The sequence below is a fragment of the Cycloclasticus pugetii PS-1 genome (assembly GCF_000384415.1).
GTDB lineage: Bacteria > Pseudomonadota > Gammaproteobacteria > Methylococcales > Cycloclasticaceae > Cycloclasticus > Cycloclasticus pugetii.
On the sequence record NZ_ARVU01000001.1, the window covers coordinates 1,439,703 to 1,555,045 of the forward strand.

General features: G+C 41.8%; 108 protein-coding genes and 2 tRNA genes (2 of these 110 cut by a window edge). 49 read left to right on the top strand and 61 right to left on the bottom strand.

Annotated features, from left to right (window positions below):
• The 8 genes from CYCPU_RS0106985 to CYCPU_RS0107020 form a co-directional block, all read right to left on the bottom strand.
• Window positions 1-188: the beginning of an aminodeoxychorismate synthase component I gene (locus CYCPU_RS0106985; protein ID WP_020162336.1), read on the bottom strand. 1,162 nt of this gene lie to the left of the window's left edge; only the first 188 of its 1,350 coding nucleotides appear in the window; the start codon lies at window positions 186-188; its stop codon lies off the left edge, out of view.
• Between the two features lie 15 nt (window positions 189-203).
• Window positions 204-1,442, bottom strand: a complete 1,239-nt coding sequence (gene fabF, locus CYCPU_RS0106990; protein ID WP_026362624.1) for a beta-ketoacyl-ACP synthase II — start codon at window positions 1,440-1,442, stop codon at window positions 204-206.
• 73 nt (window positions 1,443-1,515) lie between these two features.
• Window positions 1,516-1,752, bottom strand: coding sequence for an acyl carrier protein (gene acpP, locus CYCPU_RS0106995; RefSeq protein ID WP_015006176.1), 237 nt, complete (start codon window positions 1,750-1,752; stop codon window positions 1,516-1,518).
• A 165-nt stretch (window positions 1,753-1,917) separates the two neighbouring features.
• Entirely contained in the window at window positions 1,918-2,649 is a 732-nt protein-coding gene (fabG, locus tag CYCPU_RS0107000) for a 3-oxoacyl-ACP reductase FabG (protein WP_015006177.1), read from the bottom strand.
• Window positions 2,649-3,587: an ACP S-malonyltransferase gene (gene fabD / locus CYCPU_RS0107005; RefSeq protein WP_016390108.1), complete on the bottom strand. Its 939-nt coding sequence runs from the start codon at window positions 3,585-3,587 to the stop codon at window positions 2,649-2,651. Before fabD ends, fabG begins: the two co-directional genes overlap by 1 nt.
• A gap of 32 nt (window positions 3,588-3,619) precedes the next feature.
• A complete protein-coding gene (locus CYCPU_RS0107010; protein WP_016390107.1) occupies window positions 3,620-4,582 on the bottom strand; it encodes a beta-ketoacyl-ACP synthase III in 963 nt (320 codons plus the stop codon).
• Window positions 4,583-4,648: 66 nt separating this feature from the next.
• Window positions 4,649-4,825 carry a 50S ribosomal protein L32 gene (rpmF, locus tag CYCPU_RS0107015; RefSeq protein WP_015006180.1) on the bottom strand — a complete coding sequence of 59 codons (177 nt, stop codon included), beginning with the start codon at window positions 4,823-4,825 and terminating at the stop codon, window positions 4,649-4,651.
• A 136-nt stretch (window positions 4,826-4,961) separates the two neighbouring features.
• Window positions 4,962-5,474, bottom strand: a complete 513-nt coding sequence (locus CYCPU_RS0107020) for a YceD family protein (protein WP_016390106.1) — start codon at window positions 5,472-5,474, stop codon at window positions 4,962-4,964.
• Window positions 5,475-5,513: 39 nt separating this feature from the next.
• Between CYCPU_RS0107020 and CYCPU_RS0107025 the strand changes: the two genes are divergently transcribed.
• Entirely contained in the window at window positions 5,514-6,101 is a 588-nt protein-coding gene (locus tag CYCPU_RS0107025) for a Maf family protein (RefSeq protein WP_016390105.1), read from the top strand.
• 3 nt (window positions 6,102-6,104) lie between these two features.
• Here CYCPU_RS0107025 and gloA read toward each other — a convergent pair whose 3' ends face one another.
• Together gloA and CYCPU_RS0107035 are read right to left on the bottom strand one after the other, a co-directional pair.
• Complete coding sequence (gene gloA, locus CYCPU_RS0107030; protein ID WP_016390104.1) at window positions 6,105-6,482, bottom strand: lactoylglutathione lyase; 378 nt, start codon at window positions 6,480-6,482, stop codon at window positions 6,105-6,107.
• A gap of 26 nt (window positions 6,483-6,508) precedes the next feature.
• Window positions 6,509-7,108, bottom strand: a complete 600-nt coding sequence (locus tag CYCPU_RS0107035) for a transglycosylase SLT domain-containing protein (RefSeq protein WP_020162338.1) — start codon at window positions 7,106-7,108, stop codon at window positions 6,509-6,511.
• A 239-nt stretch (window positions 7,109-7,347) separates the two neighbouring features.
• Between CYCPU_RS0107035 and CYCPU_RS0107040 the strand changes: the two genes are divergently transcribed.
• On the top strand, window positions 7,348-8,367 hold the full coding sequence (locus CYCPU_RS0107040; RefSeq protein WP_016390102.1) for a GGDEF domain-containing protein: 1,020 nt from the start codon (window positions 7,348-7,350) through the stop codon (window positions 8,365-8,367).
• A gap of 36 nt (window positions 8,368-8,403) precedes the next feature.
• Here the strand turns inward: CYCPU_RS0107040 and CYCPU_RS0107045 are convergent, their stop codons facing one another.
• Together CYCPU_RS0107045 and CYCPU_RS0107050 are read right to left on the bottom strand one after the other, a co-directional pair.
• Complete coding sequence (locus tag CYCPU_RS0107045; RefSeq protein ID WP_020162339.1) at window positions 8,404-9,186, bottom strand: ABC transporter permease; 783 nt, start codon at window positions 9,184-9,186, stop codon at window positions 8,404-8,406.
• Window positions 9,179-10,111: an ATP-binding cassette domain-containing protein gene (locus tag CYCPU_RS0107050; protein ID WP_020162340.1), complete on the bottom strand. Its 933-nt coding sequence runs from the start codon at window positions 10,109-10,111 to the stop codon at window positions 9,179-9,181. Before CYCPU_RS0107050 ends, CYCPU_RS0107045 begins: the two co-directional genes overlap by 8 nt.
• Before the next feature lie 157 nt (window positions 10,112-10,268).
• Here CYCPU_RS0107050 and pdhA point away from each other — a divergent pair, with 157 nt between their 5' ends.
• Genes pdhA through CYCPU_RS0107065 form a run of 3 tightly spaced genes read left to right on the top strand, consistent with a single transcriptional unit; the run spans window position 10,269 to window position 13,415 of the window.
• On the top strand, window positions 10,269-11,345 hold the full coding sequence (gene pdhA, locus CYCPU_RS0107055) for a pyruvate dehydrogenase (acetyl-transferring) E1 component subunit alpha (RefSeq protein ID WP_020162341.1): 1,077 nt from the start codon (window positions 10,269-10,271) through the stop codon (window positions 11,343-11,345).
• Window positions 11,338-12,318 (top strand): alpha-ketoacid dehydrogenase subunit beta, encoded by a 981-nt coding sequence (locus CYCPU_RS0107060; protein ID WP_020162342.1) that lies wholly within the window; start codon window positions 11,338-11,340, stop codon window positions 12,316-12,318. Before pdhA ends, CYCPU_RS0107060 begins: the two co-directional genes overlap by 8 nt.
• A complete protein-coding gene (locus tag CYCPU_RS0107065; RefSeq protein ID WP_020162343.1) occupies window positions 12,315-13,415 on the top strand; it encodes a dihydrolipoamide acetyltransferase family protein in 1,101 nt (366 codons plus the stop codon). Before CYCPU_RS0107060 ends, CYCPU_RS0107065 begins: the two co-directional genes overlap by 4 nt.
• Here CYCPU_RS0107065 and CYCPU_RS0107070 read toward each other — a convergent pair.
• Window positions 13,412-14,011 carry a TIGR04282 family arsenosugar biosynthesis glycosyltransferase gene (locus tag CYCPU_RS0107070; RefSeq protein WP_015006189.1) on the bottom strand — a complete coding sequence of 200 codons (600 nt, stop codon included), beginning with the start codon at window positions 14,009-14,011 and terminating at the stop codon, window positions 13,412-13,414. The genes CYCPU_RS0107065 and CYCPU_RS0107070 overlap by 4 nt on opposite strands.
• 87 nt (window positions 14,012-14,098) lie before the next feature.
• On the opposite strand from CYCPU_RS0107070, the gene dapC reads away from it, so the two are divergent.
• Genes dapC through gorA form a run of 5 tightly spaced genes read left to right on the top strand, consistent with a single transcriptional unit; the run spans window position 14,099 to window position 18,993 of the window.
• Window positions 14,099-15,295, top strand: a complete 1,197-nt coding sequence (dapC, locus tag CYCPU_RS0107075; RefSeq protein WP_020162344.1) for a succinyldiaminopimelate transaminase — start codon at window positions 14,099-14,101, stop codon at window positions 15,293-15,295.
• Window positions 15,296-15,322: 27 nt separating this feature from the next.
• Entirely contained in the window at window positions 15,323-16,141 is an 819-nt protein-coding gene (dapD, locus tag CYCPU_RS0107080; RefSeq protein ID WP_016390095.1) for a 2,3,4,5-tetrahydropyridine-2,6-dicarboxylate N-succinyltransferase, read from the top strand.
• Between the two features lies 1 nt (window position 16,142).
• A complete protein-coding gene (locus tag CYCPU_RS0107085; protein ID WP_015006192.1) occupies window positions 16,143-16,493 on the top strand; it encodes an ArsC family reductase in 351 nt (116 codons plus the stop codon).
• On the top strand, window positions 16,490-17,617 hold the full coding sequence (gene dapE / locus CYCPU_RS0107090; RefSeq protein ID WP_015006193.1) for a succinyl-diaminopimelate desuccinylase: 1,128 nt from the start codon (window positions 16,490-16,492) through the stop codon (window positions 17,615-17,617). The genes CYCPU_RS0107085 and dapE overlap by 4 nt, the downstream gene beginning before the upstream one ends.
• A 26-nt stretch (window positions 17,618-17,643) precedes the next feature.
• Complete coding sequence (gene gorA / locus CYCPU_RS0107095) at window positions 17,644-18,993, top strand: glutathione-disulfide reductase (RefSeq protein WP_020162345.1); 1,350 nt, start codon at window positions 17,644-17,646, stop codon at window positions 18,991-18,993.
• Window positions 18,994-19,088: 95 nt separating this feature from the next.
• Here gorA and CYCPU_RS0107100 read toward each other — a convergent pair whose 3' ends face one another.
• Both CYCPU_RS0107100 and zapE read right to left on the bottom strand, forming a co-directional pair.
• Window positions 19,089-19,397 carry a DUF1244 domain-containing protein gene (locus CYCPU_RS0107100; protein ID WP_232228615.1) on the bottom strand — a complete coding sequence of 103 codons (309 nt, stop codon included), beginning with the start codon at window positions 19,395-19,397 and terminating at the stop codon, window positions 19,089-19,091.
• An 11-nt stretch (window positions 19,398-19,408) separates the two neighbouring features.
• Window positions 19,409-20,512 (bottom strand): cell division protein ZapE, encoded by a 1,104-nt coding sequence (gene zapE / locus CYCPU_RS0107105; protein WP_020162347.1) that lies wholly within the window; start codon window positions 20,510-20,512, stop codon window positions 19,409-19,411.
• Between the two features lie 100 nt (window positions 20,513-20,612).
• On the opposite strand from zapE, the gene CYCPU_RS0107110 reads away from it, so the two are divergent.
• The 9 genes from CYCPU_RS0107110 to soxZ all read left to right on the top strand — a co-directional run bounded on the left by CYCPU_RS0107110 (window position 20,613) and on the right by soxZ (window position 27,980).
• Entirely contained in the window at window positions 20,613-20,945 is a 333-nt protein-coding gene (locus tag CYCPU_RS0107110) for a hypothetical protein (RefSeq protein ID WP_015006197.1), read from the top strand.
• Window positions 20,946-20,963: 18 nt separating this feature from the next.
• Entirely contained in the window at window positions 20,964-21,518 is a 555-nt protein-coding gene (locus tag CYCPU_RS0107115; protein WP_015006198.1) for a septation protein A, read from the top strand.
• Window positions 21,519-21,537: 19 nt separating this feature from the next.
• Complete coding sequence (locus tag CYCPU_RS0107120; RefSeq protein WP_015006199.1) at window positions 21,538-21,834, top strand: BolA family protein; 297 nt, start codon at window positions 21,538-21,540, stop codon at window positions 21,832-21,834.
• Complete coding sequence (locus tag CYCPU_RS0107125) at window positions 21,824-22,627, top strand: peptidylprolyl isomerase (RefSeq protein ID WP_015006200.1); 804 nt, start codon at window positions 21,824-21,826, stop codon at window positions 22,625-22,627. The genes CYCPU_RS0107120 and CYCPU_RS0107125 overlap by 11 nt, the downstream gene beginning before the upstream one ends.
• A 347-nt stretch (window positions 22,628-22,974) precedes the next feature.
• Window positions 22,975-23,622: an adenylate kinase gene (gene adk, locus CYCPU_RS0107130; protein WP_015006201.1), complete on the top strand. Its 648-nt coding sequence runs from the start codon at window positions 22,975-22,977 to the stop codon at window positions 23,620-23,622.
• 109 nt (window positions 23,623-23,731) lie between these two features.
• On the top strand, window positions 23,732-24,751 hold the full coding sequence (locus CYCPU_RS0107135) for an aspartate-semialdehyde dehydrogenase (RefSeq protein WP_020162348.1): 1,020 nt from the start codon (window positions 23,732-23,734) through the stop codon (window positions 24,749-24,751).
• Between the two features lie 73 nt (window positions 24,752-24,824).
• Window positions 24,825-26,903 (top strand): type IV pilus assembly protein FimV, encoded by a 2,079-nt coding sequence (locus CYCPU_RS0107140; protein WP_020162349.1) that lies wholly within the window; start codon window positions 24,825-24,827, stop codon window positions 26,901-26,903.
• Between the two features lie 270 nt (window positions 26,904-27,173).
• A complete protein-coding gene (gene soxY, locus CYCPU_RS0107145; RefSeq protein WP_020162350.1) occupies window positions 27,174-27,632 on the top strand; it encodes a thiosulfate oxidation carrier protein SoxY in 459 nt (152 codons plus the stop codon).
• 45 nt (window positions 27,633-27,677) lie between these two features.
• The gene (gene soxZ, locus CYCPU_RS0107150; RefSeq protein WP_016390086.1) at window positions 27,678-27,980 is read left to right on the top strand and encodes a thiosulfate oxidation carrier complex protein SoxZ; all 303 of its coding nucleotides are present in this window, start codon (window positions 27,678-27,680) and stop codon (window positions 27,978-27,980) included.
• Window positions 27,981-27,994: 14 nt separating this feature from the next.
• On the opposite strand, the gene CYCPU_RS0107155 is transcribed toward soxZ, so the two are convergent.
• From CYCPU_RS0107155 to flgB, 16 genes are all read right to left on the bottom strand, one after another.
• The gene (locus tag CYCPU_RS0107155) at window positions 27,995-28,303 is read right to left on the bottom strand and encodes a flagellar protein FliT (RefSeq protein WP_020162351.1); all 309 of its coding nucleotides are present in this window, start codon (window positions 28,301-28,303) and stop codon (window positions 27,995-27,997) included.
• A gap of 5 nt (window positions 28,304-28,308) precedes the next feature.
• On the bottom strand, window positions 28,309-28,704 hold the full coding sequence (fliS, locus tag CYCPU_RS0107160; protein WP_020162352.1) for a flagellar export chaperone FliS: 396 nt from the start codon (window positions 28,702-28,704) through the stop codon (window positions 28,309-28,311).
• 25 nt (window positions 28,705-28,729) lie between these two features.
• Entirely contained in the window at window positions 28,730-30,112 is a 1,383-nt protein-coding gene (fliD, locus tag CYCPU_RS0107165; RefSeq protein ID WP_015006208.1) for a flagellar filament capping protein FliD, read from the bottom strand.
• 53 nt (window positions 30,113-30,165) lie between these two features.
• Window positions 30,166-30,573, bottom strand: a complete 408-nt coding sequence (locus CYCPU_RS0107170) for a flagellar protein FlaG (RefSeq protein ID WP_015006209.1) — start codon at window positions 30,571-30,573, stop codon at window positions 30,166-30,168.
• 65 nt (window positions 30,574-30,638) lie between these two features.
• On the bottom strand, window positions 30,639-32,495 hold the full coding sequence (locus tag CYCPU_RS0107175; protein WP_015006210.1) for a flagellin N-terminal helical domain-containing protein: 1,857 nt from the start codon (window positions 32,493-32,495) through the stop codon (window positions 30,639-30,641).
• 241 nt (window positions 32,496-32,736) lie between these two features.
• Window positions 32,737-33,972 (bottom strand): flagellar hook-associated protein FlgL, encoded by a 1,236-nt coding sequence (flgL, locus tag CYCPU_RS0107180; protein ID WP_020162353.1) that lies wholly within the window; start codon window positions 33,970-33,972, stop codon window positions 32,737-32,739.
• Entirely contained in the window at window positions 33,972-35,900 is a 1,929-nt protein-coding gene (gene flgK, locus CYCPU_RS0107185) for a flagellar hook-associated protein FlgK (protein ID WP_015006212.1), read from the bottom strand. Before flgK ends, flgL begins: the two co-directional genes overlap by 1 nt.
• Before the next feature lie 61 nt (window positions 35,901-35,961).
• On the bottom strand, window positions 35,962-36,888 hold the full coding sequence (flgJ, locus tag CYCPU_RS0107190) for a flagellar assembly peptidoglycan hydrolase FlgJ (protein WP_020162354.1): 927 nt from the start codon (window positions 36,886-36,888) through the stop codon (window positions 35,962-35,964).
• Window positions 36,888-37,988: a flagellar basal body P-ring protein FlgI gene (locus CYCPU_RS0107195; protein WP_015006214.1), complete on the bottom strand. Its 1,101-nt coding sequence runs from the start codon at window positions 37,986-37,988 to the stop codon at window positions 36,888-36,890. The genes flgJ and CYCPU_RS0107195 overlap by 1 nt, the downstream gene beginning before the upstream one ends.
• A 9-nt stretch (window positions 37,989-37,997) precedes the next feature.
• Complete coding sequence (gene flgH / locus CYCPU_RS0107200; RefSeq protein ID WP_015006215.1) at window positions 37,998-38,678, bottom strand: flagellar basal body L-ring protein FlgH; 681 nt, start codon at window positions 38,676-38,678, stop codon at window positions 37,998-38,000.
• Window positions 38,679-38,694: 16 nt separating this feature from the next.
• Window positions 38,695-39,483 carry a flagellar basal-body rod protein FlgG gene (gene flgG, locus CYCPU_RS0107205; protein ID WP_015006216.1) on the bottom strand — a complete coding sequence of 263 codons (789 nt, stop codon included), beginning with the start codon at window positions 39,481-39,483 and terminating at the stop codon, window positions 38,695-38,697.
• A 9-nt stretch (window positions 39,484-39,492) separates the two neighbouring features.
• Window positions 39,493-40,233, bottom strand: a complete 741-nt coding sequence (flgF, locus tag CYCPU_RS0107210) for a flagellar basal-body rod protein FlgF (RefSeq protein WP_020162355.1) — start codon at window positions 40,231-40,233, stop codon at window positions 39,493-39,495.
• Between the two features lie 27 nt (window positions 40,234-40,260).
• Window positions 40,261-41,541 carry a flagellar hook protein FlgE gene (flgE, locus tag CYCPU_RS0107215; protein WP_015006218.1) on the bottom strand — a complete coding sequence of 427 codons (1,281 nt, stop codon included), beginning with the start codon at window positions 41,539-41,541 and terminating at the stop codon, window positions 40,261-40,263.
• A 19-nt stretch (window positions 41,542-41,560) separates the two neighbouring features.
• Entirely contained in the window at window positions 41,561-42,241 is a 681-nt protein-coding gene (locus CYCPU_RS0107220; protein ID WP_015006219.1) for a flagellar hook assembly protein FlgD, read from the bottom strand.
• A gap of 12 nt (window positions 42,242-42,253) precedes the next feature.
• Window positions 42,254-42,673 (bottom strand): flagellar basal body rod protein FlgC, encoded by a 420-nt coding sequence (flgC, locus tag CYCPU_RS0107225; protein ID WP_015006220.1) that lies wholly within the window; start codon window positions 42,671-42,673, stop codon window positions 42,254-42,256.
• A gap of 2 nt (window positions 42,674-42,675) precedes the next feature.
• Window positions 42,676-43,068, bottom strand: coding sequence for a flagellar basal body rod protein FlgB (flgB, locus tag CYCPU_RS0107230; RefSeq protein ID WP_015006221.1), 393 nt, complete (start codon window positions 43,066-43,068; stop codon window positions 42,676-42,678).
• A 337-nt stretch (window positions 43,069-43,405) separates the two neighbouring features.
• Here flgB and flgA point away from each other — a divergent pair, with 337 nt between their 5' ends.
• From flgA to CYCPU_RS0107305, 15 genes are all read left to right on the top strand, one after another.
• Complete coding sequence (gene flgA / locus CYCPU_RS0107235; protein WP_015006222.1) at window positions 43,406-44,107, top strand: flagellar basal body P-ring formation chaperone FlgA; 702 nt, start codon at window positions 43,406-43,408, stop codon at window positions 44,105-44,107.
• Window positions 44,108-44,177: 70 nt separating this feature from the next.
• Entirely contained in the window at window positions 44,178-44,501 is a 324-nt protein-coding gene (gene flgM / locus CYCPU_RS0107240; RefSeq protein ID WP_020162356.1) for a flagellar biosynthesis anti-sigma factor FlgM, read from the top strand.
• The gene (locus tag CYCPU_RS0107245; RefSeq protein WP_015006224.1) at window positions 44,498-44,989 is read left to right on the top strand and encodes a flagellar protein FlgN; all 492 of its coding nucleotides are present in this window, start codon (window positions 44,498-44,500) and stop codon (window positions 44,987-44,989) included. The genes flgM and CYCPU_RS0107245 overlap by 4 nt, the downstream gene beginning before the upstream one ends.
• A 6-nt stretch (window positions 44,990-44,995) precedes the next feature.
• Complete coding sequence (locus tag CYCPU_RS0107250; protein WP_033422302.1) at window positions 44,996-45,733, top strand: flagellar brake protein; 738 nt, start codon at window positions 44,996-44,998, stop codon at window positions 45,731-45,733.
• A 131-nt stretch (window positions 45,734-45,864) separates the two neighbouring features.
• A tRNA-Arg gene (locus CYCPU_RS0107255) sits at window positions 45,865-45,941 on the top strand.
• Between the two features lie 115 nt (window positions 45,942-46,056).
• Window positions 46,057-48,876, top strand: coding sequence for a 2-oxoglutarate dehydrogenase E1 component (locus tag CYCPU_RS0107260; RefSeq protein WP_016390080.1), 2,820 nt, complete (start codon window positions 46,057-46,059; stop codon window positions 48,874-48,876).
• A gap of 29 nt (window positions 48,877-48,905) precedes the next feature.
• Complete coding sequence (gene odhB, locus CYCPU_RS0107265) at window positions 48,906-50,162, top strand: 2-oxoglutarate dehydrogenase complex dihydrolipoyllysine-residue succinyltransferase (protein WP_015006227.1); 1,257 nt, start codon at window positions 48,906-48,908, stop codon at window positions 50,160-50,162.
• 13 nt (window positions 50,163-50,175) lie between these two features.
• Window positions 50,176-51,609: a dihydrolipoyl dehydrogenase gene (gene lpdA / locus CYCPU_RS0107270; protein ID WP_015006228.1), complete on the top strand. Its 1,434-nt coding sequence runs from the start codon at window positions 50,176-50,178 to the stop codon at window positions 51,607-51,609.
• 294 nt (window positions 51,610-51,903) lie between these two features.
• Window positions 51,904-53,733: a thiamine pyrophosphate-binding protein gene (locus CYCPU_RS0107275; RefSeq protein WP_020162358.1), complete on the top strand. Its 1,830-nt coding sequence runs from the start codon at window positions 51,904-51,906 to the stop codon at window positions 53,731-53,733.
• Between the two features lie 2 nt (window positions 53,734-53,735).
• Complete coding sequence (locus CYCPU_RS11740) at window positions 53,736-54,563, top strand: citryl-CoA lyase (protein WP_020162359.1); 828 nt, start codon at window positions 53,736-53,738, stop codon at window positions 54,561-54,563.
• Window positions 54,560-55,360, top strand: a complete 801-nt coding sequence (locus CYCPU_RS0107285; protein ID WP_020162360.1) for a citrate synthase family protein — start codon at window positions 54,560-54,562, stop codon at window positions 55,358-55,360. Before CYCPU_RS11740 ends, CYCPU_RS0107285 begins: the two co-directional genes overlap by 4 nt.
• A gap of 50 nt (window positions 55,361-55,410) precedes the next feature.
• Window positions 55,411-57,486 (top strand): TonB-dependent receptor plug domain-containing protein, encoded by a 2,076-nt coding sequence (locus CYCPU_RS0107290; RefSeq protein WP_020162361.1) that lies wholly within the window; start codon window positions 55,411-55,413, stop codon window positions 57,484-57,486.
• A 56-nt stretch (window positions 57,487-57,542) separates the two neighbouring features.
• Window positions 57,543-58,514, top strand: coding sequence for an ABC transporter substrate binding protein (locus tag CYCPU_RS0107295; protein WP_015006233.1), 972 nt, complete (start codon window positions 57,543-57,545; stop codon window positions 58,512-58,514).
• On the top strand, window positions 58,507-62,970 hold the full coding sequence (locus CYCPU_RS0107300; RefSeq protein WP_020162362.1) for an EAL domain-containing protein: 4,464 nt from the start codon (window positions 58,507-58,509) through the stop codon (window positions 62,968-62,970). Before CYCPU_RS0107295 ends, CYCPU_RS0107300 begins: the two co-directional genes overlap by 8 nt.
• Before the next feature lie 26 nt (window positions 62,971-62,996).
• Window positions 62,997-64,520 carry a fumarate hydratase gene (locus CYCPU_RS0107305; protein WP_020162363.1) on the top strand — a complete coding sequence of 508 codons (1,524 nt, stop codon included), beginning with the start codon at window positions 62,997-62,999 and terminating at the stop codon, window positions 64,518-64,520.
• A 69-nt stretch (window positions 64,521-64,589) separates the two neighbouring features.
• Here the strand turns inward: CYCPU_RS0107305 and parC are convergent, their stop codons facing one another.
• Both parC and parE read right to left on the bottom strand, forming a co-directional pair.
• Window positions 64,590-66,833: a DNA topoisomerase IV subunit A gene (parC, locus tag CYCPU_RS0107310; RefSeq protein ID WP_020162364.1), complete on the bottom strand. Its 2,244-nt coding sequence runs from the start codon at window positions 66,831-66,833 to the stop codon at window positions 64,590-64,592.
• Window positions 66,834-66,842: 9 nt separating this feature from the next.
• A complete protein-coding gene (gene parE, locus CYCPU_RS0107315) occupies window positions 66,843-68,729 on the bottom strand; it encodes a DNA topoisomerase IV subunit B (RefSeq protein WP_015006237.1) in 1,887 nt (628 codons plus the stop codon).
• 204 nt (window positions 68,730-68,933) lie between these two features.
• Here parE and CYCPU_RS0107320 point away from each other — a divergent pair, with 204 nt between their 5' ends.
• Window positions 68,934-71,534 (top strand): sensor domain-containing protein, encoded by a 2,601-nt coding sequence (locus tag CYCPU_RS0107320; protein ID WP_408639740.1) that lies wholly within the window; start codon window positions 68,934-68,936, stop codon window positions 71,532-71,534.
• Between the two features lie 16 nt (window positions 71,535-71,550).
• On the opposite strand, the gene CYCPU_RS0107325 is transcribed toward CYCPU_RS0107320, so the two are convergent.
• The 3 genes from CYCPU_RS0107325 to CYCPU_RS0107335 form a co-directional block, all read right to left on the bottom strand.
• Window positions 71,551-72,132 (bottom strand): DUF3501 family protein, encoded by a 582-nt coding sequence (locus CYCPU_RS0107325; protein ID WP_020162366.1) that lies wholly within the window; start codon window positions 72,130-72,132, stop codon window positions 71,551-71,553.
• A gap of 16 nt (window positions 72,133-72,148) precedes the next feature.
• Entirely contained in the window at window positions 72,149-73,474 is a 1,326-nt protein-coding gene (locus CYCPU_RS0107330) for a heterodisulfide reductase-related iron-sulfur binding cluster (protein ID WP_016390069.1), read from the bottom strand.
• Between the two features lie 61 nt (window positions 73,475-73,535).
• Complete coding sequence (locus CYCPU_RS0107335; protein ID WP_015006241.1) at window positions 73,536-73,955, bottom strand: rubrerythrin family protein; 420 nt, start codon at window positions 73,953-73,955, stop codon at window positions 73,536-73,538.
• Window positions 73,956-74,159: 204 nt separating this feature from the next.
• Here CYCPU_RS0107335 and CYCPU_RS0107340 point away from each other — a divergent pair, with 204 nt between their 5' ends.
• The 8 genes from CYCPU_RS0107340 to mobA all read left to right on the top strand — a co-directional run bounded on the left by CYCPU_RS0107340 (window position 74,160) and on the right by mobA (window position 84,828).
• Window positions 74,160-74,384 (top strand): exodeoxyribonuclease VII small subunit, encoded by a 225-nt coding sequence (locus tag CYCPU_RS0107340; RefSeq protein ID WP_015006242.1) that lies wholly within the window; start codon window positions 74,160-74,162, stop codon window positions 74,382-74,384.
• Window positions 74,385-74,405: 21 nt separating this feature from the next.
• Entirely contained in the window at window positions 74,406-75,290 is an 885-nt protein-coding gene (locus CYCPU_RS0107345) for a polyprenyl synthetase family protein (protein ID WP_020162367.1), read from the top strand.
• 90 nt (window positions 75,291-75,380) lie between these two features.
• The gene (dxs, locus tag CYCPU_RS0107350; RefSeq protein ID WP_020162368.1) at window positions 75,381-77,252 is read left to right on the top strand and encodes a 1-deoxy-D-xylulose-5-phosphate synthase; all 1,872 of its coding nucleotides are present in this window, start codon (window positions 75,381-75,383) and stop codon (window positions 77,250-77,252) included.
• Between the two features lie 24 nt (window positions 77,253-77,276).
• Window positions 77,277-78,059 (top strand): GTP cyclohydrolase FolE2, encoded by a 783-nt coding sequence (gene folE2 / locus CYCPU_RS0107355; RefSeq protein ID WP_020162369.1) that lies wholly within the window; start codon window positions 77,277-77,279, stop codon window positions 78,057-78,059.
• Window positions 78,060-78,078: 19 nt separating this feature from the next.
• Window positions 78,079-79,683: a phosphoenolpyruvate carboxykinase (ATP) gene (gene pckA / locus CYCPU_RS0107360; RefSeq protein WP_015006246.1), complete on the top strand. Its 1,605-nt coding sequence runs from the start codon at window positions 78,079-78,081 to the stop codon at window positions 79,681-79,683.
• 55 nt (window positions 79,684-79,738) lie between these two features.
• Complete coding sequence (locus CYCPU_RS0107365) at window positions 79,739-81,475, top strand: NAD(P)H-dependent oxidoreductase subunit E (RefSeq protein WP_232228623.1); 1,737 nt, start codon at window positions 79,739-79,741, stop codon at window positions 81,473-81,475.
• Window positions 81,476-84,190, top strand: coding sequence for a formate dehydrogenase subunit alpha (fdhF, locus tag CYCPU_RS0107370; RefSeq protein ID WP_020162371.1), 2,715 nt, complete (start codon window positions 81,476-81,478; stop codon window positions 84,188-84,190).
• Entirely contained in the window at window positions 84,190-84,828 is a 639-nt protein-coding gene (gene mobA, locus CYCPU_RS0107375) for a molybdenum cofactor guanylyltransferase MobA (RefSeq protein ID WP_020162372.1), read from the top strand. The genes fdhF and mobA overlap by 1 nt, the downstream gene beginning before the upstream one ends.
• Window positions 84,829-84,830: 2 nt before the next feature.
• Here the strand turns inward: mobA and CYCPU_RS0107380 are convergent, their stop codons facing one another.
• The 10 genes from CYCPU_RS0107380 to rlmE all read right to left on the bottom strand — a co-directional run bounded on the left by CYCPU_RS0107380 (window position 84,831) and on the right by rlmE (window position 93,368).
• Window positions 84,831-85,637 carry a formate dehydrogenase accessory sulfurtransferase FdhD gene (locus CYCPU_RS0107380; RefSeq protein WP_020162373.1) on the bottom strand — a complete coding sequence of 269 codons (807 nt, stop codon included), beginning with the start codon at window positions 85,635-85,637 and terminating at the stop codon, window positions 84,831-84,833.
• Between the two features lie 87 nt (window positions 85,638-85,724).
• The gene (locus tag CYCPU_RS0107390; RefSeq protein ID WP_020162374.1) at window positions 85,725-86,702 is read right to left on the bottom strand and encodes a malate dehydrogenase; all 978 of its coding nucleotides are present in this window, start codon (window positions 86,700-86,702) and stop codon (window positions 85,725-85,727) included.
• 97 nt (window positions 86,703-86,799) lie between these two features.
• Window positions 86,800-87,120: a DUF2818 family protein gene (locus CYCPU_RS0107395; protein WP_020162375.1), complete on the bottom strand. Its 321-nt coding sequence runs from the start codon at window positions 87,118-87,120 to the stop codon at window positions 86,800-86,802.
• 26 nt (window positions 87,121-87,146) lie between these two features.
• A tRNA-Leu gene (locus tag CYCPU_RS0107400) sits at window positions 87,147-87,232 on the bottom strand.
• Window positions 87,233-87,244: 12 nt separating this feature from the next.
• Window positions 87,245-87,643, bottom strand: coding sequence for a preprotein translocase subunit SecG (secG, locus tag CYCPU_RS12210; RefSeq protein ID WP_020162376.1), 399 nt, complete (start codon window positions 87,641-87,643; stop codon window positions 87,245-87,247).
• 68 nt (window positions 87,644-87,711) lie between these two features.
• Window positions 87,712-88,458: a triose-phosphate isomerase gene (gene tpiA, locus CYCPU_RS0107410; protein WP_026362629.1), complete on the bottom strand. Its 747-nt coding sequence runs from the start codon at window positions 88,456-88,458 to the stop codon at window positions 87,712-87,714.
• A 91-nt stretch (window positions 88,459-88,549) separates the two neighbouring features.
• Complete coding sequence (gene glmM / locus CYCPU_RS0107415; RefSeq protein WP_020162378.1) at window positions 88,550-89,890, bottom strand: phosphoglucosamine mutase; 1,341 nt, start codon at window positions 89,888-89,890, stop codon at window positions 88,550-88,552.
• Between the two features lie 7 nt (window positions 89,891-89,897).
• The gene (folP, locus tag CYCPU_RS0107420) at window positions 89,898-90,677 is read right to left on the bottom strand and encodes a dihydropteroate synthase (RefSeq protein ID WP_020162379.1); all 780 of its coding nucleotides are present in this window, start codon (window positions 90,675-90,677) and stop codon (window positions 89,898-89,900) included.
• 52 nt (window positions 90,678-90,729) lie between these two features.
• Entirely contained in the window at window positions 90,730-92,652 is a 1,923-nt protein-coding gene (gene ftsH / locus CYCPU_RS0107425) for an ATP-dependent zinc metalloprotease FtsH (protein ID WP_020162380.1), read from the bottom strand.
• Between the two features lie 95 nt (window positions 92,653-92,747).
• Window positions 92,748-93,368: a 23S rRNA (uridine(2552)-2'-O)-methyltransferase RlmE gene (gene rlmE / locus CYCPU_RS0107430; protein WP_020162381.1), complete on the bottom strand. Its 621-nt coding sequence runs from the start codon at window positions 93,366-93,368 to the stop codon at window positions 92,748-92,750.
• A gap of 123 nt (window positions 93,369-93,491) precedes the next feature.
• Between rlmE and yhbY the strand changes: the two genes are divergently transcribed.
• Window positions 93,492-93,779, top strand: coding sequence for a ribosome assembly RNA-binding protein YhbY (gene yhbY / locus CYCPU_RS0107435; RefSeq protein ID WP_015006259.1), 288 nt, complete (start codon window positions 93,492-93,494; stop codon window positions 93,777-93,779).
• Here the strand turns inward: yhbY and greA are convergent.
• The 8 genes from greA to grpE all read right to left on the bottom strand — a co-directional run bounded on the left by greA (window position 93,770) and on the right by grpE (window position 105,054).
• Window positions 93,770-94,246, bottom strand: a complete 477-nt coding sequence (gene greA / locus CYCPU_RS0107440) for a transcription elongation factor GreA (RefSeq protein ID WP_015006260.1) — start codon at window positions 94,244-94,246, stop codon at window positions 93,770-93,772. The two genes, yhbY and greA, sit on opposite strands and share 10 nt — an antisense overlap.
• A gap of 23 nt (window positions 94,247-94,269) precedes the next feature.
• Window positions 94,270-97,485 (bottom strand): carbamoyl-phosphate synthase large subunit, encoded by a 3,216-nt coding sequence (carB, locus tag CYCPU_RS0107445; protein ID WP_016390054.1) that lies wholly within the window; start codon window positions 97,483-97,485, stop codon window positions 94,270-94,272.
• A gap of 80 nt (window positions 97,486-97,565) precedes the next feature.
• Entirely contained in the window at window positions 97,566-98,699 is a 1,134-nt protein-coding gene (carA, locus tag CYCPU_RS0107450; RefSeq protein ID WP_020162382.1) for a glutamine-hydrolyzing carbamoyl-phosphate synthase small subunit, read from the bottom strand.
• Between the two features lie 140 nt (window positions 98,700-98,839).
• Complete coding sequence (locus CYCPU_RS0107455) at window positions 98,840-100,129, bottom strand: NAD(P)/FAD-dependent oxidoreductase (RefSeq protein WP_015006263.1); 1,290 nt, start codon at window positions 100,127-100,129, stop codon at window positions 98,840-98,842.
• Between the two features lie 164 nt (window positions 100,130-100,293).
• Window positions 100,294-101,100, bottom strand: coding sequence for a 4-hydroxy-tetrahydrodipicolinate reductase (gene dapB / locus CYCPU_RS0107460; protein ID WP_020162383.1), 807 nt, complete (start codon window positions 101,098-101,100; stop codon window positions 100,294-100,296).
• 78 nt (window positions 101,101-101,178) lie between these two features.
• On the bottom strand, window positions 101,179-102,309 hold the full coding sequence (gene dnaJ, locus CYCPU_RS0107465) for a molecular chaperone DnaJ (RefSeq protein ID WP_015006265.1): 1,131 nt from the start codon (window positions 102,307-102,309) through the stop codon (window positions 101,179-101,181).
• 103 nt (window positions 102,310-102,412) lie between these two features.
• Window positions 102,413-104,347 (bottom strand): molecular chaperone DnaK, encoded by a 1,935-nt coding sequence (gene dnaK, locus CYCPU_RS0107470; RefSeq protein ID WP_015006266.1) that lies wholly within the window; start codon window positions 104,345-104,347, stop codon window positions 102,413-102,415.
• 68 nt (window positions 104,348-104,415) lie between these two features.
• Window positions 104,416-105,054 carry a nucleotide exchange factor GrpE gene (gene grpE / locus CYCPU_RS0107475; RefSeq protein WP_015006267.1) on the bottom strand — a complete coding sequence of 213 codons (639 nt, stop codon included), beginning with the start codon at window positions 105,052-105,054 and terminating at the stop codon, window positions 104,416-104,418.
• Between the two features lie 423 nt (window positions 105,055-105,477).
• Here grpE and CYCPU_RS0107480 point away from each other — a divergent pair, with 423 nt between their 5' ends.
• Together CYCPU_RS0107480 and recN are read left to right on the top strand one after the other, a co-directional pair.
• Window positions 105,478-106,362, top strand: coding sequence for an NAD(+) kinase (locus CYCPU_RS0107480; protein ID WP_015006269.1), 885 nt, complete (start codon window positions 105,478-105,480; stop codon window positions 106,360-106,362).
• A 9-nt stretch (window positions 106,363-106,371) separates the two neighbouring features.
• The gene (gene recN / locus CYCPU_RS0107485) at window positions 106,372-108,042 is read left to right on the top strand and encodes a DNA repair protein RecN (RefSeq protein ID WP_015006270.1); all 1,671 of its coding nucleotides are present in this window, start codon (window positions 106,372-106,374) and stop codon (window positions 108,040-108,042) included.
• On the opposite strand, the gene fur is transcribed toward recN, so the two are convergent.
• On the bottom strand, window positions 108,035-108,445 hold the full coding sequence (fur, locus tag CYCPU_RS0107490; RefSeq protein WP_015006271.1) for a ferric iron uptake transcriptional regulator: 411 nt from the start codon (window positions 108,443-108,445) through the stop codon (window positions 108,035-108,037). The two genes, recN and fur, sit on opposite strands and share 8 nt — an antisense overlap.
• Window positions 108,446-108,525: 80 nt before the next feature.
• On the opposite strand from fur, the gene CYCPU_RS0107495 reads away from it, so the two are divergent.
• Genes CYCPU_RS0107495 through CYCPU_RS0107505 form a run of 3 tightly spaced genes read left to right on the top strand, consistent with a single transcriptional unit; the run spans window position 108,526 to window position 109,898 of the window.
• Complete coding sequence (locus CYCPU_RS0107495) at window positions 108,526-109,020, top strand: outer membrane protein assembly factor BamE (protein WP_016390050.1); 495 nt, start codon at window positions 108,526-108,528, stop codon at window positions 109,018-109,020.
• A 1-nt stretch (window position 109,021) separates the two neighbouring features.
• Window positions 109,022-109,450: a PaaI family thioesterase gene (locus CYCPU_RS0107500; protein WP_015006273.1), complete on the top strand. Its 429-nt coding sequence runs from the start codon at window positions 109,022-109,024 to the stop codon at window positions 109,448-109,450.
• Window position 109,451: 1 nt separating this feature from the next.
• Window positions 109,452-109,898, top strand: coding sequence for a PaaI family thioesterase (locus tag CYCPU_RS0107505; protein ID WP_015006274.1), 447 nt, complete (start codon window positions 109,452-109,454; stop codon window positions 109,896-109,898).
• Window positions 109,899-109,961: 63 nt separating this feature from the next.
• On the opposite strand, the gene CYCPU_RS0107510 is transcribed toward CYCPU_RS0107505, so the two are convergent.
• From CYCPU_RS0107510 to CYCPU_RS0107540, 6 genes are all read right to left on the bottom strand, one after another.
• Entirely contained in the window at window positions 109,962-111,215 is a 1,254-nt protein-coding gene (locus CYCPU_RS0107510; RefSeq protein ID WP_016390049.1) for an aromatic ring-hydroxylating dioxygenase subunit alpha, read from the bottom strand.
• 15 nt (window positions 111,216-111,230) lie between these two features.
• Window positions 111,231-111,716, bottom strand: a complete 486-nt coding sequence (locus CYCPU_RS0107515; RefSeq protein WP_015006276.1) for an aromatic-ring-hydroxylating dioxygenase subunit beta — start codon at window positions 111,714-111,716, stop codon at window positions 111,231-111,233.
• Between the two features lie 239 nt (window positions 111,717-111,955).
• Complete coding sequence (locus CYCPU_RS0107520; protein WP_016390048.1) at window positions 111,956-113,509, bottom strand: 2-isopropylmalate synthase; 1,554 nt, start codon at window positions 113,507-113,509, stop codon at window positions 111,956-111,958.
• A gap of 244 nt (window positions 113,510-113,753) precedes the next feature.
• Entirely contained in the window at window positions 113,754-114,062 is a 309-nt protein-coding gene (locus CYCPU_RS0107530; RefSeq protein WP_015006279.1) for an RnfH family protein, read from the bottom strand.
• Complete coding sequence (locus tag CYCPU_RS0107535; RefSeq protein WP_016390047.1) at window positions 114,055-114,486, bottom strand: type II toxin-antitoxin system RatA family toxin; 432 nt, start codon at window positions 114,484-114,486, stop codon at window positions 114,055-114,057. The genes CYCPU_RS0107530 and CYCPU_RS0107535 overlap by 8 nt, the downstream gene beginning before the upstream one ends.
• A 4-nt stretch (window positions 114,487-114,490) precedes the next feature.
• Window positions 114,491-115,343, bottom strand: the 3' portion of a protein-coding gene (locus CYCPU_RS0107540; protein ID WP_050999774.1) for a sodium-dependent transporter. The gene runs 500 nt beyond the window's last position; the window shows 853 of its 1,353 coding nt (coding positions 501-1,353); its start codon lies beyond the right edge, outside the window; the stop codon is at window positions 114,491-114,493.

Consider the following 115,343-nt stretch of genomic DNA (forward strand, 5'->3'; position numbering starts at 1 on the left):
GATGATTCAATTTTTTCGCCAGGAAAACCGAACAATATATCGAAAGCATTGGCTGAATGACTTGCATCATTACTTTCTAATAAAAATGGATAGCGCTGAGGATTCGCCGCATGGCAATCTAATAGGTCGAAATCTGAAGCAATTTCGATTTTAAGGTAATCGCCACAGTCTTTTATATCCAGTGTCACCTGGCAGGGTATAAGCTAAAGTCGTTTAAAGACGAGCGTGCCGTTAGTACCACCAAACCCAAATGAATTTGACACAACAACATTCATTTCCATTTGACGTGCTTCATTTGGCACATAATCTAAATCACAATCAGGATCAGGCGTAAATTGATTAATGGTCGGTGGCGCCACTTGATCACGCAACGCTAAAACAGAAAATACTGCCTCTGCGCCACCGGCTGCTCCTAGCATATGACCAGTCATGGACTTGGTTGAACTCATCGGTACTTTATAAGCATTATCACCTAATAAAGTTTTAGCTGCGTGCGTTTCAGCAACATCCCCAGCAGGTGTCGAGGTACCGTGGGCATTGATATAACTGACTTGTTCTGCATCTAAAGAAGCGTCTTTTAAAGCATTTCGCATGCAACGGTATGCGCCATCACCATTCTTTGATGGCATGGTCATATGAAATGCATCGGAGCTCATTCCATAGCCGGCTAATTCTGCATAAATTTTTGCACCGCGTTTTTTAGCATGCTCATATTCTTCAAGCACCAAAACACCGGCACCATCACTTAAAACAAAGCCATCACGGTCTTTGTCCCAAGGACGACTCGCCGTTCCGGGTGAATCATTCCTACGTGACAAGGCACGCGCAGAAGAAAACCCACCATAAGACGTTACTGACGTGGCCATTTCTGCTCCGCCAGCCACCATCACATCAGCATCACCGTATTGAATAATGCGCATTGCATCGCCAATATTATGCGCACCTGTTGTGCATGCCGTTACAATGGCGAAATTTGGCCCTTTCAATCCACGTAAAATTGAAAGGTTTCCTGAGATCATATTGATGATGTTTGATGGCACAAAAAACGGTGAAATCTTTCTTGGCCCACCTTTTTGAAAGCCTTCAAAACCAGCTTCAATGCCTGAAATACCACCAATACCTGCACCAATGGCTACGCCGATTCTTTCAGCATTTTCATCCGTCACCTCAAGACCAGAATCATCTAAAGCTTGGATTCCAGCCGCAACACCGTAATGAATAAATGGATCCATTTTTTTTGAATCCTTACGAGAAAGATAGTCATTTACATCGAAATCTTTAACGGCTCCACCAAAATTTGATGGAAAATCAGTTGTATCAAACCGAGTTATCGGGGCAATACCACTTTGACCATTTAAAATATTTTCCCAAGAATCTGCAACATTACCACCAACTGGTGACAACAAACCCAACCCTGTAACTACTACTCGACGTTTAGACACAATATGAACTCTCTAACATAAAACAAGCACGGCTTACGATAAAGTAAGCCGTGCTTGATAAAAAGAAATTGATTTATTCTGCGTTATTATTAACGTAGTCAATTGCTTGTTGAACAGTTGTGATACCTTCAGCTTGTTCATCAGGAATCTCACAATCAAACTCTTCTTCAAGAGCCATCACTAACTCAACCGTATCCAATGAATCTGCACCTAAGTCATCGATGAATGATGCTTCGTTTGTTACTTCTTCTTCCTTCACACCAAGTTGTTCTGCAACGATTTTTTTGACGCGCTCTTCAATATTACTCATTTTTCTATTCCCTCTGTATTTTTGGAACCACAAATTTAATTTGTGGTGTTCATATTATATTGCTAAATTTGTGGTCTTCTTATTATATTGCTAAATTAAAAAAGTTTAAACAATTCTATATATCAAACCAAGGACTACTACTAAAAACTTACGATCAATTATTCATTACCCCATATACATGCCACCATTAACATGTAAAGTTTCCCCTGTAATGTAAGCCGCTTTATCAGAACATAAGAAGGAAACAGCATTTGCTATCTCTTTTGCATCACCAAGACGCCCAAGAGGAACCCCTTCCAATAATGAAGCTTTTTGCTCATCTGGTAAGGCTTTTGTCATATCTGTGTCAATAAAGCCTGGAGCCACCGTATTGACTGTGATATTTCTTGAGCCAACTTCTCTCGCTAACGATTTACTAAACCCGATAATCCCTGCCTTAGCAGCTGCATAATTTGCTTGCCCAGCATTACCGGTTACACCAATAACTGAGGCAATACTAACAATCCGCCCTTTTTTATTTTTCATCATACCGCGCAAACAACCTTTACTAACGCGGAATATTGAACTTAGATTGGTTGAAATAATATCATCCCACTCATCATCTTTCATTCTGAGCATAAGATTATCTCTGGTAATCCCAGCATTATTCACCAACACTGTAGGCGCACCCACGGTAGATGTAATGTCTTTCAAGACCGACTGAATTGAATCTGTGTCGGTAACATCTAACGTCATTCCTTTACCTGAATCAGATAGATAATCTGATATAGCCGCCGCGCCGTTATCAGAAGTGGCCGTTCCAACAACATAAAAACCATCAGCGACCAGCTGTTGCGCAATGGCTTTACCTATCCCACGACTTGCTCCAGTAACCAATGCAATTGGTTTATTATTCATCATAATGCCTCTATCGTTTTATTAAATGAGCGCTCATCACCTAACGAGTAAAGTGCTAATGATTTATTAATTCTTTTATTTAATCCACTTAGCACTTTACCTGGACCACACTCAATAATGGTATCTATTCCGGCATCAGTTAACATCTCAACTGTCTCAACCCAGCGTACCGGCGTGTGTAATTGTTTCATCAGAGCCTGCTTAATATCAGATGCATCGTTATGTTGCGCTACATCCGTATTGTGTATGACTGAAATGGTTGGTATTGAAAACCTAACTCCGCCCAATACAGCCATTAACTTTTCAGCAGCTGGAGCCATCAACGCACAATGTGAAGGTACACTGACTGGTAACGGCAACGCTCTTTTTGCGCCCTGTTCTTTCGCCAACTCTATTGCTCTATTAACTGCGTTCGTATTACCTGCAATAACAACCTGACCTGGTGCATTAAAATTAACAGCCGAAACAGTTTCTCCCTCAGCCGCTTGATTACAAATATTTACTAAGTCAGCTACTTCAAGACCTAATATTGCAGCCATCGCTCCCTCACCTTCAGGGACGGCTTGCTGCATAAACATCGCACGTTGCTCAACCAATTTAACTGCATCAACAAAGTCCAAACTTCCCGCACAAACAAGCGCTGTATATTCACCCAAGCTATGGCCAGCCATAAACGAGGGAGTAACTTCCGCTGTAGATTGGAGCACGCGCCACATGGCAACACTTGCTGTTAGTATCAAAGGTTGTGTATTTTGTGTTTGGTTCAACTCTTCAACAGGCCCATTTTGGGCTAACGCCCATAAATCACGGCCTAATGCTTGTGATGCCTCATCGAAGGTTTCTTTGATTTGATTATAGTGAGCAGACAGATCACCTAGCATACCGACAGCTTGGGACCCCTGGCCTGGAAAAACAATGGCTATTTTGTTTGATGACATAATGTATTAAATGATTTGAATTTACTGAAGACTTACATTTTTACAAGAGCAGAACCCCAGACAAAACCACCACCAAAGGCTTCCATCAAGACTATTTCACCTTTTTTAATTCGCCCATCTCTAACTGCTTGATCTAATGCAAGAGGCACTGAAGCAGCAGAAGTGTTGGCTTGATTTTCTATCGTGAGAACAACCTTTTCCATCGGCATATTCAGCTTTTTTGCAACCGAGGAAATGATTCTTATATTAGCTTGGTGCGGTATTAACCAGTCAACATCTGATTTATCCATGTTGTTGGCTTCAAGTGTTTCATCCACAACACGGCTTAATGTTTTAACCGCAACTTTATACACATCATTGCCGTGCATCGTCATGAAAGCCTGATCACCTTCTTGTTTTTGGTCTTTGATTGGATTGTTCACATACAGCAGATCTTGATATTGACCGTCGGCGTTCATATGCGTTGATAAAATACCGGGCTCTTCTGATGCTTCTACCACAACTGCGCCCGCACCATCACCGAAGATCACACACGAGCTTCTATCTGAATAGTCAAGAATCCTTGAATTCGCTTCTGAACCGACAACCAGTGCTTTTTTTGCGCCCCCAGCTTTTATAAATTGGGTTGCAATGCCCAAGGCATAAATAAACCCTGAACAAGCCGCCTGAACGTCAAAAGCTGCCCCACCGTTTGCGCCCAGCCTATTTTGTAAAATACACGCCGTACTAGGAAAAACCCTATCAGATGAACTGGTAGCAACAATAATAAGATCGATTTCAGAGGCATCTAACCCCGCTGCTTCAAGTGCGTTATTAGACGCAATCTCAGCCATACTGGAGACAGACTCTTTTTCATCGATAACGTGTCTTTGCTTTATTCCCGTTCTGGAATAAATCCACTCGTCAGTCGTCTCTAATGTTGATTCAAAATCTTTATTAGTAACAACTTTTTCAGGCAAATAACTACCTGTACCGGTTATTTTCGCATTAAACATAAACTAATGCCTTACCTAACAACACGAAGCTGAACGGCCCGAAGATACGTTAAAACAAAAACCTTATTAATCTTTATCAGCGACAACTTGTTCGCCGCGGTAAAAACCATCCGCACTCACATGATGACGCAAATGAACTTCACCAGTTGTAGGCTCAGTTGATAATGTTTTCGCTGTCAACGCATCGTGTGAACGACGCATACCACGTCTTGAACGTGATTTTTTACTTTTTTGTACTGCCATCTCAAATTCTCCAGAGAATTAATAACCCTTATCGCTTTTAAGCCATAAGTCTTTCCACAACAAAACACATTTGTTTTGCTGACATTAGTTTTTGCCCATTGGACATTATTTCTTGAGTAGACGCTAAACCTTCTGTCTAATTCAACTTTAACTTTTCTAAAACCTCAAACGGATTCTTCTTTTTTTCCGTTTCAAGCCCATAATCTTTGCTTGCGCTACTTTTAGGCAACTCAACCGGACACACTTCGTGCCTTGCTATGGATGGAAGCACTAACACCACTTCTGCCTCAACGACATCGCTGATCAGCAAGCGCTCACCATCATACAAGTAAGGCTCACAATCATCTGGTATTAATGATGCTCTAGCCTCATCATTGATAATCGCCAATTTCACATCTATATTGACCGGAAAATCAGTCAATTCTAAACAAGCGGCGCATTGTAACACGAGATCTGCTGAAATCCGACCTGTTAAAACAACAAATTTTCCGGCTTTTGAAAATGTTAAATCTGCCCTTATTGAAGAACTAGACGGATCAATATCAGCCTGTATTTGCTGTAATTCATCGTAAGGCAGTTCGCCTGTAATGTTTCGTTCTTGACTGGCGCACAACGATGGGTCAACTTCTATCTGCAATGTTTTGGTCATATTAGGTAAAATGATCTTAATTCAAATTAACTATATTATATGAAAAATCATCCGACATTAGTATTAGCTTCTAGCTCACCTTTTCGTAAAACGCTGCTAAAAAAAATTTATCCTAACTTTGAAACCGCCTCACCGAATATTGATGAATCGTTTAAAGCCAACGAAAGCCCTATTCAACTTTCAAAGCGTCTCGCGTTTGAAAAAGCGACCGCGTTGACGCCAGACTTTCCTAACCACCTCATTATTGGCTCTGACCAAGTCGCCATGCTTGGGGATCAGCAACTTACTAAGCCCGGCGAATTTAACAAGGCCGTACAACAGCTAACACGCTCATCAGGGAAAACCATTGTCTTTTATACCAGCTTAACGCTTCTAAACTCTAAAACTCACGAGAGCATCACCGAAACAGACATCTGTAGAGTGCATATGAAAACCCTATCTCTTGGGGAAATAGAAAACTATGTACTCAGAGACAAACCATATGGCTGCGCGGCTGCTTTTAAATCAGAAGGCCTAGGCATCGCTTTATTTGATCGCATTGAAGGTGAGGACCCCAATGCACTTATCGGGCTGCCTTTAATCAAGCTGACTAATATGTTAACAGCAATGGGCGTTAAAATACTTTAATAGTCAGGCCAGCAACTCTATCGAATAGCCATCAGGGTCTTTAACAAACGCTAAAATACTGTCTGTGCCCTTCATCGGCCCTGCTTCGCGTGTTACCGCCCCGCCTTTTTGACGAATTAGCTCACATGCTTCATAGACATCAGCAACTTGTATGGCAATATGCCCAAACGCATCCCCTAGGTCATAGGCACCTTTATCCCAGTTATGCGTTAGCTCTATAACTGTACCGGCACTTTCAGGCTGATACCCGACAAACGCTAAGGTAAAACGGCCCTCAGGAAACTCCTTGCGCCTCAATAGCGTCATCCCTAACACCTCTGTATAAAATTCAATAGAACGGTCTAAATCTGCGACACGAAGCATCGTATGTAATAAACGCATATTTCTCCTTTAGAAAGTCTTAATAGTTAAAGCACCTTATGACCATTTAAATAATCTTGGTAATAAGTCACCACTTTTTTTACATACTGTTCTGTTTCCGGATAAGGTGGCACCTTATTTCCATATTTCAAAACAGCTGATTCACCTGCATTATAAGCAGCTAGGGTTAGTTTAATATTAAATTTAAACAGTTCTAATAAATACCTTAAATACTGAACCCCGCCACGAATGTTTTGCACTGCATCAGTACGGTTACTGACTCCATATCGTTTTGCCGTTCCAGGCATTAATTGCATCAAGCCTACGGCTCCAGCTCTTGAGACAGCCTTTCTATCATAAGCTGATTCAGCATGAATAATAGCCATCACCAACGCAGGGTCGACCTTATATTGCCTAGCTTGCTGTTTAATCAGCGGTGTCAATTGACGACGATTACGCTGAAAGTTTTTATACTCAATCGTGCCTTTTTTAGGCGTCCGCATAATAAGCTTAAAACCACTCCCGACGGGGTTATCTGTAAAATAAACATGGCCGTTTTTATCGACTTTTTTGTACAGGTCGGCCTGTGTTACTGGTATAGCAACCAGCAACAAAATAAGCAAAATAAAATGATTAACACAACCCATATATTTTCTCAAAAAGCCAAGGAGATTCAAAAGCTCTTTATAACACAGCTTCTTACCCAACTGCCTCGAATAAACCTTTACTGACAGTTACAAAACAGGCAAATAAAATGAGACCTCCCTCACAAATTTAATCATATAATGACTAAATAAAGCAGATAAACTCACCAAACCCCAGCTGTTTACATCTGGCTTCAAATTTTGTACTAATATAAATACAAACCGTCAAACAGAGGAATTAAATGTTACAACAAGACGAACCCAAACAAGCCGCCGAATATTTAAGGCAAGCGATCCCAATGTTGTCACAACATAACTTACCTCCCACCCCCATCAACTACTCTATTTTTTACAGTTATTTATCTGGTAATTCCCAGACCCTTAATGACGTCATCGATAGCATTATTAGTGAAAAAAAACCTTTTACATTAGCTATCATGCTGGAACTTTATGAAAAATACATCAATGGTGGAGCAACCCTAGAACAACAAGAAAAAATACAGCACTCCTTAGAAAAAGCCATGTCTTCAGCATCTGAAGAAGTCCAACAGGTCAGCAGTGGTGCCGGAGAGTTTGACAGCACGATAAACAAACATGCAGAAACTTTATCCTATACAACTGACCCACAAGCTGCTGCACTTGTGCTCAAACAAGTCATGCAGGATACACGAGAGATGGTTAAGAACAATCAGGCCACCCAAGCAAGGATGCAAGAAACAAATGCTGAAATTCTTAAAATGAAAGCCGAATTAGAGGCAGTAAAAGCAAGCTCTGAAAAAGATGCGTTAACAGGCCTTAAAAACAGAGGCGCGTTTGATAAAGCGATAGATAACGTTGTTCATAGTGAAACCAATTTAAGTGCAACCCTGGTTCTACTTGATATTGATCACTTTAAGCGTGTAAACGATAATTTTGGCCACCTTGTCGGCGATCGAGTTATTCGTTACGTTTCCGCACTTTTAACCCAGATTGTTGGCTCAGAACACCATATTGCTAGGTATGGTGGTGAAGAATTTGCAGTTATTTTAACCGGCCTGGATATTGACAACGCGAAGCAGCTGACGGAAAAAATACGTATTGCAATGAGTAACAGTAAGCTGCAACGAAAAGAAAGTGGTGAAGCCATTGGAGAGGTAACAATCTCCGCAGGTATCGCAACAGTTAAAGCAACCGATAGTGTTGAACTGTTAATTGATCGCGCCGATAAAGCACTGTACCAAGCAAAAGAAGCAGGCCGAAATAAGGTTGTTATAGCCGCATAATTATAACGATTAATTCTTACCTTCAATCACAAAGGCTCATTTAATGAGCCTTTTCTTTACCCTATAGGCGGCTAAACTACCCGCCGTTATACTAAATACCAACAAGACCAATACATGCAGCAGAACCAATGACACTTCTCCACCTGTCATTAACGGGCGCACCAAGGAAATAGCGTGATACAAAGGTAACACGGTAGCAATCCACTGAACCATTTGCGGCAAGGTATCTATAGGGAAAAAGACGCCACTAACTAAAACCATTGGGGTAATAAATAGCGTCGTGTAATAAAGAAAAAAATCATAACTTTTGGCGCTTGAGGTCATTAACAACGCCAATGATGAAAAACACAGCCCCGTTAGAAAAGCAACGGGCAACACTAATAACGCCCAGCCATTTTCCACCAACCCCAAGAAGGCAGCGACAATTAATATAGCACTGACACTGATAAAACTCTTAGTCGCCCCCCAGAGTATTTCACCAAAAACCACCTCGCCGACATTCACCGGTGTCGTCAGCATGCCTAACCATGTTTGCTGCACTTCCATTCGAGTATAGGCGGAATACATGCCTTCAAAACTTGCCGAATTCAACGCGCTGGTGCAGACAACCCCTGAGGCCAAAAAAGCCATATAGGGCATTCCCTCAACCTCGCCCACAAATCGGCCCAAGCCATAACCCAATACGATTAAATATAACAAAGGCTCACCAAAGTTACCCAGCAATGAAGGCCCAGCAAGCTTCCCCCAAACGCGAATATTTCGCGACCAAATTGACCGACTTCTGGATAAAAATAGTTTCAGTTTAGCTAGTTTATTCACGCAAATCTCGCCCAGTTAACTTGATAAAAACATCTTCTAAATTCGCGGGACGAAACAGATAATCATCATGCGTCCCTTGCTCTAACACAGCCAAAGCATGGTTCATTTTCTCGCCATAAAAAAAGCAAATATCCCCTGATTTCTCAAACCGAGCGAGCGTTTTATCCTGCTTTAGCACCGATATTAAATCGTCCGAAGCTGCATGAACTTCAAGAACATGTGATTCAATTTCATCCTTAATCAACTCCTTAGGTGGCGAATCGGCCATCACCTCGCCGTAGTCCATCACAATAACCCGATCACATAAGCGCTCCGCCTCTTCCATATAGTGCGTCGTTAAAATTAGAGTAAGCCCCTGTTTTTTTAACTCGCGAAGCTTTTGCCAAATAGCTTGGCGTGCTTGTGGGTCTAGCCCAGTCGTTGGTTCATCCAGAATCAATAATTTAGGCTTATTAATCAAAGCCCTTGCCAATGACAGACGTCGTCTCATGCCTCCAGATAACGCTGATATTTTACAGGCCGCTTTATCTTCTAACGATGCAAATGCAAGAAGCTCTTTTGTTCGTTCTTTTAATGTTTTTTCGTCGATACCAAAAAAACGTCCATAAACGCATAAATTTTCTTCAACGGTAAAATCAGGGTCCAAATTATCCATTTGAGGTACAACACCGACAGATTCCCTGATAAGCGATGCGTTTGCAGGCATCGGCAACCCTAAAATTGACAGTTCTCCGGTATCTATCGGACAGTGACCAACCAACATCCTTAACGTCGTCGTTTTACCTGCGCCATTTGGACCCAATATTCCACAAAAACAACCCGCTTCAATATTTAAATCTAGCTCATTAACCACCTGTTTATTATTATAAAACTTGGAGATTTTTTTAATCTGTACGATGTGCGATGCAGAATTGACAGCATTCATTATTAATAACGATAAACTTTTTATTGGCTAGATATTATAACTGGCTGGCTATAAAAAACAGTTATTATTCTGGGTGCCTGATGCTCATAAAGACTGAACTTTTATCATTAAATATAGACTAACCTTTTATCTACATCATTGTAGGGATACATTTTAGATGAGTGAAAACAATGGAACCAACATTGAATACCTAAGCTATCTTGATGAACACGGAGCGTTATTACAACCTCTTCCAACGCCACTTCAAAACCGCGAAACGCTAACCCAGCTCTACCGCACACTCGTTACATCAAGACTTTTTGATGAAACGATCATCAATCTACAGCGGGTTGGAATCATCGGCACCTATGCCTCGAATAGAGGGCAAGAAGCAATAGGAACCGCTATTGGCAAAGCGATGCTTAAGGATGATGTCTTTATCCCCTATTACCGTGATATCTGCGCACAAATTCAACGAGGTGTACAGCTTGAAGAAATTTTGCAATATTGGGGCGGCGACGAAAGGGGCAGCCATTTCAAACATCAAGCTCACGACTTCCCCCTCTGTGTACCAATCGCCACTCAACTCTGTCATGCAATAGGGGTTGCCTTTGCCCTAAAGTACAAATCCACTTCAAAGGTGGCGGTTGTAACTTGCGGAGATGGCGCCACTTCTAAAGGTGATTTTTATGAATCATTAAACATCGCTGGCGCCATGTCGCTTCCAACACTATTTATTGTTAATAACAACCAATGGGCCATCTCCGTGCCCTTAGCTCAACAAACCGCTTCAAAAACGCTAGCTCATAAAGCACTTGCAGTTGGAATTGATGCAATACGTGTTGATGGTAATGACGTGCTCGGCATGTTAATTAGCATCGAAAACGCGCTGGAAAAAATACGAACTAATCAGCGACCTTTTTTCATTGAAGCCATCACGTATCGAATTTGCGATCATACAACGGCAGATGACGCGACACGTTATATCAACCCTGCATTATTCGAAGAAGCTCAACACAAAGAACCCCTAATTCGTTTTAAAAACTACCTAACTGAACAGCTTTCATGGACAACAGATGAAGACCAACAATTATATGCCGCAGCACAAAAGCAGATCAACATAGCAGTCGCTAATTACAAACAGCTCCCTGCTCAACCCGCCGGGGAGTTTTTTGATCATATGTACGAAAAAATTCCTGCCGATCTGGCCGAACAAAAACAACGCTTTCTCTTGGCGCTTAAACATCATGAATGAGTGGACGATGATTGATGCGGTCAACCGCGCAATGGCTAATCAAATGCGAGTTAATGACAACATTGTTGTATTAGGTGAGGATATTGGAGCCAATGGCGGTGTTTTTCGCGCCACAGATAAGCTGCAAAAAGAATTTGGGAGCAAACGCGTTTTTGATACACCCCTAGCCGAGTCAGCCATCGTTGGCATGTCTATTGGTATGGCCAGCCAAGGCTTAATTCCAATTGTTGAAATTCAGTTCATGGGGTTTATCTATTCCGCCATTGATCAAATTCTTAACCACGCTGCTCGCCTACGTAACAGAACGAGAGGCCGCTTAAGTTGCCCGATGGTTATTCGAGCACCCTTTGGCGGCGGCATACACGCACCTGAACACCATTGTGAAAGCACCGAAGCTCTTTTCGCCCATATTCCAGGCTTACGTGTGGTTATTCCCTCCTCGCCAGCCCGTGCATACGGCCTATTAATTGCAGCCATACAAGACCCCGACCCCCTTTTATTTTTAGAACCAAAGCGTATTTATCGTGATGGAAAGCAAGCTATTAAAGATAACGGCCAACCCTTACCTTTAGACACTTGTTTTGTGCTCCGTGAAGGTATTGACCTTACACTTATCAGTTGGGGCGCCATGCTTAAAGAAACCCTTGCTGCGGCAGAGCAATTAACACAACAGGGTATCGATGCAGAAGTTATCGATGTTGCGACCATTAAACCGCTCGATATTAGTAGCATAATCGATTCTGTTAATAAAACGGGCCGCTGCATTATTATTCACGAAGCCGCTAAAACAGGCGGTGTTGGTGCTGAAATAGCCGCCCAATTAGCTGAAAAAAGCATTACTTCTTTACTCGCTCCCGTTCAGCGGGTCACTGGTTACGACACCGTTATGCCGATGCTCAAAAATGAGCATTATTATATGCCCAGTGCTCAACGCATCATAAACTCAGCAATACAGATAATGGAGTACCGATGAATATATTTCATTTACCTGACTTAGGCGAGGGACTTCCAGATGCAGAAATCGTAGAATGGCATGTTAAAGTTGGCGATAGCATCTCCATAAACGCTCCACTAGTCTCTGTTGAAACCGCTAAGGCTATTATTGATATACCGTCACCTGTCTCAGGTACTGTTAGCCATTTATATGGTGATATTAATGAGGTGATAAAAACGGGTGACCCACTTGTAGAATTTGAAGGTGATACAGAGCACGATAGCGGAACAGTTGTCGGCGAAATGGAAACCAGCGATGTTTTAATAGACGATAAATCGAGCAGCAACAAAAGCATACGCTTTAATGCCAAAGCCACGCCTGCTGTTAGAGCACTTGCTCACCGCTTGGGAGTTGATCTATCGATGGTCACGCCAAGTGGCCACGACGGCTTGATACAATCGGATGACGTTCGGCGTGTTGCAAGAATTCTATCTGCTGTCGGCCCAATGGAACCTTTACGAGGCGTACGTAAAGCAATGGCTAGGAACATGAGCCAATCACATGCTGAAGTAGCGCCTGCTACGGTAGTTGATGATGCCGATATCAGCCTGATCAAAAACACCGCCGATATCACCCCCAGGTTAATTCGTGCCCTTGTTGCAGCTTGCCAGACAGAACCAGCTTTAAATGCTTGGTTTGACTCACATGCTCTTGGTAGACGCCTATTAAGCTCCATTCATCTCGGTTTAGCAGTTGATGCACCACAGGGTTTATTCGTTGCTGTTTTACGCGATATTGAAAAAGAAAATCTAAACGGTATTAAACAAAAACTGGCAACTTTAAAAAGTAAAATTGAACAACGAAGTTTTTCAGCTGATGAATTACGAGGCTACACCATCACCTTGTCAAATTACGGCAGTATTGCAGGGCGCTACGCAATGCCCGTTGTATTGCCGCCCACCGTTGCGATTGTTGGCGCAGGTAAAGCTCGCGAAGAAGTTGTTGTAATAGAGGGAAAAATGCTGATTAGAAATATCTTACCACTGGCCATCACCGTTGATCATAGGGTCGTTACAGGTGGTGAAGCCACGCGCTTCTTAAAAGCTTTCATGGAAGACCTTCAACAGCCCCATTAACTAGCCTGCCATCGCTTTAAATCGCTTAACGTATCGACATCCCAAAGCATCGGCAACAAGCTATATGTCAGTTTTGCACCTGTCAATGCCTTCAAGGTCTGGCTTAGTACCGTTGCTTCACCCCAATCAACCTGACTAAACATATTGTCGCGCACCTTGGTGCAACCAATTAATACAAAACCACCATCTTCTGCCGGCCCCAAAACCACCTTCGAGTCTGTCAGTAACTGAAATGCTTCCATTAAATAATTGAGAGTAAAAACTGGGCAATCGGCACCAATCAACACAACCCTATTTGCCTCGTGAAGCCCTTGCTCAAGAGCATACTTCATCTTATCACCCAGGTTAGCGCCGCGTTGTTTGCGTAGGGCAAATTTATATTTCTTAGCAACCTGCTGAAAAAAGTCATGTTGTAAATCAGGCGCACACCATAGTTGGACGCTGTAACTACTGCTAGCAGCTAACTCAACAACACTGCTTAATAACGTTATATATACATCAGTTGCTGCCTTCACACCTAGTTCGGGTATCAAGCGCGTTTTTACAAAACCGTCTATAGGTGCCTTCGCAAAAATTTGCAGTACTGTATCAGCCATCAGATTTGCTATTATTGTTAGCTTGGAGCGTTTTATCCTAAACGCTAATCACCTATACTACCACGCTACAAAAAATATCCTTTCGTTATGAACCCAGATTTAGCTTCTCTTCAACCGTACCCATTTGAGAAACTCGCTAAACTCAAGCACGGTATTACACCACCCAATCAGTTAGAGCATATCGCTTTATCTGTCGGCGAACCTAAGCACCCTACGCCTCAAATAATTACCGATGCGTTGCTAAAACACTTACATACCCTTGGCCAATACCCAACCACAAAAGGGCTAGACGAATTACGTCAAAGCATTGCCGCATGGCTTTCTCAACGTTTTGATATAAACCCTAACGCGCTTGACCCAAACACACATATTTTACCGGTTAGTGGCACACGAGAAGCCCTCTTCTCATTCGCACAATGCGTTGTCCAACGAAGTGATAAGGCCATCGTTGCCATGCCAAACCCCTTTTATCAAATATACGAAGGGGCAACTTTATTAGCCGGTGCAAAACCATTCTTCATCAATTGTGATCAAGAAAACAATTACCTGCCCGATTACGACAAAGTAAGCACAAAAACATGGAAAAACTGCCAACTACTTTATATATGTAACCCTGGCAACCCCAGTGGTGCAAACCATACCGAGGCACAACTAAGACAACTTATTGAACTAGCACACCGTTATGACTTCATCATTGCGGCGGATGAATGTTATTCAGAGATATACACCACTGAACACAATAGACCATTAGGTTTATTAGAGGTCAGCCAGAACATGGGCAACACAGATTTTTCACGTTGTGTTGTTTTTCATAGCCTGTCCAAGCGCTCAAACGCGCCGGGTTTGCGATCAGGGTTTATTGCTGGCGATGCTAAGGTTCTAAAAAGCTATTTTAATTACCGTACTTATCACGGCTGCACCATGCCAACGCCGACCCAACATGCCAGTATTGCCGCTTGGGGACACGAAGAACATGTTAATGAAAACCGCATTCTTTATGCTCAAAAATTCAAAGATGTGCTGTCTATAATTGACGATAGCTTGGATGTAAAAGCACCCGACGCGGGCTTTTATTTATGGGCAAAAACACCTATTTCTGATATCGACTTTGCACAGCAACTGTTCGAAAAACAACATATCACCGTGTTACCTGGGCAGTTTCTAGCCCGCAATACAAACGACGGCAATCCTGGTTTAAATCATATTCGTATGGCGCTGGTAGCACCAGTGGGCGAATGTTTAGACGCCGCACACCGAATTAAACAATTCATACAAACTCTTTAAACTATCATTAAATTATAGGATTAACACATGCAAAACCTTGAAAACATTATCAATGAAGCTTTTGAAAACCGCGCTGACTTTGATTCAAAATCAGTCTCCTCAGAAATTCGCAGTGCCGTTGAACAAGCACTTGCTATGCTAGACAGTGGCGAAGGTCGTGTTGCAGAAAAAAAAGACGGCGACTGGGTGGTCAATCAGTGGTTAAAAAAAGCTGTTTTATTATCGTTCAAGATCAACGACAACCGCGTCATGGACCGTGATGAAAACCGCTTCTACGATAAAGTAGAGACTAAATTTGCTAACTACACTGAAGAAGATTTTAAAAATGGCGGTATGCGTGCTGTACCAGGTTCAGTGGTTCGTGCAGGTTCATACATTGCACCTAATGTTGTCCTCATGCCCTCTTTCGTTAATATTGGCGCCTATGTAGATAGCGGTTCCATGGTTGATGGCTGGGCAACAGTTGGCTCATGTGCACAAATCGGTAAAAATGTTCATTTATCGGGCGGTGTTGGTATTGGTGGTGTTCTAGAACCATTACAAGCAGGCCCTACCATCATTGAAGATAATTGCTTCATTGGCGCACGCTCTGAGATTGTTGAAGGCGTTATTGTTGGCGAAGGTTCCGTGATTTCAATGGGTGTTTACATCGGCCAAAGTACAAAAATTTACAACCGTGAAACAGGCGAAATTATGTATGGCCGTATTCCTCCTTACTCTGTGGTTGTACCGGGCAATTTACCATCAAAAGACGGTACACATAGCTTATATGCGGCCATTATTATCAAAACGGTGGATGAAAAAACTCGCAGTAAAACTGGTTTAAACGATTTATTAAGGGATTAAGATGCCCATCGTTATGTATGGTATTAAAAACTGTGACACCATTAAAAAAGCCAAAAAATGGCTGACTGATAATGGGATCGAGTTTACGTTTCACGATTACCGGCAAGATGGCCTAAACGAAGCTCTTTTAAGCGCTCTCGAAGGCCGCCTTGGTTGGCAAGCGATGATTAACAAACGAGGTACAACATGGCGCAAACTTGATGATGAGGTAAAATCATCAATCGATAGGGAAAAGGCCATTAGCATCATGTTAGAAAACCCCGCGATCATTAAACGTCCTCTCTTAGATACCGGCAAAACCCTAGCACTTGGCTTTTCCGCTGATCAATACCAACAACTATTGTCTACATGAGTGATACATTAAACCTCACCCTTGCCTTACTTAAAAAGCAATCACTTACGCCTAACGATGCAGGCTGCATGGACTTGATGGCAGAGTACCTGCAAGAACGTGGCTTCAAAATAGAGTGGATGAACTTCGGCGAAACACGCAATATGTGGGCAAGAAAAGGCAGCGAAGCGCCGTTATTTTGTTTTGCAGGTCATACCGATGTGGTACCCACGGGTCCACTAGAAGAATGGAGCACTCCACCTTTTGAACCTACCATCAAGGATGGCTTGGTCTATGCCCGTGGTGCCGCTGACATGAAAGGCAGTTTAGCGGCAATGATGACTGCTTGTGATCGTTTTATTACCGAACATAGCACTCACAACGGCTCTATTTCGTTCTTAATCACTAGCGATGAAGAAGGCCCCGCCCATGACGGTACTGTTAAAGTCATTGACACACTGAACCAGCGCAAAGAAAAAATCGATTTTTGTATCGTTGGTGAACCGTCGAGCCATAAACGTTTTGGTGATATGGTACGCGTTGGTCGACGTGGTTCGATCAATGGTTATTTGACCTTATTTGGTAAACAAGGCCATGTTGCCTACCCCGAATTAGTCGATAACCCTATCCATGCCCTAGCCCCTATTTTGTCAAAAATAACGGCAGAAAAATGGGATGAGGGTAATGAATATTTCCCACCGACTAGCTTTCAAATCTCTAATATTAATGCTGGAACCGGTGTTGAAAATGTTGTTCCTGGGCAACTTAATTTAGTGTTCAATCTACGTTTCTCGAGCGAATTAACACCCGAAGACATTAAACGGCGTATCACTTACATAGTGGACCAAAATTCAGATAATTATGAGCTTAGTTGGCAGGTATCGGGTTTACCATTTCTGACAGAGAAAGGAACATTAACCAACGCTGTTGAACAAGCCATTTATGAACTAACCGGCAGCACACCTGTTTTATCGACTGGCGGCGGCACATCTGATGGTCGCTTTATTGCCCCAAGTGGGGCCCAGCTTATTGAGCTAGGCCCCATTAACGAAACAATCCATAAGGTTAATGAATGCGTCCGTATTGACGATTTAGACACATTATCACTGACCTACTCTAAAATACTAGAAAATATTTTACTTTAACTACAAAACATAACTGGCTGATTTATATGAACTATGACTTTGATTTAATATCTATTGGTGGTGGTAGCGGTGGTATCGCTGGTGCGAATCGAGCAGCTTCTTACGGTGCTAAATGTGCGGTTGTTGAGCAAGCTAGGCTCGGTGGAACCTGCGTTAATGTTGGCTGCGTTCCTAAAAAGGTAATGTGGTTTGCCGCCTCGACAGCAGACATTATTCACTCGGCTAGCGATTATGGTTTTGACGCTTCACTCAATTCCTTTAACTGGCACTTGCTAAAGCAAAATCGAGACGCCTACATCAAACGCCTCAATGGAATTTATGGCAATAATTTACATAACAATAACGTCGAACATATTGAAGGAACCGCATCGTTTATTGATAGTCACACTATTCAGGTTGGTGACAAACAATATACGGCTAAACGTTTCCTCATTGCCACCGGGGGTAAACCGGCTGTCCCCAATATTCCTGGTGCGCAATACGGTATTACATCGGATGGTTTTTTTGAACTTGAAAAACAGCCCAGCAAAGTGGCCATCATTGGTGCAGGGTTTATTGCCGTTGAGCTCGCAGGTGTCTTCCAAGCCTTAGGCACTCAAGTAACACTTATTATACGAGGTGACCACGCTCTTCGATCATTCGATAGTATGTTAGGTACTGAGTTAATGAAAGCCATGCAACACCAAGGTATTCAAGTTGAAACTCAAACCACACAAACGTCTATTGATAAAAGCCCAGAAGGAAAATTAACCATCAACACCACTACTGGCGTCGTTGACGGCGAATACGATGAAGTTATTTGGGCAATTGGACGTGAACCAAACACCGATTCATTATCTATTGAAAAGGCAGGTATTGAACTTGATAAACGTGGCTTTATCACCACCGATGAGTGGCAAAAAACATCTCAAGAGCATATTTTTGCCGTCGGCGATGTGACTGGGCGAGCTGCCTTAACACCCGTCGCTATTGCAGCAGCACGCCGCCTTTGCGACCGATTATTTAACGGCCAGCACGAGCGTAAATTAGATTACAACCTGATTCCTAGCGTCATCTTTTCACACCCGCCGATCGGAACAATTGGCCTCACACAAGAGCAAGCCATCGAGCAATTTGGCGATGACGTAAAAACCTACACCTCCACCTTTAACCCTATGACACAGGCGCTATCAGTTGATAAACAGCCCACCACTATGAAACTGGTAACCACAGGAAAAGAAGAAAAAGTGGTCGGTTGTCACCTGTTCGGTGAAAGCTCTGATGAAATTCTTCAAGGTTTTGCTGTAGCTATCAAAATGGGCGCAACCAAAAAGGACTTTGACGATACCGTTGCCATTCACCCAACAAATGCGGAAGAGTTAGTGACGATGACCTAGCCTTTAATATCAATAGGCTCTTAGTCATCAACGGTCTTGTCACCCAAAAAACACTAACCTAGGTGACACCGGAGCAGCATGAAAGGAGGTTAGCTCTAACCTCCTTTACGTCTTGCCTCACCGGCTTCAAATTCTGCTAACTGTTCAGGTGTTGCTGGTAATTGATATTTCTCTTTCCATTCGGCAAACGTCATGCCATACACAACCTCTCTAGCCGCTTCATAATCAATATCAACATCTCGTTCTTTCGCTTCAGCCATATACCATTTAGAAAAACAATTTCGGCAAAAGTCTGCCAAATTCATCAAATCAATATTTTGCACATCTGTCTTCGTTTGTAAGTGTTTAAGAATTCGCCTAAAAGTGGCGGCTTCAATTTCTAATTGTGTTTGTTTATCCATCATTATTCTCCTTTTTAGGGTAAGTGAGGCCTTTCTAAATATTCATGTGATTGCATTTCAAGCAAACGACTGACTGTACGTTCAAATTGAAAAGCCAGCTTTTTACCTTGATACAACTTCTCAGCAGACACTTGTGCTGACATAATTAATTTAACATTATGAGCATATAACTCATCGACTAAATTAACAAAACGGTTCGCATGGTCATTACTCATATCATTCATTACCACAACGTCTGATATCAATACGGTGTGAAAACAGCGCGAAATTTCAATGTAGTCAGCTGAACCACGTGGAATATCACAAATGACTTGATAATCAAACCATACAACCCCTTCTGAGCAATGCTTTACATCAATAATCCGCCCCTCTATTTCAAGTGCTGACTCAGGTTCAACATCTGCAACGGTTAAGTGTTCAAACAACTCATTTAATATTTTGTCTGTTTGATCATCCAAGGGAGAATGATAGATTTCCGCCTGTTCTAATTCTCGCAATCGGTAATCTGTTCCACTGTCTAATTTTCTAACCTTACAGTTGGCCTTCAATGCCTCGATAGCGGGTAAAAACCTTGCCCGTTGTAGTCCATCCTTATATAAACCATCCGGCTCGATATTAGACGTTGCAACTAAACAGATACCACGCTTAAATAAAGCCTCAAACAAGCGGCCTAACAGCATTGCGTCGGTAATATCGGAAACAAAAAACTCATCAAAACACAACACCCTACAACGTTGTGATATTCCATCGGCCACCTTTTGTAGTGGATCTTCAACATTTTTTATCTCACCGAGTTGTTTATGAACTTTTTGCATAAACCGATGAAAATGTGTTCGCTGCTTTTCTTTAAATGGTAAAGAATCGTAAAAGATATCCATAAGATAGGTTTTGCCCTGCCCTACACCTCCCCATAAGTAGAGCCCTTTGGGCGCCAATAAAAGAGGTTCTGATTTGGCCTTAAATATAGAAAAAAAACCTTTCTTTTCAGTTAGCTGGGAGGGTGTATTGAGCAGCTCTTTATACAAATCATTTAAACACTGAATAATGACTTTCTGTGCATCATCTTTAATAAAACTTTTTTGCGCCAGATCAAGTTCATAGCGTTCTAATGGGCTCATAGTGAAATATCAATAATTGTGTTAAATTGTTAATTTGAAGATATTGAAGTCGTTACCAAGCCAGCAACTTAAATTAAGTATATTGTAGCAATTATCCCTCATGAACATTCAAGCAAATTTAACCGGTGTTAGCCTAATACCAAATCCTAAAAAGGCTGCCAACAAACCGACTGGCACACAGGAAGATTTAAATGAAAAGCACATAGCAAGTCAGGAGAAAAACAGCCCGTTAACAACTAAAAACATTGAACGCGCTGAAATAATCCAAAAAATTGAAACGCTAAATGACAGTCAAAAAGCCAATATTCATATTGACAACCTAGACTACAAAAACCAAAAATCAATCCAGTCATACCTTGATCATCAGGCTCTAGAAAGCCAAACTCTACGCGATGAACTTCACAGTCAATTAGGCGTAGATTTTTCTGTTTAAATATACACCTCCTATACCATGAAACTTCTGACTGATTTTTTTCCAATATTACTATTTTTTATTGTCTACAAATGGCAAGGCATATACGCTGCAACAGTTGTCGCAATTATTGCGTCTGGCCTTCAGGTTGCTTCATTTTGGCTTAAAAATAAACGAGTCGATTCAACACATATAATGACTTTCTGCCTTATGCTTCTTTTTGGTGGCGCAACACTCTACCTACAAAATGAAACCTTCATTAAATGGAAACCCACAGTGATCAATTGGCTTTTTGCCTTTGCTTGCATTTCCACGCACTTTATTGGTAACACCCCTCTTGTTAAACGCATGATGAGCGGTGGATTAACACTTTCTGACAAAATTTGGACAAAACTAAATGGCATTTGGGCTCTTTTCTTTGTAGTACAAGGGCTTTTAAACCTGTATGTTATGTACAATTTCGACACAGATACTTGGGTAGATTTCAAATTGTTTGGAATGCTTGGGTTAACAATAATGTTTATTGTGGCTCAAGGCATTTACCTTACCAAGCACATCGAAGACCCTATAAACCAACCAGATAACCATAACTAGGAATTTTTCTACAGATAAAATGACAAACCGTACAGATATAATAAAAGACACTTTAAATAAGGCTATTCAGCCCGAGTTCATTCAAGTATTAGATGATAGCCAATCTCATGCAGGGCATGAAGGTGCTAAATCAGGTGGTGGGCATTTTTACCTGACCATTGTTTCTAATAAATTTGAAAATAAATCAAGAATTCAACGTCACCAGCTTATTTATCGAGCATTAGGTGACATGATGAAAAGCGACATTCATGCACTTAGCATTAAAGCCTTTACACCAGAAGAAAAACCGACAACAGGAGATTTAAATGAAGGGTAAATTAGTCATCATTGGTTCAATTTTACTAGCATCTATCGCCCCACAGGCATTCGCAAACGAAGACCCAACCATCGCTATTGTTAATGGACAAGAACTCAAACAATCAACCTTACAGTTTTACGCCCTAGAAAGGCGTCAAATCGATTCAAAAAACAATGTCCCAATGAACCAACTGGTTGATGATATCGTTAACATGCAACTCCTAAAAGAAGAAGCTCATAAGAATAAGTTAGACAAATCTTCTGACTTTAAGGCACGCATGAAGTTTATTAATTTAAGCATGCTTTCTCAAGTCGCTATGATTGACTTTCTTGACAACAACCCTATTCCTGAAGAGCGTCTAAAAGAAGAATATGATGCTAACATTAACGAAATGGATGTCACGGAACTTAAAGCTAGCCATATCTTAGTATCAGAAGAAGCGCAGGCGAAAGAAGTTATTGAGAAACTCAACAAAGGTACTCCATTCGCTACACTTGCCAAGGAATACTCAACAGGACCAAGCGGCCCAAAAGGTGGGGATTTAGGTTGGTTTGCTCCGCAACGAATGGTACCTGAGTTCTCGAAAGCCGTGCTTTCTTTGAAAGATAATGAATACACTAAACAGGCTGTACAAACTCAATTTGGTTGGCATATCATTTTACGCACTGGGAAACGTGATGGGACGCCGCCAACGTTTGAACAAGTCAAACCGAGCATTACGGCTAGTCTCGAACAAGAACATATTCAAAAACACATTAATGATTTAAGAAAAAAAGCAAAAATCGAAATCACACCACAAAAACCTCAATAGCCCTAAACACAACAGCATAGAGGCCATTTATCAAGGGCCTCTATGCTGCCCCCTACCTTTCTACGTTTACCCGCACCTCATCAATTAAGACGTGACCAGTTCACCTTATAAAACGCGTACTGCTCATCCTCTCACATCAGATAGATCTACTTTGTTTTAAATAAAAAACATACCCGCCTTCCCGCTCTCCCATCAAAAACCGAGCTGATCAATGATGGTATACCTGCCCATTGAGAAGCTTAAAAATCACCACCCCCTAACGTCTATAACAGCGCTAACAACTGGATTAAAACCTCGTATTATGTTATTTTGCGCGATTAAAATAACAATGGTTTTGAGGACAATTAATGCGCATAATTTTATTGGGTGGCCCTGGTTCCGGTAAGGGGACACAATCGCAATTTATCACTGAGAAGTACGGTATTCCTCAAATCTCCACGGGAGATATGTTACGAGCTGCCGTTAAAGCTCGCACACCATTAGGTATTGAAGCAAAAAAGGTTATGGATGTCGGCGGCCTTGTCTCTGATGAAATTATTTTAGGCTTAATCAAAGAACGATTAACAGAAGATGATTGTTCAAAAGGTTTCTTGTTAGATGGTTTCCCACGCACAATCCCACAAGCCATTGGCCTTGCAAACATGGGCATAGAGGTTGATCACGTCATACAAATTGCTGTCGATGACGAAGAAATCGTCCGTAGAATGGCTGGAAGGCGCGTGCACTTGGACTCTGGCAGAACATACCACCTTACTTATAACCCGCCTAAACAAGAGGGACTTGATGACATTACTGGTGAGCCATTAATTCAACGTGCCGACGATCATGAAGACATTGTTCGCGATCGCTTAACAACTTACCACTCCCAAACAGCGCCACTTGTTGACTTCTATTCAAAGGCTGCTGAAACATCTGCAGTTAAATTCAGCACCATTGAGGGTGTTGGTGGTGTGCAAGACATTACTGCAAAAATATTCGCAGTACTCGACGACTAGGTGTTTGCCGAGCAAATTCTCGGCGATACAACAATAAAGCATCAGCTTAACTTTTGATTAAGCTGATAATTTCACTTAAAACTTAATGATTTTGCAAGGAATAACCTAAATGAAAACATATGATATTGCTGTTGTTGGCGCTACAGGCGCCGTTGGTGAAACGATGCTATCTATCCTTGAGGAAAGAAAGTTCCCTGTTGGAAATATTTACCCTTTAGCAAGCAGTCGCTCTGCTGGTGGCACTGTTCAATTTAATGGCAAAAACGTAAAAATCGGCAACCTCGCCGACTTTGATTTTAGTCAAGTTCAAATTGGTTTGTTTTCAGCAGGCGGTTCTGTTTCTGCAGAGTATGCGCCTAAAGCTGCCGCTGCCGGTTGTGTTGTTATAGATAACACATCACATTTCCGCTATGACGAAGACATCCCTCTCGTGGTGCCCGAAGTAAACCCAGAGGCCATCGCGCAACATACCAATAAAGGCATTATTGCAAACCCAAACTGCTCAACCATTCAAATGTTGGTTGCTTTAAAACCCATCTATGATGCGGTCGGTATTGAGCGTATAAATGTTGCCACTTACCAAGCCGTTTCAGGCACTGGAAAAAGCGCCATTGAAGAACTAGCTGGGCAAACAGCAAAATTATTAAATGGCAAAAATGCTGAGGCCAAAGTATACCCAAAACAAATAGCCTTTAATGCTTTACCCCAAATTGATGTCTTCCAAGACAACGGCTACACCAAAGAAGAAATGAAAATGGTTTGGGAAACCAACAAAATTTTTAACGATGATTCAATCAAAGTTAACCCAACTGCTGTCAGGATACCTGTTTTTTATGGCCACTCTGAGGCATTGCACATAGAAACTAAAGAGAAAATCAGCGTCGAAAAAGTCCGTGAGCTAATGTCCTCATTTGACGGAATTACACTTCTTGATGAACGCATTGACGGTGGTTATGCAACAGCAGTTACCGAATCAGCAGGTCATGATGATGTTTATGTCAGTCGCATCAGAGAAGATATCTCTCATCCTAGAGGGCTTAACCTCTGGGTCGTTGCAGATAATGTTCGTAAAGGCGCTGCATTAAACAGCGTACAAATTGCCGAAGTACTAGTAAAAAATTATCTTTAGTCTATAGTTGATATTAATAATATATTTCACTAATTTATGGATAGACGACTATCGTTAGTTTAGGAGCAACAAAATGAACAAGCCTACAAAAACTATTGCCGCACTTTGCCTGTTAAATTCTGCAAGTGCCCACGCATTAGGTGTCGGGGAAATTACAACGTATTCTGCCTTAAATCAGTTGTTAAAAGCGCAGATTCCGCTTGTTGGCTCCAAACAAGAAGACCCCAGCAATATAAAAATAGGCATTGCTTCAAGAGAGACTTTTGATAAAGCAGGAATTGATAGGCCACACTATCTAACCCAATTAAAGTTCACCCCTGTGCTAGGTAAAAACGGTGAAATTACCGTTGATGTTCGTTCGACTGCAACCATAAAAGAACCTTTCGTAAACTTTATTCTCGAAGTTGAATGGCCCCAGGGGCGTACATTAAAAGAATTTACTATTCTTTTAGATCCGCCCATCACAATGTCTGATGTTAGAACCAACCCACTAGAACTACCTCAAACACCCAGCATTACACCAGTAACACCCGTAAACGATGCATCGGTAACAACATATACACCCCCTACCACTACTGTGCAAACTGCACCTGCCAGTGAATATGGCCCAACAAAAAGTCGCGATACTATCTGGGGTATTGCTAAAAAACTCATTACTAATAATCGTACTGTCACTCATCAACAAATGATGCTGGCCCTTTATGACAATAACCCAGAAGCCTTCTACAAAGAAAATATCAATGCTTTAAAAAAAGGAGCGGTGCTTAAACTTCCAAGCACTGAACAGGCAGAAAGCCTCAGCCCTACACAAGCCAGCAATGAATATATTAAACACAATACACTCTGGTCTTCATCAACTACCGTCTCCAGTACGCCAGCGGCCGTTGCAAAACTAGACCAGAAAGACCAAGCCCTTGCAGCGACATCCGACGTTAAAAAAAAACTTGAAAATAACCTAGATGAGGCAAAACTAACCTTATTAACACCGAAGCAAGATACTGAAAAAAATATACCTATAGAAGGCAACACCACTGATACCCCAATAGGTTCAACAAGCTCTACAGAGCAAGCAAACATTGCCATTGAGATGGCTACAACCCTTGAAGAAGAAAACAAAGAGGTTAAATCACGTCTCAATGATTTAGAAAAACAAGTAGACAAACTACAACGTTTATTAGCTTTAAAAGATGAGCAGCTAGCACAATTACAAGCAGCAAAACCTGTCGTTGCTGAATCAACAGCAACAACTGTAAAGCCAGCCCCTATTGACACACCTGTCGAAAAAAATGATAGCAAGGATAATGATAACACCCTTGCCCTTTATGGCGGCGGCGCGCTCCTTGTTCTACTTGGGCTATTTTTAGCACGTCGAAAAAAGCAACGTAAGGAAACACAGCCTGAGGACGTATTTTCTGATACACCAGCTGTTGTACCAACTATTGATACAGACAATACTGATACCTCATCTACTATACTCGAAGAAGAGCCTCTTTTAAGCGAATTCATACCCAGCGAATTCGGCAGCAGTGAACATACCCAAGAAGCGGACCCTCTAACAGAGTGTGATGTCTATATTGCTTATGGTCGATTCCAACAAGCAGAAGATCTTATCAAAAGCGCGATAGAATCAGAGCCAGAAAACCTAGCTCTTAAATTAAAATTGCTTGATGTTTACTTTTCATCCAATAACGCTGAAGCTTTTGAAGAACAGGCCAGTTCATTATCAGACCTAAAAGATTCAGACCCTGACGCATGGAATAGCATTGTTGATATGGGCATGGACATCTGCCCTGACTCACCACTATTTCTAGCACCAGCAGAAGAAAACATTGAAATTCAAGCAGCACCAATTCAAACTGATGACCTTGACCTTGATTTAGAAATACAACAAGACATTGAGCCTGAAGAAGCTAACCACGACGAAGAACCAAAGAGTGAGTTTGAATTTGATTTTGACCTAATCAAAAATCAAGATACACCACAGGATCTGAGCAACCCTACCAGTGAGAGTATTGAAACCATGTTTTCATTAGCACAAGCTTCTCTCGAAATGGAAGACACAGAGTCGGCTCGTCAAACATTAGAAGAAATATTGGAGAACGGTAACGATTCCGACAAAGAAAAAGCACAAAAGATGCTCGATAGTTTGTAAAAAACCACCTTTAATGCGATCGTAAGCATAAAAGCTGCACCTCCCTTTTATGCTATAAAATGCTCAATACGAACGTACGTAGACAAACAAAACCGACCCTTTAATAAAGGCACCTTGCTCATTTGCAAAGAGTCTGCTGCTTGATTGTCATAAAGAACCCTACTTGAAAATACGTTTAATAATGACTAAGACTAGCGACTGCGCAAACGAAGGCTCCATTACAGACGGTTTTCCTTTATAGGTTTTAATCATAAGGCAACTATAAAAGAGATGATTATTTCACGTAGAAAATTTCTAAAATTATTAGCGGTGGGTGCCAGCACTTGTTTAACCTTGATATCTCCCCTCACTAGTTGGGCGGCATGGGCTAACGATGCCTTTAATGCCGACACTCTTAATAAGGCATACCAACATTTATTTGGCTCATCGACCCTCATTAACAGTAACGAGGTAAAGCTAAAGGCGCCTAAAACAGCAGAAAATAGCGATGCTGTTCCTATTTCGATCAAAACCAAGCTAAAAGGTGTCGACTCAATTAGTATTTTTGTACAAGACAACCCTCAACCTTTAACGGCAACCTTTCAAATCCCACCAGATACATTAGCATCTGTGTCGACCCGAATTCGTTTAGTTAAAACTAGCACCGTCATCGCTGTTATCAAAGCAGGAGACAAGTTATATAGTAGAAGCCAAAAAGTAAAAGTCTCATCAAGTGGGTGTACTCGTTAGCAACTTAATAATTCGTTATTAATCTCATCTTATTTGGAGATATAAATGAAAGTGAGAGCAAAAATAATAAATAACATCACTCATGTTAGGGTATTAGCTATACACCCCATGGAAACAGGTGAACGTATTGATAAAGACTCAGGCGAAAGGATATCCGCGAAATATATTCAAAAACTTAGCTGCGAACACAACGGTAAAGAAGTTTTTCTAGCACAATTTGGCACATCAATATCTCAAAACCCTTATCTGGCTTTCTCATTTAAAGAGGGTAAAAAAGGCGATATTTTATCGTTACGGTGGAATGATAATACCGGCGATGTAAAAAAGACTGACACAACCATTAAATAGCTTATTTCTAACTATTAACCTGTTGTTAAATAGGCATTAATAGCTTTATGTGCATGCCCTGCTTGCGACATTTCCATACGAAGGCTATCACGCTGACTCAATAAAAATTGAGTTAGGATTTTATTTTTATCTAGCACCAATTGAATACTTTCTGCCAATACTACAGCTTCGATATCTGGCGGTGTTTCAAACAAATGCTGTATGTCTGTATCACGTGCTTTTTCAAGCTTTACCACTGCATCCCATTCACCCTCTTGAGCTAGCTGAATGAGTTTTTCAGTATCCGCAAGAATAGAGTCAAGGCGTTGTAAATCACTTAGCATAAAAATTAACGTTGCGCGGCATCAGGGCTTATTGCATCCCACCCCATTTTGATCTGACTCAAAAGCTTACCCGCTTCATCAAGCAAGGCAGCATCATTCTTAATATTCGCCTGTAATAAAACGTGATTAATATATTCATAAAGTGCATCTAAATTCTTTGATATTTCACCACCTTGTTTGAAATCTAAACTCGCTCTAAGTCCTTCAATAATTGAAATAGCACTTCCAATTTGCTCACCTTTCTTAGCAACGTGCTGTTGCTTTAAAGCGCTTTTTGCAGACAATATTCGCGATAAGGCCCCATCCAATAGCATTTGGATTAACTTATGTGGTGATGCGTCCATTACACCACCATGTACGGATGTTTGTTGATACTGTTTTAATGCAGTTGCGCCATTCATAGGATTCTCCAATTATAAATGTACTTTAATTATTACTATTTGAATTATAAGCACCTGGTAAATTAGCCAGCTGCTGTGTTAAAAAATTACTCTGATTTTGTAAAGAACTTACCAGTATATCCATGGCGGTAAATTGACTTAATAGCCTACTTTCTAAGGACACTAACCGTCTATCTAGTGCTTCTCGCTGATCGGCAATATCATCCACGCTGACTTGTATACCGGCTGTTCTAGAATCAATGATTCCATTTGAGCCAATATAACCCTCAATAGCCATATCTAACGTATTGGCGATGCCATTACTCGCAGCAAATAATTGTCCAACTTGATCAAAATTACTGTCCAAAGCAGCGTTTAACGTCTCGCTATTTAAGGATAGCTTACCCTCTTCATCTGTTGTAATACCTAGCTCTGCTAACGTGCTAAAAGGACCTGTAAGCCCAGTCACAGAAGAGGAAATTTCTTGTCTTATTAATGTACTAATACCGCGCAAAGTAGAGTCGCCCAATAGCAATCCTGCTGATTCTGTCGCCGCATCGTATGAACCCAGTGTATTAAAGGTATCAACTAAGCCGTTATAGTTGGCAATAAAGGTATCAATCTTAAACGTAATCGCCTCACGGTCTTGCGCAACCGTTAACTGCTCACCTGCACCAACTGAAACAGCATTAATCGTAATACCATCCAGCACATCCGAAAATGTATTGTTATTACTGCTGATTAATTGACCATCCACTTTTATTTGGCCATCTTGAGCTGCGCTTGGTGTATTTAATTGTGTATTGACTAAACGTGACAAACCAAATTCATCTGAATTTTCGCCATCACTATCGACTGCTGTTATTGTTATTGCATTATCTAAACCACTAGATGTTGCTGTAAAAACTAATTGTTGCCCCGAATCGACATTAATAATAGAAGCTGAAACACCTGTATTATCATTGGCAGCATTAATCGCATCTCTAATATCCGTTAGGGTATCTGTTGCATCAATCGTTAAAGAAAAAGAATCAGCACCCTGGGTAAATGTTAGGGTGCCGTCTCCTATTGTATCCGTATCAGCAAAACCACTGGTTGTTATCAACTTGTGCGCTTGTGCTAACTGAACAACTTCAATGCCATATTGCGAGACATCCGCTGTTTCATCAGCCGTCGCAGTAAAAACCTCATCATTACTGGATAAAGCAGACCTGAGTTGAAAATCCGCTGTATCTTGCAAGTCTCGAACAGCCCCTTGAAAAATAGATAAAGCACTTTTCAAAGAACCAAACGCTGAAATATCACCTAAATATTCAGCTTCATTAAAGTCAAGCCTGTTTGATTTATCGACACCCTCTGCTTCAACCAACTGAGTGATCAATGTATTAACATCTATTCCAGACCCGATACCTGCTGATGAAATTGACATAATGGTTTCCTTATTTACATAATACTGAAATAACTATGCAAAAAGCTTGCCTCCTACGCACTTTCGTTTACCAACAAACCACGAGCCGCATCTTCTGATTGCGCCTTGTTTTCAGCCAAATACGCTGCCATTGCTAACACATCTTCAGACGGAAAAGTCCGGATAACATCACCCGACTCCTTATCTGTTACCGTTATAACGGAACGACCAGTATCATCATGCACACTAAATTGTATAGATCGTTGAACGTTTTGAACAAAGCTATTCAAATCACTCACCGTTTCTTCAATTTTTTGTGCAGCTGATGACTGGCTACCGCTTACCTCTTCCGGCAAAGCTTGACCACCCATTGACTGATTACTTACCTTCTGTGCAATAACACTATCAGTTGATACGGTAACATTAGACGCCTTAGACGTTACCGCCTTTGGTGCCGAACTAACTAAATTTAATGTTTCCATAACTACCTCCTGTTTAGATTAATACTGGCTCTATTTTCATAAAGCCAGTATTTACCCTTAACGCCCTATTGCAACAAGGCTAATACGTTTTGTGGTAACGAGTTAGCTTGAGACAAAATTGACACACCTGCTTGCTGCAGAATTTGCGCTCTAGTCAACGCTGCAGTCTCTGCTGCAAAATCAGCATCTTGAATACGTGAGCGCGCTGCACTTAAGTTTTCTGAGGTAGTTGCTAGGTTAGCAATAGTAGATTCAAAACGGTTTTGAATCGCACCAAACGTACTACGCAAAGAACTCACAGCCGTTAATGCAGAATCAACCTGACGAATGGTCGTTTCTGAATTAGCCACAGTATCCACAGCAGCTGTCGATAAACTTCCAGATACATCTGTTGATGAAGCTAGACCCAATGTTGTCAGACCAGTAGTTCCCGTCACTGTGATGCTTTCGTTAGAAACAACGTTCAAGGTACCATCAGTATTAAGCGCCGCAGAACCCTCACCATTTAACGCTGTATTAATAGCGTCTACCAGGCTTTGTGCTGTGGTATATGTACTATCAGCAACTGTAAAAGCTGTCTGAGTACCTATTTGTATACTAAAATCACCTGCTACTGTCACTGATGTGCCAGCTACCCCAGCTACATCACCGTCTGTGATTGCAGTTACCGTCTCTGAACCCGCCAATGCAAAGTTACCAGTAGAAGCATCCTCATCGGTAAAAGTAATATTAGTACCATCACTTTCTGCCGTAAAACCTGCGCTAGCATAACCTGTTGATCCAGTTATGGCTGCCAACAAATCAGCCGCATCCGTTATGTTTGTATCCAGTGTTACTGTGAACAAGCTTCCACCTGGTGCCGTAACAGTAAAGTTACTATTTGCTGATGTGTCAGCATCTGAACCAGTTACATCTTGCACAATTGCAATGTTGCCCGGTGTTGCAAATGAAGCGCTAACAGTACGTCCGACTGTTGCTGCTGTACCTTCATTTACATCTGACAATGTAACGGTATCAGTATTATCCGACTCTGTCGTTAATCCAGATAGGGCAGATGTAGTTAACGAATCTGCTTTTGCTGCAGCAAACGCTGCGGCAAAGGAGTCTGCATTTGTTGCAACCGAATCAGCTGCAAAATCAGTAGCAATTGTTACATTATTAGCATCAACAACAGTATAAACATCAGCGTTACCAGAGCCTGCATCTTGGAATGTAAAAACTACGCCTTCGACAGTGATCGTATCATTTGCCGCCGCAGGAGCATTTGCAAATGTGATTGTATCTGAACCCGCAGTGGCCGGTACCGTAGAGTAATCGGCAACAAGACCAGCAGCAGCCGTTGTAAAGGTTGCGGCAGTACCATCAATTAGATCAGTTAGATTAGTCGATGATGTTGCTGTTGCTACCGCTCCAATAGAGTCCAGACGTGTACTTGTTGATAAGTCTAAGCTGATCGTTTCGCCTACATTTGCACCCACTTGAAACTGGGCGCTACCAAACGTGCCATCAAGAATTTTTTGACCGTTAAATGATGTTTGTCCTGCGACTCTATCAATCTCAGCTAAACGTTGTTGCACCTCTAAGTTTAACGCCGCTCTATCTGATGATGAGTTTGTTGAGTTAGCAGACTGAATCGCTAGCTCACGAATACGTTGCAAGTTGTTACCAATCTCACCCAATGCGCCTTCAGCTGTTTGAGAAAGAGAGATAGCATCGTTTGCATTTCGAGACGCTTGGTTTAAACCACGAATTTGTGTGGTAAAGCGCTCTGAAATGGCAAGGCCGGCCGCATCATCTTTAGCACTGTTAATACGTAAACCGGAAGAAAGTCTTTGTAACGACGTGTTTAACGAACTTTGTGATGTATCTAAGTTACGTTGTGCCGTCAAAGACGCAATATTACTGTTAATAAATTGAGGCATTTTATTGCTCCTATGTAAGCTTAATGCTTACTTTTTCTAAAACATGACGGATATATCTTTGAGTATGACTAGATATTCACCGCCTCCGCTTAAGGTATCGGCGCTATAAAAATATTCTTTAGGATTTATTTTAAGTTTTTTGTAGGTTACAACTAAGTGGCATCACCAAGCCCCAAACATCGACTCTATGAGTCAAAAATATTGACACCACATTTATAGAGTCGACCTAGAGTTTATTTAATTATAATAAATTAAATAATGATAAATTTTGCACTTTAACGAATGACTGCTGTGCTGCCTGCAAACTCACTATTTGAAGATTAAATCGACTGATCGCTTCTGCCATATCAAGGTCTTCAACCTGTGACTTTGCGCTTTGAAGGTTTAATAAGAAGTCTTGATTGGTTTCTTGTTGGCTATCTAGTGCATTTAGCCTTGCACCAATTTGAGAACGCACATCTAAAACACGGTTCAACGCGGTATCTAACTGATCCAAGTGATCATATAAAGGGATAGAAACATTCGTTGCACTGGTAGCGCTTGTAAGCGATACATCAATTGCCAGCTCTCCTTCACCTGGCGTGTTAGCAATGATACGGAGTGTATTATTAGTTTGATCGAGATCAACTGTTGAATCATTACTGGTAACTGCCGCATTTAAAAGAGCAGCTACGTCATCGCCCGTTACAGCAGCAGAAATATCCACCGCTATGCTTGGTGGTGCAATCGCTGGCCCCGTCCCATCATCAAACTCATAATTAATACCGTTGATAGTCATTGACTGCGCATCTAAAGGCACCGAATTAAAGGTTAACTCTGTTTCTTCTACCGCCGGTCTATTGGTCGCTAAATCCGTCGCTAAACTGTATAACGTAGTGAACACATCCTCTGCATTGCCATTTTTATCTTGCAGATTAAAAAACAATTCTGCACCTGAATTATTGTCTGACACCGTACGGTTTTCACCAATCTGTATCAAACGCTGACCTTGATCGCCTTGAAAACTAAATACACCCGTGGCAGCCGAACCGGTAACCGCCTGTGTTTGTCCTTTAAAACCTGAATACAGGTAATCACCATTAGCATCTTTGGTATTGGCGAGCGCCACCATTTCGTCAAGACGCTGAAACATCTCGTTTGCTATAGATTGTCGGTCAGCTGCCGTATTTGTATCGTTGTACCCCTGCACGGCTAATTCACGGACACGGTGTAAACTATTGGTTACACTTTGCAAGGTTGTATCAGACAACGACAAACGATTTTCTGCGTAATTTATATTCGTTTGAAACTGCGTGATTCGGCTGATGGATTGGTTAAAGTCGAGGACCTGAGCTGCACCCGACGGGTCATCAGATGGTGTAAGTATCCGTTTACCTAATGAGATTTGTTGCTGCGCTTGGTTAACTTGAGCCTGCTGGAACATAATCGCATTAATACCCAATTGTTGAGCAAGGCTTGTTGAAATTCTATCGACCATTATCTGAAAGCTCCTAATAGCGTTTCGAAAATTGTACGAGACGTTAACACAACTTGACTAGCGGCTTGATACGCTTGTTGAAAACGAATTAAATTAGCCGCCTCCTCATCTAAATTAACACCACTGACAGCATCTTTGGAGGCGATGGTTTGCGCCAAAAGACCATTTTGTGCAGCCGCATTAACTTCAGCCGACTGTGTCCGGCGACCCACATCGGCAATAACTTGACCGTAAACATCTTGAAATGAGGCGGTACCACCGGACAAACTCAAATTCGTTTGCAACCCAGCAAGGAAATGCCCATTTCGGTTATCACCCGTGCCACCTGAATTATCAACCAATGAGAAGGTATCACCCTCATCAGGCTGACCGGTTAGGGTAAAGCTAATATCGCCAAAACCAGCGACATTAACCGTATAGCTATCGCCGTTATTTGTTGCTGCATCGTAGGCCAAGGGCCCTCCCGTAGCATTACTAACCGTATATTGTTTTAATGTATTGTCATACGTTAAAACAACACCAGCCGGTAACGATGATGCTGATAAACCAGTCACCGCCACATTACTTAAACCGCCAGTTCCAGAGTTGCTGACGGTTTGCTCTGAGACAACCGGAAGCGCAACAGCAATATCTTTAGGGTCAGTTAACGCTAATGAGAAATTTTCAGCCGCATAACGTGTTGGGCTGATCACTCTATACTCATTATTAACATTTGCCGATGATAAATCGAAGGTTAGCCCATCGTAATCAACCGATGCTCCAGACGATATAACACCACTGATAGAGGTATTATCAGATAACCGTGTAATGTTATAGGCTGTATTTGGTAGCGCCGTCCCATCCGTTGTAACACGATAATCGCTATTAATTATTTGTGATGGATCGGAAACACTGACAGCCAATGAGCCTGCGTTGGCATCGGCCTTAACATGGGTAATATTTGCTGTACTAAAAAAGTTTAGCCCCTGTTCGCCCTCTAGGTCGATACCATTGGCATGTTGATTATTTACTGAGAATGACAGACCGATAGCTATTTCACCTAAGGCATGAACCGCTTCATCTAACACCTCATCTTTAAAACGTAAGGCTCCCCCTATTTCACCCCCTGTCATAAACTGGGTAATAGCTGTATCAGCGCCGCCCTGCTGAAAAATAACATCAACTCTAGTAGGGTCTAATGTAGACGGCTGCAAAGCCAGTGTATTGTTCGTATTACCTAAGACTAAAGTTTGCCCATTACCAATAAAAACATTGACCGCGCCATTTTCTTGCTCATTGGTTTTTACATTCACTAACTGAGACAAATCATCAATTAATTTATCTCGTTGATCCAATAAATCATTCGGCAAGTTACCATCCGAACCACCTAATGCGCTGGCGATCCTGTCATTAATCAGAGCAATATTTTCAGATAGGCTATTTACCTCGTCTATATTTCCCTGTAACGAACCGTTAACTTGCGTGCTAACACCATCAAACAATCGGTCTAATGTAGCAAAACGGTTTTCCAACACCTCGCCTTCAGTTAATAGCACTTGGCGTGCTGGAATAGATGTTGGATCATCTGCAACAGCTTGAACCGCATTGAAAAAATCTTGTAAGGCCGTACTTAACCCAATATTTTCATCCGCTAACACACCATCAATTTGGTTAGCAAAGTTTAAATAAGTCTCTAATTCAGACACAGCAGTACTACTGCTTCTATATTGTGTGCTTAAAAAAGCATCATAAAGCCTACTAACATTAGTCGCACTAACACCCGAACCAATATACCCAGCACCAGCCAGTTGTGGATTATTAGCATCTAACTCGACCCGTTGACGGCTATAACCTTCTGTTGAAGCATTGGCAATATTATGACTGGTCGTGTCAAGCACACTTCTAAAGGCAGTTAAACCAGACAAGCCATTGAGTAATAAGTCACTCATAGGGCTGCTCTTTTTAAATGTTGATATGTCATATTATGTCTTCCATTGTTAACGTATCGGCCTAACTGGCAAAACCTGAAGCTGGAACGGTAAGACCACTAAGCTGCGCACGATTAAGGATCGATAGTATTTTTTGGGCATACGCAGGATCGGTTGCATATCCTGCTTTTTGTAGGCCTTTTACAAACCCTTCGTTTGAATCTACTTGAGTTAACGCCTGCTGATAACGTGGGTTTTGTTGCAAGAACTGCACATAATCGTTAAAGCTCTCTTGGTAACTATCGTATGCTCGGAAAGTTGCTTGACGTTTTTCTGCAATACCATTTTCGTACTCAACCGTTTGTACTGAAACAGTTTTGCCTTCCCAGCCATGCGAGGCTTTTATACCGAATAAATTATGACTACTTTGGCCTATTTTATTTCGCATAATGTGTTTACCCCAGCCGGTTTCTAGGGCAGATTGGGCTAATAATACTTTGGCATCCACACCCAGCTCTTGCGCTGCTTGTTGTGCCTGCGGCCACATTTTATGAATAAAATCTTCTGGTGAGTTAATGGCTGTTACGTTACTTGAAGGCTCAGCCGTTTTCACTTCTTGTAAGGCCCCTTGAATTCTTCGTACCGAGGCTTCTCGATAATCAGACAACCCCTGTGCCGCCACCATGTTTTCGCTTTTTACTTGGCCACCCATTTGCTGAACAATCATATCCGCCAACCCCAAATGCCCCCGTTTGGATAAATCTAGAGAAATTTGATCGTCATACATCGATTCATAAAACTTTGTTTTTTCACCATCAATTAACTCGGAATCAGGCACCGTATCTCGCATGCTTTTAAGCATCATTTTTAAAAACACGGTCTCAAATTGACGCGCCACTTGCTCTAGGGCTTCTTGTTTTTCACCCTGCCCGCCAGTGGCCTTAGCTTTTAATTGCGCTAAGCCATTAAAGTCTGCATAAACATCTGCTTGTGAGCCGTTTATATTCATTAGATAACAATCAGCTCTGCAGTTAATGCGCCCGCGCCTTTTAGCGCCTCTAAGATCGCCACCAAGTCACTTGGACCCGCACCCACTTGGTTAACAGCCCGCACAATTTCATCCAGCGATACACCAGGATCAAAAACAAACATGCGTTTATCTTCTTCGGTAACGGTTATATCTGTTTGTGGCGTGACAACTGTTTGCCCATCCGAAAACCCGCCTGGCTGGCTAACATTTAAATTCTCGTTAATGGTCACTGTTAAATTACCGTGAGAGACCGCCGCTGGACGTACTTTGACCTGATTGTTTATGACAACCGTACCCGTTCTTGAGTTAATAATAATACGCGCTGCTGATTGTGCCGGCTGCACTTCTAAATTTTCAAGCAATGACATAAAAGCAACCCGTTGAGCTGGGTCACGTGGCATATTCACTTTAACGCTGCCACCGTTTATTGAATGTGATGTTTGCGGACCAATAGCTTGGTTTATCGACATTGCTAAGCGATTAGCAGTTGTAAAGTCAAAGGTATGCAGGTTTAACGTTAAGGAATTACCATCATTAAAGGGGCTATAAACAGAGCGCTCTACCGATGCACCATTAGGGATATTTCCTACGGTGGGTATATTCACACTTATTTTAGAACCATCATTACCCGATGCACTCAAACCACCCACAACTAGATTACCTTGCGCTATCGCATACACTTTTCCATCAGCACCTTTTAAAGGAGACATTAATAAGCTACCGCCGCGTAAACTTTTCGCCTCGCCAATCGCATTAACGGTCACGTCAATCATTTGCCCTGGTGTTGCAAAAGCAGGTAATGAAGCGTGAATAATAACGGCTGCAACATTTTTAGATTTTATTTGCACATTTGATGGGATTTTAACGCCCATTTGACTCAACATACTGCGCAAACTCTGGGAAGTAAAATCCCCCGATTTCACCTTGTCGCCGGTTCCATTTAAACCAACCACCACACCATATCCCACTAATTGGTTTGAGCGAACACCTGTAATAGAGGCTAGGTCTTTAATTCGCTCGGCATTAGCGTTTGTGATGCTCATTGCTAACAAAACCAATACTATTTTAAAATATCTCATCACCTTCTCCTAAAACGGGAACACCGCACTGATAAAGAAACGTGCTAACCAACCAATTTTATTAGCATCTGCCAGTGCACCTTCACCTGTATACATGATAGTGGCATCGGCAATTCTTGTAGATTCCACACTATTATCGGGGTTAATATCGGTTGGGCGAATAATGCCCGATAAGCGAATATACTCATTACCCTGATTCAAACGTACACGCTTTTCACCACGAATTTTTAAATAGCCATTCGGTAAGACATCTATCACGCTAACGGTAATGCTACCGCTGAGGCTATTATTTTGTGTGCTTTCTGTCTCACCTGCAAAGTCACTCGCTGAAGCCAAACTGCTATCAAGATTCAAACCAAATTTAGAGGGGTCACTCATACCCAAGATGGTAGGCGTAGAAATTGAGGTACTGTTATCTTTTTTGATATCAGTATCGGCTTGTTTCTTTGCATTGGTTTTTTCAACCAAATTAATCGTTAAAATATCACCGATTCTTCTGGCTCTTATATCTTCAAATAAACTCACCTCATAACCCGCTTGATAGATAGAACCATTATTGCTTTGTGGCACTTGATAAGAGGTCGGCTTAGCAGGCACATACTCCGGATCGTGGCGAGGTTTACTCATATTATCCATCATCGCGCAACCGGATAGCATGAACACTAAGACAAAGAGTTTAAGGGTTTTCATTATCATGATTCCTTGTTTATAAATCCTGCATTAAACGTTGTAGCATTTGATCTGAATTTGAGATGGCCTTTGAGTTCATTTCATACGCACGTTGAGTTTCGATCATGCTGACCAACTCTTCTACAACGTTCACGTTAGAGGTTTCTAATGAACCACCTGATAACAGACCCACGCCTGTTTCGCCCGGTGTCGTTACTGTTGGGCTACCACTGGACAAAGACTCCCTAAACTGATTTTCACCAATGGGGTCTAGACCTGTTGGGTTAATAAAGTCGGCCAGTGTAATATTGCCTACCTGACTTGGCGTAGAATTACCGGCTTGTAAAACTGACACTGTGCCATCCACACCGACAGTAACACTTAAGGCATCTTCTGGAATGGAAATAGAGGGCTCTAATGGGTAACCGCCTGATGTTACCATTTGGCCATCGCCATCCAGTTTAAAGCTGCCATCACGTGTATAGGTAATACTGCCATCAGGTCTTAAAATCTGGAAAAAACCACGGCCATTTACCGCAATATCAAGCGAGTTTCCTGTTTGCTGAATAGTCCCTTGGGTATGCGTTTTTTCAGTAGCAACCGTACGAACCCCTGTACCAATCTGCAACCCCGTCGGCAAGATATTATCTTGTGACGATTGCGCTCCAACTTGTCGTACATTTTGATACAACAAATCTTCAAACACCGCTCTCGACTTTTTGTAACCGGTTGTATTAACGTTGGCTAGGTTGTTTGAAATAACCGACATCCGCGTTTGTTGCGCTTCTAGTCCCGTTTTACTAATCCACATTGCTTGCGTTGACATTTAACTCTCCTAACTGACGCGCATCAATTGAGCGCTTGCTGCTTCGTTTTCACTGACTGTTTTCATCATTTTGACCTGTAACTCAAAATTTCGAGCCAGCTCAATCATGCTGACCATCGCGTTGACAACACTCACATTACTACCTTCTACAGATCCTGATACCAAACGCACTTCGGCACTGGGTTGAGCATCTAGTCCGCTTTTTAATCGGAATAAACCATCCTTACCTTTTTCAACATCTGCTAGCTCAGGGTTCACCAATTTAATTCTATCGATGGTTGATAATGTTGCCGCACTATCACCCAGTGGAATAATACTAATCGTGCCATCGCTTCCAATTTCCACCTTGTCAGCCTCTGGTATCGCCACAGGACCACCGCCACCCATCACTGCTAAGCCTGTACCGGTTGTTAGCACCCCATTGGGTGTAATTCTCAAATCGCCCGCACGGGTATAGGCTTCGGTGCCATCTTCTGCCTGAACAGCTAACCAGCCATCACCATTAATAGAGACATCTAAGTCTCGGCCTGTTGACTGTATGGTGCCGTGGTCAAAGTCTATTCCAGGGCGCTCAGCCATCGCATAAACATTCGACGGAAGCCCTGCGCCATATACTGGCATGCTTCTAAATTGAGACAAATCGGCTTTAAAGCCCGTGGTATTCGCATTCGATAAATTATGTGAATTCACCGCTTGCGCCAACATTGCTTGCTTGGCACCGCTCATTGCTACATAAAGGCTACTGTCCATTTAATTTCTCTCTTCTTGAATCAGTGATTATCGAATATTAATAATGGCCGTTTGGATTTCATTCTCAGTTGAAATCGCTTGAGCATTCGCTTGGAAATTACGCTGAGCAGTAATCAAACTCACCAACTCCGTTGCAATATCAACATTAGAGGCTTCAAGCGCACCAGATTGAAGTGAGCCAAAGCCTGCCGTACCAGCAGAACCAATCACTCGGTCTCCAGCAGCAAATGTATCGGCCCAAGACGTATCGCCTAATTGACGCAAACCATGTGAATTGGGAAAGGTTGCCAACGCTACCTGACCTAACTCTGTGGATTGACCATTGGTGAACGTTGCAGAAACAATACCTGCCTCATCAACACTGATGCCGCTTAGACGACCAGATGCAAATCCATCTTGACTCAGTGAGTTAACAGCAAAATCGCCGCCATATTGGGTAGTATCCGAGTAATCAAAGTTTAACGCTAAGTTTGCAGCCCCATTACTCATTGGCAATGCATCAAAGGCAACATTGCCACTACTGGGCGTTGCCGCCTCAGCAATACTTTGAAATGAACCGAGGCTATCAAAGGTCATCGTCAAAAAGTCATCGGCTCCCGCATTTAATGTTAATGGGTTACCATCTACATACGTATGCACTTGCCATTCATTACTACTGGGGTCACTTGCAACGTAATACATCGTGGCAGGAAAATCATTGCCTAATGAGTCAAAAACCGTTGTTGATGTTGAATGGTTGTAACTATCCGCATCTGTTGCACTAAATTCTGTTGGATCAATCGGGAAAGTCGTATACGTTGATGGAACAGTTTGTTGAGAATCCAGGTTTAATGTAGGTTCAACACTGGTTGTTGCCGACGGTGCAGAGTCACCCGTACTTAACTGTAATGAGGCTAGGTTCCCAGTATTAAATGTACCATTACCATTTGATGGGAATGTTTGTAACTGTCGTCCAGAACTATCAACAACAAAGCCATCTTTATCGGTTGAATAAGCACCCGCCCGAGTATAAACATTAGTTCCATTATCACTTAGAACAAAAAACCCATCACCGTTGATCGCTAGATCTAAACTACTGGAGGTAAATTCAACATTACCTTGGCCAAACTGCTGCGACACACTGGCAACACGAACACCACTACCCGGTGTATTACCAGACACACCTGTAAAAGAGGTAGCAAACACATCTGCAAACTCTGTACGGGACTCTTTAAAACCATTTGTAGAGGCATTGGCAATATTGTTACCAATCACCGATAAATCAGTTGCTGAGGCATCAAGCCCACTTAATGAAGTACGAAATGACATAGTATTCTCCTAAACGTGTTTAAAATATTCTTGAAACATTGCTAAATGGCACACTGCCTAGACCCGACAGGTTCAGTTGCAATGGTTTACCTAGGCCGCCCAAGGTAACGCTGTCAACATCTGCCGAAATTTGTGTATCCAATTCAAAATTTTGACCGTCGATACGCGCTTTAGCATCAACGTTATAAAGCCCCGGAGACGCCACCGTTCCATCTGAACGTTTGCCATCCCATGAGAAAGCAACAGGGCCTGCAGATTGTGTTCCTAGTGGAATGGTCTGCACTATCTGCCCTGCTTGGTCAGTAATATTGATTGAAACGTCTGGTGAACTGGTCGGTAACGTCAGCTCTCCATCAATTGAGCCCCCCGCTGTTAAGACACCTGCCTGTAGCGGAACATTAACCCTTCTTCCCACTAAATTAGCTGCCTGTAGAGCTTGGTCATTTGATACAGATGACGCAAATTCTGAGAAAGAGGTATTCAATCCATCAATGCCAGTGACTGTACTAAATTGTGCTATTTGACCTAAGAAATCACCACTTTCCATTGGCTTCATGGGGTCTTGGTTATTTAGCTGTGTAACCATCAGTTTGAGGAAATCGCCCTGCCCTAGATCACTGTTTGATTTACTGGTATTTGTCGCCGTACTTTGTTGAGCAAGGCCTAAACTTTGTAGCGTATTAAAATCGACTTCTGACATGGTTATTCTCCGTTACTGACCAATTTTTAATGTTTGTTGTAAAAGTTGCTTTGCCGTATTTAGCACTTCAACATTATTTTTGTAGCTTTGACTTGCAGACATCATGTTGGCCATTTCTTCAACCACATTAACGTTTGGCTTAAAAATATATCCGTCTTGATTCGCCATTGGGTGTTGCGGCGCATATTCGCTGCGAAGAGGCGACTGGCTTTCGACCACGCCCAATACGCGAACTTTTTTTGCGGCCGATTGTTGGTTAGCCATTGCTCCGTCTAGCACTTCAGCAAAAATTGGCTGGCGCGCACGATATGTCTCACCGGTACTGCTGCTTACCGTTTCAGCATTCGCCATATTGCTGGCCACCAAATTTAAGCGGGTTGTTTGTGCGCTCATTCCGCTACCTGCCACATCAAAAATATTATATAAAGACATGCTTATTCACCCCTTAGCGCTGAAAGGTAACTGGAAATTTTGCCGTTCACAAAACGCAGAGACGTTTGATAGTCCATTGCATTTTGCGCATACTTTGCTTGCTCAACCTGTGCATCCACCGTGTTACCGTCTAGCGAAGCGCTTAACGGTGTACGATAAGCAAGAGCAACCGTCGCTGGTGTTTTATCAAACCCAATATGCTGATGATGTGTTTGTTTCACATGACCTGCCGCTGTGTTGAGCCTGTTTAAAACTGACTTAAAATCAAAGTCTCTTGCTTTATAGCCTGGCGTATCGGCATTAGCCATATTAGAGGCTAATACTTCAGCGCGTTTAGAGCGATAAATAAGCGCTTGTTCGTGTACACCAAATAATGAGTCAATCGTTGTTGCCATCTGTCACTCCTGTTTCGTTGAAAACAATAAAGCAGAAACCATGCCATTTTTTTAATCTAATTAAATCAATAGGTTATAAAAATAAAAGGGTGGGTAAATAGCGGCAAGAACGGCAAAAAAGCGGCAAAGCGGAAAGCATTGGGGACAAAATTACATACTTTTAATAACGGGGTAAGCTTGTACCAAGCACCCCTTCCTCTGCATTACCTTATATAGAACTATCTAAACGGTTCGTTATTATCATCTCCGATTCCATTTACAAATGTCTTTATTACGGCATATTTAATGCATATATATTTCTAACCTATACATCGTCACGATATTGCACATAACGTTTATGAAATCATTGTTAACACTAATCACTTTATTACTGCTGTTTTCTCCGCTGCTCTTTGCAACAGAGCAACCGTTTGAAGATCATCAAAATATTCTGGACAATGCACATACCTATTTAACCGACAGACTGGCTAAGCAACATTTAGAACACAATATTACCGTTCAAAACATAGACTCACGGCTCAAACTCAAAAAATGTTCTTCAGAGATTGACATAAGCCTCACCCAAGCGCCTGTAAAACCAGGAAAAAATACATTAAAAATTGAATGCATATCGCAGACTCCTTGGCGAATATTTATGACGGCACAGGTTCAACTTTTCAGCCATGCTTTGGTTTTTAACCAGCCGTTCAACAAAGGGCACCTTCTTAAAGAATCTGACATTACATTAAAAAAAATTGAACTGACAGGACATCGATCCGCTTACTTATCAGAGTCTAAACATGCGATAAATCATGTCTTAAAAAGGCGAGTTCGCCGAGGCGATCTTGTCAGTGTCAATATTTTGTCAACCCCAACCCTTATTAAAAAAGGTGACAACATCACAATCATTGCAAAAAACAAAGGCTTCCAAATCAGCATGAAAGGCATTGCATTGATGGCCGGAGGCAAAAATGACAAAATCAAAGTGAAAAACATTAAAACCAAAAAAATCATCCAAGGAATTATTTCTGATTCGCAAACTGTTAGAGTAAGCATATGAGAGCGTCTATTAACCATCAAGTTTCCTTACAAATCGCCGATACAGGTGATGCATAGCCACAGGAATTATTATGTCTATTAATATCAAAAAAACCGGCCATAAATCAGCTCAGAGCCCTGTTAACAAAGCAAATAACACCAAGAAAAACACCAAAAGTAGCGCCAAAAACGCTACTAAAACAGCTGATAGTGATAGTATTGATTTAACTGAAAACGCATCCAAACTCCAACAAATTGAACAGTCTCTTCAAGACATTCCTGTTATTGATACCGGTCGTATAGAGGCCATTAGCCAATCCATTGAAGAGGGTCAGTACAACATCGATAATGAAAAAATAGCTGATCGAATTATTAAAAGTGAAACAGCGCTTCACCTTAAAAAGAAATCATCATGACAAAAAAATCATCGGATCAACTTATTGAACTAATACAACAGCTTGAGCACATCTCAGGTCAATTAAACAGCACCTTAAAAAAAGAACAAGCCGTTTTGAAGCTGAAAGACAGTCAGCAATTATTGGAACTTTCTGACGAAAAAAAAGCCTTAGTTACCCACCTAGAAAACCACACCAAAACCACGCATATTTTTTTAAGAAACATGAATATCAACAAAGGTCTTTACGGTTTTTCAGATGCCCTTTCCAGCTTAGCGCCTGGAGGTATCAAGACATTACTAGAAAAAGCCTGGTCCAACATTCAAGCTTTAGCGGAAGACAATAAAGAACTGAATCAAATAAACGGCTCCATTATTGAGCTTAATCGTCGACACACCCAACGCTCACTGGATGTTTTACGTGGACAAGCGAGCACAACCACTTCTACATACGGGGCAGACGGGCATGCCGCTAACAGTAAAGTATCAAGAAACATCTCCATTGCTTAATTACACGTGAACTTTATATCCAGTCTAAAGTCATTATTGCGCTCAGAAGAAGAGGAACAAACACCCAACCCTAACCCAAATTTTATCGTTCGGCCCTCTCGCATTAAACACATGTTGCAAATTCTAATGGAATCGCATGTACAAGTTTCGCTGGTATTCGATAATCAATTAGAGTGCACCAGTAGATTACTTGACGTATCAACAAACGAATTAATACTCGATCAATTAAATAACCGAACCGCTCATCTTAAAATGCTACCCGGCACGGTTATACAAGTTAACGCCAAGCATCACGCCGTTCCTTTTAATTTTAGCTCAACTATTACCGGCACATTGCACGATGGCAGCTACCTGATGGCGATGCCCGAAAAAATATATCACCCCCAAAAAAGATCCTTCTTCAGAGTACCCATTGAGAATATCGAAAAGTATAAATTTACCGCTGCCATTCAGTTTTCTGAAAACCTTATTTCAGGCTATGTTTACGATGTTAGCTTCGGCGGTATTTGCATTGCGGTTTATTCAAACTCTTATGTGAAAAAAGGCTCTATTCTAACGCCTGCCAGCATGACCCTTAAAGACGGTAGTACTATTCAGTTAGATTTAACCGTTTGCTCTGTAAAAAAGTCTCCGTTAGAAGGCTTTACACGCGTCGGCTGCGAATTCCTTAACTTGGCCAGCCAAGAAAAAAGAGAGATCCATAAATTTATTACAGCATGTGAACGCGAACGCGCAAAAAAATAGTCTCCCTCAAGTTCACAAAGCTATAAAAATAAGCGTTTTGCGCTATCCCTAAAAAGCCCAATAGTGATATTATTTGACGCGAATTAATCAGGGTTCCATTTTTAAAATACATTTGACAATTCTTTAATATGGCCTCGGTAGCTCAGCTGGATAGAGCGCACCCCTCCTAAGGGTGAAGTCGCAGGTTCGAATCCTGCTCGGGGCACCACTATAGTGCTAAATATTAAGCATTAACAAAATGAGTAATTTAAACCCTTATCTTTTCTTAAAACTCGATTACACTTACAAACCCCTACATAAATTTAGACAGACGGAATATTTTAATGAACAATTTAATGCAGTTATTTAAAAGCACTTCCGCCCTAAATGGTGCTAATGCAAACTTTGTTGAAGACCTATATGAGCAATACCTCAATGACCCAGAATCAGTTGATGAGCAATGGCGAGAAAAGTTTCATTCCATACGATCGAATGCTGAAACAGTTGATATCCCCCATTCATCTATTAAAAAACACTTTTCTAACCTCGCCAAGGCTCCCACCGGAGTTCGTGTCATTCAAGGCGGCCTTTCTTCAGAGCAATTAGCCAAACAAGCTGCTGTTTCAAGACTGATGAATTCATATCGAATTAATGGTCATAAACAAGCTAATGTAAACCCACTAACACCACCAAAATCACAACTAATTGCTGAATTAGATATCGCTTTTCATGGGTTAAGTGAGCTTGACCTTAATACGCAGTTTGACACAGGTACCTTACACAACACGCCTGAACAATTAGCACTGAAAGATATTCTGCCAATACTCAAAGAAACCTATTGCAACAGTATTGGTGTTGAATACATGCACATTAGCGACACTGAAATGCGCTCTTGGGTAAGACGCCGTATGGAAGGCCCACGCGCTCGCCTAAACCTTGAGGCCGATCAGAAAAAATGGCTACTAAAGCTACTGACCGCCGCTGAAGGCATTGAAAACCACCTGCACAGAACCTATGTTGGGCAAAAACGTTTCTCACTAGAAGGTGGGGAAAGCTTAATTCCGATGCTTGACGAAATGCTTCAACGACTAGGTGAGCATGGCGTCAAAGAAACCGTTATAGGCATGGCTCACCGTGGCCGGTTGAATGTTCTCGTCAATATTTTCGGTAAAAAGCCATCCATTCTTTTTGAAGAGTTTGAAGGCAAGCGTTCTGCCTCTCCAGCCAAAGACGGCTCTGGCGACGTAAAGTATCACATGGGCTTCTCCTCGGACATTAATACGCCAGGAGGGGAAATGCACCTTGCCTTGGCTTTCAACCCTTCTCATCTAGAAATTATCAACCCAGTTATTGAAGGCTCAGTACGTGCAAGACAAGATCGACGCGGTGAAACAGGCGAAGATGAAGTTGTTGCTATTCAAATACATGGTGATTCGGCTTTTTCTGGTCAAGGCGTGATCATGGAAACGTTGCAAATGTCTCGTACCCGTGCCTATGGCACAGGCGGCACGATTCACATTGTTATCAATAATCAAATCGGCTTTACCACCAGTAACCCTGCTGATACACGATCAACATTGTATGCTACCGATGTGGCTAAAATGCTGGAAACTCCTATTCTGCATGTTAATGCAGATGACCCAGAAGCCGTTTTGTTTGCAGCTCAGCTAGCCGTTGATTTCCGTCATGAGTTTAGACAAGACATTGTTTTAGACATGGTTTGTTATCGCCGACGTGGCCACAATGAAGCGGATGAACCGGCTGTGACTCAACCATTGATGTATAAAACTATTCGTGAGCTACCGACTACGCGTAAAATTTACGCCGATCGTGTTGTTAATGAAGGCTCATTATCTGCCGACGTGCCGAAAAACTTAGAGTCGGAGTATCGTTCTTCTCTAGAAAAAGGTGAAATTGTCTCACGGCCAATTTTAGAACATAAAGTTAACCCGTTTGTTGCCAAATGGAATGCCTTTTTATCAAGCAAGTGGGATGACCCGTGCGACACCACGGTACCTGCCAAAGAGTTTCATGAGATCTCCGACCTCATGCTTACCTTACCGCCGGAATTTTCACTTCAAAACCGAGTGGAAAAAGTACTAGAAAGCAGAAAAAAAATGTCTGTTGGCGCCTTACCTATCGACTGGGGTTATGCTGAAAACATGGCCTATGGAACATTACTAAGTAAAGGTAGAAATATTAGAATGACGGGGCAGGACGTAGGCCGCGGAACATTTTTCCACCGCCATGCCGTTTTGCATAATACGCAAAATGGTGAGACCTATACCTCGCTAAGACATATGTTTCTAGAACAAGGTAGATTCTCTCTCTATGATTCTTTTCTATCTGAAGAAGCGGTTCTAGGTTTCGAGTATGGCTACTCCACAACAGAACCCGATGATCTAGTTATATGGGAAGCACAATTTGGTGATTTCGCCAATGGTGCACAAGTGCTGATGGATCAATTTATAAGCTCAGGTGAAACAAAATGGGGGCGCATCTGTGGTCTTGTTATGTTATTACCTCATGGTTACGAGGGCCAGGGCCCTGAACATTCATCAGCCCGCTTAGAGCGTTACCTACAATTATGCGCCGAACATAATATGCAAGTTTGTGTTCCATCGACACCAGCACAGATCTTTCATTTATTACGCCGCCAAACATTGAGTTACTTCCGTAAACCACTGATTATAATGAGCCCTAAGAGCTTACTGCGACACAAACTAGCAACATCTACCTTAGAAGAGCTCACTGAAGGCAAGTTTCACCCACTGATTCAAGAAGTGGATGATATTGATCCTAATAAAGTCACAAGACTGATCGTCTGCTCTGGAAAAGTCTATTATGATTTACTCGAACAGCGCAGAAGCGATGGCCTTGAAAACGTTGCTATTTTCAGAGCCGAACAGCTTTACCCATTCCCTATCGATGAGCTACATGAGTCTTTTGAGCAATACCCTCAATTAAAACAACTCGTTTGGTGTCAAGAAGAGCCCAAAAATCAAGGTGCCTGGTACCAAATTAGACATCGGTTTTTTGATTTACTCAGCGAGAAGCTAGAACTTAAATATGCAGGTCGGCCTATGTCAGCATCACCAGCCGTTGGTCAATTTAGCCTACATGTTGAACAGCAACAAAAATTAATCCATACAGCACTTTATTAAAAAATAGACTTTAAAAAAAAGGAACAAACATGAGCATTGAAGTCGTAGTACCTAGCCTTCCAGAATCCGTTGCCGATGCCACTTTAGTAACTTGGCATAAACAAGCCGGTGACACCGTTTTAAAAGATGAAAATCTAGTTGACCTCGAAACAGATAAAGTAGTTTTAGAAGTCCCTGCACTGTCAGATGGCGTGTTAGCAGAAATCATTGAGCCAGAAGGTTCTACTGTATTAAGCGGCCAATTGCTGGCTCGCATAGAAGCTGGTAGCGCCAAACCAGAAACCCCAAGCCCAAAAGCAACACCGGCAAAATCAGAACCAGCAACAACGACTTTACCTGCTGAAAAAAATTCAGGTTCAACTGAAGCACTTAGTCCTGCTGTTAGAAAACTCGTTGCTGAGCATGGATTAGACCCCCAACAAATTGCAGCCTCAGGTAAAGGCGGCAGAATCACCAAAACCGATGTGCTAAACCATATCAAGCAACAGTCTAGTAATGGCGTCACAACAGCTTCAGCAACCATGAGCAATTCGGCACCGAGCAAAGCGGCTAAGGCAACACCAATGCCAACCTTACCAACAAGTGAGCGTGCAGAACAACGCGTGCCGATGACACGCCTTCGAGCAAAAATTGCAGAGCGCTTAATTCAAGCTCAGCAAAACACGGCTATGTTAACAACGTTTAACGAAGTAAACATGCAGCCTATTATGGACATTCGCAGTAAATATAAAGATCAATTCTCGAAAGTTCATGATACAAAATTAGGCTTTATGTCATTTTTTGTTAAAGCAGCCGTTGAGTCACTTAAGCTTTTCCCATCAGTCAACGCCTCTGTTGATGAACAAGATATTATTTACCATGGTTATTATGATATCGGCATTGCCGTTTCATCACCTCGCGGCTTAGTAGTGCCGGTACTGAGAGATGCAGACCTGAAAAATTTTGCCGCCATTGAAAGCGGTATTGCTGAATTTGGTATCAAAGCCCGTGATGGAAAATTAGGCATCGATGATCTAACCGGCGGTACATTTACAATCACTAATGGTGGTGTATTTGGATCAATGATGTCGACTCCTATTTTGAACCCACCACAAAGTGCTATTTTGGGTATGCATGCCATTAACCAACGAGTGATGGTAGAAAACGGTGAAATGGTTATACGTCCTATGATGTATCTAGCCTTATCTTATGATCATCGAATTATAGATGGTAAAGAAGCAGTGTCCTTTTTAGTCACTATAAAAGACTTCTTAGAAGACCCCGCAAGATTACTGTTAAACGTTTAATAGGGAGCATCCCATGAGTTTAGATAATAAATTTGACGTTGTTGTCATCGGCGGTGGACCGGGTGGTTATGTCGCCGCAATTCGTTGCGCTCAACTTGGCCTAAAAACAGCCTGCGTTGATGAGTTTACTGATAAAAACAATAAAGCATCCCTTGGTGGCACCTGCCTAAATGTCGGTTGCATACCGTCTAAAGCTCTACTTGAGTCCTCACATCATTATGAACAGTTAAACCACGGCTTAGATGAGCATGGTATCAAAGTAACTGGGCTGAAGATTGACGTGCCCACAATGATCAAAAACAAAGACGATATCGTAAGTCGTCTTACCGGTGGCATCAGTGGTCTCTTTAAGGCTAATAAAGTCACCAGCTTTCATGGTCGCGGAAAATTACTGGCTGGGAAGCAAGTCGAAATCACTAGCAACACTGATGATGTTTCTGTTATTTCAGCAGACAGCATTATCTTAGCAACCGGCTCACGCCCTATCGATATCCCCTCTGCCCCTGTCGACAACATAAATATTGTCGACTCCACTGGCGCACTGAATTTTGATAAAACACCTAAAAAATTAGGCGTAATTGGGGCCGGTGTCATTGGCCTGGAATTAGGCAGCGTATGGAACCGCTTAGGGTCGGATGTTGTGTTACTTGAAGCCCAAGATGAGTTTTTACCGGCAGTAGATACAAAAATAGCAGCAGAAGCCAAACGGCAATTTAAGAAACAAGGACTTGATATCAAAATGGGTGCTCGCGTTACCAAGGCGACCACAAAAGCTAAAAAAGTAACTGTCAATTATGAAGATGCTTCAGGCGAACATACCATAGAACTGGACAAATTGATCGTATCGGTTGGTCGCAGGCCCAACACAGATAATTTATTTGCTCCAGAGTCTCCAATTGAACTTGATGAACGCGGTTTTATTGAAGTTGATGAGATCTGGCAAACAAGTCAACCTTGTGTTTATGCGATTGGTGATTTGATTCGTGGGCCGATGCTTGCTCATAAAGCTTCTGAAGAAGGCGTTGCCGTCGCTGAAGTCATTTACGGTGAAGAACCTGAAATAAACTACGATGTTATTCCAAATGTTATCTACACTGGTCCTGAAATTGCGTGGGTTGGGCAAACCGAACAACACCTTAAATCTGCAGGTATAAAAGTAAAAATAGGCACGTTCCCTTTTGCAGCGAGTGGTCGTGCTCAAGCCCTAGGCGATACCACGGGTATGGTCAAAATCATCTCTGATGAAGAAACAGATCAAATTCTAGGTGTGCACATTATCGGCGCACAAGCTTCTGAGCTTATCGCTGAAGCAGTATTGGCGCTAGAGTACTCTGCTAGCACTGAAGATCTCGCATTAACCATTCATGCCCATCCAACACTTTCTGAGGCTCTGCATGAAGCTGCCCTCGCTGTTGATAAGAGAGCATTGCATATCCCTAACCGTTAAGTTGTAATAGTTAAGGTTGTTTATAGAAGTACGTCAATACCATCACCAAGACGATGTTGACGTACTTCAACACCTTCCCCCAGCACCAATCAAATAGCACATTATTTAATTATTGCCCATTGGCTAGGCTCATTAAGAATATGATTTTTCAGAGCATAAGTTTTTCTCTTCTCCCAAAATTAAGGCTTTACAAACAGGGACAATTATACTAATTTTATTAACTTAATATAATAATTTAAGTTAATCTACTAACTTATTGATTATTAGGTATTTAAAAATCCAATGGAGAACCGGATGAGTTTAACCCTAACACAAGCAGTCCCGCAAAATGAAATCGCCACATGCGAGCTTCTCCTCGATTATTTAGAAAAAATTGGTGTTGAATATGTTTTCGGCATTCCAGGTGGTGCTATCGAACCACTCTACAATGCCTTAGCTAAAAGTGAGAAACGTGGCGGCATAAAAGCTATCACCGCTAGACATGAAACAGGGGCTGTTTTTATGGCCGACGCCTATGCAAGAAATACCGGGAAACTAGGTGTCTGCTGCTCCACTACCGGCCCAGGTGCAACAAATATGATCACCGGTGTTGCTTCCTCATTTGAAAATAACACCCCGTTACTTGTTATCACTCCTCAAGCATCTCAGGATAAAGTAGGTAAAAAGGCTCTCCAAGAATCTGGAGATACAGGGGTTAATATCCCTGGAATGTTTCAGTTTTTTACCAAATACAATAGTTATGTAACGCATGTGGGGCAATTTGAGCATAAACTTGTATCTGCTATCATGTCTGCTTTTAGTATGCCAGGAGGCCCAACACACCTGAACATTCCAACTGATGTATTAAAAAGCCATATCCCACCTAAACAACATCCAGTCAATATAAATAATTTATTAAGCCGCCCCTACTTAAAAGACGAAAAAGCTATACAAGCTCTTATAAGTGAACTTCGTCATTCAAAAAAGACTATTTTCGTAATCGGTGCAGGCGCTAAAGGTTGTAGCCGATTAATAACCGATTGCATTAATGATTTAGGTATTGAATTTGTTGCTACACCTGATGGTAAAAGTTTTATTAATCCTTACCACCCATCCTATAAAGGTGTTATTGGTTTTGCCGGACATAAGAGTGCGAGTAAAGCACTTCAATCCGATGCCGTTGACTCTATTGTCCTTATTGGTTCTTCTTTAGGTGAGTTTAACAGTAATGCATGGGACCAATTATCTTTATTGAACAACAAATTAATACATATTGATAATAACGAAGATAACCTAACAAGATCTTCTATGGCGAAGCTCCAAGTAGGCGGTCACATTCCAACTATCTTAGAAGCCATTTTAGAAAATAATAGAACGCAAATTAAAAATAAAGAAAAAATCTCAACCAAGTCCGTTATAGATAAAACTCAATTATTCGCTGATATATGTATAGATAATCAAAAAAAACTCCATTTTGAGCTTGATGACTCTACAAAAACCAAAGATCGGTCTAGCCCATTAAAACCACAGTTTTTAATGGCGCAGCTAACTCAACTTTTCCCACCTAATACCCGTTACTTAGCTGATAATGGCAATAATATGGCTTGGGCAGTTCATTATTTAAACCCCTATGACAGGCGCTTTAGTGGCCGCCGATCTTCACAAAGAGACCAAAAAGATAGACGAGCATTTAGCGCCGGGTTATTACAAATTAACACTGAGTTTTGTTCAATGGGTTGGTCAGTTGGAAGCGCCATCGGTACTGCACTAGCGCACCCAAATGATCCCGTTCTTTGTATTGTTGGTGACGGCAGCTTCCTCATGTCAGGTAACGAAATAACAGTCGCATTACAAGAAAAGTTAAATATTATTTTCCTTGTGATGAACGATCAACATCTTGGTATGGTTAAACATGGTCAACGATTAAATAAATCAGCCGATATAGCCAACACATTACCGAATATTAGTTATGCTTTAATGGCATCAGCCATGGGCATCATGAGTCATACCATTGAAACAGCCGATGACTTACTGCAGCTCGATACCAATAAAATTTGTGAACGTAAGGGGCCCACTCTACTCGACGTTAGAATAGATGCAGAAGAAGTTCCCCCTATTGCTACGCGCTTAAAAGGGATGAAGTAACAATGGAACAAGAAAAAATAAATACTAAAATTTGGTTTGAAGAAGAAGAACCTGACAACCCATTTGCCGCCAAAACATCTTACTGTTCTGGTTACGATGTTTATGGTGATTTATTGGGTAAAATCTCTTGGCCCGAATACATTTTTTTATTATTTAAGCTTGAAAAACCCTTACCCTGGCATTCTAAACTATTAGAGGCTATCGCTATTGCTATTGCCAATCCGGGCCCTCGTGATTTAGGTGTCCGTGCTGCTATGAATGGTGGTGTAGGCGGTTCAACCGCCGCTTCCTGTTTAATGGCCGCCTTAGCACCCAGTGCTGGCAAAAATGGAGGGGCAAGGGAAGTTTATCAAGTGATGCGCTTATGGCAACAGTGTGAATTTGAATTAACTCAATGGAAACAAAGTTTATCCAACTATCAAGATGAAGAAGAAATTGAAGTTTGGCCAGCTAGTGAACACACCCCTGGCTTTGACCCGTATGGGGCAAGTTGTGCCACCCCCGTTTTACAAACATTGGATCACTTAACGTCCATATACTCTGACGGAGCTCTCAGCTATTTATCAGCTAATCGACAGATATTTGAAAAAGTTGCTGATGCGCCATTAGGCATGACTGGTGTCATAGCCGCAGCCTTCACCGACTTAGGTTTTACGGATGAACAAGCAGAAATGCTATACCTTTTACTTCGCCTTCCGGGCGCTGCAGCACACTCACTTGAACAAAAAAAGCTTGGCTGGCGTAAATACCCATTTTTTGGAAATGGCTTAACCCTCACCAACGACCCTGGCCCATCAAACTCTAACCAAACATCCCAAGACGAACTATGAAAGGTCCGATAACACTTAAGCAGGCTGAAGATAATTGGCAAACCAACATGGGCGTTTTCGTCAATGGAGAACGTGCTATTTATCGTGGAAAAGATATATTTAACGAATTGGCCGATATTAATTGGTTTAAGTTAATTATGTTTGGTATCACTGGACGTGAATTTAGCAACCAACAAATAAAACTTTTTGAAGCCATTCAGGTAATCACCGTTAGTTACCCTGAGCCAAGGCTATGGAATAACCGCATCGCCGCCTTATCAGGTAGCGCAAGATCTACGGGTATATTAGGCTTATCAGCGGCCACTGCATGTTCAGAAGCAAAAATTTTTGGAAACCAAGCAAATATTATCGCCATTGACTTTATTAAACGTGCAAAAAAAGCTATTGAGGCAGGTGCAGATTTATCTGAATTTGTTATTAGTGAGCTTAAAAATAAACGAGCTATTGGTGGTTATGGTCGCCCCTTAGTTGATTCTGATGAACGAATCGCACCTTTATTAAATAGAGCTAAAGAGCTTGAACTTGCTAATGGCCCACATGTCAAGTTGGCCCTAGACATAGGTAATATTTTATCTAAAAGTCGTTATCGGCAAATTTTAAATGCAAGCGGTTTAGCTGCAGCATTAATGGCTGACCAAAACTTTGGGCATCGCGAATACTATTACGCAACCATGCTAGCTTTTTCTGCCGGTATTATACCCTGCTATATTGATGCAGCGAATCACAAAGAAGGCAGTTTCTTCCCGCTAAGCTGTCAACGACTAAACTACAAAGGACATGACGTAAGAAGCTGGTAATTTTTAAAATATCCGCTAACCTTAAATAAAATAATATTTTTGTTCCCCCCATGAAAAAAACACATGCTTGGTTACTATTAACCTTCCTCTCCACCTTTGGAACTAATTCATACGCATTTGATGAGAGCGAGAATGCCTTAGCAGACATATATGGCGATGAGGATTATATATATATAGCCACAGGGCGAAAACAAACAGTATCTCAAGCACCTGCTGTTGCAAGCACAATTACTGCTAAAACAATTCGTCAAATCGGCGCGCGTGATATTGATGAAGTATTAGAAACAATACCAGGCTTGCATGTCTCTTATACTGCCGGTGGATACAACCCCATCTATCAAATACGAGGCATTACATCAAACTTTAACTCCCAAGTTTTAGTGCTTATCAACGGGATCCCTATCACCAATATATTTACTGGGAATCGCTCTCAAGGGTGGGGAGGTATGCCGGTTGAAAATATATCTCGTATCGAAGTTATCAGGGGACCAGGTTCTGCTATTTATGGGGCTGACGCGTTTGCTGGAACTATAAATATCATTACTAAAAATTCCACCGAAATAGATGGGCTAGAAATAGGCGCGTCCGCAGGAAGCTTTGATGAATATCGAGGTTGGATACAATACGGTGGTTCGAAAGCCGGTTGGAATACGGCTTTCTCTGCTCAAGTGATGGATACACACGGTCAACACGAAAAAGTAGGAGCAGACATCCAAACAACCCTTGATACCATTACTGGAACCTCTGCCTCTTTAGCACCAGGTAATATTAGCTTGGGACGCCGATCATTAGACACCCGACTTGATCTCTCTAAGGCTAATTGGCAATTACGCTTAGGGTATCAAGCTAGAAGAGACGGCCAGGTAGGTGCAGGGCTTTTTCAGGCACTTGACCCCGTTGGTGAAGCTGATACCGATCGTTATAATGCGGATATCACATACAAAAACACTAATTTATCTGAGAATTGGGACTTTAAAGCTCAATATAGTTTTTTTAACAGCATCACTCAATCCAACTTAGTATTGCTCCCACCGGGTGCTAATACAACAGGAATTCCAGCCCATACTTTTCCAAATGGTGTTCTGGGTAAGCCCAATATATATGAGCGCCATAACCGGGTTGATTTATCTAGCTTTTATACTGGCTTAAAAAAACATGATATTCGTCTCGGTGTCGGCTTTCACCATCAAGACCAATATAAAATTGAAGAAAAGAAAAACTATTTACCGTTTGGCCCAGCCTTAATCCCTCTTGGAGGACTTGTTGACGTCAGTGACACGATCCCTTTCAACCAAGAAAAAACACGCAAAATTTATTATAGTTTTGTACAAGATGCATGGGACTTTGCCCCTGATTGGACTTTAACTGCTGGTCTACGTTACGACCATTACTCGGATTTTGGCGACACACTTAACCCACGACTGGCCTTAGTCTGGCAAACCAGTTATCGCTTAACCAGTAAGCTTTTATACGGGCGCTCTTTTCGTGCCCCTTCATTTGTTGAACAGTTCAATATTAATAACCCTGTTGCTTTGGGCAACCCAGATCTAGACCCTGAGGTTATTGACACCTATGAGATTGCCTTTGATTATAATACATCCAACAACCTAAAACTTAGTTTGAATTTATTCTACTATCAAATGGATGATATTATTCGTTTCGCCCCTACAACAGCTAGCAATACTGGCAAACAAACAGGGCACGGCTTAGAAATGGAAGCAAACTGGAATGTAACAAACAAGCTTTCCATCTATGGTAATTATGCCTACCAGTCTTCTGAGGATAAAGACACTAATAGCGATGCCGCAGATGCCCCTCAACAACAACTTTATCTGAGAGCCAATTATGACATATCGCCCATGTGGTCAATCAACTCTCAACTAAACCATGTCCGTGATAGGCAACGTGCTGCAAGCGATTTACGCCCAGACATAAGCAATTACACCACCATTGATTTAACTCTACGTGCAAAAGGACTTAACCCTGACATAGAACTTGCTTTATCGGCTAGAAATTTACTCGATGAAACAGTCAAAGAGCCATCCGAAGCACCTGGAAGCATCCCCGATGACCTGCCTCTTGCTGGCAGAGCTTTTTTTGTTGAACTGAGAAAATCTTTTCATTAAACCGATAAAGCTGTCGATAATGGCAAATAAACAATAATCAGGGATGATTAAACAACATGATATATTTTAAGATATTTTATAGTACCGCTCTACTTGCCATACTTTTTTATACAACGACAATACTTGCTGATGACACATTAGAAGCTAGCGCTACCTTCAACATCACTGTTGTTTACCCTGATGTTAGAAAACCTTATAGTACACTTTTTGAATCTATTATTAGTGGCATTAAGGAACAGCCTAAGCTAAACGTACAAACACAATTAATGGATAACTCAATGCTGGAGACAGATATCCTAAATTCTCTTAGACAAGAGAGCCCAGACGCTGTTATTTTATTAGGTGGCGGCAGGCGAGCACTACAAGAAAAAATAAACTCTCTTTATAAAACAACCTATGGTGCCTTATTTCTTTCTGACCATGATATCAACAATGGCCGTTATGGCATTTCTATGACCCCAGACCCCACTCTTCTCTTTTCTGAATTAAAAAAAATACAACCAACAGTCAAGGAAATTCATGTTGTTTTTGATCCAAAAACTAATGGTTGGTTAGTTCAAAGAGCCATTGAAAACACCCCGAACACAGGAATAACCGTCATTCCATACGAAGCCTCAAGTTTGCAACAAGCGGCCCTAATTTATAAAGAGATTGCTCGCAATAATGACCATACTAACAGTGCTTTATGGCTTATACACCATGATCCCACCTTTGATAGTAAAAGCTTATTACCACGAATTTTATCGGACGCTTGGAAATATCAACAAGTCGTCATATCCACTAACCCCTCACATGTACGAAGAGGGGCTTTATTATCACTGCTACCAGATAGTCAACAAATAGGAAGAGATTTAGCCACCACCACAGTTCGATTATTAAGTGGGCAAAAAGCATCGCCCGTTACGCCAATGCAGTCATCCCTAGTTGTTGCGAACCTTAGAACAGCCAAACATCTTCCAAACACCATTCGTTTAGATCAAAAAACCAATTTTGCTTTGACCTACCCAAGAGCCTCAGCAAATGATTAAAACGTTTTACAAATTTTTAACACAACGTAGTTTTAAAAACCTCCTAACGACAACCTACTTTATTGGCATCATACTTTTAATATCCATTGCCACTTTAATCACCTCCAATTTATCGTCTAAAAGTGTTCATGACAGCCTTAATCAAACTGGACTCCAGCTTGTTGAGTCATTAGGAAATAACAGTCGCATCGCCCTTCTCTATCTCAGTCAGGATGAAGCTGAATTAGTCGTAGAATCAATCCTCTCCTTCCCGGATGTTAAAGCAGCAGGGATCTATGATGACAAAATGCAAGTAATCTACCAAAGTAGTGACCTGTTAAGTGCAGGCACTAACACCTTACCAGTAGAATCAACGTCTTTAGATTATGAAAATGAGCATGAGTGGAGCTATAGCTCACCTGTTTATAGTACGCTCGATGAAGAAACATTACTTTATTCAGATAGTGAATTTAAGCCAGAACTTCTAGGTTACGTGCGCCTAACGGTTGGAAAAAATGTACTCAGGTCGCTTAAAAGTGATTTTTATAAGTACAACTTAATGGTGATAGGTAGCTTAGCCCTATTATTATTGTGGGCTCTTTTATTCATCACAAAACGTATTAGCAAACCAATCGATAATTTAGCTAAAAATATGCTAAATGCTGCTCAAGGCAAGCGAACTGAACGCAAAGGTATCGGTAGCACAGAAGACATTATGCGCATGGAACAAGCCTTTACAGACATGATGCATATTTTGGAAAATCGTGAACAAGAACTCATTACTACGCGTGACATCGCTATTGAGGCAGCTAAAGTCAAAAGCGAGTTTGCCGCCAATGTCAGTCATGAACTGAGAACGCCTTTAAATGGTATTTCAGGCATGCTAGAACTATTATCTGATATGGACCTTAACGTCCAACAGAAAGAATACCTAAAGGTTGCCTCTAGCAGTGCAAATTCATTACTAAGCCTTATCGATGATGTTTTAGATTTTTCCAAATATAACCAACAAGATGTCGACTTACACGAAGAATCGTTTAATTTACGTAACACGTTGGAAAACTCCATTACCCTACTCAGCGCTCAAACTCAGCACAAAAACATTTCTATCGCCTATTTTTTAGATGCCGATGTACCTCTTCATCTAATTGCTGATGAGTTGAGGCTCCAACAAATCATACAAAATTTACTCGGTAACGCCATTAAATTCACTCCGGCTGGTGAGGTGAGCATTTCTATCTCAACCTCAGCATTGAATGAAAACAACCTAACCTTATTATTTGAAGTAAAAGACACCGGCGTTGGTATCCCTCAAGAAGTTCAAAATAAAATTTTCACTGCCTTCTCTCAAGCCGATAACTCTACTACTCGAGAATATGGTGGAACAGGCTTAGGGCTTGCCATCAGCCGACAGCTAGTCACTATTTTTGGCGGTGAAATGGGCGTAAAAAGCAAAGTTGGTAAAGGCAGCACTTTTTGGTTTACTGCTAATTTTACTGTCGACATGCAAGCCGAAGCCTTTGAACTATCAAGCACTCAAATATCACCCACTCAACCTAATGTTTTAACGGTTAGCGATGATGATTTTTCTCACCGTTTTATCGTTCAACAATTTCAAGCATCACCTTTTCATGCCGACCATGTCACTGATGGGATGACAGCTATAAAGAAACTGCGTCAACACGAAACTTTATCAAAGCCTTACGATTATATTTTAATTGATAATCTTCGTTCAAACATTAGCCAAACAGCCTTAATTCGTATGATTAACGCTGACCATACTTTAGCCAACACAAAGATAATTGTCCTCATCGCTAACCAGTCAAGTCAGCTTAATGCAACAAAAGAGCTCAACGTATTTGGGCATATTACTAAACCAATTAAACAATCTGATTTATTATTGCATTTACACTCAACCGTTGAATCAAAACCAACATTATTACCTGAACAGCAAGCACTCAAAGAACCCCTACCAGACTATTCATTTAAGAAAATTCTTGTTGTTGAAGACAATAAAGCGAATCAACTGGTTGCTAAAGCCATGCTAGAACGCTTCCACTGTAATGTAACCTTGGCTAACGATGGTCTTGAGGCATTAGAGCTTTTTTCCAGCCAGTCCTTTGACCTTATTTTGATGGACTGTCAAATGCCAGAGATGGATGGTTATGAAGCAACATTCCAAATACGTGAACTTGAAACTGTCGACAAACACACACCTATCGTTGCACTAACAGCCAACAAACAAAACGCTGACCGAGAACAATGTATCGCGGCGGGAATGGATGACTTCATGTCAAAACCATTAACACTGCCCACATTAAAAACCACCTTACAGAAATGGGTTACGCAAGAAGCTGCACAAACCAACCCTATCGAGGACAGTGAAGACAAACCTCTCATACAAACAGTCTTGGATGAAAAAACATATTTAAAACGGCAACAAAACCTTGGAGCTGAGTTCAAAACTACTTTACAGTCTTTCCTTGAGCAAACCCCTCTCAGCTTATCCCGCTTAACAGATAGTGTCTCAAAGCTCGATAGGATTGCTATAAAACGTCTTGCAGAATCTGTTAAAAATAGCGCTTTCGATATTGCTGCACTACGCCTTTCACAAGCCTGCAAGAAATTAGAAAGTGCTTGTGATGATGGAGAAGCTAAATTTCTAGGCCTTCAACATAAAATAATTCTATTTGAGGCTGAGTTAGTTATCAAAGAAGTCTCTATAAGACTAAACAACAGTGAGACTGAAAACCCAGTCGTCAGTCAACACCTTAACCCTGCTAGGGTTTTATTAATAAACGCTGACAAAAGAGACCGCTTTTTAATCAAAAATGCCTTGGAAGATAGTGGCCACAATGTAGATGAAGTAATTAACAATTATCAGGGGATGCTTTATTGCGAACGAAATAAACCTGATATCGTTATTTTAAATCATGATTTATCTCATGATGACATTGAGCTTGTCAAAACGTGTGAGGTTTTTAATAGCAGCGGTATTCCTTTCACTATCACCTCAAACTTAGAGAGTGAAACCTCGATTAATAATGCATTTAAAATGGGAGCACTCGATTATTTTTCAACACCATTAAACTTGTCTCTTTTTATTCATCGGATTAATCGAATATTAGCCACCAAACAAACTGAAAAACAAATATTTAACTTAGCGCATAAAGATCATTTAACAGGCCTAATGAACAGGTCTTTATTTACTAAGAAAGTTTCTGAGCTGATCAACAAACACGAGCGCGAGCATAAAATAATGGCCGTTATTTTCCTCGATTTAGACCGTTTCAAATTAGTCAATGATTCCTATGGCCATGAAGCCGGCGATTTACTGCTTAAAATTGTTGCTGAGCGCCTCTCAAGAAGTGTTAGAGATGTCGATATCATTTCAAGGTTTGGTGGTGATGAATTTGTTGTCGCTTTAACCGATGTTAAATCACATCAAATAATCGAAACCCTAGCACGTAAAATACAAAACAACCTCTCAAGGCCCTTTGTTTTCTTAGAGAAAGAAATGCACGTTAGCGCCAGTCTTGGCATCAGTGTCTATCCAAGTAGCGGCAAGACGGTCAGTAACCTGATAAAGAACGCCGATATTGCCATGTATTTATCCAAGCAATCAAAAAGCCCTTACGTCTTCTTTGACGATACGATGTCCGAGAGCATTAACCAACGTTTAGTCATAGAAAATGAACTACGTAATGTTATTTTACGCGATGAATTAAAGGTTTTTTATCAGCCACAATTTAGCGCCACAAACGGCGAGCTTATCGGTATGGAAGCCCTCGTCCGCTGGCAACACCCTAAAAAAGGCCTAATTCCACCGAATAACTTTATCGGTTTAGCTGAAGAAACAGGGCAGATTCATATGATTGGCGAGTGGGTTATGGAAACAGCCTGCAAAACGTTAAAAAACTGGATTGACCGAGGGGCAAAACCAATTAGAGTTGCCGTTAATTTATCTACACTTCAGCTAGAAGATGACGGCATCGTAAACAAAATATCGTCTATTCTAGAAACCACTCGGCTTCCACATAAGCTTCTTGAATTAGAAATAACTGAAAGCTCCGTTATGAATAACGAACAACTGATGATTGAAAAGCTAAACACATTAAAAGAGTTAGGTATCAAACTTGCCATTGATGACTTTGGAACGGGCTACTCTTCTTTAAGTTACTTAAAACGTTTGCCAATTAATTTATTAAAAATTGACCGCTCATTTGTTAATAACTGCCTGCTTAACTCAATAGATTCTGACATTATACGGACGATTATTATTTTGGCTCACAGTATGGGTATCGATGTCATTGCAGAGGGAGTTGAAACAGAACAGCAAAGCACGCTTCTAAAAAGCCTCAATTGTGATTTCGTACAAGGCTATTTATTTGGCAAGCCAATGCCTAGTGAAGAGTTCGAAAAGCTTATTTTCAACAACGTAAGAGATAACGTATACCCGATCACTTTGTTACAATAAGTTTTTTAACCAAACAGGGTGTTTTAATGACCATTATCAAACAAAATGACCTTATTGAAAGTATCGCAGCTGCTTTTCAATTTATCTCTTATTATCACCCAAAGGACTACATTCAAGCGTTAGGCCAAGCGTATGAGTTAGAAGAGTCACCCGCTGCAAAGGATGCAATGGCACAAATTCTTCTTAATTCACGCATGTGTGCGATGGACCACCGGCCCATCTGTCAGGATACCGGTATAGCAAATATATTTTTGGAAATCGGCATGAATGTCCAATGGGACAGCAGCATGAGCGTCGAAGATATGTGTAATGAAGGAGTAAGACAAGCTTACCTCCACCCCGACAATGTATTAAGAGCCTCTATCGTCTCTGACCCATTAGGCGCAAGAAAAAACACAGGCGATAACACGCCCGCCGCTATTCACATGAAAGTAGTGCCGGGTGATACCGTCAGCATTCATGTTGCCGCTAAAGGCGGTGGCTCTGAGAATAAATCTAAATTTGTCATGCTGAACCCGAGTGACAGCCTTGTAGATTGGGTACTTAAAACGGTACCTACCATGGGGGCTGGCTGGTGCCCACCTGGCATTTTAGGTATTGGTGTTGGTGGCACTGCGGAAATGGCCATGAAACTAGCCAAAGAATCGTTAATGGAGCATGTTGACATTCAAGAGCTTAAAGACCGTGGCCCCAGCAATCGTGCCGAAGAACTTCGCCTAGAGCTATACGAAAAAGTTAATGCTCTCGGTATAGGTGCACAAGGCCTTGGTGGTTTAACAACAGTGTTAGACGTAAAAATCAACCATATGCCCACACATGCCGCGTCTCTACCTGTCGCAATGATTCCAAATTGCGCGGCAACTCGTCACGCACACTTTGTTCTCGACGGATCTGGCCCATCCTATATAGAACCACCCAAGCTTGAAGATTGGCCAGAAATTGCCTGGGCACCCGATGCAAAAACTAAACACGTTAATCTGGATACTGTCACTGAAGAAGAAACGCATACTTGGCAGCCTGGCGACCGTCTACTGTTAACTGGTCACATGTTAACCGGCCGCGATGCTGCACATAAGCGCATTGCTGACATGTTTGCCAAGGGTGAAAAGTTACCAGACGGTGTTGATTTCAAAAATCGTTTTATTTACTACGTTGGCCCAGTTGACCCTGTGAAAGGTGAAGTTGTTGGTCCAGCAGGCCCAACAACAGCAACCCGTATGGATAAATTTACCGAGATGATGCTCGATAAAACCGGCTTACTGGGTATGATTGGAAAAGCTGAACGTGGTCCTGATGGTATTGCCGCCATTAAAAAACATAAAGCCACCTATTTAATGGCTGTTGGAGGCGCTGCTTATCTTGTCTCTAAAGCAATAAAAGAAGCTAAAGTTATCGCTTTTGATGACTTAGGAATGGAAGCTATCCGAGAGTTTTATGTTGAAGACATGCCCGTAACCGTAGCAGTCGACTCTACCGGTGAATCAGTACATAAAACAGGCCCTGCTTTATGGCAGTCGAAAATTGCTGGTATTCCGGTCGTTAGTGAATAAAAAGTTCGACACACACAAAAAGCCAAGCGTTATGCTTGGCTTTTTTGTGTTTTCTCTTTTTTCTATCACTTAATTCTTGTTAAGTAATTCAATGGAACCTGGGTTTTGAAAACCACGTGGTAATTTAACACCACGCTGGGCCCGTTTTCCCTTATAAGCATCTAAATCAGATAATTTCAAATTAATATGTCGTTTACCCGCATTAATACGAATAGCTTGCTGCTCATTGACCACACAAAAACCGATCACTTTATCATCTCCTGATTTTAAATCTTTAGTCGGGATTTGAATCAGCTTATTTCCTTTACCACGGCTTAATACCGGCACTTCACTCACAGGGAATATTAATAACCGGCCTTGTTTACTGACAATCGCAACCCAGCCCTCTTCAGCCTCGTATAACGCTGGTGATAGTAGCTTTGCACCTTCTGGTATCGTTAATAAAGCCTTACCTGCTTTATTTTTAGTTTGTAAGTCATTCAGCTTTGTAACAAAACCATAGCCAGCATCAGATGCCAGCATAATATGCTCATCTACACCTGCAATAACATCCGTAAACATAGAACCGGCAGGTGGTTTCAAACTACCGGTGATCGGCTCGCCTTGCCCACGCGCTGATGGCAACCCATGAACTGGTAAGTTATATACCCTGCCTGTTGAGTCTAAAAAGTAAACCCAGTGATTGCTGCGGCCTTTTGCCGATGCTAAGTATTCGTCACCTGACCTAAACGTTAAACTCTTTGGGTCAATATCATGGCCCTTAGCGGCACGAACCCAGCCTTTTTGTGAAATAACAACCGTCATAGGCTCATTGGGAATAAGCGCTCGCTCATCTAACGCCTGTGCTGCTGACCGATTGACAATCGGCGAGCGCCGAACATCTCCATACAATTGAGCGTCTGCCTGAATTTCTTTTTTAACCAATGTCCGCAAACGTTGTTTTGAGCCTAGAATTTTTTCTAACTCATCACGCTCCTTCGTCAATTCTTCCTGTTCTGCACGAATTTTAAACTCTTCTAACTTTGCTAACTGACGCAATTTAATCTCAAGAATCGCATGTGCCTGAACATCAGTAATATTAAATTGCTGCATTAATGCATCTTTAGGATGATCCTCTTCTCGAATAACCCGAATGACTTCATCAATATTTAAATAGACAATCAATAACCCATCTAAAATATGTAAGCGATCATTTACTTTATCTAAACGATGCTCCAAACGTTTTCTAACGGTTTCAAGCCGATAAGTTAACCACTCCGCTAATAATACTTTCAAGTTTTTAACTTGCGGTTTTCCACTTAAGCCGATTACATTGAAATTGACACGGTAGGTTCGCTCTAAATCGGTTGTTGCGAAAAGGTGCGACATTAATTGTTCGACACCGACTCGTTTAGAGCGCGGCACAATAACTAATCGTGTTGGGTTTTCATGGTCTGATTCGTCTCGTAAATCTTCTACTATAGGTAGCTTTTTGGCACGCATCTGTGACGCAACTTGTTCCAGCACTTTCGCCCCAGATACTTGATATGGCAGCGCAGTCACAATAATTTGACCCTGCTCCATTTCATAACGCGCTCTCGCACGTAGACCACCTGAGCCTTTTTCATACATTGCACGAATCTCATCACGCGACGTGATTATTTCGGCCTCTGTCGGAAAGTCCGGTCCTTTTATATGTTCCATCAGCGTATCGATATCTGCCTTTGGTTCATCCAATAGGCGGATACAAGCGCTCGCCACTTCATTTAAATTATGTGGCGGTATATCTGTGGACATCCCTACGGCAATCCCTGTCACACCATTTAATAATAAATTGGGTAAGCGTGCGGGTAACAACTTAGGCTCTTGTAAAGTGCCATCAAAATTATCGGTCCACTCAACCGTGCCGTGCCCTAACTCGCTCAACAAACTGTTTGAATAAGGCGCTAAGCGTGATTCTGTATAACGCATCGCCGCAAAAGACTTTGGGTCATCTGGTGAGCCCCAGTTTCCTTGCCCATCTACCAATGGGTAACGGTAAGCAAACGGTTGCGCCATGTGCACCATCGCTTCATAGCAAGCGCTATCACCATGCGGATGGAATTTACCCAGTACATCACCCACTGTTCGCGCTGATTTTTTAAATTTTGCGTTATTAGATAAGCCTAATTCAGACATCGCATAGACGATACGGCGCTGAACAGGTTTAAGACCATCTGCGATATGTGGCAATGCACGGTCTAAAATAACGTACATGGAATAGTCCAAATACGCTTTTTCAGTAAATGTTTTTAATGGCAGCGTTTCAATGTTTTCAAAAGATGTTGTCGTCATAATGTTCTCTTATATATCTGCCAAATTACCACTTTCTTCTAACCATGCTTTACGGTCTGAAGCACGTTTTTTTGCAAGTAACATATCCATTTTGGCATGGGTTTGATCACCCGATGTCATATCTAGTCTCACTAAGCGACGTGTATCCGGGTCAAGTGTAGTCACCCGAAGTTGAGCAGGGTTCATTTCACCTAAGCCTTTGAAACGTTGTACATTAATTTTGCCTTTTAATTTTTCAGCCGCAATACGATCTAACACACCTTCTTTCTCGGCTTCATCTAGGGCGTAAAACACCTGCTTACCCACATCAACTCGGTATAAAGGCGGCATCGCCACATAAATGTGCCCTGCTTCGACCAATGCCGAAAAATGCCGAACAAATAAAGCACATAACAGAGTGGCAATATGTAGCCCATCAGAGTCCGCATCGGCAAGAATGCAAATTTTATTGTAACGTAAGGATTTTAAATCTAAGGAGCCGGGCTCCACACCGATTGCTATTGAAATATTGTGTACTTCTTCCGAGGCTAAAACATCAGCAGGGTCTACTTCCCAGGTATTTAAAATCTTTCCTCGTAACGGCATAATAGCTTGAAACTCACGATCACGCGCCTGTTTAGCAGAGCCGCCTGCAGAGTCCCCCTCAACTAAAAATAGTTCAGAACGATCGGAGTCTTGGGATGAACAGTCTGCTAACTTTCCTGGCAAAGCTGGGCCGCTGGTCACTTTTTTACGAATAACTTTTTTACCCGCACGTTGCCTATTTTGTGCACGTTGAATAGCAATCTGGGCAATTTCTTCACCTATAGCGGGGTGTTGATTTAACCATAGACTAAAACTATCTTTAGCCGTTCCCGAGACAAAAGCTGCACATTCTCTAGATGTCAGCCTTTCTTTTGTTTGGCCTGAAAACTGTGGGTCTTCTAACTTGATAGATAGCACATAATGACAGCGCTCCCAGACATCATCTGGCGTAATTTTAACCCCGCGCGGGAGTAACGATTGGAATTCGCAGAACTCTCTGACCGCTTCGGTCAATCCTGTGCGTAAACCATTAACATGCGTACCACCTTGTGATGTAGGCACCAAGTTTACATAACTTTCAGTAATCCCTTCACCGGCATCGGTTGACCAAGCAACTGCCCACTCAACCGATTCGCGTTCGCTACTCGCACCCGACACAAAGCCTTCTGGCGGCAATAAAGTTAAATGTTTTAATTCACCTAATAAATAATCGGTTAGGCCATTTTGATAAAACCACTCTAATTTTTCAGCATTGATTTCATCCTTCAAATAAATATGCAAACCAGGGCAAAGGACGGCTTTGGCTCGAAGTACATGTTTCAACTTAGATAACGAAATCACAGCCGAGTCAAAATAAACAGGGTCTGGCTTAAAATGAACAGATGTACCGGTGTTTCGCTGTCCTACTGTTCCAAGCTCTGTCAAATCTGCTACTTTGATACCATTCTCAAAAGCCATGTGCCAACGCTTACCAGTACGCTTAACTTCCACATCAACCCGAGATGACAACGCATTAACCACAGAAATGCCGACGCCGTGCAAACCACCAGAAAATTGATAGTTTTTATTTGAAAACTTTCCGCCAGCGTGCAAACGGGACAGAATTAATTCGACACCTGGAACACCATGTTCTGGGTGAACATCCACTGGCATCCCTCGTCCATCATCGTCAATTTTGACCGAGCCATCTTTATATAAAGTTACGACTATTTCACTTGCAAAACCCGCAATTGCTTCATCGACACTATTATCAAGTACCTCCTGTACTAAATGATTAGGTCTCACCGTGTCGGTATACATCCCCGGTCTTTTTTTAACTGGGTCGAGCCCCGTTAGGACTTCAATGTCAGAAGCTTCGTATTGACTATTCATAAACTGGGTTAATGACTCGTTAAAGTATAAAATGAAGGTCGGATTCTAACCACTAAGCCCACTTCTAACAAGCTCGCTTGTCGTATCTAACCATATTACTGATGCTAATACTCATACACGCTATTGCTTTAAGCGCTCACTTGAATAATAAATTTTTTAAACTAGTATAAATATGATAATTATAAATATAATGACGCTAAGGAAATGGCTACTTTGAAAGATAGAATTTTACTATTTAACAATATTAATGACACGCTGACCCTACCCGTCTCAGCGTATCATCGATTAACAAAATCACTCAACTTAGTTTTAGAGTTCCTAGGTGCTGATCGTTGCTCACTGATTTATCCTTGTACAGCCAATGCTTCAACACATATCATCCCCATTGAGGTAACCACAGCCAACTACCCTGGTGCCAATAAATTAAAAACCGACCTCTCAACAACCTCACTTTTTAAGCATATTAGCCAAACTGTTGAACATACAACCGAGCCGGTCTCCTTTGACCTTAACAATATCGAGTCAACTCAATTATCAAACGTATATAAAGACTTCTCTATAAAAGCACAAATCGTTAAGCTTATTGAGCTACCTGACGGTGAAAAGTGGGGTCTCTCACTTCATCAATGTAATTCAACACGGATTTGGGACGCTGAAACGAAAGATATAATAAATTCAGTCGCCGAGATGATCTGTCCTATTCTTTCAACGCTTGTAGATATTCCAACACTCTTAAGCCTTGTTGAGTCTGCAACAGAGGCGATAGACAACTCCTCATTGCCGCAAGTGCTATACAACATGGATAGGAAAATTGCATATGCTAATGAGGCCTATTGCCAATTGCATAAACGCGATTTAAATGATTTGCTACACCAGCATGGTAAACAATTTTTCTCCGAAGAAGAGCACGATAGGTACGATCAGCTTTTTGACGATATTTTAAAATACGGTAACGCAAACAATAATAGTACAAAAACCACAGGGGATGGTGAAACTATTCACACCGAATTTCACGGCTCCTTATTGAATTATAATGGTAGCCGACACTATCATGTTTCGCTCTATGACCAGACCGAAAAAATTAGAAACCAGCAACAACTCCAATCATACAGTGATATCCAACACGCTATTATGGAAGCCAGTGATGACGGTATGCTGGTCGAAGATACTGATAGAAAAGCTATCGCCATTAACCAGACTTTTTTTAATACCTTTGATATTCCACCCAGCTTACTAAAAGAAAAGAACAACCAAACACTAGAAATGTTAAAGGCTGGCATGGATAAAATGCAAGACGCTGAAAAGATCGCGCAAAATGTGTTGTCCTTAAGCCCTTCTTCAGAGGTTAAGACATCAACACTCATTTATTTAAAAAATGGCACGATATTAGATTTAGCGTCTTTCCCTTTAATTCACGACAAGACCATCAAAGGGCGTGTTTGGTACTTTAAAGACATCACAGAAAACACCCTGCTTACACAAAAGCTAGGCTTCGAAGCAACACATGACCCCCTAACAAAACTCGTTAATCGTCGTGGTTTCGATGAAGAACTTAGTCGCTCTATTAATGACTTAAAAGACAGTAATGCCGTTCATGCTTTACTCTACCTTGATTTAGACCAATTCAAAATAATCAATGATAGTAGTGGCCATGCAGCAGGAGATATGGCACTTATTGAAGTCAGTCAATTACTCTTAAAACAAGTCCGCTCGGCCGACCTGCTCGCAAGAGTAGGTGGTGATGAGTTTTGCATTTTATTAAAAGACTGCCCACCCGATGCAGCTCATGCATTAGGTGAACAAATCAGACAAGATATCGAAGACTTTATTTTCATATCCGGCGATAAAGAATATAACCTAGGCGTCAGTATTGGCATTGTTACCATTGATAAGAGCTTTAATTCATATGAAGATGTTCTCAAACTGGCTGACACATCGTGTTACCTTGCTAAAGAGGCAGGGCGTAACCAAATTCACATCCACACGAATGCAGATCAAGCAGTTGCGTTACGATTACAACAAAATAATATAGTCAGTCAAATAAATGATGCACTTAAGGCCAATCGTTTCGAGTGTTATGTACAAAAAATACGCACTGTTTCTAACGAAGACTCCAATACCAAAAATACGCTCTCAAATTATGAAGTATTGGTTCGTATGCTCGATGCAGATGGCAGTATTATCGCACCCAATGTGTTTTTGCCTGCTGCAGAACGCTATAAGTTAATGTATAAAATTGATCATTGGGTTATAAAAAACTCTATTCAGGCAATGGCAACCATTCAAGAGCAAGTCGACTGGTTTAGCATCAATCTATCAGGGCAGACCATCGCCCACCAAGGTAGCTTTGAGCTCATCAAAAAGTGTATCGATGACGCCAACATCCCTCCCCAAAAGATTTGTTTCGAAATAACTGAAACAGCCGCTATTACTAACCCTGAGTTTGGAGTGAGTTTCCTAAATAAATTACAACAACTAGGTTGCTTAATTGCCTTGGATGACTTTGGCTCCGGTCTATCATCGTATGAGTACCTCAAGCGATTGCCCGCTGACATTCTTAAAAGTGATGGTCAATTTATTCAAAACATGCTCTACAATCCTTTGGACCTTGCGATGGTGAAGTCTATTAACGAAATTTCACACATCATGGGGAAAAAGACTGTAGGAGAGTTTGTTGAAAACGAAGCAACGCTCAAAAAAATAAAAGATATTGGGATTGATTTTGCACAGGGCTTCTATCTTGATACCCCAAAGCCTCTTCGCACCATATTAGAAGCCCACCCCATGCAAATCACTCTAGAGTAAACGTAGCGTTTACTTATTAATCCAAATCACTCGCCAACGAGTTTCGTATATTATCAGGCACCGTCACCTCATGTTTATATGCTGGGTGATCAACACCTGCATTGATAATCGCACCGTTTTGCACCGCTTCCACCATCGGTCGGGTCAACTCAAAGCGTAAAAAATGAACGGAAGATGTTTTCTCATTCGTTTCACGTTCTAAGTCTTCATTAGCAATGGGGTGAACCTTATCAAAACCCGCTACTTGAATCCACGTCGCACGTTCAATACCAATCATTTTTTCCAGCGCCACTTTACGGTCACCAGCATTATCAAACTGAATCATCATTGTTGCTTTCCAGTTTTGCCCGTCAGGAATCAATGGGTTATAGGTTTCAATTTCTTCGATAATGCCCGCCGAGTCAAAGATTTTTTCGGCACGTAACATTTCTTGAACCTGGTAGCGCATGGTTAAATAGTCTTCAAAATGTAGGCTGACATTCTCCCCGATTCGCACTATTCGATTAAGTTTATGAGCACGAACCTTTTGCCTATATTCATCACGTTTATTCGAATACTCTTCAAGACCATACAGTTCTTCTTTAACTAGCTTTTTCATTTTCAACCTCTAATGTTCAAATGCCGTACGCTTGCTTTAGCAAACTAATAGGGCTCTTTACGTTTGACTCATCTTCCAAACCACTTGCAATGTGATCAGCTGCCATAGGGCAATCGCTTGAAAACACATCCGCTTCAGCCTTTTTCACTCGGTTTACAACCGGCTTTGCAATTTTTTTAGCTATATCATGGAACTCACTTTTTAGCGCATACGTTCCATCATGCCCAGAACACCGTTCTATCGCATTTACTGATGTATTTGGAATTAACTCTAATACCTCTTTCGTCTTTAATCCAATATTTTGAACCCGTAAATGACAAGCAACTTGATAAGAGACCTGCCCTAATTCACCTTTAAATTCTGTTTTTAATAAGTTCGATTTATGGCGAAGCATCAAATACTCAAATGGGTCGAAAATAGCATCACGCACTTTTGCTACCTCTTCATCATCTGGAAACATTAACGGCAACTCTTGTTTAAACATCAAAACACATGATGGCACAGGGGCAATTACATCCCAGCCCTCATCAATCAATTTAACAAGTTGTGGAATGTTATTGTTTTTTAAACGCTCTACCTCTTTAAGATCACCCAGTTCAAGCTTAGGCATACCACAACAGTTCTCTTTACTTGCCATCGTTACCGCAACATTATTATGCTCTAGCACATCAACCAAATCATTTACTAAATCTGGTCGATTATAGTTACCATAACAGGTGGTAAAAATAGCCACTTTTCCGGTTGTTTCTCCGCAAGCTTGCACACCCGAAGCATCATGTTTTTGCTGGGCAAATTTTTTCCTTGCTGTTTCGGTATGATAGGCTGGGATAACCGCTTCGTTATGAATCCCTAATTGGCTGTCTAAAACTCGTCGAATTGTCTTGTTCTGGTTCGCTGCATTCACCACATTAACAACGATGGGGATAGACGCTAATTTACCAATTCTATCGGTAGATGTAATTAATTTATCGCGTTGTTTGACTTCATTTTTTTCAAATTTAACGGCCTTCGCACGAAGCATTAAGTGTGGAAAATCCAAGTCCCATTCATGAGGAGGCACATAAGGGCATTTTGACATAAAGCACATGTCACATAGATAGCAATTATCGACCACATCCCAATAGACTTTTTTATCGACGCTATCGAGTTCCATTGTTTCTGACTCATCAATGACATCAAACAATAATGGAAACGCATTACATAAATTAAAACAACGACGACAACCATGACAAATATCAAACACACGATCTAATTCGTTGAATAAATTAGCCTCATCGTAAAAACTAGCGCCTTTCCAATCTATTGGATGCCTTGTGGGGGCCTCTAAGCTGCCTTCTCTCATTTATTTATCTCCAAAAAAAAGGAGAGCACATGCGTACCCTCCTTTTGATCTAAATCAACACTTAAGCGTTTAAGCTATCTAACGCTTTTTGGAAACGGTTCGCGTGTGAACGCTCCGCTTTTGCCAGTGTTTCAAACCAATCAGCAATTTCATCGTGACCTTCGTCACGTGCTGTTTTTGCCATACCTGGGTACATATCAGTGTACTCATGCGTCTCACCGGCAATCGCTGCTTTTAAGTTATCTTCAGTTCCACCAATTGGCAGACCTGTTGCTGGATCACCAGTTTCTTCTAAATATTCTAAGTGACCGTGTGCATGGCCTGTTTCACCTTCTGCAGTTGAACGGAAAACAGTAGACACATCGTTGTATCCTTCGATGTCTGCTTTGTTTGCGAAGTATAGGTAACGACGGTTTGCTTGTGACTCACCAGCAAACGCATCTTTTAAATTCTGTTCTGTTTGAGAACCTTTAAGTGACATAGTAATTCCTCTTAATAAGTTGAATGATATCAATTCTACCTTTAGACTGGGTCTAATAGTAAGCTCAAGATACGTTACCATCTATTTGATGTCAATATGATTGCTTCGTGCTAACTAACACGACAAGCATTTTAAAAAAATAGTGACCCTATCCAGTCTAGTTAAGGTAACGTATTTCCTTTTACAAAATCAACGACAAAACTAATGGCCAAAGCAAAAAAACTCGATTTAGAATCATCACTTCAATCCTTAGAAGAACTTGTTGACCGTATGGAAAATGGAGACTTGAGTCTCGAAGAATCACTAAAAGAGTTTGAATTAGGCATCAAGTTAATTCAATCCTGTCAAAAGTCACTTACAGACGCTGAACAAAAAGTTGAAACTCTATTAAACAGCTCCGCCTTGGCAAAACCCGTCGATTTCGATTAAATATTTAATTTACCCACAGCCATGACTGCTTTTAAAGACTTCCAAAGCGCCAAAACACAACAAATAGAAACCGCGCTAGCGCGCTATCTCCCCGCGAGTCACATTGAACCCAAGCGATTGCACGAAGCCATGCGTTATTCAACTCTTAATGGTGGCAAACGTATTCGAGCGATGCTCGTCTATGCGACTGGGAACTTACTTGAAATACAACAACCTATATTAGACAGCATAGCTAGCTCAATTGAGCTTATTCACGCTTATTCACTCATTCATGACGACCTTCCATCGATGGACGACGACGATTTACGTCGTGGCAAACCGAGTTGTCATAAAGCCTTTGACGAAGCAACTGCTATTTTAACCGGAGACGCGTTATTAACACTCGCCTTCAACGTGCTGGCAAAGGCGGATTGCAGCAATGAACAAAAAATAACCTGTATTCAACTGTTATCACAAGCTGCCGGTTCAAGAGGCATGGTCGGCGGCCAAGCCATTGATCTGGCTAATGAAGGAAAGTCCATTTCCATTGCTGAAATTGAAAACATGCACCTACATAAAACAGGGGCCTTGATCTGTAGCTGTATCACTTTAGTCGCAAGTTTAAAGTTTCAAACAACAGATAGCCAGTATCGCCACCTAAAACATTATGCAGAATGTATCGGACTGGCGTTTCAAGTACAAGATGATATTCTTGATGAAACCTCATCTACTTCAACACTCGGCAAAACACAAGGTAAAGACCGGCAAGCTGAGAAGTCCACATATCCTTCTATTTTAGGCTTAAAGGCTTCGAAACACTTAACCAAAGATTTGCATGACGAGGCTATACAAAGTCTTTCAAATTTTGATCACCGCGCTAATTACCTTAGGGATATCGCACAGTTCACTATCTCACGGATATCTTAAGTACATGGTCCTTAGACCAGTATTCACTTGCATAGTCTTTGCTTGCAAACGATAATACGCAACCTTAACCTAACGTATTATGAGCATTACGTGACGCCACTGGCAAAATACCCTATTCTCGATAAAGTTGATATACCAAACGACCTTCGTAACCTTACGGAAGAGGAGCTTATTGGTTTGTCACATGAGCTACGTGAGTTTCTAATTTCCTCCGTCAGTAAATCAGGGGGACATTTATCAGCAGGGCTTGGTACCGTTGAACTGACCATTGCCTTACATTATGTTTTCGACACCCCTACTGATAAATTAATTTGGGATGTTGGACACCAGGCTTACCCACACAAAATTTTAACTGGGCGTAAAGATAAGATTTCAACAATTCGTAAAAAACACGGCGTTACCCCTTTTGTAACACGTGCAGAAAGTGAATACGACGCATTTGGCGTTGGCCACTCGAGTACATCAATCAGTGCCGCTTTAGGTATGGCCATTGCCGCCGCTATAAATAACGATGAAAAACGCACAGTTGCTATTATTGGTGATGGTGGAATAACCGGTGGTATGGCTTTTGAAGCGCTAAATCACGCCGGTGCCTTAGATGCAAATTTACTGGTTATTTTAAACGACAACGACATGTCTATTTCGCCAAATGTCGGGGCGATGAAAAACTATTTAGCTAAAATCTTATCCGGAAAATTCTACACAACCGTAAAAGAAGGTAGCAAAAAGGTGATGGCTAACATGCCCAGTGTTTGGGAGTTGGCAAGACGAACTGAAGAACACGTAAAAGGCATGGTTATACCGGGGACATTATTTGAAGAGATGGGCTTCAACTATATTGGACCTATTGATGGTCACGACCTCCCCACTTTAGTTAAAACATTATCCAACCTAAAAGACTTACAAGGCCCACAATTCTTACACATTGTGACCCAAAAAGGTAAGGGCTACTCCCCTGCTGAAGCGGACCCAATTGGATACCACGGCGTTTCAACCTTTGACCCAAGTAAAGAAAAGTTACCAGAAAAGGCACCTAGTTCAGCCACTTATAGTGAAGTTTTTGGCCAATGGCTTTGTGATATGGCTAAAGAAAATGACAAACTCGTTGGCATTACCCCTGCCATGCGTGAAGGCTCTGGCATGGTGACATTTGAACAGCAATACCCAGAGCGTTTTTTTGATGTTGGTATAGCTGAACAACACGCTGTTACCTTAGCGGCGGGAATGGCTTGCGAAGGCTTACAGCCTGTTGTTGCTATTTATTCAACGTTTTTACAACGTGGATATGATCAACTTATTCACGACGTTGCCTTGCAAAAACTCCCTGTTCTTTTTGCTATTGACCGTGCAGGCTTAGTTGGCCCTGATGGCCCCACTCATGCTGGTTCGTACGACTTTAGCTACCTGCGCTGCATCCCAAATATGGTTATCATGGCGCCCGCTGACGAAAACGAATGTCGACTTATGTTAACAACAGGGATTCAACATAAAGGACCAGTTGCAGTACGTTATCCACGCGGTAAAGGTCCTGGGGTCACTATTAATAATACACTTGATAGCATTCCAATTGGCAAAGCCGTTACTCTAAGGGAAGGCAAAGATATCGCCTTATTAGCATTTGGCTCATCGGTGACACAAGCACTTGAAGTAGCCGAGGAATTTAATTCAACGGTGATCAACATGCGCTTTATAAAACCCTTGGATGAAGACATGATCAAACATATTGCTAGCACTCACAACACGTTGGTGACACTGGAGGAAAATGTTATCAAAGGTGGCGCAGGCAGCGGTGTTAACGAGTTTATTAACCAAGCTTCAATCGATACCAAGGTCTTAAACATTGGCTTGCCAGACCTTAATCTTGAACACGGTTCAAGAGAAGAACTATTGCAAGAAGCAGGTCTCGACACTCAAAGCATAAAAAACTATATAAGCAGCAGCTTAAATAAAACAAACACCTGATACAACACAGCTTACTTACTAAATATGACCATCGAAGACGTACAAAACCACCCAGATTCTAGAAATATGCCCATTAATAAAGTCGGCATAAAGGATATCCGCCACCCATTTGTTTTTGTCGATAGGGACGGTCACCAACGAGCAACTGTTGGCACCTTTAACATGTCTGTCAACTTACCTCATCATCAAAAGGGCACTCATATGTCACGTTTTGTGGCCCTTTTGAATGAAGATTGCCAGCAATTATCTATTAAGGGGTTCAGTGCATTATTAGAAAAAATGACCCACACCCTTGAAGCGGAAACAGGTTACCTAACCACAGAGTTCCTATATTTTGTTAACAAGTCTGCCCCTATTACTGGCGTTAAAAGCTTATTAGACTATCAAATAAAGCTTGACGGGCACTGGTCAAAAAGTGATCACAAAATCAAAATTTCAGTAGTCATCCCCGTTACCAGCTTATGCCCTTGTTCAAAGAAAATCTCTGAATATGGCGCGCATAACCAGCGTTCTCATATCACCGTTACCGCAGAAATTGGTGACAATATTTGCGCTGAAGACATTATCCAGCTGGTTGAAAAGCAGGCATCGAGTGAACTTTTCAGCCTATTAAAAAGGCCTGATGAAAAATACGTAACAGAGCTCGCCTACGACAACCCTAAATTCGTAGAAGATGTCGTAAGGGATATTGCTAGTGCACTTAACGATGACCAGCGAATTTTAGCTTATACCCTAGAAGCTGAAAACTTTGAATCCATACACAATCATTCTGCCTACGCAGTAATCGAAAACAACAAATTAACTTAATAATACCGGAGCTCCAACAATGTCTAACACCATAGACCTCACCCAATACGGGATAACCAACCCTAGCGAAGTTATCTACAACCCTTCTTTCGACCTTTTATTTGAAGAAGAAACTCGAGACGATCTAACAGGCTATGAAAAGGGAACTGTAACTAACTTAGGTGCTGTTGCAGTCGATACCGGTATTTTCACTGGACGCTCACCAAAAGATAAATACATCGTGATGGATGACGTATCACGTGATACCGTTTGGTGGTCTACCCAAGGCAAAAATGATAATAAACCCTTATCAGAAGAAAACTGGGGACACCTTAAAAACATTGTCACTAAACAATTATCTGGTCAACGATTATTTGTTGTAGACACCTACTGTGGTGCCAATAAAGATACCCGTTTGGCGGTACGCTTTATTGTTGAAGTCGCTTGGCAGGCACATTTTGTAAAAAATATGTTTATTCGCCCAACAGAAGAAGAATTGGTTGATTTTGAACCAGACTTCGTTGTTTTAAATGGTGCCAAAACAAATAACCCCGATTGGCAGGAGCACGGCCTTAACTCAGAAAACTTCATTGCTTTCAACCTAACCGAAAAAATGCAGCTTATCGGTGGCACTTGGTATGGTGGTGAAATGAAAAAGGGCATGTTCAGCATGATGAACTACCTGCTTCCACTGCGCGGTATAGCCTCAATGCATTGCTCTGCCAATGTTGGTAAAGATGGCGATGTTGCAGTGTTCTTCGGTTTGTCTGGAACAGGCAAAACAACACTATCCACCGATAAAGACCGTCAATTGATTGGTGATGATGAACATGGCTGGGATGATGATGGCGTGTTTAATTTTGAAGGTGGCTGCTATGCTAAAGTTATCAATTTAAGCGAAGAAGACGAACCTGAAATTTATGGTGCTATTCGTCGCGATGCTCTTTTAGAAAACGTTACTTTATCTGAAGATAACGTCATTCAATTTGCTGATAATTCTAAAACCGAAAACACGCGTGTTTCTTACCCAATTGATCATATTGACAATATTGTTAAGCCAGTTTCAAAAGGTGGCCATGCTAAAAAGGTTATTTTTTTAACCGCCGATGCGTTTGGCGTAACACCGCCGGTCTCAAAATTAACAGCCGCGCAAACTAAATATTATTTCCTATCTGGCTTTACTGCAAAGTTAGCCGGTACTGAACGAGGCATTACAGCGCCAACGCCAACATTCTCAGCGGCCTTCGGTGCAGCATTTTTATCATTACACCCCACCAAATACGCACAGGAATTAGTGAAACGTATGGAGGCTGTTAATGCCGAAGCCTACTTGGTTAATACTGGATGGAACGGCACGGGAAAACGAATTTCGATTAAAGATACCCGCGCTATCATTAATGCAATCCTTGATGGTTCAATTGAAGAAGCAGAAACAACACATATTCCCTACTTCAATTTAGAAATACCAACCGCGTTACCAGGCGTTAACACGGACATTCTTGACCCACGAAACACCTATGAAAATGAAGCTGATTGGGAAAAACGCGCCCATGAGCTTGCTCACTTATTTGAACTTAATTTCGAAAAGTACACAGATAACGAAGAAGGAAAATCTCTCGTAGCTGCTGGGCCGCAACTAAAATAATAACGTCAATCATAAACGTCAACCTCAAAGGCCATGCTCATGCATGGCCTTTTTTGTGGTATCTTTGATAGCTACGTCACCACCGATCTCATCATTATTTATGCCCAATGATCCAAGCCATATCGTCAGACCTGGTAATAAAAAAAAACGTAAAGGGAAGTTTACTGAGAAAGGACGTCAACTCGATGCCAACGCTCAACAAGCGATAAAGCAATTACTTGCTAACAAACCACATCGAAAAGACCTTCTTATTGAGTACTTACACCTTATACAAGATACTTGGTCCTATATCAGCGAACAGCACTTAATGGCCTTGGCAGATATACTAAAATTACCTCAAGCGGCGGTCTATGAAGTTGCCACTTTTTATCATCATTTTGATGTCATCAAAGAAAATGAGGCCGCACCACCACCTATCACAATTCGTGTTTGTCAGTCCTTAAGCTGCTGTCTGGCCGGTGCTGATAATTTAATACTAGAATTAAACAAGCAAAACCCAGAAAACATTCGAATAACATCCGCCCCATGCATGGGTTTATGCAACCAAGCACCCGCTGCTGCTGTTGGCAAAAATTATCTCGGTCAGGTAACCTCCAGCTCGCTCCTGTACGCTGCACAGAACAACCAGACACAGGCCAATGTGCCTACATACCAACGTTATGAACAATACATAAACGCAAACGGGTATCAATTACTCGCATCGCTGAGCAAACAAACTCTCAGCGTCACTGACGCTATTAACGAAATTGAAAAAAGCAATTTAAAAGGTTTAGGTGGGGCGGGGTTTCCTACTGCCAGTAAATTACGTCTTGTAAAAGCCGAGCCCGCTCCTAAGTATTTTTGTGTAAATGCCGATGAAGGCGAACCCGGCACATTTAAAGACAGACATTACTTGTCCACCGCGCCACATCAATTTTTAGAAGGCCTGCTCATCGCAGCATATATTATTGATGCTAATAAAATCTTTATTTATTTGCGCGACGAATACCCCGCCATCCATCAATTATTGCACAACGAAATTCAACTCCTCATTAACCATAAGATCATTAAAGAAGATTATATCGAGGTTAGGCGCGGCGCTGGCGCCTACATTTGCGGCGAAGAATCTGCAATGATTGAATCAATTGAAGGTAAACGTGGCATTCCCCGCCAACGCCCGCCTTATGTTGCCCATCAAGGCTTATTTGGTCGGCCGACCTTAGTACAAAACGTTGAAACCTTGTACTGGATTCCCACAATTTTAACTGATGGCGGTGAGCACTTTGCACAACAAGGTAAAAATGGGGCCAGTGGCTTGCGCACATTTTCAGTATCAGGTCGTATCAATAAACCCGGTGTCATTGTTGCCCCCGCTGGCAGCAATATTCGCGAATTAATTCATTTAGCAGGCGGTATGCTTAAGGGGCATTCATTTAAAGCTTACCTACCGGGCGGTGCCTCTGGTGGTATCTTGCCTTCATCCTTAGACAATATTCCGTTAGATTTTGGCAGCTTAACAGAGTACGGCTGCTTTATAGGTTCGCATGCCATTATTGTTTTATCAGACAAGGATAGCATCAAGGCAACGAGTCAAAACCTACTTGCATTTTTTAATGATGAAAGTTGCGGTCAATGCAGCCCCTGTAGAGTTGGCTGTGAAAAGGCCAGCTCCTTGTTATCCGAACAGCAGTGGAATAAACCACTATTAAAAGAGTTATGTACAACAATGGCTGACGCATCAATCTGCGGACTAGGCCAAGCCGCTCCAAACCCAATTTTATCGAGCATTAAATATTTCGGCGATGAGGTCTAAATGAGCAATTTAGTTTCATTTGTAATAGATGGCAAAAAGGTTTCTGCTGAACCTGAAGAATCAATTTGGCAAGTCGCTAAACGACTCGGCACCACTATTCCGCATTTATGTTTTAACAATAAGCCCGGTTATCGCTCCGATGGCAACTGCCGGGCCTGCATGGTTGAAATTGACGGCGAACGCACACTCGCCGCTTCGTGTTGCAGACACCCTAGCGATGATATGGTCGTTCACACACAGAGTAAACGTGCCACAGCAGCTCGTCGGCTTGTCATCGAATTATTAAGTACCGATGTAGATGAGCAGACGATTGCGGGATCAACTTTCGATAATTTGGTGCAATCCATGGAGATTGGGCCTTCACGATTTCCAAAAAAAGTAACTAACACCCCCGACTTATCTCACCCAGCCATCTCTGTAAAGCTTGATGCCTGTATTCATTGTACGTTGTGCGTTCGTGCCTGCCGAGAAATTCAAGTTAATGGTGTGATTGGTCTAGCTGAGCGAGGTCATGATGAAAAAATAATTTTTGATTTTGACGACCCAATGGGGCAATCCACCTGCGTTGCTTGTGGTGAGTGCGTTCAAGCCTGCCCAACTAATGCACTCTCACCTGCTTCAGCCAAAGTCACTAAGACAGACAAACAAGTACAATCCGTTTGCCCCTATTGCGGTGTAGGTTGCCAAGTTAACTTAAAGGTTAACGATAACAAAATCTGCTCTGTCGAAGGTGCTAATGGCCCCTCTAACCAAGGCCGTTTATGCGTAAAAGGCCGCTTTGGTTTTGATTACATTACATCTGAACAGCGACTTACCGAGCCGCTAATCAGAAAAGAGGGTATCGAAAAAGGCGTTAATATCGACCCAGCTAACCCCTACTCGCATTTTAGAAAAGCCTCTTGGGAAGAAGCACTTAATCTTGCTGCGAAAGGTTTTTCAGACATTAAACAACAGCATGGTGCTGATTCCCTGGCTGGCTTTGGCTCTGCAAAGTGCTCTAATGAAGAAGCTTATATTTTTCAAAAACTAATTCGAGCCGGCTTTGGCACTAATAACGTCGATCACTGCACACGTTTATGTCATGCTTCCTCCGTTGCCGCACTCATGGAAACAATTGGTTCAGGGGCCGTTACCGCACCGTTTATGGCTGCTGAAGACAGCGATTTGATCATCGTTATTGGCGCGAATCCAAGTGAAAACCACCCCGTTGCAGCAACCTTTTTTAAACAAGCTGTCGAGCGCGGTACCGAATTGGTTGTGATGGATCCTAGGGCTCAAGCGTTAAAACAACAAGCAACGCATATGCTACAGTTTACACCGAGCACAGATGTTGCCTTACTGAACGCCATCATGCACGTGATTGTTGATGAAAAACTTTATAATCAACATTATATTGATCAACACACCTCTGGTTTTAAGCTGTTTGCTACACACCTTAAAGACTATGCGCCTGAAAAAATGCAGAGTATTTGCGGCGTAACTGCCGACACCATCAAAACAGTTGCAAGGAAATATGCAACCGCCAAATCTGCCATTATTTTTTGGGGTATGGGCATCTCACAGCATACACACGGAACAGACAATGCGCGTTGCCTTATTTCATTAGCCTTAATGTGTGGTCATATAGGACGCCCCGGCACAGGCCTCCACCCTCTACGCGGCCAGAATAATGTTCAAGGCGCCTCGGATGCTGCTTTAATCCCAATGTTTTACCCCGACTACAAGCCAATAAGTGACTGTGAAACACAAACCTTTTTTGAATCCCTATGGGACACACCCTTGAACCCCAAAGAAGGCTTAACAGTCGTTGAAATTATGCATGCGATACATCGCAACAGCATTAAGTCCATGTACATCATGGGGGAAAATCCCGCCATGTCAGACCCTAATTTAAACCATGCCCGTGCAGCACTGGCTAAATTAGAGCACCTTGTTGTACAAGATATTTTTCTAACCGAAACAGCTATGTTTGCAGACGTTGTTTTACCTGCTACCGCGTGGCCGGAAAAAAATGGTACTGTAACAAACTCAAACAGACAGGTACAAATGGGGCGACAAGCTGTTGAACCACCAGGCAATGCAAAAGCTGACTGGTGGATTACACATCAGATCGCTAAGCGTTTAGGTTTAGAGTGGCCCTATTCAACACCAAAAGATATCTATCAAGAAATGCTGTTAGCCATGCCCTCATTAGCTAACATCAGCTGGGAACGTCTTGAGCAAGAGCATTCCGTCACCTACCCTTGCCCGTCCCCTAAGGAAGCTGGTCACGATATCGTTTTTGCCGATGGTTTCCCCACCGAAGACGGACGCGGAAAATTTATCCCTGCAAGCTTTTTGCCGGCTAATGACAAATTAGACACCGAATACGACTTTATTCTGACAACAGGCAGACTACTAGAACATTGGCACACTGGCGCAATAACTCGACGTAGTGAAGTACTCAACACACTCGAACCAGAAGCTTTTGTTCAAATGAGCCCCACCGATTGTTCAGCGCTTAAGGTACAAGCAGGCGACATGGTTTGCATTTCAAGCCGCCGAGGATCTATTAACATCAAGGTTCGTGTTGACCATAAAGTACAAACTGGCCTCATATTCATCCCGTTTTCTTACGTCGAAGCAGCGGCTAATTTATTAACCAGTCATGATCTTGACCCCTTTGGAAAAATACCTGAATACAAGTTCTCAGCTGTCAAAGTAGAGCCAATTTAATGCCCAACAACTCAAATAAAATTATCGGCGTCATCCTATCAGGTGGCCTCTCGAGAAGGATGAACAACCAGGACAAGGGCTTCATTCAACTCGCTCATAAGCCTCTTTTTGAACACGTATTAGAGCGATTGTCTCCTCAATGCGACTCAATTATTATTAGTAGTAACAAGGAGAGCCAGCAACTGTCTTCTTATGACTTACCTATTATTAAAGATTCATTAGAAGGGTTCTTAGGACCTTTAGCCGGGCTTTTAGCCTGCATGCAGTGGGTAAGAAAGCATCAACCCGGTGTACAATGGATTGCCTCTGTGCCCGTTGATACGCCTTTTATACCCCAAAATTTAGTCTCCACGCTTTATCAATCAATGCTTGAAAACACCGCCGATATTGCCTGCGCCACTTCAAATGGTCGCACACACCCCGTTATTGCCTTATGGCCAATTAGGCTACTTGATGACCTGGAAGCTGCACTAAGCAAGGAGAATATACGCAAAATTGATTTATGGACATCTCGCTACAAAGTCTCCCTCCCAGACTTCAGTGATAGCTTGCTTGACCCTTTCTATAACATTAATTGTCATGAGGATTTAGTGCACGCCGAAGCGTTGCTACGTAAGCCGAATGAAAATACAGCCTAAACTTAAGCTGTTACATCAAACACTATCCGCTCGGCCCCATTCAAAACTTGAAAATGTTGCCCTTTTGCTCGCGAAATTAAAGTTACATCAAACTCGCAGGCAAGCTCAAACCCCATCTTAGTGGCCCCAGAACGAGACAATAATATAGGCACCCCCATTTGCGCGACCTTGATAACCATTTCAGAGGTTAAACGCCCTGTTGTGTAGAAAACACAGTCATCACCTTTAATACCCTTCAACCACATATGGCCAGCAATTGTATCAACGGCATTATGACGCCCTACGTCTTCAACAAAGAACAATACCTCCTTACCTTTACAAAGCGCACAACCATGAACAGCACCCGCCTTTTTATAGACTTGGTTACGTTGCCCAAAATGATTAAGCAAATAATACAATACAGATTGTTCAATACTACGTTTGGCTAACACCTGCCCCTTTAAACTCTCAACAACATTACCAAACATCGTGCCTTGTCCACACCCTGAAGTAATTGTTCGACGTGCTTTTAATTTCTCAATATTAGGCTTATTTTTACTCGATACAATCACTGCAGCATTGGTTTGCCAATCAACTTGAAGTACCTTTATATCGCCGATAGTCTCAAAGAAGGTTTGATTTTTAAGGTAACCCAACACCAACAATTCAGGAAAAGAGCCCATCGTCATTAAGGTTACTATTTCTTTTTTATCGATATAGATGGTTAGCGCACGTTCTTCAACCAATTCAATTTCAATCGACTGCCCCTTTTCATTGACGGCAAAAACACAGGATGAACCCTTAATTTTTGACGCTGTCATCTCGATCATTATGTTTTCTCTTCTAAAATTAACCCCTTATAACACGCAAAAAAAAAGCCATGCAAATGCATGGCTTTTTTTAAACGCATAGAACAATTAAAGCAGGTGCTTTACACCATCACGTTCTTCTTTAAGCTCATTTTCCGTTGCGGTCATTCTTTCGCGACTGAAATCATTAATTTCAAGACCTTGAACGATTGAATAGTCACCGTCTTTAACAGTCACAGGGAATGAGTAAATTAAACCTTCTTCAATACCATAGCTTCCATCACTTGGAATTCCCATACTCACCCAATCGCCGTCTGCTGTTCCTTGCACCCACGTACGCATATGGTCTAATGCAGAACTGGCAGCAGACGCTGCGCTTGATAAGCCACGTGCTTTAATAATGGCAGCGCCACGTTGTTGAACAGCAGGAATAAAGTCATCGGCATACCAGCTTGCATCGACCTTAGATAACGCATCTTCACCGTTGATTAAGCAATTGTGAAGGTCTGGGTATTGTGTTGCTGAGTGGTTGCCCCAGATTGTCATCTTAGTAACGTCCGTATTATGATTACCCGTTTTTTCGGCCAATAAGCTCATCGCACGATTATGGTCTAAACGTGTCATTGCTGTGAAGTTACGTGGGTCAAGGTCTGGTGCATTATTCATCGCAATCAATGCATTTGTATTTGCAGGGTTACCCACCACTAATACACGAACATCACGTTTAGCAACTTTATTTAAGGCTTTACCTTGTACCGAAAAGATGGCCGCATTTGCTTCCAACAAGTCTTTACGTTCCATACCAGGACCACGTGGACGAGCACCCACTAAGAATGCAAAATCGATATCTTTAAAGGCAACTTCAGCATCATCAGACATTGAAACACTTTGTAATAAAGGAAATGCACAATCGTTCAATTCCATAACCGCACCCTCAAGCGCACCTAAAGCAGGTGTAATTTCTAATAGGTGTAAACAAATTGGCTGATCTGGGCCTAAAAAGTCGCCAGATGCTATACGAAATAATAATGAGTACGAAATTTGACCAGCGGCGCCGGTAACGGCTACATGAACAGGTGCTTTCATTTCTAACAATCTCCTTAATAAAAAAGATGAATTATAGCTGATATTCGACTTTTTTTACTTAAAAACCACCATTCCTTATTAGTTATAAGGTATTAAGCTATTCTTTTTCTCGAGATTTAAGAATTTTTTTTAAATCGTAATGATAGATAAAGCTCGGCAAAGCAAAGACAACAAATAAACATACTGTAACCACGTAGAACTCCCAGTTCTGCGCAGTATTTGTTCCCATTATTTTGTATTCCAAAGCAAAGCCAACACTGAACGTCAGCACATACCAACATAGCCATTCAAACCAGCGAAACCAGCCTGATTTATGCGCGATTTGTCTAATACAAAAAAGTTTATCGCTTAACCATGGCAAATTAGCCATAAGAATCGAAAAAATCAGAAAGATAACAATTGTAAATTGATTACTCATCAATGAATTTTAATGCTTATAATTATTGGTGCCGAGAGCGGGATTTGAACCCGCACGTCCATAGGACACTACCCCCTCAAGATAGCGTGTCTACCAATTCCACCACCTCGGCAAATCCATTCAGTTAATCAGGAATGGGCAGGTCATCAGCAAGCTTCATACCATTTTGCTTAACCAGCTCATCTGTTGGTTCCACAAGGTTGTTGATTAAGTCCGCAGGCGTAGCTTCTGTTGATTTTGCTGGTTGTGAAACCGTCAAGCCATCAATAATATCTTCAGGTGCTGCTCTATTGCCTCCTAGATAAGCAAGCGCTAGACTTGTTGAAAAAAACAATGCGGCCAAAATAGCTGTCGAACGACTTAAAAAAGAGCCGGAACCTTTAGCACCAAATACCGTACCGGATGCACCACTGCCAAATGCTGCGCCAGCATCAGCGCCTTTACCATGCTGAATCAAAATCAACCCTATCATCAATGCTGCAATAACCACATGCACTGATAAAACTATTCCAAACACACTCATTCTCTTATCCTTCTATACCTAAACGGTATGAGTTTTATTACGGCAGAACTTACCTACCAAGTTTATTTTTACGCTTTTTGGCAAATTGAGACAAACGCTTTTGCATCCAAGGATGCGCCACCTATCAAACCACCATCAATATCTTTTTGTCCAAACAATGACAATGCATTATCTGGTTTTACACTTCCGCCATATAAAATGCGAAGCATGTTAGCTGCATTTATATCTCTCTCGCTAACCAATGCTCTTATAAAAGCATGCACCTTTTGAGCTTCTTCAGGGGAGGCCGTTAACCCCGTTCCAATGGCCCAAACGGGTTCATAAGCCAGAACCAGTTGCGTCAAATCTACAGCGCTATTATTTAATAACGCCTCAACCTGATCTTTAATTACATCAAATGTAGCACCAGACTTGTATTCTTCCTGTGTTTCACCAACACAATAAACAGGAGTAACTCCAGTCATTTGGGCTGCCAGCACTTTCTTAACCAGCTGCGCATTTGCTTCATTAAATAGTGTTCGCCTTTCTGAGTGACCTATTAGTACCCAGCTACAGCCAACATCTTCCAACATATGCGCCGACACTTCACCGGTATATGCCCCAGACTGATACTCTGAAACAGTTTGAGCACCTATGGTTATAACTGTCGGTTTAGTTATTTCTTGTGCAGCCGTTATATAGACGAAAGGCACGCAGACTCCTATATCGCACGTTATTTTATCATCAATTGTCGTTTCAATTGCACGTAAAATTTCACTTGTTGAGTCAAGTGAACCATTCATCTTCCAGTTTCCAATAACCAGTGATCGACGCATCAAACTTCTTACCTTAAAAACGAGCAAGGTTAGCGGCTATTCAGCAATAAATCAATCTTAATTAAGCGAGCACTCACGCCCAATTCACCCCTTAAGCGTCAAGTAGGCTTTCAACTGTTTTACTAAGGTCCATTGCCAGTTTTTCCACTAACTTCACATCTTCGCCTTCTACCATTACCCTAACTAATGGTTCTGTGCCAGAAGGCCTTAACAATACTCTTCCAGCGCCTTTTAAAACCTTCTCGATAGAAGCAACGGCTTTATTAATATCATCCGTCATCGCAAACTTTTTAGCACCACTTAGCTTCACATTAATCATACATTGAGGATACTTTTGAATATCACTTTTTAGTTCATTCAAAGAGGTGCTCTCGCGCATCATAATCTCAATCACTTGTAGAGCTGAAATAATTCCATCACCTGTTGTCGTTCTATCAGCACAAATTATATGCCCAGACCCTTCACCACCCAAGATTGACTCTGATTCATTCATCAACTGAATAACATGCCGGTCTCCAACTGCTGAGCGTAATAAGTCAATACCTAATCTATTGAGTGCGTGTTCAACGCCTAGATTAGTCATCAATGTTCCTACAACAGATGAACCTGAATAACCATTTGATTGACGACCTTTGGCTAAAATATACAAAATATCATCACCATCCAACACTTCGCCTAAGTGGTCAACCATGATTAATCGATCGCCATCGCCATCTAATGCCACACCAAAGTCAGCATTATTGGATAAAACCGTCTCGGTTAACGCCTGAGGGTTAGTTGCTCCGCAACCATCATTAATATTAATGCCGTTTGGCTCAGCACCTATTTTAATCACCTCCGCACCTAATTCACTAAACACATAAGGAGCAATGTGATAGGTAGAGCCGTGTGCGCAATCGACAACCATTTTTAAAGAAGATAAGTCGATCATTGAAGAAATTGTGCTTTTACAAAACTCTATGTATCGACCCGCCGCATCATTAATACGGTTAGCTTTACCTAACCGAGACGATTCCACAACGATGAGTGGCTCGTCCATTTTTTGTTCTATCGCTTGCTCTATCTCATCGGCAAGCTTTTCACCTTCACTAGAAAAAAACTTTATACCATTATCATAATGAGGGTTATGTGAAGCACTAATGACTATTCCTGCATTGGCACGGAGCGTTCTCGTTAAATATGCAATTCCTGGGGTTGGCATAGGACCTAATAACTGAACATTTGCGCCTGCTGCAACTAAACCAGCCTCTAATGCTGATTCAAACATATAACCGGAAATACGAGTATCTTTACCAATTACAATTTTACAATGCCCTTGTTGCTCGAACACTCTCCCGGTCGCCCAACCCAGCTTTAAAATAAATTCGGGAGTAATGACCCCTTCCCCAACTAAGCCTCTAATACCATCGGTACCAAAATATTTTCTTGTCATAGTTTCCTCATTTGGCAGCCTGAACAGCCATATAGACTTTTAACGCATCAGCTGTTTCAGCAACATCATGCACACGAACAATAGACGCACCATTAGCCACTGCTAACAACGCGGCACTAACACTGCCAATTAATCTCTCATCGACTTTTTTATCTAATAACTGACCAAACATTGATTTTCTTGATAGGCCAGCCAATATTGGGCAGCCATGGCTCTCAAACTCTTTAAGTTTCGCCAATAATGTCAGGTTATGTTGTAAGGCTTTACCAAAGCCAAACCCTGGGTCTAATATAATCTTCCCTTTAGCAATACCGACTTGCTCACAGGCCGCTATACGCTGAGCAAAAAATTCATTCAGCTCTTCAACCACATTAAGGTAATATGGTTGATCTTGCATCGTGGTAGGGTCTGCTTGCATATGCATTAAACAGACAGGCACTCCTAAAGAAGCCGCCATATCCAGTGAACCCGGTCTCTGTAAGGCATACACATCATTGATAAAGTCCGCTCCGGCCTCTATGGCAGCCTTCATAACATCAGCTTTGCTGGTATCAATTGAAATGGCAATATCCGATTTAAGTCGAATCCCTTCAATAACAGGAACCACCCTTAGGATTTCCTCGTGTGTAGAAACAGGTAATGCATTAGGCCGTGTAGATTCACCGCCAATATCAATAATTGTGGCGCCTTGCTCAGCCATCTTCAAGGCATGTTGCACCGCTGATTCTATCTGTGTAAAAGAACCTCCGTCAGAAAAAGAATCCGGCGTAATATTAAGAACCCCCATAATTTGGGGGCTCTTTAGATCAAATATTTGGTCAAGACGACTCTTCACAGCATTAAGGTTGTTCAGCAGGGCCTCCAATAGTCGGCTTTGACTCCTTATCTGTAGCGTCTTTATCTTCTATCGTCGCTTTCCCTGAACCAGATTGATCATCATTTTCCCAATCTTTAGGTTCACTCACTGGCTGACGAGCCATTAATTGGTCTAATTGATCGCTATCAAGTGTTTCATACTTCATTAACGCTTCTGACATAGAGTGTAAAATATCAATATTTTCAGTCAATAAGCTCTTAGCACGCTCGTAGTTTCTATCAATAAACACTCTAACTTCTTTATTAATAAGCTCGGCTGTTTCATCCGAAATCATCTTAGTTTGACCACCAGAATGCCCCATTGCATTTTCATCTTCTCCGTAATTTAATGCGCCAAGTTTTTCTGAAAAACCCCATTGAGTTACCATATTTCTAGCAATAGCGGACGCTCTTTCAATATCGTTTGATGCACCAGTTGTTACCGCTTCTTCACCAAAGATAATTTCCTCTGCTAAGCGACCACCATATAAGCTTGATAATTGACTTTCTAACTTCTGTTTACTGATACTAATTTGATCTTGCTCAGGTAAGAACATTGTGACACCTAACGCTCGCCCACGTGGAATGATGGTCACCTTATAGACAGGATCGTGCTCAGGCACTAAGCGACCAACAATTGCATGACCTGATTCGTGATATGCCGTGCACCTTTTTTCGTCTTCACTCATCACCATAGAACGACGTTCTGCGCCCATTAACACCTTATCTTTAGCGTTCTCCATGTCGTTCATATCAACTAACTTCTTATCAGCTCTAGCCGCAAATAATGCCGCTTCGTTTACCAAGTTAGCCAAATCTGCACCTGAAAAGCCCGGTGTGCCTCGTGCAATCACATTAGGGTTAACACTGTCACCGAGAGGCACCTTTTTAAGGTGCACTTTTAAGATTTGCTCGCGCCCTCTAATATCTGGTAAAGGAACAACCACTTGTCGATCAAAACGACCTGGGCGTAATAAGGCCGGGTCTAAAACATCAGGACGGTTAGTCGCGGCAATAACAATCACCCCTTCATTACCAGAAAACCCGTCCATCTCAACCAATAATTGGTTCAAGGTTTGCTCACGCTCATCATTACCACCACCAATACCAATACCACGGGCACGGCCAACCGCATCAATCTCATCGATAAAAATAATACACGGTGCGTTTTTCTTGGCTTGTTCAAACATGTCTCGAACACGTGAAGCCCCTACACCAACAAACATTTCAACAAAATCAGAACCCGATATGCTGAAAAAAGGCACTTTAGCTTCACCAGCAATCGCCTTCGCTAACAAGGTTTTACCTGTACCAGGCGAACCCGACATTAAAATTCCGCGTGGGATTAAACCACCTAATTTTCGAAACTTACTAGGGTCTGTTAAAAAATCAACAACCTCTCCAACCTCTTCTTTTGCTTCTTGAACACCCGCCACATCAGCAAACGTTACTTTTATTTCATCTTCACTTAATAGTTTCGCTTTGCTTTTACCAAAGGACATTGCTCCACGACCACCGGCACCGCCTCCGCCACCTTGCATTTGGCGCATAAAGAATATCCACACACCAATCAACAAGAGCATCGGGAACCATGATATTAAAATTGACATAAGCACCGATTGCTCTTCAGGTGGTTTGGCAATAATTTCAACACCATTTTTTAGTAAGTCATCAACAAGGTGAATATCACCAGGACTACGTGTTGTAAAACGCTCACCTAACGTAGTTTGACCACTAATATTAGGCCCATCTATGGACACTTTACTAACCTGGCCTGCATTAACAGCACTGATAAACTGCGAATAACTTAAATTACTAGTTGATGATTGTTTTGATCCACCAAAATTATTGAATACGGACATCAGCACGACGGCGATTACCACCCACATAATAATGTTCTTAACCATTTCGTTCAAAGTGTTACTCCCTCGTGATGTTTATGACAGTGCTCAATTAAACTGTTATTTTTAAAATTCATTCAGTAATTTATGGGGTTAGATTACTACAATTTCAAGCCCTTTGCCAAAAGGTAAACCTCTCGACTACGTGCGCGTGAAGCTTTGGGTTTTCGAATCAGTACTGTCGAGAAAACTTTTTTAGCCTCTTGAAGATACTGGTCAAACCCTTCACCTTGAAACAGCTTTATCAAAAACGAGCCCCGGCTATTTAAACTGTTTTTTGCAAAATCTAATGCCAATTCTGCTAAATACATGGATTTTGGTTGATCAATCGCCTTACTACCACTCATATTAGGCGCGATATCAGACATCACTATATCGACTGCTTGATGACCGATTAAGTTTTGTAAGCGCTCAAAAACCTCGTCGTCACTAAAGTCACCTTTAATAAAGTCAACACCATCAATAGGATCAATATCTAATAAATCTAACGCGATGACTCGCCCATCGCCTGTGATTTTTTTTATGGCATATTCTGACCAGCCACCCGGCGCGGCACCTAAGTCCACCACAATTTGTCCAGGCCTCAATAACCGGTCTTTTTTGTCAATTTCTTCTAATTTAAATACGGCGCGCGAACGAAGCCCCATTTGTTGAGCTTTTTTTACATACTCATCGTTAAAATGCTCATCCAGCCACTTTTGTTTGTTTTTATGCTTGGTCATACCTTTGCATTATTATTTGTTTACCCACTGTTAACATAGGTACATCTACAAAACAGACGCACCTTCTTGTATCTTTTAAGTGTAGAATGCGCGACCTAACTTAACAGAATTTAATGAAACACTATGGCATTATCAAATCAGCAAAAAAAGAAACTAAAGGCACACGCACACTCTTTAAAGCCTGTTGTTCGTCTAGGTCAGTCTGGCCTAACCAGTAATGTATTAGACGAGATTGAGTCTGCGATCACGCACCACGAGCTGATTAAGGTAAAAGTGTCTGCTGATGATCGAGACGACAAAAAAGCGATCATTCAAGAGATTGCTGATAAAACCGCCTCAGAACTCATTCAAAGCATTGGTTTTATGGCTGTTTTTTACAGAGAAAACCAAGATAAAAAAGCTTATTCGTAACGAACATCCAAAATTTCAAACTCTGTGACTCCACCAGGCGCTCTTACCTCAGCAACATCCCCTTCTTCCTTTCCTATCAATGCTTTTGCAAAAGGGGATGCATAGGAAATTAAGTTTTTCTTTATATCTGCTTCATCTTCGCCAACAATCGTATAGACAACTAACTCTTCTGTCTCGATATTTTCTAGCTCAACGGTACAACCAAAAATAACTTTACCGTTAGCGTCCATGGTAGAAACGTCTATAATTTGTGCATTTCCTAATTTGCTTTCAATATCACGAACCCGTGCTTCTATTAAGCCCTGCTCTTCTCTGGCCGCATGATATTCAGCATTTTCTTTTAAATCACCGTGCGCGCGAGCATCAGCAATCGCTTCGGTCACTTTAGGACGCTTTACATTTTTTAGCTCGTCCAATTCTTTTTTAAGGCTTTCTGCGCCTTTTTTAGTTAATGGTACCTTACTCATAAATAATCCTTAATTTTTACAACTTAATGACGTGCTTGCAATGCGTGAAGCTCTCTGACTTCTTTCACAGTAATATCTGCCAATGCATCAATTGTCGCTTTAGCACCCGCCATAGTAGTGCAATATGTCACCTTATTTTGTAACGATTCACGACGGATTGAAAATGAATCAAGAATCGCTTGTTTACCTTCTGTGGTATTAACGATTAGCTGAATAGGTTCATTTTTAACCACATCTACAATATGAGGACGGCCTTCGTTAACCTTGTTGACTAGCTCACATTCAACCCCAGCTGCCTTTAAGGCATCTGCCGTCCCTTTTGTAGCCAGTATTTGCTTCCCGCGTGAAACCAATACTTTGGCTAAATTAATCATTTTATCTTTGTCAGCATCTCTAACGCTAAACAATACTTTATCTTTATTTGATAATTCAATACCAGCAGCACGCTGTGATTTACCGAATGCCTCTCCAAATGTATCCCCTACACCCATCACTTCACCTGTTGATTTCATCTCAGGGCCTAATAACGGATCTACATTAGGAAATTTAACAAATGGGAAAACCGACTCTTTAACCGAGAAATACTTAGGAATAATTTCTTGAGTGGTGCCCTGATCCGCTAATGACTGCCCTGCCATACAACGAGCTGCAATTTTCGCTAACGGGTACCCCGTCACTTTCGATACAAAAGGAACTGAGCGTGATGCACGGGGGTTTACTTCTAAGATATAAATATCATCCCCTTTAATAGCGAATTGAATATTCATCAAACCGACAACGCCTAATTCACGAGCAAGGTCTTTAGCCTGTACACGCATTCTATCTTGCACCTGCTGACTCAAATCAAATGGAGGTAATGAGCAGGCCGAATCGCCCGAGTGAACACCCGCCTGCTCGATATGTTCCATAATGCCGCCGATTAACAACTCCTTACCATCGAAAATAGCATCTACATCGACTTCAACAGCATCATCTAAGAAACGGTCCAATAACACCGGTGAATCATTTGAAACACTAACTGCTTCTCGCATATATGTACGAAGTTCTGCTTCGTTATAAACGATTTCCATCGCACGACCACCCAATACATATGATGGCCTTACAACTAGCGGATAACCAATTTCTTCTGCATGAAGTACGGCTTGTTCTGGATTTCGCGCGGTTCTATTAGGTGGCTGTAAAAGCCCTAGCTTTTCAACTAATTGTTGGAAACGCTCACGATCTTCTGCCAGATCAATAGCTTCCGGTGATGTTCCAATAATTGGGACGCCTGCAGCTTCTAAATCTTCCGCTAGTTTTAGCGGTGTTTGACCTCCGTATTGAACAATCACGCCCTTTGGCTTTTCAAGGTGCACGACTTCAAGCACATCTTCCAGTGTTAACGATTCAAAGTACAAACGGTCTGAGGTATCAAAATCAGTTGATACCGTTTCAGGGTTACAGTTAACCATAATGGTTTCATACCCGTCTTCACGCATTGCCAACGCTGCATGGACACAACAATAATCAAACTCGATTCCCTGTCCTATGCGGTTTGGGCCGCCACCCAATACCATAATCTTCTCACGGTCACTTGGCTGTGACTCACACTCTTGTTCATAAGTAGAATACATATAAGCTGTAGAAGACGAAAACTCACCTGCACAAGAATCAATCCGTTTATAAACAGGGCGAATATTCATCTCGTGTCGGGCTGCCCTTACGGCACTTTCTTTAGCGCCCAGTAAAGCAGCTAATCGCGCATCTGAGAAACCTTTTCGTTTCAATCGATACATTGTTAAATTATCAATTGAAGCAAGCTCACTGTTTGATAAAACAGCTTCTTCATTTAACAAATCTTCTATTTGAATCAAAAACCAGCGATCAATTTTTGTTTGCTCAAAAATACTTTCTAAACCAAAGCCTTTCCTAAACGCATCTGCCAAATACCAAATACGATCAGCACCTGGTTGTTGTATTTCACGCCTTAAAATAGCATCAACCCCTTCTTCGTTTAAATCAACGATTGGGTCTAATCCATTCTTACCTGTTTCAAGCCCGCGTAAGGCTTTTTGTAGTGACTCTTGAAACGTTCGCCCTACAGACATTACCTCACCGACAGATTTCATCTGCGTAGTAAGACGGTCATCTGCCATTGGAAATTTTTCAAAGGTAAAGCGAGGAATTTTCGTAACAACATAATCAATAGACGGCTCAAATGATGCGGGTGTTGCGCCCCCTGTTATTTCATTACTTAGTTCATCCAAGGTGTAACCGATCGCCAATTTTGCAGCCACTTTAGCAATAGGAAAACCCGTTGCTTTTGAGGCTAACGCTGATGAACGGGAAACTCGTGGGTTCATTTCAATCACAATCATCGCACCATTTTCTGGATTGATTGCAAATTGAACATTAGACCCGCCTGTATCCACACCAATTTCACGCAATACATCGATCGAAGCATTACGCATAATTTGATATTCTTTATCGGTTAATGTCTGGGCGGGGGCAACCGTAATAGAATCCCCTGTATGCACTCCCATTGGGTCAAAATTTTCAATGGAACAAATAATAATACAGTTATCTTTACGATCACGTACCACTTCCATCTCGTATTCTTTCCAACCTAAGACGGACTCTTCAATCAACAACTCATTAGTGGGTGATAGGTCCAAACCTCGCTCACATATCTCTACGAACTCTTCTCGGTTATATGAAATACCGCCACCACTACCACCCATTGTAAAAGATGGACGAATAATTGTTGGAAAACCGATATCATCCAAGGCTTCAAATGCTTGCTCCATATTATGTGCAACAAATGAACGTGGCGTCGACAAACCGATTTTAGTCATCGCTTTTTTAAACAGATCCCTATCTTCTGCTTTATCTATTGCTTCTTTTGACGCGCCAATCATTTCAACATTATGTTTTGCAAGCACGCCATGCCTATCCAAATCTAGCGCACAATTAAGTGCCGTCTGCCCACCCATCGTTGGTAACAGCACATCTGGCTTTTCTTTTTCAATAATTTTTTCAACCGTCTGCCAATCAACCGGCTCGATATAAATTGCATCGGCTGTTTCGGGGTCCGTCATGATTGTCGCTGGATTTGAATTAACCAAAATCACGCGATAACCTTCTTCTCTTAGCGCCTTACAAGCCTGCGTTCCTGAATAATCAAACTCACAAGCCTGACCAATAACAATAGGGCCTGCACCTAATAGTAAAACGGATTTTATGTCGGTTCTTTTTGGCATAATTCTCTTTATAAATTTTTATGGCTAATTGCCAGGTGTACACAAAAGGGTGTCAACGTTTTCATTGACCGCTCGCTTAATTAAGCTTTATATGAGTCCATCATTGTCGTAAACCGGTCAAACAGATACACAATATCTTGCGGACCAGGGCTCGCTTCTGGGTGCCCTTGGAATCCAAATGCGGGGCAATCCGTTCGCTCTATCCCTTGTAGGCTCTTATCAAATAATGAAGTATGCGTTGCCTTTAAATTAGCTGGCAAAGAATCCGCATTCACAGCAAAGCCATGGTTTTGACTAGTGATCATAACCCGTTGCGTTACTAAGTCCTGTACCGGATGGTTAGCGCCATGGTGACCAAATTTCATTTTTACTGTTGAGGCACCACTGGCTAACGCCAACAATTGATAGCCTAAACAGATACCAAATACGGGGACTTTCTCTTTTAAAATAGTTTTGATGGCCTCAATGGCATAATCACATGGCTCTGGATCGCCGGGGCCATTTGATAAAAACACACCATCTGGTGACATTGCTAACACCTCTGAAGCTGGCGTTTTCGCTGGTACAACACAGACTTCGCAGCCCGACTCCACCAACAACCTAAGAATATTTCGCTTAACGCCAAAGTCATACGCGACAACCTTGTAGTTTGCTTTCTTCGTTGCAGTCTTGCTTGTTTGCCCTAACTGCCAAACTGGGCTTGTCCAGTCATAAGGTTTTTTGCAGGACACCAGCTGCGCAAGATCAAGCCCTTTAAGTGGCGTCACCTCTTTTGCTGATGCTAAGGCATACGCCTCATCAACTTCCTCTCCGGCTATGATACAGCCTCGTTGCGCGCCTTTTTCACGTAGAATTCTTGTCAACCTACGCGTATCAATATCAGCAATTGCAACGATATTATTTCTAGCTAAATATGCAGATAAGGACTCTTCTGAACGCCAATTACTATGCAGTAACGGTAAATCCCTAATAACCAAACCCTGCACATGAACTGCGGCAGACTCTTCATCTTCAGCATTTGCGCCGACATTACCAATATGCGGGTACGTTAGCGTTACAATTTGATGTGAATAGGATGGGTCAGTGAGAATTTCTTGGTAACCCGTCATCGACGTATTAAAAACAACTTCGCCTGTTGTCAGGCCTTGAACGCCAATTGATTGGCCGTGAAACACACTACCGTCTTCGAGAACCAGTATCGCTTTGTCAGACAAATTACACCACCTTTAGATATACAAAACGGGAAGAACCTTTACTGGCACCACCCGTTTTGATTGTTAATATGTATGACCGCGAATTTTACTGGATTAAGTGCCTCATTGTCCATTCCAACACGAGCATATTTTTTAGCAAATTATTTTGCGACATCCAGCGATTTCGACAAATACGCATTCATTATTAGCGTGGGGTCTTCTTTTAACCTTTCTTTCCATTCCCCTAAAGGTATTTCCGATTGAATCAATCCTCGCATAACACCAATAAAATCCGTACGACCAACTGTGATAGCACCCACCAGCAAATCATCTTTAAAGTTTAAACGAATATATTTATAGTTATCTTTATCTAGCAAAACTGCACTGTCACCACCTTCTACTCCGCCCCAACTGCCAAATGAAGTTGATACTAAACCAGATGTATCAAGAACATTCATGCTTAAACTACCTTTATAGGTAGAGTTACCACCCATCATATTAACCGCAGCTATCCGCCCATGATCAACGGCTGTTGGCTGAATAGCGTGCACTGAATTTCCACCTGTTGAAAAGTCTGGCCCCTGAGCAACATCACCAGCAGCAAAAACATCTTCAACACTGGTATGCAGCCCCGCATCGACAAGAATACCGTTATCCGTTTCAATACCACTGCCTTCTAAAAACTCAATATTTGAATAAACCCCTGTTGCAACAATAATCAAATCGTATTCAGTTAAGCTGTCGTCATCACGCTTCAAAGCTGGGCCAGGCTCAATTGATTTAATACTACTGGGCAGGATCATCTCCACCCCTTTTGCTTCACACCAAGACTGAATCATTTTGCCTGCGGTTTCATCCATCATCCGGCTAACCATAAAGCCAGTACGCCCCAGCATAACAGTCAGATTAACGCCTTTTTTTAGCATTGCCTCAATAATAATAGAGGCAACAAAGCCAGCCCCTAATAAAGCTACTTTAGAGCCTGGTTTAATTGAATCAAGTATTCGTCGACCATCCGCTAATGTCCAACAATTCACCACACCATCTGTTTCCGATCCCGGGAAAGGGCAATTTGCAGGACGCGAACCAGTCGCAATCATCAACTTGTCATACTCAAAGACATCGCCACTATCAATAACAACCTGATGGCTTTTAGTCTCTACCTTTTCAACCCTTGCAATAACATGGTTAATATTCAGATCATCGAAATGGCCCGCTGTTTTTCTAAGGTGCGTGCCCGTATCTTGTATCATGCCACTTAAGTAATATGGCAACGCCATACGGGAATATGGTGACTCTTTTTCTTGACCAATCATCGTGATTGAACAATTTGCATCGGCTTTTCTCAGCGTCTCTGCTGCCCTCACAGAGGCTGGCCCAGCACCAATCAGAACGTACTTTTTAATATTCGATGAAGCCTGCGCCGGCTCAACTGTTTTAACTTGTGACATTACTTTTCTCTCCTATGTGTCGGCATCCGGCTTTATACTTTTAATTACCAGTTCCCAACAGTATTGATGTCCTGCTTTATTACTGATTCTTATAACAGTATTTACATAAACCCTTACGTTATCTTTAAATATTAACAGAAAACTATCAATACAAAAGACGGCATTTAATCTTTCAGACCTAGTACGTCTTGCATGTCATATAAGCCAGGAGGTTGATCGGCAAGCCAACAAGCCGCCCTGATTGCACCAGTAGCAAAAGTCATTCGACTTGTTGCTTTATGACTGATTTCAATGCGCTCACCTTCATCGGCAAACATAACAGTGTGCTCACCTACAATATCCCCACCTCTGATGGTAGAAAAACCAATGGTTCCCTCTTCACGCTCACCAGTAATACCTTCGCGCGCATAAACTGCACACTCATCTAATGCCTTACCCATTGCATTTGCAACCACTTCGCCCATTTTTAAAGCAGTCCCAGATGGCGCATCCACTTTATGCTTATGGTGTGCTTCAATCACCTCAATATCAACAGATTGGCCGATTGCTTTTGCCGCCAACTCTAAAAGTTTTAACGTTACATTGACACCAATACCCATATTAGGCGCAAACACAATTGGGATATTTTTTGACGCTGACACTATCTGCGCTTTATCCGCCTCGCTAAATCCGGTCGTGCCAATTACGATTGCTTTTTTCTGTGACTGACAAAAAGACACCTTATCCAAACAAGCCTCAGGCCGAGTAAAGTCAACTAAAACATCAAAGTTAGGCGCTTGGTTTGAGAAATCTGAAACAACGCGAACTTGCTGCTGGCTCAACCCTGCCATTTCACCTGCATCTTTACCGATTGCAGGAGAGCCATCACGCTCAATAGCGACACCAAGTGTTGCCAACTTATTTTGTTGGCACGCTTTAATTAAGTTAAGTCCCATTCGGCCACTTGCGCCAGATACCGCTATTTTTGTCATCTTTTCCCCTTATCAACATCACCTAGGCTATACACATCACTACAGCCTTTATTTTACTTTATAGAAACTCTAAACCTGTTAAGACTTCATTTTGTCAAAAAAACTTTTAACACCACCTAACCACGAATGCTCTTGTGGATTGTGCTTAGTGCCACCCGTTTTAAATGATGCTTCTAACTGTTCAACCAACGCCTTTTGTTCAGCTGTTAAACTAACTGGCGTTTCAACATTAACGCGACACATTAAGTCCCCGACAGGTCCTCCTCTTACAGGCTTAACACCTTTACCGCGCAACCTAAATAACTTACCTGTTTGCGTTTCGGGCGGAACTTTTAATTTAACTTTTCCAGACAAGGTAGGCACCTCAAGTTCGCCACCAAGTGTTGCTGTTGCAAAGCTAATGGGCATATCGCAATACAAGTTTGCACCATCACGTGTAAATATGGCATGTTCACGAACATTAACTTGAACATATAAATCACCAGCAGGCCCACCATGATCTCCTGCTTCTCCTTCACCACCCAAGCGGATACGATCGCCAGTATCAACACCGGCAGGAATTTTTACCGATAATGTTTTTTGCTCTTTAGTTTTCCCTGTACCCCGACATTTACCACAAGGGTCTGTAATTTGCGATCCTGACCCATGACAGGTTGGACAAGTTTGTTGAACAGAAAACATCCCTTGTTGCATACGCACTTGACCATGACCAGCGCATGATGAACAAACACCTGACTTACCACTTTTAGAACCGGTACCCTTACAAGTCGTACAACTAACAGAGGTAGGGATTTTTATTTTGGTTTCCATACCAAAAACAGCCTCTTCTAAAGACAAATCCAAGTTATAGCGTAAATCCGCACCACGAGTCACTTGGCTACGATGACCGCCTCCACCACCGCCAAATATATCGCCGAAAACGTCGCCAAATACATCACTAAATGAATCGCCACCAGAGTGTCCTCTGCCGCCACCCATAGAAGGATCCACGCCCGCATGACCGAATTGGTCATAAGCGGCGCGTTTTTGCTCATCACTTAAAATAGCGTATGCTTCTTGAATATCTTTAAATTTAGCCTCGGCATCTGGGTTATCAGTATTTCTATCCGGATGATACTTCATCGCCAAACGTCGATATGCTTTTTTTATTTCGCGCTCACTGGCATTTCGAGCAACGTCTAGTGTTTTGTAAAAATCTGCTTTTTCCATGACTCTCAAACCTTTAATACGTCAAAGCCACCGATAAATCGGCGGCCATGTCGTAGCCCAACACGGGCTATAGTTAAGTAACTTAAAACTAATGTTTTAAGGCTTATTTTTTATCGTCTTCTTTTACTTCTTCAAATTCAGCATCAACGACATCATCAGCATTTGCATCAGAGTCAGACTTTGCTTCAGCAGAAGCGCCTTCAGCCGCCCCTTCAGCGCCTGCATCAGCGTACATTTTTTCAGCTAACTTAGCAGACAATGTTGTTAAGGCTTCAGTTTTTTGCTCAATCGCTTCTTTGTCGTCACCTTTAATAGCTTCTTGAAGGTCCGCAATAGCCGCTTCAATATCTGCTTTTTCAGAGGCATCAACCTTATCACCCATTTCTTCAATGGATTGTTCAGTTGCGTGAATCATGCCATCCGCTTGGTTTCTAACAGTCACAAGCTCATGCAATTTTCTATCTTCTTCAGCATGCGCTTCAGCATCGTTAATCATTGCTTCGACTTCCTCATCAGATAAACCACTTGATGCTTTAATAACAACAGATTGTTCTTTACCTGTGGCCTTATCTTTAGCAGATACATTTAGAATACCGTTTGCATCAATATCAAAAGACACTTCAATTTGCGGCGTACCACGACGTGCAGGCGGTATATCTTGAAGGTCGAAACGGCCTAAAGATTTATTGCCTGATGACATTTCACGTTCACCCTGTAGAACATGAATAGTAACCGCTGTTTGGTTATCTTCTGCTGTTGAGAATGTTTGACTCGCCTTACTAGGAATAGTCGTGTTTTTCTCAATTAGCTTTGTCATTACACCACCCATTGTCTCAATACCCAATGAAAGTGGTGTTACATCTAATAAAAGCACATCTTTAACATCGCCAGCTAAAACACCTGCTTGAATTGCAGCGCCCACGGCAACGGCTTCATCTGGATTAACATCTTTACGTGGCTCTTTACCAAAGAATTCAGCAACAACTTCTTGAACTTTTGGCATACGTGTTTGACCACCAACCAAAATCACGTCATCAATCTCAGAAGCTGATAAACCAGCATCTTTAACAGCTGTTGCACAAGGTGCGACCGTACGTTGAACTAGATCATTAACAAGAGACTCAAGTTTTGCACGTGTCAATTTAACATTCAAATGTTTAGGCCCTGACGCATCTGCCGTAATGTAAGGCAAGTTAACATCTGTTTGTTGATTAGATGATAGCTCGATTTTTGCTTTTTCAGCGGCTTCTTTTAAACGTTGAAGTGCTAATGGGTCGTTGTGTAAATCTACGCTGTTTTCTTTTTTAAACTCATCTGCAAGGAAGTCGATAATACGTAAATCGAAATCTTCACCACCTAAGAATGTATCACCATTGGTTGATAACACTTCAAATTGGTGCTCGCCATCAATTTCAGCAATTTCAATAATTGAAACGTCGAAGGTACCTCCACCCAAGTCATAAACAGCAACCGTACGATCACCACTTTTCTTATCCATGCCATAAGCTAACGCAGCCGCTGTTGGCTCGTTAATAATACGTTTAACGTCTAAACCGGCAATCTTGCCTGCATCTTTCGTTGCTTGACGTTGCGAATCGTTAAAGTAAGCAGGCACAGTAATAACGGCTTCTGTTACCTCTTCACCCAAATATGCTTCAGCATCTTTTTTAAGCTTCATTAAAATACGCGCAGCTATTTCAGGCGGCGCCATTTTTTTACCCTGCGCTTCAATCCAAGCATCGCCATTATCGGCAGCTAGAATTTTATAAGGCACCATGCTGACGTCTTTTTGCACAACATCATCTGTAAATTTACGACCAATTAAGCGCTTGGTAGCAAATACCGTGTTTGATGGGTTTGTTACCGCTTGACGTTTTGCAGACTGCCCTACAAGCACATCACTTTCTGCTGTAAACGCTACAATTGAAGGCGTTGTTCTTGCACCTTCACTATTTTCAAGTACTTTCGCGCTGTCGCCATCTAATACGGCAACACACGAGTTCGTTGTTCCTAAATCAATACCAATAATTTTAGCCATTTAAATATCTCCGAAATTTAATTTATTCTATTCTGTTAGTTACGATATAAGGGCGTGAAATTTAATTTTCAAGCCTGCTCATCAATTTTCTTTGTCTCTGTAGGTGCTTGAGGTTGCGACACAATAACCATTGCAGGACGTAATAAACGCTCATTGAGCGTATAACCTTTTTGAAAGACTTGTATCACCGTATTAGGCTCATGATCAGGGCTTGGAACCATAGAGATAGCCTGATGTAAGTCCGGGTTAAAACTTTCACCTTCTGGGTTAATTTGTTTAACGCCGGACTTTTCAAGCGAAGCTAGCAATTGCTTGTGTGTCAACTCCATCCCTTCTTTTATGGCTACAACATCACCTTCTGCTGCATCCACTGATGCCAGCCCCATCTCTAAACTATCGACTACTGGCAACATCTCTTTAGCAAACTTCTCAACAGAAAAACGGTGCGCCTTTTCAATATCTTTTTGTGTTCGACGGCGAATATTTTCCACCTCTGCCTTTGCCAGCAACAATTTTTCCCAGTTTTCATCAGCACGAGTGGTCGCCGCATCTAGCGCCGCCTGCAAATCAACCTCTTCTGAGGCAGCAGTTTCCCCTTCCGCCTCATCTTTCAATGCATCCTCTACTATTTCACCAACAATACTTTCTTCCGTTTCAACCGCTGGTTGTTCAATATTCTCTTGATCTGTCTGTTCTTCAGACCCCATAGCCTTTCCTCTTTTTTACACTTAAATTTGATTGATAGCGACTTACCATTAAGGCAAGCGCATAAACTGTTTTAGTTAAATGGTGATGGTTTTCTAAATTTCAAGGTTCCAACCAAAACTTTTACAGCAAAACCAAACAATAAGCTCAATTTGCCATACAGTTCACCGATTACTCCACCCTTCGGCACTATGTATGATAAACCAAACAGTCGAGTGGCATTCAGCAACGCATACCTTATCAATAAAGCTATAGAAATGATCTCCAGCAATTAAAATTAGATATCTAACACACGCTTAGCACGCGTAAAATTCAAATTGATCCTTAAAATGCCGACACTCAGTAAATAAGCCGTCATTTAGATTTAGATTCTGGTGTAAATCGCTACATTTCGTGTAAACTTTTACCTTCAACTGAGGAGTAAAATGAATACAAAATTTAAACGAATTGGGCTGATTTCCAAGCCTAATGCCACGGATATATCTGCAACAGTTCAAGCATTATATACGCTGTTAATTGACGCCAATATTAACATCGTTGTTGATGAAGAAACGGCTCACCATATCTCATTGCCCTCTGAGCACATCATGAGCATCAGTGAATTAGCCGACCAATGTGATCTCATCATGTCTATTGGCGGTGACGGGACACTCTTATCAGCTGCTCGCGCCTTGGTTGACAAAAAGGTTCCTCTCGTCGGTATAAACTTAGGTCGCATTGGTTTTTTGGTTGATATATCACCAGAAGAGATGAATGTTCAAATAAGGCAAATCCTCGAAGGCCATTACCATGAGGAAGAACGTATTATCCTCAACACTCAAATCATCCGTAACAATACGCTTATTCACGAACAGTCAGCGTTCAATGAAGTCGCCATTCACCGATTAAAATCCCCTGGTTTAATCGACATTGAAACCTATGTTAATCAACGTTTTGTGAATGCTCAGCGCTCTGATGGATTAATCATAGCAACCCCAACTGGCTCAACAGCTTATGCACTATCCGGTGGTGGGCCGCTAATGCACCCCTCGCTGGATGCCATTGTGCTGGTTCCTATTAACCCACACACCTTGAGCAACCGCCCACTGGTGGTAGATGGAAAAAGCGAAATTGGTATTCGCTTTAGCCAACGAGATAAGCACGAGGCGCAACTAACATGCGATAACGTCATTCTTCCAAGTATCCTTGAAGATGACCTTATAAACATCAGTCGCCATGAAAATAAAATTCATTTGTTACACCCAACGAATCATGACTTTTTCAATATTCTGCGCGTAAAACTTGACTGGAGCAAAGCTCCTCAAACATAAAATTTAGGTATGCTTAAATCCATCGACATAAAAGGCTTAGCTGTTGTTGATCAATTAAACCTCGAGCTTGAGCAAGGGATGACCGTGCTAACCGGTGAAACAGGTGCGGGTAAATCCATTTTACTGACAGCAATGAAACTGTGCCTAGGCGAACGAGCAGATGCTTCGTTATTGAGACCTGGGGCTAATAAGGCGGATCTTAGCTTAGAGTTTGACATTACCGATCTACCGGCCTCCCAGCAATGGCTTATAGACAACGACCTTGATGATCAAGGAGATTGCTTCATTCGAAGAACCATCAATGCTGACGGCCGTTCAAAAGCTTATATCAACGGTCAAGTCGTTAATTTAAAAGCCCTACAACAACTTTCTAAACACCTTATTAACATCCACGGCCAGCATGCACACCTAGATTTATTACACCCCGGCAAGCAATGTGAATTAGTCGATTCATCCTTACCCTCTCAGGCCTTGCTTCTTGAATGTCGCAAACAATACTCACATTGGAAACGATTAACCGAAGAGCTTCACCACCTAACCGATGGCAATGAAGACAATGAGAGTGAAAAACAACTACTTAAATATCAAATCAATGAATTAGAGCAAGCAAATATTATCCATATTGACTACGATGAGTTGGTGCAAGAACACGCGTTAGCATCCAATATGCGTAAAATCATTGAGACCTCAGCACACCAAATAGACATATTGTATGAAAACGAAAACGCTTCTATATATAGTCAAATTAATAATGTCTCGCATGAATTAGAGTTACTGGCTGACTTAGCGCCTGAATTTACAAGCGTGGGCGAACAAATCAAAGAAGCCAGCATTCAAATTCAAGAAGCCAGTCGTGATTTGAGGCATCAAATTGATCAACAAGAAGATGACCCAGAAAAACTCAGCTTGCTCGACCAGCAATTAAGCAGCATTCATGAATTAGCTCGAAAACTGCATGTTGAGCCCTCGCAACTTTCCGACAAATATAATCAGCTCACTGCACGACTTGACTTGCTTGAAAACCGTAACGAGAAATTAAGCGCGCTTCAACTAGACATCGCTGAGGCAGAAACACTTTACCGCAAGCAGGCCGAGCTTCTCCATAATGAGCGCAAGCAACATGCTTTAAAGTTAAGCCGTAACATTACCAACACTTTAAAAACACTTGGACTTCCGGATGGAAAACTAAACATAAGCGTTAACCATTTGGCGAAGCAGCCGCCACAAAAAAATGGTCTAGATGATGTCGTCTTCCTTATATCAACAAACCCAGGCATGCCAGATTCGCCGATTGGAAAAGTGGCATCAGGGGGCGAGCTTTCTCGTATTAGCCTAGCCATACAAGTGGTCACTAGCCGCCGCAATACGACACCTACCTTGGTGTTTGATGAAGTTGATGCAGGTATTGGTGGTGGTGTTGCTGAAACAGTTGGAATACGCCTACGCGAGTTAGCTTGCGACCGTCAGGTCCTATGTGTCACCCACCTGCCACAAGTCGCCTCTCAAGGGCATCAGCATTTATTAGTCAGCAAGCAAAAAAACCAACAACAAACCACAACGAAAATTGATAGCTTAAATCAAACACAGAGAATTAATGAAGTAGCCCGTATGTTAGGTGGTATTGATTTATCAGATAAAACCATCGCCCACGCAAAAGAAATGGTGGAAAAGGCTATTTAGCGCATGATGGGCAGACCCCATAGATATATAAACTATGGTCTGTTATTTTGTAGCCTTTTTCTTTAGCGATCACTTTTTGACGCTGCTCAATCATCTCGTCGTAGAACTCATCAACCCGGCCACATTTCACACATAAAATATGGTCATGGTGCTCATCTTGGCATAATTCAAAAACTGAGTTACCACCCTCAAAATGATGACGATTGACTAAACCCGCCGTTTCAAATTGCGTTAACACACGATACACCGTAGCCAACCCAATTTCTTCACCATCGTCTAAAAGAGCCCTATACATGTCCTCAGCTGACAGATGTTTATTCTCAGTACTTTCCAACATATCAAGAATTTTTAACCGAGGTAAAGTAACCTTTAAACCAGCAGCCCTTATATCTTTTGACTCCATTTCGACCTCTAATTTGGGGTGGATATAAAAGTGAGATGATGTATCATCTCACCATTGCAATCATACACAGAAGATCTTAAATGCGAAAGCGTCTCATTCTAATAATGATATTCATTTCAAGCTCAACCTTGGTGGCTTGTTCAACGACAGAAACCCTAAACGACAAGATGCTTGACGTTGCTGACACCCTACCCGGTGTTTATAAAATTGATGTCCATCAAGGAAATGTGGTGACTCAAAAAATGATTGACCAACTCCGTCCGGGCATGGATAAGCGGCAGGTAAAATTCATCTTGGGCACCCCTTTATTGGTGGATCCATTCCATCAGGAGCGTTGGGACTATTTCTACGATATAAGAAAGGCAGGCAAACCACATAAAAGAGAACGGATTACCGTTATTTTTAATGAAGGCAGTCTTGCTAGCCTAAAAGGTAATTTCAAACCTAGCAATGAGTTTAAGCCGATGACCATCGATACCAAGGTGATTGATGTCCCCAAACGAGAAAAAAAGGAAGTCGGTATTATGGAAAAAATACTTAAATTCATCGGCATCGAACCAGAAGCAAAACCCTAGCATGAGCATCCAATCTTATTTAAAAACAATTAACCAAACCCCTCACGCTAAAAAATTAAACATTACCTTGGTGAGCCATGGTGAAACATCCACCACATTAAAGCTTCCTTTTAGCAAACAGATTATTGGCGATTGTGTTAACAACTACATTCATAGTGGCGCTGTTTCCACTGCTATTGATACAGCCTGTGGCGCTGCTATTTTACAGGCACAAAACAATTTACGTGCTATGGCAACACTGGATCTAAGAATAGACCATATTCGCCCCGCTGCCTCCGGTGCCGATATAAACGTATATGCCGATTGCTACCATTTAACTCACACCATTGCTTTTGTTCGCGCCAGCGCCTATACCGATGATATAAATAGCCCTATTGCAACCGCCGTCGGTAGCTTTATGCGTTCTAACAAACAATTCCCAGTACAATAAAATGTCCTTAGTAGAAAAAATAAATGACATCAAACTGCGTCATGATTATGAGGCCATTGTAGAACTTATTCCGTATGCCAAAACAATCGGTGTAGAAACCAGCATGGTTGGCGAAAGCATCGTATCCAGCTTGCGCTTTATGGAAAGCAATATTGGCAACCCTGCGGTCCCTGCTTTGCATGGCGGCGTTATTGCTGGGTTTATGGAAAATTCCGCCCTGTTACATTTAATCTGGGAAATAGAACTCGTTAACATCCCTAAAATTATTGATGTCTCTATAGATTATTTACGCCCTGGGCAAACCACTACCACCTACTCAAAGTGCGATATTGTTCGCTTAGGAAGTCGTGTTGCTTTATGTAATATTATTGCTTGGCAAGAAGATATCAATAAGCCTATTGCGCAAGCGCGCGGACACTTTTTACTGTCAGAAAATAGACCTCTTTAATGCTATAAAAAAGCCTTGCTATCTATAGCAAGGCTTTACAGGTATCGATTTACTGTTTAACGCCTATACATCCATCATTTTCCTATACCCTTTCCACAAAGATCGTATCGCTCCCTCTGTCACAAAGTGATCATCTGTACCCGTTCCAACGCCACCCATTTCAAGTACATTAGTATAGTTTCCATCTCGCACAATAGCTTTTTGACACAACTCTGTTGATTCCCCATCTTCCATTGATATAAGCCCAGCAGGCCCGACAAGATTCAATTGTTTTAAGCGGAAGTTACGCATTTCTTCGGTATCATCGGCATAACCAAAAAACGTCCAAACTAGCTCAAACTCATTTTCATTCTTTGGCAGAATCTGCCGGAAAGCTAGTGTGTTTTGAATTTGGTGTACCACCAACGATGGAAAAAGCGAAAAAATGACGGTCGTGGTGTCATCATCAAATTCTTTCGACCCGGCTAACAAAGACGGGTCAGCTAACTGGTAAGTACCTTCTTGATAGGTTCTTGTGTTATCACTCTTAACATCAGATAACTTACTTTCATCTTCTTTACTATTTTCCACCCACAACACGGAGTGCACATCATTATTTACGATAGTACCACCACCTAATGAAGCACGATAAATACCAAACGTTGGGTGAAATAAATGTAACAGACTCGCATGATAAGGGTCTTTAGTATTTTCTGAATAAAACTTCCAATTACCAGCTATGTATTGACGAGTATGGCCGATCACTTCAATGGGCCCTTTTAAGATGCGCTTGAAATGATACGCTACATCTTCGCCCATATAAGTTTCAATATCAGGCGTTTCATCACTAAAGGTGCCAAAAATAACGCCCAGGTGATTAACAACACGAACTTTACGTAAGCTGTGTTGATCCTTAGCAAAGTCTTTTGGCATCCCTCCCTTGCCGCCAAGGCCACGTTGAAAAGGGACTCCACGCAAATCACCTTTAGCATCAAATGCCCACTGATGGTAGACACATGTGTAAGCACCATCTTCTGATTTGCCATGGCGCTCTCGGCAAATTTCCGCACCTCGGTGAGCACAGCGGTTCACCCAAGCGTAAATTTCATTATCTTGACCACGGGTAACAACCACCGGAGTGTCACCAATATAAGTAGACTTAAAACTGCCTTTTTCAGGCAACTCTGCTTCTGTCGATAAATAATTCCATGTCGGGCCGTTATGTATCTTTTTTTGCTCAAGATCGTAAACTTCACGACTATTAAATATTGAGTAAGGAACCGCCGTATGGTCTGTGCCAGCTGGCCATTTTAAATGTGGGGGAGTTATTGCATTCATCATCTTTCTCCTGACTTAAATAGGGATAACCATCAAGGTGGTAATTCTATGCGTGTCATAAATGACCACACGTTCTTTAAATTTAAGAACGCCATTTTCGCGAACAAGGAGATCAACATAGCGACCTACGTTATAAACGGTACTTTCACCATCATTACAGGTTTTAAAAACTGCGTAATTAGACTGCACCTTAATAGTGTCACCATCTTCTGTACTGATAACAGGGTTACTTGTGATATGGCGATACCATTGAACTTGATAAATATTAGCGTGCCTTAACGCCGTAATTCTATCTTGCAACATACCTTGGCTATCACACCACATAATAGCTGTCGGCATACCTATTTCATGGTTTTCTCTTGGAATAACCTTATACAAGCAATTTTCAGTAAAAAAATCTGGCCAACGTTCTAAATCATCATCATCGATACATTGAACGTAAGCATCAAGCAATTGACTGACTTCATGTTTTAATTCTGGCTCAATACTAGTACTTCTCATACCTTCTCCTCAATCTATTGGGTGCGCTAAAAACACCGGCGCGGATGAGTATCGCATTGAGCCTTAAATGAAAAAATGATCGAGATCAGAAAGGACGTATTACCTTTAATATCTTAAAATAAAAAAAGGCGCTCTGTTTAAATAACAGAACGCCTTTCGCGTGTGTTGCAGCGTTGCCAGCACATTAAAATATTAGTACTACTCTGCAAGCAAAGCCTCTAGTTTATTGGGCAGTCGATTCAAACCCCTTCATAGGCTTGAGGGTGAATCCGCACACTATCACCAAACAATCGATTGAGCGCATTGATATAGGCTTTTGCTGAGGCAATCACAATATCTGTATCCGAACCGTGGCCATTCACAATACGCCCTGCTTTTTCTAGCCTAACGGCAACTTCGCCTTGAGAGTCCGTCCCTTCAGTAACATTACTGACAGAATAAAGCTGAAGCGTAGCACCACTTTCCACGATTTTCTCAATGGCCTTAAATGTAGCATCAACAAGCCCACCACCTTGAGAGGTTTCTGTTTGCTCAACCTCATCTACCATTAACGTAATACAAGACTCAGGCATTTCCCCCGTTTCCGAACACGCTTTAACGGACACTAACTTAATCGCTTCACTAAAAGCTTCTTCCATTTTGAAGTCCGACACTAGGGCTTGAATATCTTCATCAAAAATTTCAGATTTTTTATCGGCTAAATCTTTAAAGCGACGAAAAGCATTATTTAACTCTTCTTGGCTATCCACCATTATGTTTAGCTTTTCTAAACGATCCTTAAATGCACTCCGCCCAGATAATTTCCCTAATACTAATTTATTAGAATTAAGACCAACATCTTCAGCCAACATAATTTCGTATGTTTCGCGCGATTTCAACACCCCATCTTGATGAATACCCGACTCATGGGCAAACGCATTAGCACCCACAATCGCTTTATTCGGCTGCACAGGAAAACCGGTTATACCCGACACCAACCGAGAGCAGGTCATAATCTGAGTTGTATCCAAGCCAACATCACAGGGAAATAAATCCTGCCGTGTTCGAACCGCCATCACAACCTCTTCAAGTGCTGCGTTTCCTGCACGTTCACCTAAACCATTGATTGAACACTCAACTTGGCGCGCACCATTCATAACACCGGCTAACGAGTTCGCCACTGCCAAGCCTAAGTCATTATGGCAATGTGTTGAAAAGATGGCCTTATCTGAATTGGGTACATTTTCAATTAACTGTCGAATCGTGTTGCCGTATTGGTCTGGCAAGTTATAACCCACAGTATCTGGAATGTTAATGGTTGTCGCACCCGCGTCAATAACCGCCTCAATAATCCGACACAAGAAATCAAGGTCTGAACGCCCCGCGTCTTCAGGCGAAAACTCAACGTTATCTGTGAAGTTTCTTGCCAATTTCACCGCATCAACAGCCTGTTCAAAAACCTGATCGGGGGTTAATAGCAACTTCTCTCTCATATGAAGTGGCGAGGTCGCAATAAAGGTATGGATCCGCGATGCATTTGCATCTTTAAGTGCTTCACCAGCACGTTCTATATCTGCTTTGTTTGCCCGCGCCAAACCACAAACCACACTGTCTTTAACGGTTCTTGCAATTCCTTGAACAGCGGCAAAATCGCCTTCACTTGAAATAGGAAAACCTGCCTCAATAATGTCAACCTTCATTTTCTCTAATGCTTTAGCGATACGAAGCTTCTCTTCTGCAGTCATTGCTGCACCGGGGCTTTGCTCACCATCACGTAAGGTTGTATCAAAAATTATTAACTTCTCTTTACTCATTTCTAAACTCCAAATGTCATCTTAATGACAAATTTTTACTTATACAATTAGCTAATTGCGTTTCACCTCGCCAGGTATATTCATTAGCCGCGTTGCGGCAGTCGAGCTAGGCTGAGAAGAAAAGACTTTGCAATGACAAAAAGGCGCACAGACACTTCACCAAAAGCGGCATTTAATGTTTTATTATTATCTGTGACTATCATAGTGACTAATATAATCCATTTCCTTGGTATTTCAAGGCAAATCATTCATTCGCTGAACGCGCACCTTTTTTGGTAACTTTTCCGGCTTCAGCACGTTGGCGTCTAACTTCTTTAGGGTCCGCAATTAATGGACGATAAATTTCAACGCGGTCTCCCACTCTCAATAGCGTATCTAGTTTACAAGGCTTACTGAAAACTCCCACCGCATTGTTGTCCAAATTAATATCCGGAAAATGTTTCAAAATCCCAGAGGCGTCTATCGCTTTTTGAACAGTCAACCCATCATGAAAAGGGACAACTAAAATTAATTGTTTTTCTGGCGTTGCGTAAGCCACCTCTACATTACCCATAAACCTCATCTGCCCTTTTGATAAAACAATCCATTAGTGAACCACATATTTGACTAAATATGGCACTAAAAACAAAATTACTAACGGAACTTTTAAACTCAAAGTCCACTTCCATTGTTATTTTACAAGCATCTTCACGAAGGTGCTTAAAACGCCATTCACCAGTCATAGACTTAAAAGGCCCTTCTAACAACTCAAGTTTAATGCTTTCACCTGCCGCTAATTGATTTTTCGTACTAAAGACTTTGTGCAACACCTTCCAAGCCACTTCAAGTTCCGCCGTCATACTGTCTTGCGTTTCAGACAGCACTTTACTACTTTTACACCATTTCAAAAACAATGGATACGATGCCACATCATTGACAAGGTCAAACATGTCTGCAGCTGAATGCCGCACTAAAGCACTGCGTTCTACTTTATGCATCGCCTTAGATCACATCAATTGATTTTAAGAAGACAATAACGACTGCCAGAGGTGATATAAATTTTACTAAAAACAGCCAAGTTTTATACAGCCACTGCCGCTTAAGGCTTAATTCCTTTACGCTATCTTCTTCACTCATCACCCAACCGGCAAAAACAGCTATGCATACACCACCCAAAGGCAACATGATATTTGCTGTTAGATAATCTAAAATGTCAAAAAATGTTTTACCAAAAAAAGTAACATCTGCTGTTAGGTTAAAGGATAAAACCGTACCTATACCCACGCCCCATGTGACAAGACCCGCCCAGATACATGAACGCATGCGGCTCATTTTTTTATTTTCAACCAACCAGGCAACAGCTGGCTCTATCAGAGATATTGATGAGGACCATGCTGCAAACACAAGTAATATAAAAAACAGCGTACCAAATATTGAACCATACGCCATATGCCCAAAGGCAATTGGCAATGTTTGAAAAATAAGGCCCGGTCCACTAGCTGGTTCCATACTATTAGCAAAAACAATGGGGAAGATAGCCAAGCCTGCCAATAACGCAACCATCGTATCCGCCAACCCAATCAGCATAGTGGTTGAACCAATTGAAACCTTAGACGGTAAATAAGAGCCGTACACCATGATCGCCCCCATGCCCAAACTAAGCGTAAAGAACGCATGTCCCATTGCGGTCAACACACCTTCACTGGTCATTTTCGTAAAATCTGCCTTAAATAAAAACGAAACGCCTTCTTCAAACGCACCACGCTCCATGGCGTAGCCCACCAATAAAATCAAAATAGCCAACAACGCAGGCATCAAGAACTTCACCGTTCGTTCAAGTCCTTTCACACCTCTA

Bases quoted from the DNA above. Each gene is read 5' to 3' on its own strand.
- CYCPU_RS0107115 (WP_015006198.1), top strand. From the start codon at position 20,964: ATGAAACTTCTGACTGATTTTTTTCCAATATTACTATTTTTTATTGTC.
- CYCPU_RS0107380 (WP_020162373.1), bottom strand. From the start codon at position 85,637: ATGATCGAGATGACAGCGTCAAAAATTAAGGGTTCATCCTGTGTTTTT.
- CYCPU_RS0107535 (WP_016390047.1), bottom strand. From the start codon at position 114,486: ATGCATAAAGTAGAACGCAGTGCTTTAGTGCGGCATTCAGCTGCAGAC.
- tpiA (WP_026362629.1), bottom strand. From the start codon at position 88,458: ATGCGTCGATCACTGGTTATTGGAAACTGGAAGATGAATGGTTCACTT.
- flgJ (WP_020162354.1), bottom strand. From the start codon at position 36,888: ATGAATATAAACGGCTCACAAGCAGATGTTTATGCAGACTTTAATGGC.
- rlmE (WP_020162381.1), bottom strand. From the start codon at position 93,368: ATGACCAAGCATAAAAACAAACAAAAGTGGCTGGATGAGCATTTTAAC.
- CYCPU_RS0107050 (WP_020162340.1), bottom strand. From the start codon at position 10,111: ATGAATGCTGTCAATTCTGCATCGCACATCGTACAGATTAAAAAAATC.
- CYCPU_RS0107220 (WP_015006219.1), bottom strand. From the start codon at position 42,241: ATGTCAGAAGTCGATTTTAATACGCTACAAAGTTTAGGCCTTGCTCAA.
- lpdA (WP_015006228.1), top strand. From the start codon at position 50,176: ATGAGTTTAGATAATAAATTTGACGTTGTTGTCATCGGCGGTGGACCG.
- dnaJ (WP_015006265.1), bottom strand. From the start codon at position 102,309: ATGGAAAAAGCAGATTTTTACAAAACACTAGACGTTGCTCGAAATGCC.
- CYCPU_RS0107170 (WP_015006209.1), bottom strand. From the start codon at position 30,573: ATGGAAACATTAAATTTAGTTAGTTCGGCACCAAAGGCGGTAACGTCT.
- CYCPU_RS0107245 (WP_015006224.1), top strand. From the start codon at position 44,498: ATGACAAAAAAATCATCGGATCAACTTATTGAACTAATACAACAGCTT.
- CYCPU_RS0107195 (WP_015006214.1), bottom strand. From the start codon at position 37,988: ATGAGATATTTTAAAATAGTATTGGTTTTGTTAGCAATGAGCATCACA.
- CYCPU_RS0107155 (WP_020162351.1), bottom strand. From the start codon at position 28,303: ATGCTAAGTGATTTACAACGCCTTGACTCTATTCTTGCGGATACTGAA.
- rpmF (WP_015006180.1), bottom strand. From the start codon at position 4,825: ATGGCAGTACAAAAAAGTAAAAAATCACGTTCAAGACGTGGTATGCGT.
- CYCPU_RS0107135 (WP_020162348.1), top strand. From the start codon at position 23,732: ATGAAAACATATGATATTGCTGTTGTTGGCGCTACAGGCGCCGTTGGT.
- CYCPU_RS11740 (WP_020162359.1), top strand. From the start codon at position 53,736: ATGGAACAAGAAAAAATAAATACTAAAATTTGGTTTGAAGAAGAAGAA.
- CYCPU_RS0107325 (WP_020162366.1), bottom strand. From the start codon at position 72,132: ATGAAAAAGCTAGTTAAAGAAGAACTGTATGGTCTTGAAGAGTATTCG.
- flgK (WP_015006212.1), bottom strand. From the start codon at position 35,900: ATGAGTGACTTATTACTCAATGGCTTGTCTGGTTTAACTGCCTTTAGA.
- fabD (WP_016390108.1), bottom strand. From the start codon at position 3,587: ATGTCATCAAACAAAATAGCCATTGTTTTTCCAGGCCAGGGGTCCCAA.
- flgC (WP_015006220.1), bottom strand. From the start codon at position 42,673: ATGTCTTTATATAATATTTTTGATGTGGCAGGTAGCGGAATGAGCGCA.
- CYCPU_RS0107530 (WP_015006279.1), bottom strand. From the start codon at position 114,062: ATGGGTAATGTAGAGGTGGCTTACGCAACGCCAGAAAAACAATTAATT.
- CYCPU_RS0107285 (WP_020162360.1), top strand. From the start codon at position 54,560: ATGAAAGGTCCGATAACACTTAAGCAGGCTGAAGATAATTGGCAAACC.
- mobA (WP_020162372.1), top strand. From the start codon at position 84,190: ATGCCCAACAACTCAAATAAAATTATCGGCGTCATCCTATCAGGTGGC.
- parC (WP_020162364.1), bottom strand. From the start codon at position 66,833: ATGACGACAACATCTTTTGAAAACATTGAAACGCTGCCATTAAAAACA.
- flgE (WP_015006218.1), bottom strand. From the start codon at position 41,541: ATGTCATTTCGTACTTCATTAAGTGGGCTTGATGCCTCAGCAACTGAT.
- dapD (WP_016390095.1), top strand. From the start codon at position 15,323: ATGCAAAACCTTGAAAACATTATCAATGAAGCTTTTGAAAACCGCGCT.
- CYCPU_RS0107505 (WP_015006274.1), top strand. From the start codon at position 109,452: ATGTCCTTAGTAGAAAAAATAAATGACATCAAACTGCGTCATGATTAT.
- CYCPU_RS0107345 (WP_020162367.1), top strand. From the start codon at position 74,406: ATGACTGCTTTTAAAGACTTCCAAAGCGCCAAAACACAACAAATAGAA.
- flgL (WP_020162353.1), bottom strand. From the start codon at position 33,972: ATGGTCGATAGAATTTCAACAAGCCTTGCTCAACAATTGGGTATTAAT.
- acpP (WP_015006176.1), bottom strand. From the start codon at position 1,752: ATGAGTAATATTGAAGAGCGCGTCAAAAAAATCGTTGCAGAACAACTT.
- fliD (WP_015006208.1), bottom strand. From the start codon at position 30,112: ATGTCAATTTCATCAGCAGGTATCGGGTCTGGAATAGATGTTAATACA.
- CYCPU_RS0107065 (WP_020162343.1), top strand. From the start codon at position 12,315: ATGAATATATTTCATTTACCTGACTTAGGCGAGGGACTTCCAGATGCA.
- adk (WP_015006201.1), top strand. From the start codon at position 22,975: ATGCGCATAATTTTATTGGGTGGCCCTGGTTCCGGTAAGGGGACACAA.
- secG (WP_020162376.1), bottom strand. From the start codon at position 87,643: ATGAGTGTGTTTGGAATAGTTTTATCAGTGCATGTGGTTATTGCAGCA.
- CYCPU_RS0107140 (WP_020162349.1), top strand. From the start codon at position 24,825: ATGAACAAGCCTACAAAAACTATTGCCGCACTTTGCCTGTTAAATTCT.
- CYCPU_RS0107035 (WP_020162338.1), bottom strand. From the start codon at position 7,108: ATGGGTTGTGTTAATCATTTTATTTTGCTTATTTTGTTGCTGGTTGCT.
- odhB (WP_015006227.1), top strand. From the start codon at position 48,906: ATGAGCATTGAAGTCGTAGTACCTAGCCTTCCAGAATCCGTTGCCGAT.
- CYCPU_RS0107390 (WP_020162374.1), bottom strand. From the start codon at position 86,702: ATGAAAGCACCTGTTCATGTAGCCGTTACCGGCGCCGCTGGTCAAATT.
- flgF (WP_020162355.1), bottom strand. From the start codon at position 40,233: ATGGACAGTAGCCTTTATGTAGCAATGAGCGGTGCCAAGCAAGCAATG.
- yhbY (WP_015006259.1), top strand. From the start codon at position 93,492: ATGGCATTATCAAATCAGCAAAAAAAGAAACTAAAGGCACACGCACAC.
- zapE (WP_020162347.1), bottom strand. From the start codon at position 20,512: ATGAGCCCATTAGAACGCTATGAACTTGATCTGGCGCAAAAAAGTTTT.
- dapE (WP_015006193.1), top strand. From the start codon at position 16,490: ATGAGTGATACATTAAACCTCACCCTTGCCTTACTTAAAAAGCAATCA.
- CYCPU_RS0107010 (WP_016390107.1), bottom strand. From the start codon at position 4,582: ATGTTTAATGCGAAAATAACCGGTACAGGTAGTTATTTGCCTGAAAAA.
- CYCPU_RS0107335 (WP_015006241.1), bottom strand. From the start codon at position 73,955: ATGTCACTTAAAGGTTCTCAAACAGAACAGAATTTAAAAGATGCGTTT.
- CYCPU_RS0107100 (WP_232228615.1), bottom strand. From the start codon at position 19,397: ATGATGGATAAACAAACACAATTAGAAATTGAAGCCGCCACTTTTAGG.
- CYCPU_RS0107110 (WP_015006197.1), top strand. From the start codon at position 20,613: ATGAACATTCAAGCAAATTTAACCGGTGTTAGCCTAATACCAAATCCT.
- folE2 (WP_020162369.1), top strand. From the start codon at position 77,277: ATGACCATCGAAGACGTACAAAACCACCCAGATTCTAGAAATATGCCC.
- CYCPU_RS0107495 (WP_016390050.1), top strand. From the start codon at position 108,526: ATGCGAAAGCGTCTCATTCTAATAATGATATTCATTTCAAGCTCAACC.
- CYCPU_RS0107510 (WP_016390049.1), bottom strand. From the start codon at position 111,215: ATGAATGCAATAACTCCCCCACATTTAAAATGGCCAGCTGGCACAGAC.
- soxY (WP_020162350.1), top strand. From the start codon at position 27,174: ATGATTATTTCACGTAGAAAATTTCTAAAATTATTAGCGGTGGGTGCC.
- CYCPU_RS0107040 (WP_016390102.1), top strand. From the start codon at position 7,348: ATGTTACAACAAGACGAACCCAAACAAGCCGCCGAATATTTAAGGCAA.
- CYCPU_RS0107455 (WP_015006263.1), bottom strand. From the start codon at position 100,129: ATGTCACAAGTTAAAACAGTTGAGCCGGCGCAGGCTTCATCGAATATT.
- CYCPU_RS0107125 (WP_015006200.1), top strand. From the start codon at position 21,824: ATGAAGGGTAAATTAGTCATCATTGGTTCAATTTTACTAGCATCTATC.
- CYCPU_RS0107260 (WP_016390080.1), top strand. From the start codon at position 46,057: ATGAACAATTTAATGCAGTTATTTAAAAGCACTTCCGCCCTAAATGGT.
- CYCPU_RS0107295 (WP_015006233.1), top strand. From the start codon at position 57,543: ATGATATATTTTAAGATATTTTATAGTACCGCTCTACTTGCCATACTT.
- CYCPU_RS0107175 (WP_015006210.1), bottom strand. From the start codon at position 32,495: ATGCCTCAATTTATTAACAGTAATATTGCGTCTTTGACGGCACAACGT.
- CYCPU_RS0107300 (WP_020162362.1), top strand. From the start codon at position 58,507: ATGATTAAAACGTTTTACAAATTTTTAACACAACGTAGTTTTAAAAAC.
- fur (WP_015006271.1), bottom strand. From the start codon at position 108,445: ATGGAGTCAAAAGATATAAGGGCTGCTGGTTTAAAGGTTACTTTACCT.
- CYCPU_RS0107515 (WP_015006276.1), bottom strand. From the start codon at position 111,716: ATGAGAAGTACTAGTATTGAGCCAGAATTAAAACATGAAGTCAGTCAA.
- fliS (WP_020162352.1), bottom strand. From the start codon at position 28,704: ATGAATGGCGCAACTGCATTAAAACAGTATCAACAAACATCCGTACAT.
- pdhA (WP_020162341.1), top strand. From the start codon at position 10,269: ATGAGTGAAAACAATGGAACCAACATTGAATACCTAAGCTATCTTGAT.
- dapB (WP_020162383.1), bottom strand. From the start codon at position 101,100: ATGACAAAAATAGCGGTATCTGGCGCAAGTGGCCGAATGGGACTTAAC.
- gorA (WP_020162345.1), top strand. From the start codon at position 17,644: ATGAACTATGACTTTGATTTAATATCTATTGGTGGTGGTAGCGGTGGT.
- soxZ (WP_016390086.1), top strand. From the start codon at position 27,678: ATGAAAGTGAGAGCAAAAATAATAAATAACATCACTCATGTTAGGGTA.
- fdhF (WP_020162371.1), top strand. From the start codon at position 81,476: ATGAGCAATTTAGTTTCATTTGTAATAGATGGCAAAAAGGTTTCTGCT.
- parE (WP_015006237.1), bottom strand. From the start codon at position 68,729: ATGAATAGTCAATACGAAGCTTCTGACATTGAAGTCCTAACGGGGCTC.
- grpE (WP_015006267.1), bottom strand. From the start codon at position 105,054: ATGGGGTCTGAAGAACAGACAGATCAAGAGAATATTGAACAACCAGCG.
- flgA (WP_015006222.1), top strand. From the start codon at position 43,406: ATGAAATCATTGTTAACACTAATCACTTTATTACTGCTGTTTTCTCCG.
- CYCPU_RS0107305 (WP_020162363.1), top strand. From the start codon at position 62,997: ATGACCATTATCAAACAAAATGACCTTATTGAAAGTATCGCAGCTGCT.
- CYCPU_RS0107020 (WP_016390106.1), bottom strand. From the start codon at position 5,474: ATGACCAAAACATTGCAGATAGAAGTTGACCCATCGTTGTGCGCCAGT.
- CYCPU_RS0107500 (WP_015006273.1), top strand. From the start codon at position 109,022: ATGAGCATCCAATCTTATTTAAAAACAATTAACCAAACCCCTCACGCT.
- gloA (WP_016390104.1), bottom strand. From the start codon at position 6,482: ATGCGTTTATTACATACGATGCTTCGTGTCGCAGATTTAGACCGTTCT.
- flgB (WP_015006221.1), bottom strand. From the start codon at position 43,068: ATGGCAACAACGATTGACTCATTATTTGGTGTACACGAACAAGCGCTT.
- CYCPU_RS0107060 (WP_020162342.1), top strand. From the start codon at position 11,338: ATGAATGAGTGGACGATGATTGATGCGGTCAACCGCGCAATGGCTAAT.
- CYCPU_RS0107085 (WP_015006192.1), top strand. From the start codon at position 16,143: ATGCCCATCGTTATGTATGGTATTAAAAACTGTGACACCATTAAAAAA.
- CYCPU_RS0107330 (WP_016390069.1), bottom strand. From the start codon at position 73,474: ATGAGAGAAGGCAGCTTAGAGGCCCCCACAAGGCATCCAATAGATTGG.
- flgG (WP_015006216.1), bottom strand. From the start codon at position 39,483: ATGTCAACGCAAGCAATGTGGATTAGTAAAACGGGACTAGAAGCGCAA.
- CYCPU_RS0107025 (WP_016390105.1), top strand. From the start codon at position 5,514: ATGAAAAATCATCCGACATTAGTATTAGCTTCTAGCTCACCTTTTCGT.
- flgH (WP_015006215.1), bottom strand. From the start codon at position 38,678: ATGAAAACCCTTAAACTCTTTGTCTTAGTGTTCATGCTATCCGGTTGC.
- CYCPU_RS0107070 (WP_015006189.1), bottom strand. From the start codon at position 14,011: ATGGCTGATACAGTACTGCAAATTTTTGCGAAGGCACCTATAGACGGT.
- fabG (WP_015006177.1), bottom strand. From the start codon at position 2,649: ATGAATAATAAACCAATTGCATTGGTTACTGGAGCAAGTCGTGGGATA.
- CYCPU_RS0107275 (WP_020162358.1), top strand. From the start codon at position 51,904: ATGAGTTTAACCCTAACACAAGCAGTCCCGCAAAATGAAATCGCCACA.
- CYCPU_RS0107395 (WP_020162375.1), bottom strand. From the start codon at position 87,120: ATGAGTAATCAATTTACAATTGTTATCTTTCTGATTTTTTCGATTCTT.
- dapC (WP_020162344.1), top strand. From the start codon at position 14,099: ATGAACCCAGATTTAGCTTCTCTTCAACCGTACCCATTTGAGAAACTC.
- ftsH (WP_020162380.1), bottom strand. From the start codon at position 92,652: ATGGTTAAGAACATTATTATGTGGGTGGTAATCGCCGTCGTGCTGATG.
- flgM (WP_020162356.1), top strand. From the start codon at position 44,178: ATGTCTATTAATATCAAAAAAACCGGCCATAAATCAGCTCAGAGCCCT.
- folP (WP_020162379.1), bottom strand. From the start codon at position 90,677: ATGGGGGTTCTTAATATTACGCCGGATTCTTTTTCTGACGGAGGTTCT.
- carB (WP_016390054.1), bottom strand. From the start codon at position 97,485: ATGCCAAAAAGAACCGACATAAAATCCGTTTTACTATTAGGTGCAGGC.
- CYCPU_RS0107290 (WP_020162361.1), top strand. From the start codon at position 55,411: ATGAAAAAAACACATGCTTGGTTACTATTAACCTTCCTCTCCACCTTT.
- CYCPU_RS0107120 (WP_015006199.1), top strand. From the start codon at position 21,538: ATGACAAACCGTACAGATATAATAAAAGACACTTTAAATAAGGCTATT.
- pckA (WP_015006246.1), top strand. From the start codon at position 78,079: ATGTCTAACACCATAGACCTCACCCAATACGGGATAACCAACCCTAGC.
- dnaK (WP_015006266.1), bottom strand. From the start codon at position 104,347: ATGGCTAAAATTATTGGTATTGATTTAGGAACAACGAACTCGTGTGTT.
- CYCPU_RS0107480 (WP_015006269.1), top strand. From the start codon at position 105,478: ATGAATACAAAATTTAAACGAATTGGGCTGATTTCCAAGCCTAATGCC.
- CYCPU_RS0107520 (WP_016390048.1), bottom strand. From the start codon at position 113,509: ATGAGTAAAGAGAAGTTAATAATTTTTGATACAACCTTACGTGATGGT.
- glmM (WP_020162378.1), bottom strand. From the start codon at position 89,890: ATGACAAGAAAATATTTTGGTACCGATGGTATTAGAGGCTTAGTTGGG.
- recN (WP_015006270.1), top strand. From the start codon at position 106,372: ATGCTTAAATCCATCGACATAAAAGGCTTAGCTGTTGTTGATCAATTA.
- greA (WP_015006260.1), bottom strand. From the start codon at position 94,246: ATGAGTAAGGTACCATTAACTAAAAAAGGCGCAGAAAGCCTTAAAAAA.
- CYCPU_RS0107320 (WP_408639740.1), top strand. From the start codon at position 68,934: ATGGCTACTTTGAAAGATAGAATTTTACTATTTAACAATATTAATGAC.
- CYCPU_RS0107340 (WP_015006242.1), top strand. From the start codon at position 74,160: ATGGCCAAAGCAAAAAAACTCGATTTAGAATCATCACTTCAATCCTTA.